The following is a 112025-nucleotide window of genomic DNA, read 5'->3' as shown; positions in this document are numbered from 1 at the left end:
TCATCACCGCGCCGGTCGGTCCGGTCGGTCTGACCGCCATCGTCATCCGCTCCGGCCCGCCCGGCGCCCCGGCATTGGGCGGCATCATCACCGCGCCGGGCCTGGACATGAGCCAACCGCTGCCCGAATCCCTGACCGGCCTCGCCTCCGGGACCCGCCTCACCGTACGCATCGCCGCCATGGCCCCGCCGGGGCAGAACGCGGTCAGCGGCGGCCAGCCCATTCCCACCGCCACCGCCCAGACCCAATCCGCCGCACCGCCGCCTCCGGCCGGACAGGCCCCCGCGCCGCAGGCGCCGGGCATGCCCCCGGCCACCACGGCGGCGCCGGGCACACCGCCCGCTCCCCAGCCGGAGGCGGCGGTGCGGCGGATTGGGTCTGGGCCGGCCGCGACGCCGGGCGGCCTCCCGGCCGCCACTCCCTCCGCCGCCCCGCCGCCACCGCAGGCCGTGACCATGCCCGGCATCGTGGTATCCCAGCCGGCCGGCGGCGCCGCCCTGGTGCAGAGCCCGGCGGGCATGCTGTCCCTGGACGTCGGCACCCCCCTGCCCATCGGCGGCACGCTGCGCCTGGAGGTGATCGGCCGCCCCCTGCCGCCGCCGCCCATGGCGCCCGCCCCCGGCCCGCCGCAGGGACTGAGCCCCGACGGCTGGCCCACCTTGGATCAGACGGTCGACACCTTGCTGCAATCGGACCGTCAGGCGGCCGAGCAGTTGATGCGGATGATCCCCCAGGCCGGTCCCCGCCTGGCCGCCGCCCTGTCCCTGTTCGCCGGGGCGGTGAGGTCGGGCGATTCCAAGGCTCTGCTCAGCGAGCCGGTGACCCGCGGGCTGGAAAAAGCCGGGCGCAAGGATCTGGCCGACCGGCTGAAAAAAGAGTTCCTCGATCTGGCAGAGGACTCCACCCGGCCCATGGGGCGCGGCGACTGGCAGGCCATCACCCTGCCCTTCGCCCACGGCGCCAACATCGACCCCATCGACCTCTACATCCACCGCCCGCCCAACGACGACGAGGGAGGCGGCAAGAAGGGGGCCGAGCAGCGCTTCATCCTCGACGTGCGCATGAGCGTCCTGGGCCGCATCCAGTTGGACGGGCTGGTGCAAAAGGACATCAAGCGCTTCGACCTGATCGTCCGCACCGCCGAACCGCTGTCCGCCGCCATGTGCCGCGACATCGCCGGCATCTTCGCCGAAGCCGGCCAACTGACCGGCATCAAGGGTCAGGTATCGTTCCAGGCGGGGCGGTCCTTCGTCGACCTGCCGCCGGCCGGAGCCCCGGCAACGCAAATCGTGGTATGATCCCTGCGGTTATTTTCAATCCCCCCGACCGATGGCATAGGCTTTGCTTGAAGAACCCGGCAAACCACAGGCCCCGCAGGCACAGGCGCAAGCATCGTCCGGCATGAATACCATCGCGCGCGATCCCAAAGGCTACTACGCGATCCTCGGTCTCGCCCCGGGGGCGGATTTGGGCGCCATCAAGAGCGCCTACCGGTCCCGCGTCAAAACCGTGCATCCCGACCGCAACGCCTCCAAGCGGGCGCGTGAGGAATTCCAACGGGTTATCGAGGCCTACGGCGTGCTGAAGGACGTGGTGCGGCGGGCCGAGTACGACACCTTCGGCCAGGAAGCCACCCACGACGATGACGACGTGGTGGCCGGCGCCCCCATCGCCTGCTGCGGCTGCGGCGCGCTGACCGCCCAGCCGCGCTATGTGGTCCATCACTGGGTCCGCTCGTATCTGGTGTGGGCAAAAACCGGCACGGTGGAGGGCATTTTTTGCCGGGCATGCGCCGACCGTGCCGCCGTGCGCGCCTCGATCATCACCTGGGCCTGGGGCTGGTGGTCCCTGCCCGGCATCCTTCTCGCCCCCCTGGCCCTGCTCCACAATCTGCTGGGCGGCTCCAAGCCGCGCCACGAGAATGCCAGGGTGCTGATCCGCCAGGGCCGCGCTTTCCTGGGGCGCGGCGATCTGGAACTCGCCCGCTCCCTGGCGCTGCAGGCCCGGCGCTTCGCCCGCCTGCCCGACGACCGCGCCCGGGTCGAGGACCTGCTGCACGCCACCCGCGACATCTCCGACAACCGCCGGCTCAAGACCCGCTGGCGCCTAGGGGGAGGCGTGTTCCTGGCCCAATCCCTGCCGCTGCTGGCCCTGCCCATCACCGTCGGCGTCTTCGCCCTGATCGCCGCCAAGCCGTGGGACATGCCGGTCTCCACCTCGGCCCCCATCGCCATGCTGCCGGCCAAGAGCGGCGAAATCCGCCACGTGGCGGTGGACAGCCTGAAGGTGCGCATGGCGCCGCTGGCCGGCGCGCCGGTGCTGACCCTGCTGGACCGCTTCGCCACCGTCGAGGTCACCGCCGACCCCGCCGATCCGGAATGGGTCAAGGTGCGCACGCCGTCGGGTATCGACGGCTACGTGGAGGCCCGTTCGCTCTATGCCGGATCGGGCGGACGCTTCAAGGAGCAGTGGTGCAGCGAGAACCGGGGGGGACAGCCCGGCGCCGGCGAGATTCTCACCCGCCGGGTCAGCGGCGACCACCGCCTGCTGGTCCACAACGAAGGCCGCCGCGATGGCGTGGTCAAGCTGAAGACCATGGCCGGCAACACGGTGACCGCCTTCTACGTGCCCGCCACCTACCATATCGGCATCGGCGGCATCCCCGAGGGCACCTACCGCATCGAATTCGCCACTGGAACCCGCTATTCGCGGGGCTGCGGCATCTTCATGGACGAGATGCAGGCCTCGGTACTGCCGGTGACGCTGACCTTCAAGTACCAGTCGGCGGGAACGCTGCGCTCGCTGACCCATATCGCCGAGATTTCATTGTCGCCCGCCTCCGACGACCCGGTGCAGCCGCAGCCGCTCTCCGCCGACCGCTTCGCGGCGGATGACTGAGGACCGGCGCCCCTACTTTCCCGCCCGCTTCTTTTCCAGGGTGGCGCGCACCTGCCCCAGTTCGCGGCCCATCTTGCGGATATCGTAAAGCAGGGTTTCCAGCACCAGGATGACCAGATCGGGCGTCTTGCCGATCTGGGATTTCAGCGCCGCCATGGGGATCACCAGGCAGGCGGTTTCCTCGGCGGCCATGGCCGAGGCCATGCGCGGCTCGTTGTCGATCAGGGCCATCTCGCCGAACACGCCGTTGGCGCCGATCTGGCCCAGGGTGACCTTCTGACCGCCCACCGTCTTGAAGATGGTGACCTTGCCGCTTTCCACCACATAGGCCATGTCGCCCGGATCGCCTTCGTTGAAGATGATCTGGCCGGCGTGGAATTTCTTGCGGCCGGTACGTTCCTGGGCGGGCTTGGGCGCCTGAACCACCGGGGCATGGGGCGCGGCGGCGGGACGGGGAGCGGCGACGGCGCCCTTGGGCATCACCAGGGGCAGCGGCTTGGGCAGCGGCGGCGCCACGCGGCGCTCGGCCACGCCGGGCGGCGGGCGCGACAGCAAGCGGCGGTCGGGTCCCTTGAAGCCGGGGGTGCGCACGAAAGCCTTGGGATTGACCAGGGCGTTACGGATACGGCGGAACAGGGAATCCGTGGACATGGGCTTGACCAGGAATTCGTTCACGCCGGCGCCCCGGGCCTGGAACACCACCTCGGTGGCGGATTCGGCGCTCATCATGATGATGGCCACGTCGTCGCAGGACACCATATCCCCGGCCCGGACGAAGCGGGTGAAGTCGATGCCGTCCATGGGAGCCATGTCGTGGTCGACGATGACCAGATGCACCGGCTGCTTGCCCAGGATCTCGATCCCGGTGGGGCCGTCTCCCGCCTCGAGGATGGTCTTGATGCCGAAGGATTGCAGCGCCGTCTTGATGAACGACCGGGCGTAGCGCGAATCGTCGATGATGAGCGCAGTGAGCGGGCTCAGATCGACATCGATGTTCATCCGGACAATCCCCCCTGACGGCTTTCAAGAGGTTAGCCAGGGCGCGGGCATCTGCCAAGCCCTACTGGAGCTTGCCCACCCTTTGAGTCGTTTGCTTGACGGCGGTCAATGAGCGGGTCTATGACCGCTCGGCAGAATGCCTGTCTTGAAAGAGGGCCGCACGTCATGACACAAGCACACGCCAGAGCCGGAACCACACCGGTAACGCCGCCGTTCTCGCCGGTGCTGCTGCTGGGCATGGCCTTGAAGCCGTTCCGCCCGGCGGCGCTGCAGCCGCTGTTCGACGCCATGCTGAAGGTGGTGCGCCGCCGCCACCCCGACATCCTGGAGCGCATGGCCGATTACGGCGACAAGGCGGTGTGCATCGATCCGGTTGACCTGCCCTTCGTCATCTTGCTGGAACCCAACCCCGAAGACCCACGCCTCACCGTCCGCCGCTCCATCGAGCCGGGCGAGGTGGCCGCCACCATCCACGGCCCGCTGGAGATGCTGATCGCGCTCGCCGAGGGCAAGGTGGACGGCGACGCCCTGTTCTTCTCGCGCCGCCTGGTCATCGAGGGCGACACGGAAGTGGTGGTGGCGCTCCGCAACGCCATCGACGGAGCCGGCATCGACCTGATCGAGGACATCAGCCTGGAATTGGGGCCGCTGGCCCGGCCGTTCCGGGGACTGGCCGGCGCGGCCATCGGCCTGATGGGGCGGCTGCGCGAGGATTTCGAGACGCTGCGCAACGCCATCATCGCCCCGGCGGTCAAGGATTCCGCCAACCAGGGGGCGCGCATCGCCCAGTTGGAGGGCGAGTTGAAGCAGTTGCGCAAGGCGGCACGGCGTGGAGGCGTGGCTTAGATGGCTTCGGTCAATTCCCTGGTGCGTCCCGAACTGGTCTGCCCGGCCGGCACCCCGGCGGCGCTGCGAAGCGCCGTGGATGCCGGCGCCGATTGCGTCTATGTGGGCTTCCGCGACGAGACCAACGCGCGCAACTTCCCCGGCCTCAACTTCAATCGCAAGGAACTGGGCGAGGGTATCGCCTACGCCCACGAGCGCGGCGCCAAGGTGCTGGTGGCCATCAACACCTTCCCGCGGGCCGGCAGCCCGGAAATCTGGCATCAGGCGGTGGCCGACGCCGCCCGCCTCGGGGCCGACGCCGCCATCCTGGCCGATATCGGCCTGATCGAGCACGCCCACCGCGCCCATCCCGAGCTGCGGCTGCACCTGTCGGTGCAGGCCGCCGCCTCCAACCCCGACGCCATCCGCTTTTATGCCGAGCGCTTCGGGGTGAGGCGGGTGGTGCTGCCCCGCGTGCTGACCGTCCAGGAGATCGCCGCCGTCAACGCCCGCATCGCGCCGGTGGAGACCGAGGTCTTCGTGTTCGGCGGCCTGTGCGTCATGGCCGAGGGGCGCTGCGCGCTGTCCTCCTACGCCACCGGTCAGTCGCCCAACATGAACGGCGTCTGCTCGCCGGCCGGCGAGGTGCGCTATACCGAGACGGCCCAGGGCATCACCTCGGAGCTGGGCGGCTTCACCATCAACAAGTTTGCCCATGACGAGCCGGCCGGCTACCCCACCTTGTGCAAGGGGCGCTTCATCGCCAAGGACAAGGCCAGCTACCTGTTCGAGGAACCCACCTCGCTCAACACGCTCACCATGCTGCCCGATCTGATCAAGGCCGGGGTGACCGCCTTCAAGATCGAGGGCCGCCAGCGCGGCCGCGCCTATGTGGCCGCCGTGGTCCAGGCCTTCCGTGCCGGCGTCGACGCGGTCATGGCCGGCAGGCCGTTGCCCGACATCGATCTCGACCGCATCACCGAAGGCGGCAAACAAACCACCGGCGCCTACGAGAAAGCCTGGCGATGATGAGCGAGGCGCAGCCGAAGCGCGGGAGCGTTGAGCGACCCGGAGCGCAGCGGAGGAGCCAAGGGCGCGGAGGCGCCCGCCCGGCGTTTGAGGGACATATGTAATGAACACTTCCAAACTCACCCTTGGTCCGGTTCTGTTCAACTGGAAGCCGGAGACGCTCCGCGACTTCTATTTCCGCATGGCCGACGAATCCTGCGTGGACGCCGTCCATGTGGGCGAGGCGGTGTGCTCCAAGCGCACGCCGTTCTTCGAACCCTTCATCCCCGAGGTGATCGAGCGCCTGACCGCCGCCGGCAAGGAAGTGGTGCTGTCGTCGCTCGCCCTGATCATGAGCGACCGCGAAATCGCCCAGGCCCGCGATCTGGCCCAGGCCGAGGGCGTCCTGGTCGAAGCCAACGATATTTCGGTGGCGGCCCTGATGAACGGGCGACCCTTCGTCGCCGGGCCGCTGCTCAACATCTATAACGAGGGCACCCTGGGCACCCTGGCCGCCATGGGCGCCGCCCGCGTCTGCCTGCCGGCCGAACTGTCCGCCGATGCGGTGGCCGCCCTGGCGGCCTCCACCCCCATGGAGGTGGAGGTCCAGGCCTTCGGCCGCCTGCCGCTGGCCATCTCGGCCCGCTGCTACGCCGCGCGGGCCCGCAACCTGTCCAAGGACGGCTGCCAGTACGTCTGCGCCGACGACCCCGACGGCATGGCGGTGGAAACCCTGGACGAGGTGCCTTTCCTGGCGGTCAATGGCACCCAGACCATGTCCTATCACACCATGGACCTGCTGGGCGACGTGGCCGGGCTGGCCGCGCGCGGTATCGGGCGCTTCCGCCTGTGGCCGCAGACCTTCGACATGGTGGCGGTCGCCGCCCTGTTCCGCGCCGTGCTGGCCGGCAAGGCCGACCTGGAAGAGGCCGAGGACCGGCTGGTCGCCCTGTGTCCGGGGGCGGAATTCGCCAACGGCTATATCCATGGCCGTCCCGGCCATCTGTTCGTCGAAGCGGAGGGTTGACCGCCTCTTGTTCACGGGCCCGTAGCCCGGCATACTGGACTCGCCGTAGTTTGGCTTTTCGGGATGGTGGCGCGGCCTTGGGGGACGCCCACCTGGGGTGAGCGACATACATGGCTGATGAAGGCAAGGGCAAGGCGTCCGCTGAGATCGAGGGAGAAATCTCCTTCGAGCACAAGTTTTTCACGTCCTTCGAGGATCTCTATTTCCGTCTGACCGATTCGGGAGAGCCCGTGGCGGTGCTGAAGCTCGCCACCAACGAGGCGGTGCTCGCCTTCGACGGGATCAAGCGTGAATTCGGAATGAAGGAAGACCAGCACGATTTCAAGATGCTGGACAAGGTGGCCGAGGGGCTGCAATTCGTGCGCGGCTTGAGGCCCGGCGACAAGCTGCCCAAGGAAGTCACCACCCGCGAGGCATCGTGGGAGCCCCAGGACCGCCACCGCCGCATCGCCTATCAGCGCCTGACCATGCAGCTGGTCACTTGGCTGACCGGCAACGAGCACGTCATCAGCAACGTGTCCGAACTGGCCCAGGTGGCCGACGACCCCCAGGTCAAGAAGAACGTCCAGCTGGCCTTTACCGAGGCGGCCGAGGAATTGGGCCTGGGCCGCGAGAACCGCGACGAGGTGGTGCGCTACATCGAGACCCTGGCCAAGGAACTGGCCTATATCGAGGCGCTGCGCGACACCTTCGGCGAGGTGCAGAAGATCGACGAGAAGCTGCAGGGCCTGCGCCGTATCTACGGCGCCGACCGCTCCATGATCGACACCACCGATCAGGTGGCGCGCCTGTCGCAGCGGGCGCTGAAGGTCTTTCAGGACTATTTCGACCAGGTGGACGCCCAGACCGGCGAAATCCTGGCCATGCTGAAGAATATCGAGAACCAGATCGGCTATATCCGCCAGGTGCGCGACGCGCTGCACTGCCGCCTGCTGCCCTGGGAGGACTTCATCCAGATCTGGAAGACGGTGTTCGTGGTCCGCTCGGACGAAAACACCAATCGGATCAGGGATATCTACCAGTTCCTGGCGCCCCGCTACATGCAGTTCAACGACTGGGTCCTGGTGACCCGGCGCGGCGCGCAGAAATCAAAACCCCTCGGCGGTCAGATGCGGTGGTAGCAGCTTGACAGGACGGGGCGGTTTGAACATTATCGCGCTTCCCTTTTCGGGGCCGTAGCTCAGTTGGGAGAGCGCCTCGTTCGCAATGAGGAGGTCAGCGGTTCGATCCCGCTCGGCTCCACCAAATCAAGCCAGCACTTTGAAAGTGCTGGCTTTTTTGATGGGAGACGGTGAGAAATCACCGGCCTTTTGCCCCGGTAAAAATGCCTTCGAAAAGCAAGCTGTCACAGCTATGTCACAGCGAGGCACCAATGGCGACCATCCGAAAACATGGGAACAAATGGCAGGTCCAGGTCCGGCGGGCCGGCTCTCCACCTGTGAGCCGTTCGTTCAACCTCAAGGCCGATGCAGATGTTTGGGCGCGGCAGATGGAGATCCAGGCCGACAAACGGGCCATACCGGCAGATGCCCGGATGCTCGACCGCACCACCGTCCTGCAACTGATGCAGCGATACCAGGAGTCGGTCATTCCACAGAAGCGATGCGCGAAGATCGAGGCCGACATGATGGCGGCTATGATGAAATGCTCATGGAGCCACCTGACCCTGTCCGCCGTGTCGGCAGCCACCTTCAACACCTATCGCGATGACCGGCTCAAGACGGTGAAGCCGAGCACGGTATGCCGGGAGTTCAGCATCCTGCAGCACATGTTCAACCTGGCCATCCGGGATTGGGGCATTCCCCTCCAATCCAATCCGTTTGCCAATGTGCGACGCCCCAGGATCACCGGCGCCAGGGAACGAAGGGTCGAGGGACAGGAGGAGATGTCGCGGCTCCTGGCGGCTGCGGAGCAGTGCAATAACCCCTATATCTACCCGATCATGCTGTTCGCCATCGAGACCGGCATGCGGCGCAGCGAGATCCTCCGGGTGCGCTGGTCCGATTTCGATGCCAAGAAGCGGCTGCTGCGCATTCCCGTGGCCAAGAACGGGCACCCGCGCACCATCCCTCTGTCGTCGCTGGCCGTCGCTGTACTGGAAGCCATGCCTCGTGAGGGAGCCCAGCCCTTCCCGGTGACCGCCAACGCTCTGCGGCTGGCCTGGGGTCGGCTGGCAGACCGGGCCGGCGTGAAGGATCTCCGCTTTCACGACCTGCGCCATGAGGCGGTGTCGCGGCTCTTTGAACGCGGACTCGCCACCCAGGAAGTAGCCCTGGTGAGTGGGCACAGGGACATGCGGATGCTCCACCGCTACACCCATCTGAGGCCGGAGACCGTCGGAGCCAAGCTCGGGTAGGGATCGACCGCCGACTCGATTTCCGGCCCGTGGAGTCCCCGAGGTGCTGGCCTGCTACGTCGGCCTAGCCTCGGGGCGTTTCGGGCCTCCCAGGCCCTTCCTGGGAGTCTGGCGGGCTATGCCTATGCCTACTCCTCGGCTCTTTACTCGACCATCGCCAGCAACCTCGCTTCGAGGGGGTCGATAGGAGGCTCCCCGATACCCCCATCCCTCGCACCCACCCGGCCATTCTCAGGGGGCAACCCGGCCAGGATTGTCGGGCCGTTCCTCTCCAGCGTCGCCCTCACCGCGTCATCGAACACGCCGTCATAGAAGGCCAGCCCCTCCCCCTTCACGGTTATCCCATGGATACCAAGAGCCCACTCTCGACGACCAGGGTCGAGGAAGTCATCCCGCAGCATGTGGAGATCCTTCGGCTTGTAGGCGTCGATCATCCAGGCGGTAATGCGTTCGGTGAGGTTATTCATGAACGCAGCCAGTAGGGGCGGCACCGGCGCGGCGGAATTTTCCCGCAGGCCGGTCGCTTCTTCTTTTCTTCCTTCTTCGCCGGTAAGTCCTTCATTTCCGACCGGCGAGGAGGAGGGCGATAGCCCTCCGAACGAGACGGTCAGGGCGGCGCAGCCGCCCACCGCACCGTCTATTGAAGTATTTTCATGTGTTCCTTCTCCGGTTCCTTCTTCCCGGTTTAGCTTCATGTGTTCCGACACCTTGGGAGGTGTCACAGCAACACCTTCGGAGGTATCACGCAGTACCTCGGGAGGTGTCGCCGTGACACCTGGGGAGGTGTCACGCTCCGGGAACTTCAGCCGGTATCTGAGAGTCGTCCGAAGGCCGGGAAGATGGCCTGTCTCTATCCATTGGCATTCCTTCAGAACCTCGACCGCTCGCCGGACCATGTTCTTGTGAATGCCGCAATCCTTACCAATTGTCTCAAATCCCGGAAAGCATCGACCGTCCTTGGTGTTATGCCGGACCAGAGCAATGACCGCTGCAACAGTCTTTACGACAGGATGAGAGACGCCATCCCCGGTTCGACGCTGGCAGGCGTCCTTAATTGCCTCGTCGGCCAGAACGCCTTTCAGCCAATCGGCTTTATCAGCGAGGGGCATGGCCTCAAAGAATGTCCCGGTCATCATGCGGCCTCCTGCTGGGAGGCGGGTTCCGCATCGAGGTGCAACCAGGCCAGCAGCCGGTCACGGTCGATGAACCAGCGCCCGGCCCGCTTGATGGCGAACTCGGGATGGTCCTCGCACCATAGGCGAATGCAGACGCTCGTCCGGCGCAGGCCGAACTGGCGAAGGAGGTCTTGGGCTTCGTTTGGGGTAAGGTCAAAAGTGTTCATGCGATGCTCCTGTTTAAGTTGGAGCAGCACTCGGTTTGCAAGGCCGGGAGCTTTGACGTATGCTCCCTAATATACAGGATAAGGACCGTGCAGCGACCCGACGCTGCGTGGAAGAGGCCAGTCGTTTCGAGCGGCTGGCCTCAACTGTTTTCAGAGTAGCAGATCGCGAAAAGAAAAGCAAAAACGGCCTGGGCTCTGGCTTTCAGCCTCCTTGCCCCCGGCTGCGCAGCCGCCCACGGCAGGGCTGGTGGCGACGAGGCGACCTTGGTCCACGCCCCAGCAGAAGGCCCTGGCCGGTGCTGGATCAGCGTAGGGCGTGAGCGTGGTGCGTAGAATTCGAGCTACATCCTTGCGTTAAGGGCAATAATCGCACCAGAACGACGAACTTTCAGGGGGACTACGCTCCCAGGTTTGGTTGCCGCGACCAGTCTTTTAACATCTTGTGGCTCTGAAATCGGCGATCCGTCAAACTCGATGAGCATATCCCCCGCCATGATCCCAGCCTTAGCCGCAGGTGTGTCGGGCTCGACAGCAATGACCGATACGCCAACCTGAGCCCCATACGCCTGCATCATGGGGGCATACTGTTTCATAGCTGCGGCCATCTGTGGCGAGAGTCCTTTGATTTTGACACCAAGTGCTGTCGCTTGGGGATTGGTCGCAGCCAAGGAGGCAGGAGTAGACTCCTGAACTGGCTGAACCTCCAGCGCCGATAGTTCTTCGGTGCTAATTCCGCACTCTGCCAATTCCTTTCCAATATCTTGCAGCTTGAACTCAATGGTTCCCTGTCCATTAACTCTGTATGTAAGTTTTGAACGTGAGTTCAGGTTTTTAATAAAGGAGCCAACTTTCTGCCCTGAAACAAATACAGTTGATGATGCCAGTCCTTGTAGTTTTTCAGCCTGATCTGCATCAAACCTATACTCTAATAGAGATATTGCCGGTATATTCATCAATCCGCCAGCAGATGATGTTGTGAACCCCGCCTTAATCGATCCTGAATTCTTCTCAATGAATATTGAGATAAAATAATGCCTATCAGTGTAGTATCGTACAGATGGCTCGCCAACAATCCTACAAATTTTATTGTCATTCATAGAGTCCTTTCCAGACTCTAAATACCATTTCTCTGTGTATAGAGGTATAAGGGGCTGCTGAAGACAGCCAGATAGAGTAAGCGCACAAACAGTCAATGAAAGTAATTTCCGCACAACAATTACCCCTCTGCGTACAACCATCTTGACGCAAACTCTACCCATAGAGGTGCTTTCGTTCAACCGCGATCAATCATGGTTGACCGTTTTTGGCGGCCCTCCGGCCAATGAGACGACCACCCTCCGCCGGGTGCCCACCACCTCTTTTTATCCACTGGCCCCTTCCTGGGCCGGGGTGTGCCCTCGACGCCACGATGCACAAATATTCGCTCAGGTGAAAATTAATAATATTGACGTTATCATCAGGTTATGCATCAGACGTCAATATCACGACACAAGTAAGTGTGCGCTTATTTGCGGCAATGCCTTTGCTCTGATAGAAGACATTGACAACAATAACGCATCTTCACTAGAGAGGTATATGCCATGAAGTTTGCTATCTTCTTCTGCGATGACCGCTTCGACGACATGAACATGACCAGTGCTGAACGTGTGGATCTTCTTCTTGAGTTGATCGAGCGCGGATCGTTCAGCTTTCAGGACAGCAGCATCAGCAGCATCACGGCGGTCGAGCTGGCCGGAGGCAGTCGCCATGTGGCGGCCATCGCAGCATGACAAGTTGACCCGAGGTTGACTCGGGGTTGACCAGCAGGCCGCCGGGGATGCTCCGGCGGCCTTTTGCTTGGCCTACGCCTGGGCGCTGCGGAGCACGACGTTGCGGACAGAGCTGGCATGCCACTGACCGCCACGGGGCGTCTGGATGCCCCTGTTGTTCAGCGCATCGGCAATGGCTGCATAGGACGTGATGCCGGACGCCTGGATGCTGGAGATAACGGGCCTCACGTTCGCGGCCAGAAGATCGGCAGAAGCGATGCGCGTTGCCGCACTGGCCTCATACTGGCCTGGAGAGCGGCGGCCACCCAGAGCCTTGCCGCGAGCTTTGGCGACTTGCAGGGCTGCTCGGGTTCGCTCTGAAATGCGCCGGGCTTCTTCCTCAGCGAACGCAGCCATTACATGCAATACCATCCGGCTGGCCGTGGGCATGTCGCAGGCCACGAAGTCCACACCGGCCTCCATCAGGTTGGCGATGAATGCGACGTTGCGGGCCAGCCTGTCGAGCTTGGCAATGATCAGAACGGCACCGACCTTCTTGGCCGCCTTGAGCGCCCTGGCGAGCTGGGGGCGGTCGTTCTTCTTGCCGCTCTCGATCTCGGTGTACTCGGCCAGCAGCTCCCATTCGCCACCGTTGAGGTAGTCCATGACGGCTTGGCGCTGCGCTTCCAGGCCCAGGCCGGATGCGCCCTGCTTGGCGGTGCTGACGCGGTAGTAAGCAATGAATTTGCCGGTCGCCATCTTGGTGTCTCCTTATGCATACAAACTATCAACGCTCGTTGACTGTTTGTATGACAGGTATTTTCCCTGCTGGGAACCCGCTATGATTGCGGTTTATTTTGTGAATACCTGCGGCCTGGAGTGATCATAGTGCGGAGCTGCTTATTGAGGTCTTGATGGATACCTTGAGGATGATCTTCGTCTCCATGCTGGTGCTGTCGGCGTCGTCCGGCGTCATGGCCGAAGACAGGCCCAAGCCGGTGGTGCCCGATCTGTTCAGGCATGAGCCACGGGCCGAGGTTCGGCCCAGCGGTCGCCAGGACGGGAGCTATGAGGTCTACAGGGGATGGGAACGCCAAGGGCGTCTGGTGCCGGACGGGACCGGCGGCTATCGGTTCTGGCCCGATCTGGGCCGTCCCACCTATGACAAGGTGCCGGGCATCACGACGATGAGGTGATGGAGGGCGGCGGCCTTATCACGCCGCCCGGCCACCTTCGCTATCTATTGTAAATGGGGATCGGCTGCCAGTTCCGTCCAATAAGGAGCCAGCTTTCGCCTGTGTCGGTATTCATCATCACCACCTCGGCTTGCGAGTTATGAGAAACCCCCGTCGAAAGCACTTGATAGTGTCCTGGTCCGGGCGCCGGACTCGTCGGCGTCCATCGGTTCCCTTCGGTCAAGTACCAACGATCTCCCGTTTTGGTGTCGATGCGGTAAAGCTCGCTGACCCCATTGTGGGTGTTGCCGGTGAACAGCACCTGATATCTCCCCATTTCTGACGAGACGGACTGTTGTGCCCAGACCGGGGTGGAAATGGCACATAGACCGGCGATTATGCAAAGCGGTAAGCGCATTGATGATCCCCCTATGCAAGTGATCGGCTATTCTATCAGACGTGTGCATATTGCGGTATCATCACCACCCTACGCTCCTCATCTCCCCGACCGGATCATCTTCCGCATCACCCCGTTGTTGCGGTAGTCCATGCTGACCGCCGTCAGGGTGGCGCCGGGGTTTCGGCTAATGTGGCGGTCCACCTCTGCCGGATCGAGAACGGCAATGACGTTGATTGCCAGCGGGCGATGGGTCACGGAGGACGACATATCCTCCGTTCCGGCAGTAGATAGGGCATCTGCCGGGGGTATGTGCCAGCTACTCTCCAGAGCCCCAAAGGGGGCCGACTGACCGAAGATGCCACCGTTGTGGTAGACCCCTTCGGGGAGGGGAATGCCGCTCATTTTCATGGCGGCAACGGTCGCCGCCACATTCTTGGTGGGAACGATCATTTCGCCATGCTGAAGAACGGCGAAGCCCTCGTCACCACGCAGCGGGCGGTCGAACTTGTACCGCTCGCGGATGGTCGCGGTGGACTCGTTGCCGAACAGGCCGCCGTCGTGGGCCAGCATCGTCCCGACACCGGCATCGCCAACGCTTCCGAAATCACCGACCGCACCACCAGCGCCTCCACCAGCACCACCCGCAGCGCCTCCCAGGAGTCCGCCAAGGCCGCCAAAGGCCGCTTCGGTGATACCCAGGCCGACGAGCATGGCAGCCGTGCCCACGAACGCCGCAGCGCCCCAGGACGCGATAGACGCAGCCAAGGCGGCCGGAACCCAGGCTTCTTCAAGCATGGCGGCTGCTTCCATACCGGCCACGGTTGAGATGGCCAGGGCCGAAAGACCCGCCGCCGTCGTCGCCGCGGTGCCGGCGATGGTGCGCTCGGTGTTCTGCTCGGTCTTCACGCCGAAGATTTCGGACATGGCCGTGACCACCAGCATACGGACCCCAAACTCGACCACCGCCTTGATCAAGCCGCCGACAATGAGCTGGGCGATGTCCTGGAAGAGGGACTTCATGTGCTTCTGGCCGGTGATGACCTGGACGATGCCATTGGACATGGTGTCAGTGAACGTGCGGACGGCGGAGGCTGCGCCGGTCTGCATGTACTGCGTGAAGCTCATGGTGTAGCTGTTGAGGAGCTGCATCATCTCGACGCGCCCCTGGAGCGCCGTGTTGGCGTTCAGCATAGAGCCATAGGCGGCATCCTGCATGCTGTAGATCTGCTGCTGGAGCTGCACCTCCTGGCGCTTCAGGTCCAGCAGGTTGGACTGGTGCTGGACGGCCTGATACTCAGGGCTCTCCATGTTCGAGTTGGCGCGGGCCTTGTCCATGTTTGAGGTTCGGGCCTTCTCGATGTCGAGCCGGTTCATCTCCGACATAACGGCGGCATCCTGGTACCGGCGCTGGTCCTGGTAGAGCTGCTCGATCTGCCGCTCCAAGTCGAGCCGGACCTTCGCCATGTCGTTCCGCTGCCACTCGCCCATCCGCATCAGGTCGATCTCGTTGCGGAGCTTCTGGGCGTCGCGGGCCAGCTCGGCATACGCCTGCCTCTGGGCGTCGTCGCGGTACTGGCCGGTGCCCATGAGTCGGGTTTCGTCCTGGGTCTTGGTCAGTTGCAGGGCGGCCTTGGCGTGGGTGGAGGCGTCGAGCTTGGCCCGGTATTCGGGGCTGGAATAGAGGGCGCGTTCCTCGGCCAGCTTCTCCATCTCCAGATCCAGCTTCGCCATCTCGTTGCGGATGATCTGCTCGCGGTGGCCGTCGTTGGCATAGACCTCCAACTGGAGGCGAAGGGTCTTCTCTTCCTGCCGAAGCTTGGTCATCTCCTGGTCGATCAGGGCGGCCCGGTAGGAGTCTCGGTCGTGCAGCTCCAACTCCAGCTTGGCCTGCTCGGTGGCGAGCTGAACTTGCCGTTCCCGGCCATCGCCCAGCAGCCCGCGATAACCGGCCTTCTGCATCAAGCCCATCTCCATGAGGGCCTGCTGGTTGGCGAACATTGCCGCGAACACGCGGTCGCCCTCGTAGGTGGTCAGGGAAAGGGCCTGTTGCTGCTGGCTGAACTGCTGGCGCATCCTGGCACCCTGCTTACGCTTGGCGTCCAGGTCGGTATCGGAAAGGGTGTTGGCGGTGGCAGCCGGATCACGGGCGCCCGTCTCGATCTCCTTCCGCTCTCGGGCGGCGCGGGCGTCCACCACCTTCTGCATGGTGCCGGTCTTGTCGAGCTTCGCCAGTTGACGCTCCACATAGGCCGTCTCGGCTTCCTGGTAGCTGCGCTCGATGGCGACGGCCCGGCCTTCGGTCTTCCTAGCCTCGAAGGTCAGCTTGCCGATCTCGGCTTCCTTGACTTGGTCGAGGGTGATGGAGAGCTGACGCCCGAACCGTTCCATCGCCTGCCCGAGGGTTTCCTGGAACTGCTGCTTGGCACTGTCGGGCACGTCCGTCGAGTTCTCGACCCAATCGGCCATCTTGGCGAAGACGCCCATCTGCTTCTCGTTGGCGGCGATGGTGTCGGAGAGCGTGTCACGCTGGGCAGGCTTGGCCGCCTCGGACATGATGCCCTGGAACACCGCCGAGACTTCGGCCATGCGAGCGCCGGTAATGCCCCGGTCCCGAAACTGCGGAAGAGCGTCCCAGCCCTCCTCCAAGGAGGTGCTGGAATTGAGCTTCAGGCCATGGTCGATCTCGCGGATATGGTTCATTCGGCGCTCAAGATCCGACAGGATCTTGGCCGAGGGATCGGACTGAGCAAGGGACTGTCCGTAGAGGGAGACGGCCTGGTTACCCAGGCGCAACTGCTCCATGGCGGTGTTGCGGAGGGCGCCCGAGGGGCGCATGTCTTCGATCAAGCCGCCGTCTTCCGACATGGCCTTGAGCGCCATGGTAGTTTCGGAGAAATCCTTGAGGAACTTGGCCTTCCAGTCAGAGTATGCATGCTGGAACTTCTGGGTCGCCCGGATGCCCTCGTCGGGCTCGAACATGCGAACGCCATCCCCCAGCAGGCCGCCCAGGCTGGTGGTCCACTCGATCCAGGAGTCCGCGATGTTGGCCGAGGCGCCGACGACCTTGCCGAATGCTTTACCGGCGTCGCCCATGTCCTCGTACCTCTTCTGGTAGAAGTTGAGGTAGTCCATGGTGTCCTGGGCCTCATTCATGGCCTTGGAGAGGTTGCCGCCCACGAACTTGATGGTGTCCTTCCGCTTCGCCTCGTCCATGGCCTTGGCTCTGGCATTCAGCGTGTCGTCATAGGACTGATCGGCACGGGCGGCGGGGGCTCCGTCGTTGGCAAGGGTGAGGGGTGACGGGATTAGGCGGTGACGACGGTCGAACAGCTTGGAGATATCGTCGGCCAGGGCCGGGCCAATCTGCGACATGCCGGTCTTGGCCCCATCGACCATTTCCGCGATCAGGTCGTACCCCCACTTGAAGGATTTCGCCATTGCCCGCTCGGGGAGGATCTCGTCCATCAGGCCGAGGCCGAACGCGGTCAGGAAGCCCGCACCGCGAACGGTCAGGCCCGCAAGAACGCCGGGGAGGCCAAGGCGGCTCTTGCCGAGGAACAGCATGCCCACCAGCCCGATCTCGCGGACCTCGGGCGGGAAGTTACGCCAGAAGGACTCCGCCCCCCTCAACGTGGTGTCGGCCATGGCGCCAATGGTGCTGCCGATCTGGGAATGGAAATCCTGGGTCTGATCAAGGTGCTTGGCGATGCCATCACCGGCATTGAGGAAACTGTTGATGAACACCTGCCCGTTGGTCTGGGCCTTGGCCACCTGCTCCTTCATCCAGGCGTCGATATTGTCGTTCGCGTGCTTCAGGGCCACGCCGAGGGCCGTGGTGATCCCGCCGTCGGACATGAACATGCCCGAGTTGGACTCGATGATGGTCTTGAAGTTGACCATCTGGCCGGAGAGGGTCTTAGAGCGGGCTTCGGCGTACTTCTGATACTCCTCGGTCCCGGCGGCCCAGGCTTCGGCAAATAGCTTGCCGTCGATCTTACCGGCGGTGACGAGGTTGTTTAGCTCGACGGTGGTGATGCGGGCCTTCCCGGCGATCTGGTCGAGGCGGCGGGCCACGTCGGGGGACTCGTTAGCGATGCGGGTAAGGCCCTTCGCAGTGATAACCATGGCGTTGGGCAGGGCCTCGCCCAACTGACGCTTCAGTTCCTCCATCTGGAGCTGGTTCTTGCCGATAACTTGGCGGATGGCGAGGAACGACCGCTCCAACTCGACGTGGGATGCCCCCATCATGGCGGCGGCGCCTACAGTGCCCTTGATGACATTGTTGACGGTATCAACGCTCACGCCCAACGCGGTGGCGACCGGGATCGTCTGGACGTAAATCTGGGACAGCGACTTGATGGAAGTGCCCGTCTCCGTCGCCATGTCGCGGAGCCCGGCGTAGACCTTGGCTCCGTCGTAGGTCGCCTCATTGGCGCGGCCCTGCGCCTTCGCCAGCTCGTTCAGACTGTTGGCGATGACCGACAGCTTCCGCTGGAGGCTCATCATCTCGTCACCGGCCATGACCGCATCGGAGGCTATGCGGGTCAGCCCAATTCCACCCAGCAGCGCAGCGAAGTCCTTGATGGTGCCCGAGCTGCTGTTGATTGACCGCTCGAATACGCGAACGGCGTCGTCCGCCGTCTTCAAGCCTGCCTGGAAGGAACTGGTGTCGAGGTCAAGAACGCTGACGAGCTTCATGGTCGTTACCCTTGTTGTTATGCGGCTATGAGCATGGGGAAGTCGGAGGCGGCGGGGCGTGTCTTCCGGGCTTTCCACCCACCGGCTGCCCGGCGAGGGACACGGGATGGCGTTGCATAGACCATTCGCCGAACCCATTCGGGATGTGTGTCCGCCCAATCGCAGGCTATTTCAAAGCCCGTGTCTTCGCCGAATATCCAGGCGATGGCCTCCGATTTGGCGTCCTTGACGGCCTGGGCGATGATCGCCGACCAGAGGAGTCTTTCTTCGGGTATCATGCTGGCACCTTCGTGAAGGGCTGGAGTTTCTGGGGGTCGCCGCCGGTGATGTGCAGCAGCTCGGCAATCAAGTCGGCTTTGGCGTGGCTGATCTTCCCGCCGAGGGCGCCCACGACCTGCTTGAGCCATTTGGTGCCCCTGAAATGGGCCTCAGTTCCAAGCCATACCTGGAAGTTCTCGGGCGTCGGCAGAGTGCCGGGGATCAGGGCGGACGGAGCCGCGACCGGCGGCGCAGGTTCGATGGGAGAGTCCGCGGCGGTGTTGTCCAGGCTCTCCCCAGCACGCTCGGCAATCTCGGCTCGGATTTTGTCCTCCTCAGCCGGACTGAGGACGGTGATAACCAGATTAGCGGGCTGGTCGTTGGCCTGGTTCCCGCCAGCGACGGCAGGGAGAAGACCGAGCCGACGAAGGCCCTCTTCGCTCTCTCGGAGCGCCCGGACCAGACCATTCATGGCGACCGGCCCGAGCTTGCCACGACCGTCAACGACACTTCTATGGGCCTCAGAGATAAGCGCGACGTAGGTGCTGGAGAGCGCCCGCCATGCCGTTCCCCCCGCAGCGGCCCACTTCTCGGCTTCGTCGTCGTTACGTAACGCCTCAGCGGTGGCCACCTGTTGCGGCTGGGACTCTGGAGCGCGATCCGCCGGGGCTGGAAGGGCCTTGGCCGGTGTGGGCGCTGGGGTAGTAGCTCCCGCCTTCTCTCGAAGCTCTTTCAGCTTCTTATTGACGGCCTGCTTCTTCACGCCCAACAGGTCGGCAGCCTCTTTCTGCGTCAACTGGCCCCGCTCGATGCGGTCAACCATGTTGGTGTCAAGGCCAGCCAGTCCGATCCGGGTGGTGGGCGAGGTCGTGGTCATCGGTGGTAAGTGCTCATGTCGGCAGATCGGTGCCGACATGCATCCAGTGCTTCGTCAATCTCGTCCTCGTCATCAATTGGCACGAGGTACGCCCCGCCAATATCGAGGCGAGGGGGCTTGACGACAGACTTCGGGATGGTGGGCTGTTTCTCGTCAGCCATGGCCCAGGCCCTTGCGGATGGCATCCAAGCCACGGCCCGGCAGAGACGACGGGCGCCGATAGGGCAAGGCGGTGGCGTTGCGGCGTTCCTGCCGTTCGGCTTCGACCTTGCGCTGTTCGACCTCCCGCCGGGCCGTGGCTCGGATTTCGGATTGCTCGGCTTCGTGCTGGCGCTCCAAGGAGACCAGTTCGGTAATCTCGGCATCGGTCAGGATTGTATCGTCGTCGGCATTCATGGCCTGCCGCTGGCGGTCGCGGAGTTGGGCGAGGCGCTGGGTGTCAACCGGCATGGTGGTTCTCCTCAAGGACGCGATGGATGCCGACACCGGCATGGGCGATGGCGGCATTCAGGAAGTTGGAGGACGATAGGCGAGGATCGCCAATGGCCAGGGCCAGGGCGTCCAACAAGGTCAGAGTCCATCCGGCCTCGGAGGACCGGCGGCTTCCATACTCGTTCTTCCAGCAGGCACGGGCGGCGGCAATTACCGCGCTCATGGAGGTGTCGCTACCGCCATAGCTGGGAATGCTCTTGACCATCCTACCGACCCGCTGGCGGCCAATGCCGTAGCGTTCTGCGACCTCGGGAAAGGAGCGTCCGAGAAGTCCCACCTCCAGGCGGATGGCGGCACGGGCGGCAGGGGTCAAGAACCGGCCCGAGCGGGTCTTGATGACGATGCCGAACCTCTCCATCACGCGCACTCCCGCAAGGTGCCAATGGCGAGGTCGAACCGGGCCAGGGCGGCGGCGACCTGTTCGCGACCGGCGGCCAGCTCGTCGAGGGCCTGGGGCAGGCGGCGCTTGAAGTCGATACTGGCTTTCAGCTTTGCGACCCGGTCGCGGTTCGCGCCATCATCCGCCAGGGCGGCCAGCTCCAGCAGCTTGGAATGGGCGGCCTTAAGCTTGGTGGTAGCCGCCTCGTGAAGGCCCAACTCCCGGTCGAAGGTCTGGGTGGCGGTGTCGATGGCCTTGCCATCCAGGCCGTGGACGAGGTGCCGGACAGATTTCAGGAAGACCAGAGGCCCGGTGGTGCCGTTGGGGATGGTGGTACCCTCCAGGGCAGCGGCGATCATCGAGGCAAAGCCCATGATGATCGCCCGCTCGTTCCCGACCAGCGGCATGTCGGCCAGCTTCTCCGCTTCGGCAACGAACCGGCCAGCTTCGGCAATCGGATGCTCGGTGCGAAGGCGGACGGCCTCGACCTCGGCGGTCAGGGCGGTGATCTCACCGACGATGGCGGCGGTGGCCTGACCGCCGGTGAGGGTATCCCGAAGGACGCCAGCGGCCTTGAAGAACTCGACGGCGGAGGGAGCCGCCTCGGACAGGGTGTAGCCCCGAAAGGTCGGAACACCAAGGCGGGGGTGCTCACGGGTGTTTCCGAGAGCGGGGATGTGCAAGTAAGGCATGCGAGCCTCCATAACAAGTGAAGTTCGCATGATAATACAGACTAAGAAACTAGCTGTCAAATTGAGGCCAGAATATGCTTTTGCGAATACTTTGTATTTTTCGTTTGTTTCTTTTGACTTGTCTACACCGTTGCCTGACAGCCATATAGGCGCGACCACTCGCGGTTTTTGTCACACCCTTGTCACAGCGAGTGTGACAAACGGTTGTCCTGAACGGCTTGCCGGGCTAAGATGGCCGCCTTCTAGTGGCTTGATTTTGATGGCTTATTGCCGGGGCGGGGCCGTAGCTCAGTTGGGAGAGCGCCTCGTTCGCAATGAGGAGGTCAGCGGTTCGATCCCGCTCGGCTCCACCAATTTTCCCCAGTGGAATCAGGTGGTTAGGTGAAAATCAGGGGTGCCGCTGGCACCCCTGGGCCTGACTCACATGCGCTCACACGCCTTCCAAATAGGGGGAATCACGAGTACAATACGTGAATACCACCCCCTGTGAGTCACATTGGACTCACAGACTCACACGTTTTGGCGAGATTGGGCGGGCAAGCGGTATGGGAAAGTTCGAGCGGGACAGCTTCACGGCAAAGGGTGGCGCGAAGCGCCCGGCAATTCATAGGGTTCCATCGAACGGCACGCTGGCGCGGGAAGAAGTAGCGTTGCGCGGCGTTCTTCAGAAGGCAATTTCTCTTGGATATTCAAATAATTATGAGTTGCTGAAATTTAAATCGGCACCCCTTGGCGACAATAGCCGAGGGGCACTGTCCGCCGAACAGTACGAGAAATTGGTCAAAACCGCCTGGGAGCGGACGCTTGCCACCCCCAACGGTCAAACTCGCTACTACCGTCAACTTCTTGCCTGTTACGTACAGTTCATGGTTCTCACCGGGTTGCGCCCAGGCGAGGCGCGGAGCCTGCGATTCAAGGATGTCAAGGATGGGGACATCGGTGCAGATGATTGAGAAACATTACGGACATCTTGAGCCGTTGCATCGTAAGGACGAACTCAAGCGTGTGCATCGGGATGCTGCCCCGGACACCAACGCAGGCCTGATGGATGGAATCCGGCAGATTGAGGATGGCCCAATTACCGTGCAAACAAGGCAGACCTTTGGAGCCGCCCATGAGGCGGATATCTGCATTGGCAATATCGTGACCATGGTGCAGCCCGATGGTGAGATGCTCCAGTTAATCCGACACGAGGCGGAGTGAGGTTTTCCGCCGCGTAAAACCTCCGTTCAATATGCCAAATGTGGCATGACCATCCGAAGTTTCGATCGAACAAAGTCGATGTCACCTTGAAGGGTAGGTCACCGGCCAGCGCCATTTCCAACTGCCGATGGGCGTTGCGCATGATCTCGTCGGGGGTCAGTGTCGCCGGGGCATCGGCAACGGACGGGGCTTCATCGTCGTTATTGCCTGCCTCGCGGAATGCCCTGACAGCGACGAAGCTGCTCAGTCCAAACCGATCATACCCTCGAAGAAGTGCCGGGTGAACAAAGGGGCAATCCGGCGAAACTGGCACAAGTTTACGGTGGGGCCGGTCGCCAAATTTTCGGTGGAACAATTATGTGAGACGTTGCCCATCAGCGGTCGCTATGTGGTCACGGTTGTGTGTGACTCTCAACATTCCACATGCATCAATATCTTCCTGAAAAAAGGTGGTGATGCCTCCTTGCTACTCCTCACAGGATTTGTTCGGGTGGGTGCCCGAAAAATCGACTGCAATTTTGTCGAGCCTCCTTGGGTCACTCAGCCTCGCAAGACAGGTATCGTTGTCCAAGAGGCTGCATATCGTGACCACAAACTCGTCGTCGTTGATAGCTCCCATGGTGGGGGCGGGTGGGCACATTGGCGCATTCTTCGTCTGGCCGAAATCACCGGCGAATGGACCTCGGCACGAGGCCGGAATGTCATCAAGATTCACCGTTCAATCATCGCTGATGGCCGTTACCAAGGAGACCGAAGCCGCTATTACAGGTCAAAGAATCGGTTGATCAGCTTGATGGAACACATGGTGGCAGAGGGGTGACGGCCATGATCACTCGCCCAATCCCCAAGCGGGTCGCCTTTCATGAGGCGGCCCACTTGGTGGAGAATGACTGATGATAACGTGGTGTCGCTGGCGGGGATGGGGCCATAAAAATATGGCTCATTTGTGAATGCGCTGCCGCCATACTGGCGGCGGCCCCCTTCAACACCCCATTCGCCGTTTAGGCGCTCACAACGGACGCCAAAAACAGCTTGTCGTCGGCCCGCTTCACCGAGCTTCCGGTAAAGCACAACCTTGTGCGTTCGCATCTACTTAGCGTTACGCTTAACCTCAAATATCCCCGCGATTTGCACCCGCCTAATTGCCTCGCGCCGGACTTCAATCGTCGCGCTATCTGCGAAAACAACTACGTTCTGACGTGATGGGGCATACAAGGCCCCATTGCAGGAAACGTCGCCGTCCTGCCGCCCTGCCGGTAGGTTAAGTACAAGCTGGTCAGCAGACGTTGTGCGTAGCTTCGTCACCGGCATGCCCTCCCTGCCAACTTGGTTGCTCCTACTCAAAGCGGAGTTTGCTCCTTGTCGGCCAAATCTGCAATGACCTTCACCTCATACTCGGTAGGCGCATCAAGGGGCACTCGGAAAATCGGAACAGCGGCCTTGGGGGATTGCTGGATCAAGCGGCCATCTTTCTTACGGTCTCCCGTAGGCCGAAAGAGTCGTAGATAGTGTCGCGGAGCAACCCCATCATATTGTCGAAATACGACCTTTGTCTTGGATTCAGGGTCTTCCGTAATCGCGTCATTGTGCAATGCAATTGCCAAACTCTTTTGATATGGCTCAATGTAAACAACCGAGGTGATTCCAGACGCCACAATATGGCGGGCACAATTATGACATGGATATGTGTTCGTATAGAGCGTTGCGCCAACCAGTGAATGGCGCCCTTCACGAGCCACTGATAATATCGCCTCCATTTCTGCATGTATTGATCTGGAAAATTCAATCAAGGCATCGATATCAGTTGCGCCGCGAAGCAATCCAGAAACGTCTGCGCCGGTCTTTCCCTTCTTAAGAAGCCCGGATGCCCCAACTTTATCGCAAATTTTATTCACAATCTGATTTCGCCTAGTCTCATTGTGGCATATATTTCCTCCCCACTTGAAGCACCTATTGTCAGCATCAGCGATGCAATTGCTTTCAGCATCCCAGGTAGATTGATGATCTTCGCCATATAATCCGCCGCCAAATCTTGGCACGTCATTCCAACCAACGGAAACCAGTTCCCCACTTTGAGAGACAATTGCGGCACCTACCTGCCGAGACATACATGCTGAATTTGCTGCCGCAGCGCCCGCCTCGTACATGGCCGACTCCGCCCTTGTTGGCGTGTGAATGGCTGTGTTGAAAACTATATTTACAAATCTAAGAACTCTCACACGAAGCTCGTCACGCTTCTTGTCATTGCATATGAAAAAATCGCTTTCAGTAAAAATCTTCCTGGTCTTCTGCCCAAATGTTGCCAACTCATTCTGATCGCGATCAATTATTTTTTTAATGGCATCATCAGGAACTCCGGCATCTTTTAATCGTTGCTTCCGAATATGATCTGGCGCGAACACACCGAATAGACAAAGAGTCTCACCGTAAATCTTGCGCAGCAACGAAAGCTCTTCAGGATTCTTGACAGAGTCAATAATGTATGCCCGCCTACCAGGAAGAGGAACTCCGCCATCGGAATAACCGCCATTATCGCGACGAAATTTATATATAAGTTCAACAATTTTCTCGGCCAGATAGTTTCCTCCGAACTTCTCACGGAGAGAGTTTCCTGCCGTCTGCATTGCAGTTATATACTGATCATGCGGAGTTTTTGGGATTTCAGTTATGCCAACCCGGTGCGCCTCACGTAAGATGATGGCGCTCGGCTTTATGATCTCGCATACCTTATAATCAAAATCATTACACAAAATAGATTTTATGAATTCAGCAGCAGTTGAAACGCCTGACCCCACCGGACCGACAAGGGCAATGACAATTTCCTGAGAAAGACGCTCGGAAATTGATGTCGCGACACTTTGCTGTGCTGGCTCAGCAAACAGGTCCGGTTTGTTCACGCCAATTCTCCCATCGCCCCGTTGATCATTCGCCCCCCCTTGCGCTGGTTTGCGGGTCGAACATCTCGGTCTAGAAATCAGCTTTCATACTACAATTAGTTAGCATCGTGCATCAAGGCAGTCAGCTTCGGTTATCCAGCCGAAACAAGCCGCGTTCAGCAATGCAACCATGATCGTGGCCTCAGTTCCCGTATATCCCTATTGGCGCACTGGCATCCGAGCTTTACCATTTGACTCACGTACAACTCACATATCTGCTTATATTGAAAATAACATAGCTATATCAATTATATACAAATAAGCCTGTTTTTTCGCAATGAGGAGGTCAGCGGTTCGATCCCGCTCGGCTCCACCATTTTCTGGTGATTTATCAGTCTGTTGCAACAGCAGCCCTTCGGGGCTGCTGTTCAACTATGCCCAAATTATGACCGGGCAGCCGCTCAACCGCACTGCGCAGGTTGTCCGGCGCAAGGTGGGCATAGCGCATGACCATCGCCAGCGTCTTATGTCCCAGGAGGTCTTTGACCTCCAAAAGCGGCACGCCGTTCTGGACAAGATGGCTGGCAAAGGTGTGGCGCATGTCATGGACGCGGAAATTCTCGATCTTCGCCCGCTCGCACGCCTTGGCGAAGGAAGTCTTGATGCACTGGATGGGGGCGCCCTGATAGGTAAACACCCAGTCACCTTGAGGAACCACCACCTTGCCCGGCTCGACCTCGGCCTTCTTCCGCGCCTCGTCCTGAGAGGTCTTGAGAGCGGACAGAACGGCAACCAGACGATTGGTCATGGGGACACTGACCGGGGTGTCGTTCTTGGTGCGCAGGAACCGGACGATACGGCGCTCCAGGTCTACTTGGGGCCAGTGCAGCCCCAGGACGTTGCCGATCCGGCCGCCCGTGTCGAATGCGGTGATGGCGATGGGGCGCAGATGATCCGGACAGCAATCGATCAGACGCTGCATTTCCTGGGCCATGCTGGTGAAGACCGTCTCGTTCAACAATTCGTCGCGCATCCGGCCGTTGAAGCTCTCGACAAAGCCGTTCTGCATGGGCCTGCCCGGCGCGATGTAGTGCCATTGCATGCAATGATCCTGCGTCCACTTCAGCATGGTATTGCCGGTCAGCTCGGTGCCGTTGTCGGAGACGATCATCTCCGGCTTGCCGCGCCGGGCCACCAGCACCGTCAATTCGCGGACCACACGCACGCCCGAGATCGAGGTGTCGGGCACTGCTGCCAAGCATTCCCGCGTCACATCGTCGACGATGTTGAGCACGCGGAAGCGCCGCCCGTTGTCCAACTGGTCATGGACGAAATCCAGCGACCAGCGGGCGTTGGGCTTGGCCTCCACCAGGATCGGCGCGCGGGTGCCGATCCTGGTGGAGGCCAAGCCCAACGCCCGCTGGTCGCTGGATTTCGTCCATGACCAGTTGGACAACGGGCGGCGCTTCCGCGTGCTCAACATCGTCGACGACGTGACGCGGGAGTGCCTGGCTTCGGTGCCCGACACCTCGATCTCGGGCGTACGGGTGGTCCGCGAGCTGACGGCGCTGGTGGCCCGGTGCGGCAAGCCGGAGATGATCGTGTCCGACAACGGCACCGAGTTGACCAGCAACGCCGTGCTGAAATGGGCGCAGGACCACTGCATGCAATGGCACTACATCGCCCCCGGCAGGCCCATGCAGAACGGATTCGTCGAGAGCTTCAACGGCCGCATGCGCGACGAACTGCTCAACGAAACGGTGTTCACCAGCATGGCCCAGGCCCGCGCCGTCATCGCCACCTGGGTCGCCGACTACAACACGACCAGGCCGCACTCGGCCCTGGGCTACCAGACACCGGCGGCCCACGCTGCCAAACTCAAAGCAATGGGGCCGGCCTCTCCGCCCCTCCGGGGCTCCGAGCCCGGCCCCATTGCTCAGACCGCGCCACACGGCGTAACTTCGCCCAAGGCTCTACTTACGGCCGGATGAAACTTCCAAGGCAGGTCACGATGAACCGCGCCTGGATCAATTCGGTCGGCGAGCCGTGTCCCAGAACGGCGGCATCGGCCAGCAGGATGGTCAGGGGCGTGATGAAGACCACCGCGAAGGCGTAATGCCGGACGATCACCGTCTCGATGATGAAGGTGAGGGCGATCATGGTGAACGAGATGCTCCACATGTTCAGCGGCAGCGACAGGATGCCCCAGGCCAAGAACAGGCCGACGCCGGTGCCCAGGATGCGGTGCAGCTGCCGGTTCCATACCGCCCGCAGCGAGGCGCCCTGGACCACCGCCAGGCAGCTGACCGGCACCCAATAGGCCTTTTCCATCTGCAGCACCTGGGCCAGGGCCAGCGATATGCCGACGCAGGCCCCGATCACCACGGAATCGAACACCACGAAGTCGAAGGTCGGCTCGGGCAGCGGCTGGATGGGCAGGGGCGGGCGCAGGCGCAGGGTGTAGACGCTGTAGAAAAAGGCGATCAGCGAGGCCAGCAGGGTTCCCATGCTCATCAGGCCGACCATCAGGGGAACCTGCAGCAGTTCCACCGGGGAATAGGCCCCGATGGAGGCCGCCATGATGAAGAACAGGCTGCCCGGCACGCCGACGCGGTAGAAGCGGCACAGCATGGTGGTCAGGATGGCGATGAAGATGAGCACCGGCATCATCAGCACCGGGACGAGGTGACTCATGACGCCCAGGGCGTAGCAGGCGGTCAGGGCGAAGGCCGACGCCATCAGCGACACCATGCGGTGGTACAGGGCCGTCGGCGGCAGGTACAGGAAGATCAGCCCGCCCAGGGACGACACCAGTCCGTAACCCAGATGGCCGAAAAAGCAGCCCACCAGGAGCGGCAGGCCCGAGGCCAGGGATGCGGCGAACGGCATCTGCCACATGCGGTCGCTGGGGTGGATGGTGGTGAGATGACGGAATTCTTCCTTGAGGAATCCCGCCAGATCGTTCCATGTGCGCATTGCCGATGCCGTCCTGTCCTGGCGCTTCCGGTCGCCAATATCGCACGCCTGTCGCGCCGAAGTCGAACGGCTCCCGTCCCGTTCGGCCGGCTTTCAATTGTTGGCTGACGGCCGAGCCGTATCTGTGCCTTAATATATACGGGATTTGATTGAGGTTATTCGGCCTCGAAAATGTTCCGGGTCCGAGGGTTCGATACGTTCCATCCGTCAGCGCGGCTGAAGAGGGGGGCAGATGTTCAGCGACCTGTTCGATCTCAACGGATTGAATCCCCATGGCTTCTGTTTGTCCTGGCGCCCTGAGCTGTTCTGGTCCCTGGCTTCCTCGGACGCCGTCATCGCCGCGTCGTATCTGTCGATCAGTGCCGCGATCATCGTTTATGTCGTCAAGCGGCGGGACCTCTATCTTCGCTGGGTGGCGGTGGCATTCGCCGTCTTCATCCTGCTGTGCGCCACCAGCCACCTGTCCGACCTTTGGACCCTATGGTTCCCGGATTACGGCCTGCAGGCGGTGGTCAAGGCGATCACCGCCGTGGCTTCGCTCCTTACCGCCATCGTTCTCTGGCCCCTGATTCCCCATGCGCTTTCCGTGCCCAGCGCCGCCCAATTGGCGGCGGCCAACACCGCGCTTGGCCGCGAAATCGACGAGCGCCGCCTGGCGGAAGAGACCCTTCATGCCGCCGAGAAGGAGTTGCGGGCCGCCAATGCCGAACTGGACAGCTTCGCCTATGCCGTCTCTCACGATCTGCGGGCGCCGCTGCGGGCCATGATCGGATTCAGCACGGCCTTGGCCGAGGATTACGGCGAGAAGCTGGACGAGGAAGCCCGGCAGTATATTTCCCAGATCGTCCGTGGCGGCAAGCATATGGGCGAGCTGATCGACGGCCTGCTTCAATTGTCCCGCGCCACACGCGGGGATTTGCAGCGGACGGATGTCGATATTTCCGCCCTGGCGGCCTCCATGCGGGAACAGATGAAGGCCGCCGGAACCGATACGGCCACGACCTGGGAAATCGAGCCGGGACTCACGGTTTGGGGCGATTGCCGACTGATCGAGGCGGTGATGCAGAACCTGTTGGACAATGCGGTGAAATACGCCGCCAAAGCCACCGAGCCGGCCGTTCGTGTCTACGGGCGGTGCGACGCGGCCACCACCACCATCTTCGTGGCCGACAATGGCGTCGGGTTCGACATGGCCCATGCGGAAAAGCTGTTCAAGCCGTTCCAGCGTCTTCATCGCCAGGACGAATTTCCCGGCATCGGCATCGGTCTGTCCACCGTCAGCCGCATCATCCAGCGCCATGGCGGCGCCATTTCAGCCGAGGCCGCCGTCGGCGGGGGAGCCACCTTCCGGTTCTCCCTTCCGCGGTCGGGCTCCCCCCGCCAGGAAGGAGAACCGTCGTGAATAAATCAACGCTGCTTCTGGTCGAGGACAATCCTCAGGATGAGTTGCTGATACTGCGGGCGCTGCACAAGGCCAACGTCGCCAACCAGATCGACGTTGTTCGCGATGGCCAGCAGGCCCTGGACTACCTGTTCGGCGTCGGCGAGTTCTCCCATCGCAGCGATGCCGCGTTGCCGGTGGTGGCCCTGCTGGATATCAATCTGCCGCGCGTGGGCGGTCTCGAAGTGCTGGCGAGGTTGCGGGACGATCCCCGCACCCGATTGCTGCCGGTCGTCATCCTGACCTCTTCCGACGAGGACCGGGATCGTCTGAGGAGCTATGAGCACGGCGCGAACAGCTTCGTGCGTAAGCCGGTGGATTTTCATGCCTTCGCGGAATGCGTTTCCAGGCTGGGCATCTATTGGGTCGCCGTCAATCAGCCGCCTCGGAATGGCGGCGCGGCATAGGCCGCGGCCATCGCTATAGCGTGCTGCCCAAAATGCGCATCACGCTATAGGCTTTATCATTGTCCCTCGCCGGGCGGGCGCATCCGCGCCCTTGGCCGCGCCCTCAACGGGCGCTGGAGCGATATTCAAGGCGCGCCGCTCCAGGCCGTCTACAGCACGGTCTTCAACTCGCCGAGGAAGTCTCCGACCACGGTGCTGAGCTGTTCCGACTGGAGGGACAACTGGTGGGCGGCGCTCAGCACGTCGCCGGCGGCCTGTCCGGTCTGGTCGGCCCCTTCCGAAAGCTTGTGAACATTGCCGCTGACCTGGGTGGCGCCGGCCGAGGCGCGTTCCACGTTGCGGGCGATCTCGCGGGTGGCGGCGCTTTGCTGGTCCACCGACGCCGCGATGGCGGTGGTATAGCGGTTGATGTCGGTGATGGTGCCGGCGATGGAACGGATCGCCTCGGCGGTTCCGGTGGCCGCCGACTGGACGGCGGCGATCTGTTCGGCGATCTCGCTGGTGGCCCTGGCGGTCTGGGTCGCCAGGGTCTTGACCTCGCTGGCGACCACGGCGAAGCCTTTTCCGGCCTCGCCGGCGCGGGCCGCCTCGATGGTGGCGTTCAAGGCCAGCAGGTTGGTCTGCGACGCGATGTCGTTGATCAGGTTCACCACCTCGCCGATCTTGTTGGAGGATTCCGCCAGGCTTTCCACCATGGCGTTGGTCCGGGCGGCCTGATCCATGGCGGCGCCGGCGATGGAGGTGGATTGCTCCACCTGCCGGCTGATCTCGTTGATGGCGGCCGACAGTTCCTCGGCGGCGGCGGCCACGGTCTCCACATTGGTCGAGGCCTCCTCGGCGGCGGCGGCGACGGTGGTGGCGGTGCCGCTGGTGTCGGCGGCGGTCTGCTCCATGCCCTGGGCGGTGGCCTGCAGTTCCGTGGCGGCGGCGGCGGTCAGACGGACCACCGAGCCCACCGTATCCTCGAAATGCCGGGTGACGGTGGCGAAATCGCCGACCTTGCGCTCGATGGCGCTGGTGGCGGCGTTGATGGCGCGGGCGCCGTGCAGGAAATGGCCCATCATGCCCCGCTCGACGATCCGGCGGTGGTACTGCCCCCGGGCCACGTGCTCCATGGAGGCCGACGCCTCGCGCACGAAACTGTCGGAGCGGTCGATCAGCTCGTTGACGGAATGCAGCAGTTCGCCGACCCGTCCTCCTTCGCGGATACCCACCAGCCGGGCTTCGAAATCACCCCGCGCCACCGCCTGAACGGTCTTGACCGCGCTGTCGAGGGCGCGCCGCAGCCGCAGGATGTACCGCATGGCGGCCAGCGAGACCGCCAGCCCGGCCAATGCGACCGCCATGGTCGCGGGCGAGGGGCTTCCGCCGGCGGCCTCCGCCACCGGGATCAGGACGAACAGGACCGCCGTGGCCGCAGCCGCCAGCCGCACTCTATAGAGAGAAGATGAACTGATCATAGCGGACGCCCTTCTCCTCGAGGTATCCCCGCAACAGGTCGCCGGAGGCCTGCAGCCCCTCCTTGGGGCCGGTGGCCTGCTGCTCGCAATCGGTCAGACGGCGATAGAGGGGGATGATGATGCCTTCCAGCGGCTCTCTGTCGGGGACCCGCCGGTTGGAGTGGTAGCCGACGATCCGGTGATCCGCGTCGAAGCTGGGCGTCACATGGGCCAGGACCCAGTAGTGATGTCCCTGCTTGGTGCGGTTGACCACGTAGGCGAAGATCTCCCGGCCGTCCTGCAGCGCTTCCCACAGCATCTTGAAGATGCATCGCGGCATCTGCGGATGGCGGATCAGGTTGTGGGGTTGGCCGATCACCTCCGCCTCGTCGAAGCCGCTCACCGTGAGGAAGGTGCGGTTGGCGTAGGTGATGATGCCCTTGAGGTTGGTCTTGCTGACAATGACATCGTTCTCGTTGAAGAACGTTTCGACGCCGGTAAGGCGCTCGCCGTGCCGCATGGGATGTTCCTCCCTTTCATAAGCACAGTTGAATTATGCCTTTTCCCTACCTGTTGTGGGCTGCGCGTTGGTATTGCTCGAAAACATCAGCCTTTCGGTTGAATTAGGGTGCGGACCCGACATCTCCGCATGTTGCGAAAGATGACGGAGCTTGTCGCAAGGTGAGCGGACATCTTGTGGGTATTGGCTCGATGGGTGCCACATATGGTGGCAGTGGATGGCAAGGCTCGGCCCAACCAAGGATTAGGTATTAATCCCATACTGAAGGTATGGCATATGGCGTGTGCCTCTACCGAAGGAGCGAAATTCGAGCCCCTCCGCCCCGTGCGGCGTGGGTCTGGCCGGGGCGGCGCCTTTCGGCGGCAAACCATCGGGGTGGTCGGCTAAAAGGAATTTTCGTTTCGCGGTTGCTGGTCTATCCTGCTTTGGTTTAGGGAGATTCCCCTGGTCCTAAGAGGTTTGGGGTAGACCGGATGGGACGCTTGGTGGCACTGCTGATCAAAAGCCCCGGTCTGGGGTGGCTGTTGGCCTTGCTCGTCGCGCTGTCGGGTGGTGGGCTGGCCGGGTGGCTGACCCTTTCCATCCGCCACGAGGAGCGCCTGGACCGGCTGCTGATCGAGGCCGAGCGGCGCGGCGTGGAAATCATGTCGCAGACCCTGAACGGCAACGTCATGGGCGCGCTGTCCCTGCTCGGCGCGGTGGCCCAGGACATCAAGTTCGACGCCCGTGGCGAGGTCCCTCCCAATCTTCCCCGCATCGCCGGCCTGCTGGAGGATGTCGCCCGGTCCCATGATGCGCAGGGCGTGTTCGTGGTGGGCGGCGACGGTGTCGTCCATTCGTCCTGGGACAGCAGCGGGCGGCCGTCCACCGGGCTTAACGTGACTTTCCGGCCATACTACCAGATGGCCATGAAGGGGCAGAGCAACGTCTATGCCGCCGTCAGTCTGGCGCGCGGCGACCGGGCGCTGTACTTCACCGCCCCGGTACGCGCCACGGCCCAGCGGAGCAGCGATCCCATCGGCGCGGTGGTGGCCCGCACCGGGCTGGAACGGGTCGACAGCCTGTTGACGGAACGCGGCGGCATCGCCCTGCTGCTGTCGCCCCAGGGCGTGGTGTTCGCCGGCAGCCGGCCGGAATGGGTCGGGCATCTGGCCGGCCGGGCCACCTTCGAGCGCCTGACCTCGATCCGTGCCCTCAAGCAGTTCGGTGCCATGTTCGAGAAGGCCGACCCGCCGGTGCTGCCGTTCTCCGTCACGCCCGGCATCGTATCCATCGGCGGGCGGCTTCATGCCCTGGCGGTTGCCCAGGTGCAGTGGAACGATCCCTACGGCGACTGGTCGGTGGTGCTGGCCGATGATCTGTCCAGCAGTTCGGCCACCCGCGACGGTGTGGCGGCGGGGCTGACCACCGGCCTCGCCCTGCTGGTGATCGTCGGGCTGCTGCTCAAGCTGGTGCGCGGCCAGCATTCCCAAAGCCTGGCCACCCGGCGCATCGAGCAATACGCCCGCGAGCAGGCGGCCAGCGCCGAGCGCAAGAACCGACGGGCCGAGGCGGCCATGAAGCTGCAGCGGGCCAGGGGCGTCGCCGATCTGGCCCGCATCTTCCTGGCCGAGGCCCACGACATCCTGGGGGCGCTGCAGGGCGCGGTCTACGTGTTCGAGGCGGACGGCGCATCCGCCATGGGGCTGGCGGCGTCCTATGCCGCGCCTCCCGGTATTGCCGGTGAATTGGCTCCGGGGGCGGGCCTGCTGGGGCAGTGCGTCCTCGACCGCCACGGCCGTGTGCTGGCCGGCGAGGAGGTGGAAACATGGTCCATCCGCTCCGGCCTCGGCAACACCGCGCCGGCCGGGGTGCTGATGGAGCCGCTGATGCTCGACGACACGCCGCTGGGCGCCGTCGAGATCGCCGTTCTCCGGCCGCCGTCGTCCGGTGATGTCGTGCAATTCCGGGAGCTGGCCTCGCTGCTGGCCCTCAACCTCGAAATCCAGCGCCGCCAGCTGAGCGCCGCGCCGGTCCCCAGTGAGGCAACGCCATGAACCGTCTGCTCAACGCCTTGGAGCGCCTGACGCTGAGGACCAAGCTGCTGACCGGATTTGCCATCCTGCTGCTGCTGACGGTCTTTCTCGGGCTGGGCGGCCTGCACAACCAGAGCGTCCTCAATACCGGCTTCCAGCGGCTGTACGAAGACGAACTGAAGGGTATTTCCGGCCTGAAGGATGCGCGGATCGAGCTGGCCAAGATGGGGCGTGCGCTGCGCCAGGCCATCCTGGCTCCCGACGCCGCCGAGCGCGAGCGGGCGATGTCCCTGCTGGCGGAGGCCGAAGCCGGCCTGCGCCGCGAGATCGAGGAGGCCCGGCCCCACGTTTTCCGCGAGGAGAACAAGCGTAACCTCACCCGCTTCGACGAGCAGTTCAGAAGCTACAAGGCCAATGTGGACCAGGGTATGGCCCTGCTCCGCAAGAACACCGCCGAGGCCGCCGCCTTCGTCTCGACCCCCGACTTCCAGCGTGCCGCCGCCGCCGCCGACCTCGCCCTGGCCGCGGTGGCCGATCACAAGGAGGAGCGGGCCCGTATCGAGGCCGCCGCCGCCGCCCAGGCGGCCGAGAGCGGGATCGTGCTCACCGTCGCCCTGCTGGCCGGTACGGTGGCCGCCAGCCTGCTGGTCGGCTTCGTGCTCAGCCTGTCCATCCGCCGCCCCATCGACCGGCTCCGCGGCGTGGTGGAGCAATTGGCCACCGGCACGCTGGATCTGGAGGTTCCTGGCACCGCCCTGCCCAACGAGGTGGGCGCCCTGGCCCGCGCCATCGACGTGCTGCGCGCCGATTCCCGCCAGATGGAGGAGCAGCGCTGGATCAAGACCCATCTGGCCGCCATTTCCGCCGAGCTGCAGAGCACCGCCAACCCCGCCGAACTGGTCCGCCAGCTATTCTCCATGCTGGCCCCGCTGCTCAAGCTGGGGCAGGCGGCCTTCTATCTGCTGGACGAGAGCGGAGCGCGGCTGATGCTGCTGGGCGGCTATGCCCACCGCGAGCGCAAGAGCCTGGAACAGGGCTTCGCCATCGGCGAGGGGCTGGTCGGCCAATGCGCCCTGGAGCGCACTCCCATCATCATCACCCAGCCGCCGCCCGACTATATCCGCATGGGCGGAGCCACAGGCGACATGGCCCCCAAATCCATCGCGGTGCTTCCGGTGCTGCGCGGCGACAGGCTGCTGGCGGTGGTGGAATTCGCCGCCATCGAGGGCTTCGGCCCCCGTGATCAGGCCCTGCTCGACGGCATCATGCCGGTCCTGGCCATGAGCCTGGAGATCATCGAGCGTACCAACAAGACCCAGCAATTGCTGGCCGAGACCCAGGTTCAGGCCGCCACCCTGGCCGCCTCGGAGCGGCAGCTCGCCGCCCGCAAGCAGGAGCTGGAGGCCATCAACGACCAGTTGGCCGAGGCCGAGGAGCGCTCGCGCCTGCTCCTGGGGTCGGTGGACGAGGGGATCTGCGGTCTCAATCCCGACGGCTCCGTCTCCTTCGTCAATCCGGCCGGAGCCCGGATGCTGGGCTTCGAGGTGGAGGATCTGGTGGGCAAGGCCATGCATGCCCTGGTCCACCACACCTATCCCGACGGCAGAGACTTCCCCCGCGAATGCTGCCCGATGTTCCTCACCAGCCGGGACGGCCGGCCGCGAAGCGTGGACGACGAGGTGCTGTGGCGCAAGGACGGGACCAGCTTTCCCGTGGAATACGGCACCACGCCGGTGGTCAAGGACGGCCGGGTGGTGGGCACCGTGGTCTCGTTCCGCGACATCACCGAGCGCAAGGCCGCCGCCGAGGCCCTGGCCGCCGAGCGGGAGCGGCTGCAGAACATCCTGGACCGCAGTCCCATCAGCATCGCCATCACCACCAACGGGACCATCCGCTTCGCCAATCCCATCGTGAACGAGAAGTTCGGCTTCCACGTGGGCGACAGGGCACCCGACGTCTACGTCCGCCAGGAGGATCGCGACGCCTTGCTCGCCACCCTGAAACGGGATGGCATCGTGACCAACCGGGAAGTCCAGATGTGGAGCATCGACAAGACGCCGCTGGACATGCTGGTCACCTACATACCGATCACCTATATGGGTGAAGCCGGCGTCCTGGCCTGGCTGCTGGACATCAGCGACCGCAAGGGGGCGGAGAACGCCATTCGCGATCAGGCCATGTTCCAGCAGGCCATGGTCGACACCATCCCCTATCCTCTGTTCTACAAGGGGCCGGATGCCCGCTTCCTGGGCGTCAACCGCGCCTACGAGCAGACTTTCGCCGTCGGCCGCGAGGTTCTGCTGGGCAAAGCGGTCCTCGACCTCGACTACCTGCCGGAAGCCGACCGCGTCGCCTATCAGGCCGAGGACGAGGCGGTCATCGCCAACGCCTCGGCGGTGCAAAAGGAGATGCCCATCCCCTTCGCCGACGGCAAGGTTCACGACACGCTCTATTACGTCTCGGGCTTTCGCAAGGCGGACGGCTCGCCCGGCGGGCTGGTGGGGACCTTCGTCGACATCACCGAGCGCAAGCAGGCCGCCGAGAACCTGAGGCACGCCAAGGATCTGGCCGAGGCGGCCTCCCAGGCCAAGGCCGATTTCCTGGCCAATATGAGCCACGAAATCCGTACTCCCATGAACGCCATCATCGGCATGAGCCATCTGGCCCTGAAGACCGAGCTCAATCCGCGCCAGAAGGATTATGTCCGCAAGATCCAGCAATCGGGCCAGCACCTGCTGGGCATCATCAACGACATCCTCGATTTTTCGAAGATCGAGGCCGGCAAGCTGGCGGTGGAGAACACCGAGGTCCATCTGGACAAGGTGCTGGACAACGTCGCCAACCTGATCACCGACAAAGCCTCGGCCAAGGGGCTGGAACTGGTGTTCGACGTGGCTCCCGACGTGCCCAACGACATGGTGGGCGACCCGTTGCGCCTGGGGCAGATCCTCATCAACTACGCCAACAACGCGGTGAAGTTCACGGAAGACGGCGAAATCACCATCCGGGTCCGTCTGGGCCAGGACTTAGGGGGAGAGGTGGTGCTGCGGTTCGAGGTCAGGGACACCGGCATCGGCCTGACCGAGGAACAGAGGGGGCGCCTGTTCCAGAGCTTCCAGCAGGCGGATTCCTCCACCACCCGCAAGTACGGCGGTACCGGCCTGGGGCTGGCCATCTCCAAGAAGCTGGCGGAGCTGATGGGGGGCGGCGTCGGCGTCGAATCCGAGCCGGGCAAGGGCTCGACCTTCTGGTTCACCGCCACGCTGGGCAAGGGCAAGCCGCGCCGCAAGCTGCTGCCCAAGCCCGATCTGCGCGGCCGGCGCATGCTGGTGGTGGACGACAACGAGAATGCCCGCGCCGTGCTGGTCGACATGCTGGTCTCCATGTCGTTCAAGGTGGACGACGTGGAATCCGGTGCGATGGCGGTGGAGGCGGTGCGCCGCAGCGTGGGCGGCGATCCCTACGAGATCGTCTTCCTCGACTGGCAGATGCCCGGCATGGACGGCATCGAGACGGCCTATGCCATCAAGGGCCTCGGCCTTGCCACGACCCCCCACATGATCATGGTGACCGCCCATGGCCGCGAGGAGGTCATGAAAGGGGCGGAGAATGCCGGTATCGAGGAGGTGTTGATCAAGCCGGTCAATCCCTCGCTGCTGTTCGATTCCGCCATGCGTTCCCTGGGGGCGGTGCAGGAGGAGGAACCCGGCGACGAGCGGGGCGCGGAGGTGTCCGATATCGATCTGTCCGGCCTCAAGGGTCTCAGGGTCCTGCTGGTCGAGGACAACGACTTCAACCAGCAGGTGGCCACCGAATTGCTGGCCGATGGCGGCGTGGTGGTGGAGATCGCCGAGAACGGCCAGATCGCCGTGGACAAGGTCAAGGTGGCCCCCTACGACATCGTGCTGATGGACATGCAGATGCCGGTGATGGACGGCGTGGCCGCGACGCGTGAAATCCGCAGGCTGGGCCTGTCCACCCTGCCCATCATAGCCATGACCGCCAACGCCATGCAGGCCGACAAGGAACGCTGCCTGGAGGCGGGCATGAACGACCACCTGGCCAAGCCCATCGATCCCGATGAGATGTTCGCCACCCTGTTGAAGTGGCATCGGGCCGCGCCGGTCCCGGCCGTCGCTTCGGCGGCTCCGGCTTCCGTCGCGGCCGTCGCGGCGGAGATTCCCACCGATATTCCCGGCCTGGATACCGCCGACGGGCTGAAGCGGGTGCGGGGCAAGCGGCCGCTTTATCTCGAGATGCTGCGCAAGTTCGCCGCCGGGCAGAAGGGGGCGGTGGACGCGATCCGCACCGCCCTGGCCGCTGGTGATGCCGCCACCGCCGAACGTCTCGCCCATACCTTGAAGAGCATCGCCGGCAATGTGGGCGCTTGCGGGCTGCAGACCCAGGCCGCAAGCGCCGAGGCCGCGATCAAGGCCGGTGGCGACGCCAAGGCCGAACTTGCGGCGCTGGAGCCGCCGCTGCTGGAGATGACCGGCCGGGTGGAGCGGGCGATGGCGCCCCGGGCCGAGGCCGCCGATCCCGTCGTGGGTGATGCCGGGGCGGTGATCGGGCAATTGCGTGCCCTGCTGGCCGACAGCGATGCCGAGGCCGAGGAACTGGTGGTCGCCAACCTCGCCCTGCTGCGCTCGGCTCTCGGCGACCGGGCCGACCGCATTGCCCGCCATGTGGGAGATTTCGACTTCGACAAGGCGCTGGCCCTGCTGGATGACAAGCCCGCCGAGGCGCCGGCCCCGGCCTTGCCGGAGATCGACCCCGACGTGTTCGACTTCCAGCGCATGGGGCCGATCTATAAGTGGGACATGGCGCGGCTTGGCCCCATCCTGGCCGCCTTCCTCGACGATGCCGGGGCCAAGGTGGCCCGTATCGAGACGGAGGCCGACCTGGCCGCCCTGCGCGAGGTCGCCCACGGCCTCAAGGGAACCGCCAACACGGCCGGCGCCATGCGGCTCGGCCGTCTGGCCGCCGATTTGGAGAATGTCGCCAAGGCCGGCAACGGCGAGGCGGTCGCCATGCTGGTGCCGCTGCTGCCCGCCACCCTGGCCGAACTGCGCGACGCCCTCGCTTCCATTCTTGCCGACAAAGGTGCCCCATGAACGAAACGGAACTGCGCCGGATCAAGGTGCTGCTGGTCGACGACGAACCCTTCATCCGGCTGACCCTTCGCCAGATCCTCATGCAGATCGGCATTCCGCCGTCCAACCTTTACGACGCGGGCGACGTCAAGGCCGCCATCTCCGAGACCCTGCGCGTCCGCCCCAGCGTGGTGCTGTGCGACATCCACATGCCGGGCGAGGATGGTTTCGCCTATGTGGCGACCCTGCAGAAGGCTCCCATTCCCGAGGTGGCCTCCACTCCGGTGGTGATGCTGACCTCGGATTCGGGGGAGGAGGCGGTGTTGACGGCCAAGGGCCTCAGGGTTTCCGGCTATTTGGTCAAGCCGGTGTCCATCGCCGCCGTCAAGAAATCCGTCGAGCGCGCCCTGAAGGTGACCCTGCCATGAGCGAGGACAGCCGCCCGACCATTCTGGTGGTCGACGACACGCCCGACAATCTGAAGCTGATGAGCGGCCTGCTCAAGGACCGCTACCGGGTCAAGATCGCCAACAACGGCGAGAAGGCCCTGTCCATCACCGGCTCGGAGGCCCCGCCCGACCTGATCCTGCTGGACATCATGATGCCCGGCATGGACGGGCACGAGGTCTGCCGCCGCCTGAAGGCCGAGCGGACCACCCGCGACATCCCGGTGATCTTCCTTACCGCCATGAGCGGCAGCGAGGACGAGGAGGCCGGGCTGAAGATGGGGGCGGTGGATTACGTCACCAAGCCCATCACCCCGGCGGTGATCCTGGCCCGGGTCGAGACCCACCTGAAGCTCAAGGCCAGTTCCGACTTCCTGCGCGACAAGGCCGATTATCTGGCGGCCGAGGTGGCGCGCCGCACCCGCGAGCTGGCCGCCATCCAGGACGTCACCATCCTCGCCATGGCTTCGCTGGCCGAGACGCGGGATTCCGATACCGGCAACCACATCCGCCGCACCCAGTTCTATGTCCGTGCCCTGGCCGAGAAGCTGAAGGACCATCCCCGCTTTTCCGCCGCCCTCGATGATGGCGTCATCGACATGCTGTTCAAGTCGGCGCCGCTGCACGATATCGGCAAGGTGGGCATTCCCGACCGTATCCTGCTCAAGCCCGGCCGCTTCGAGCCCGCCGAGTTCGAGATCATGAAGACCCACACCACGCTGGGCCGCGACGCCATCGAACATGCCGAACGGTCGCTGGGCACCCCGGTGGAGTTCCTGGCCATGGCCAAGGAGATCGCCTACGGCCACCAGGAGAAGTGGGACGGCAGCGGCTATCCCCAGGGCATCGGCGGCGACGATATTCCGGTCTCCGCCCGCCTGATGGCGGTGGCCGATGTCTACGACGCTCTGATCAGCCGCCGGGTCTACAAGGAAGGCATGCCTCACGAAAAGGCGGTGGAGATCATCCGGGAAGGGGCCGGCAGCCACTTCGATCCCGACATCGTCGACGCCTTCCTGGCGCTTCAGGACGAGTTCAGGGCCATCGCCGGCCGCTTCGCCGATTCCGACCGGGATATGGATCAGAAGAAGCAGTATCTGGACCAGGCCGGCGCCAAGGGCTGACTTCGGCGTGCGTCGCCATAAAGCTGACGCACTATAGGGCGTCTTCACAGGAGACGCGGCGTCCGGGCATCGGCTATATTTCAGGACTGGGTGGCCGAGGCATCTTGGGTCTACCCGCAAATATCAAGGTATATCTTTTATTTCAAGGAATTAACCGCCATGGGTGGCGGGCTTTCGGCGCTTGCGGTCTCTCGTTTAAGTGGAGTTGCCATAGTGAATGTCCATCGTCAGGACTCCATTTCCGATGGAATGCACATCGATCTCGGCCGCGTCGCCCATACGGTCACCAAGGCGCTCGACTACGTGGGCATCGACGACCAGAGCCATGGCCGCCGTGTCGGCCTGATGACCCACCGTGTCGCCCATGAGTTGGGATGGGATCGCGAGATGCGGCATTTCGCCCTGATCGCCGGCATGATCCATGATTGCGGGGTATCCTCGACGGCGGCCCACCAGAAGCTGGTCGACGAGATCGAGTGGAAGGGGGCGGGGGAGCACTGCCTGCGCGGCGGCGACTTCCTCGACGGCTTCCCGCCCTTTGCCCAATATGCTGGGGCGGTCCGTTTCCATCATACCAGATGGAATGAACTGCCGGACTGGCTGGACGAGAGCACCGGGCGTGTCGCTAACCTGATTTTCCTGACCGACCGCCTGGACGTGGTGCGCTCCGCCTATCTCTCCACCCACCATGCCTACGAGGTGCTGCGCCACCGCGACCAGATCGTCGCCAAGCTGGCCCCGCTGTCGGGAAGCCTGTTCGCTCCCGACCTGTTCGACGCCCTGAATCAGGCGATCCTCAGGGACAGTTTCTGGCTCGAGACCGAGGACGAATTCCTCGATTCTGCCATCTTCGAGACCCTGTCCTTCTGGGATCACTCCATGATCCTCGGATTCGACGACCTCTTGGCCCTGGGCGAGATGATTTCCCAGATCGTCGACGCCAAGAGTCCGTTCACCCATGACCACAGCCTGCGGGTCGCCGATCTGACCTATGCCGTGACCAACATGCTGGGCTTCTCGCCGCGTCGCCGGCAGATGCTGCGTCTGGCCGCCCTGCTGCACGACATCGGCAAGCTTCGCACGCCGGATGAAATCCTGGAAAAGCCGGGGGCCCTGACCGAGACCGAGCGGGACATCATGTTGCGCCATCCCATGGACAGCAAGATGGTCCTGGCGGCGCTGTTTCCCGGAACGCCCATCGGCCGCTGGGCCTCCAACCACCACGAAAAGCTCAACGGCACCGGCTATCCGTTCGGCTGGAGCGGCGATCAGATCGATGAGGAAACCCGCGTCCTCACCATCTGCGACATCTTCCAGGCTTTATGCCAGAAACGTCCCTATCGCGGGCGGCTCCGCGCCGACGAGGTGGTGGCGATCATGCGGAAAATGGTCGAGGCCGGGGAAATCGATCCCACCATCTTCCGCATCGTCGCGGCCAATCAGGACGAACTCTACAAGACGGCGACCCGCGAGGGGCGATAGCGCGACCGTGGTTCCGGCGATGGGGGAATGGCTCAGTACAGATAGTTCATCACGCTGCCGGGCTTGACCGAGCCGGGCGAGGTGATGCGGATATTCTGCTCGTAGGTGCCGACGCCGCGCAGGACGTCGTTGAGGAAAATCCGGGACGAGGTCGGGTCGCTGCCGTCCTCGGAGGTGTCGGTGCCATATTCGAATATGCGCAACGAGGTCTGCGGCGCGAAGCCGCCCCGCCCGTCGCGCTGACGGCGGCTGCCGTCGGGATTGATTCCATTTTCCTGCTGGAACCGGAGGAGGGATTCCTCGTTGAGGCCCATGTGCTGGGCGTAGTCGAGGCGCTCCACATCGGGCCGGGTCGAGGAGGCGACATTGCGCCCGCCAGTGCCGACACGGGCCGTCGCCGCCGCCACACTGGACGCCGCCGCCGCCGATCCGACCTGTTTGGTGCTCAATGCCATGATTGGGGAGCCTAGATACACAAAACCTAGATTAATCCAACGTTAAGCATACCCCCCTGGGGGTCCGAAGGGAAGCGCTAACATAACTCGGCAATGAGTCGCCGCCGGTCCTCGGGTGAATCGCCCATGGAAGAAGGAGATAGGGACGCGGCAACCTGGATTATTCCCAAAGGACAGGTTCGGATGAATAATCGGCGAATACCTTGATTGTATTTCAGAAGCCTTTGGTATCCAGCCAGGACAACGTCCGCTCCGCCGTCGGCTGCCACCAGCAATCATCGAGCATCAGCCCATGGGGCGCGCCGGCCAGCATGGACAGGTCGGCGTCGAAATAGGTGGCGGTCTCCATCAGGGCGGCGGTGGGGACCAGCACGTCGCGGTCGCCGCCCATCACCAGGATATCGGGGCGCCGCCGGCCCAAGGGCAGGCGGGGCCGCTCGGGGTTGAGCAGCTCGACGCAGATGCGGTGGGATTCCTTCTGCAGCCGGGGCAGCAGATGGGCCAGGGTGTCGGCCGGCGTGGCATCCGAGAAGAAGGCGCGACGGATGACCTCGCCCTTCACCACCGACGGCCCCAGGGCCTGCAGCAACCCGAACTGCAGGCAGACGTCGGGCGAGAACAGCGACAGATGCAGCGCCGACGACATCAGGCCCGATGGCGGCACGCTGGCCATCAGCACGGCGGCGCGGACGCGCTCGTCCCCGGCCAGGCAGTGCTGGACCAGCAGACCGCCCATGGAATGGCCGACCAGGATCACCTCGCCGCCCACATGCTCCATGGCCGAATGGATATCGGTGATGTAATCGGCCAGGGACGCATAGTTGAAGCCGCCCTCGCTCTCGCCGTGGCCGCGCAGCGATACGGCGTGGGACGACCAGCCCCGGCGGGCGAAGAACGGCATGAAGCGTTCGGCCCACACCCAGGCGCCGCAATAGGAGCCGTGGACGAACAATAGCGACGGCCGCCCGGTCGCGGGACCTTCGGGCGGATGGCAGTGCAGCAGTTCCAGTTTCACTTGAGGCCGATCGACTTTTTCAGCCGGGCGAGGAGGCCCGGCTTGGGGGTAGGCGTCTTTTTCGGGGTCGGCTTGCGGGCGACAAGGGCGCCGCCGGCCGGCTTGGCCTTGGGGGCGGGCCGGCAATGGGGATTGGTGTAGGAAAAGAACAGGCGGAACTCGCCATCGGCGGCCACCTTGTAATAAGCCACCTTCTTGATGGTGGGGTCGAGCTTGCAGCGTCGTTTGGCGTCGATCTCGGCAGTCTCGCGATCGTCGATGTCGGAATAATCCAGCTTGCCCTGCTTGAGCTCCTGGCCTTCGCGGCAGGAATAGATTTCCGTGCTCATGCGCCCTTCCTCTGCCCGGCCGGATCATAGCGAGGTGGAGGGCAAAATCGCAACCGTCTCCAATATGCAAGCGCCCTGCAAAATCCGGTTAACCGGATGTTCGGAAATGCCGGGTATGCTATATATTGTGAAGGCCCGCGTGTTCTGGGCCAAAAGGATGAAACAACATGGCCGACAGCGACGACGCGATCAACGCAGCCCTGGGTCTGGGAGAGAACCGCGAGGCGGTCTACGACGTCTCGGTGGAACTGTCGGCGGTGCTGGGGACCGCCAACCTGCCCATCGCCCAATTGCTGAAGCTGGGCCGCGGCGCCGTGGTGGAACTGGACCGCAAGGTCAACGACCCCGTCGATCTTTACGTCAACCGCAAGAAGGTCTGCCGCGCCGAAGTGGTGGTGGTCGAGGACCATCTGGCGGTGACCATCACCGAGGTGCTGAAGCGCGCCGCCGATTGACGGCACGCCCCTCCCTGGTAGTCTGGGCCCCGCAAACGCCAAGAGCAGGGGCCTTTTCATGAAGTTCTTCATCGATACCGCCGAAGTCGCCGAAATCAGCGAGCTTGCCGCCACCGGTCTGGTGGACGGCGTCACCACCAATCCGTCGCTGATCGCCAAGTCGGGGCGCAAGATTCTCGACGTGATCGCCGAGATTTGCGACATCGTGCCCGGCCCCGTCTCGGCCGAGGTGGCCGCCACCGATTTCGAGACCATGCTGGCCGAGGGCCGCAAGCTGGCGGGTCTGCGCCCCAACGTGGCGGTCAAGGTGCCGCTGACCCCGGCCGGTCTCAAGACCTGCAAGGTGCTGTCCGATGACGGCGTCAAGGTCAATGTCACCCTGTGCTTCTCGGCCAATCAGGCCATCCTGGCCGCCAAGGCCGGCGCCACCTTCATCTCGCCCTTCGTCGGGCGTCTGGACGATATCGGCCAGGACGGCATGGAGCTGATCGCCGACATCGTCGGAATCTACCGCGAGTATCCGGCCTTCCGCACCGAGGTGCTGGCCGCCTCCATCCGCCATCCCATGCATGTGACCGATGCGGCGCGGCTGGGCGCCCATGTGGTCACCATGCCGCCGTCGGTGCTGCGTCAGATGGTTCAGCATCCGCTGACCGACAAGGGGCTGGCCGCCTTCATGGCCGACTGGGCGAAGACCGGCCAGTCGATTCTCTGAGGATTTCCCTGACGGATTCGCGGTCGAGGAAAGACCCCATCCGGGTCACCTTGGCCGCGCCCCAGCGCACCGCCAGCGGCAGCGCCTGGGCCATGTCCAGCCTCAGGGCCAGGGCATGGGCCAAGCCGGCGGCGAAGGCGTCGCCGGCTCCGGTGGTGTCCACCACCTTGACATCGGGGGCGGTGGCCCGCAGCCGCTGTCCCTCGACGCCGAACGCTTCGGCCCCTTCCGCCCCATGGGTGATCACCACCCAGCGCAGGACGTCGCCGGCCAACCGGCGGCCTTCGCCCAGGGGGTCTGCCAGAATCCGGGCATCCAGGTCCCCGTGCGAGCCGACCAGCACCTGGGCGGGAAGGTGGCCCTCCGCCAGCGGGTGAAACTGGGCGACGATGGGGCACAGCGCCGCCTTGGACCGCAGCAGTTCCGCCAGATTCGGTCCGCTGGAGCGCACATAGACGCAATCGGCGTCCAGATCGAGCAGGCGACGGGGCGGGCGGCTTTCCCGTGCCCGGGTCAGGTTGATGATGGTGCGCTCGCCCTCGGGGTCCAGCAGGACCAGCGAATGGGTGCTGGGGCCGGAGATACGGGTGACCGGGCCGATATCGACGCCGTGGCGGGACAACTCGGCCAGCATTTCATCGGCCAGGGGATCGGTTCCCACCGCCGCCACCAGGGAAACCTCGTGGCCGGCGTGGGACAGGGCGATGGCCGTATTGGCACCGCCGCCGCCCAATCGGGCGACGGGAGGCGTGCCCTGCAGGTGGGCTCCCTCCCGCAGGCGGTGATCCAGGTGGATGACTTCGTCGCGGGCAACGCTGCCCAGGACCACGATTCGTGCCATCGCGGCCTCCCTATCTCTGCTCACAGGATAGCCCCAAAGGCGGGACGATGCCATGATCACCGTCATGACCGCATCCCATTCCAGCCGTGTCCCCCGTTCGTGGGGCCAGGCCCTGCGCCACCCCGGATACCGCCTGTTCTTCTGCGGCCAGGCGGTGTCGCTGATGGGATCGTGGATGCAGATGGTGGGGCAAAGCTGGCTGGTCTACCGCCTGACCGGCTCGGCCGAGATGCTGGGACTGGTGGGCTTCGCCAGCCAGATTCCGGTCTTCGTCTTCGGATTGCTGGGGGGCGCCGCGGCCGAGAGCCTGTCGCGGCGGCGGCTGATCCTGGTCACCCAGGGAGCCTTCCTGTTGCAGGCGGCGATGCTGGCGGCGCTGACCCTGGCCGGATGGGTCGAGGTCTGGCACGTCCTGGTCCTGGCGGTGCTGTTCGGCATCATCAACGCGGCCGATATTCCCGCCCGCCAGGCCTTCACCGTCGATCTGGTGGGCAAGGAGGACCTGGGCAACGCCGTGGCGCTGGATGCCTCCATCTTCAACGCGGCGCGGCTGGTGGCGCCGGCGGCGGCCGGAGCCCTGGTGGCGGCGGTGGGAGAGGGCTGGTGCTTCGCCATCAATGCCGCCAGCTTCCTGGCGGTGCTGGCTGCCCTGGCCCTGATGTCCGAACCCGAGGGCGGTCCGCCCGCGCCGACCGGCGAAAGCATGCTGTCGCGGGTGAAGGACGGCCTTGCCTTCGTGGCCGGGCACCGGCCCATCCTGGCGCTGATGGGCATGCTGGGCCTGGCCGGCATGATGGGCATGTCGTTCAGCGTGCTGATGCCGGTGTTCGCCGACCGGGTCCTGGCGGGCGGACCGGGGATGCTGGGGCTGCTGATGAGCGGGTCGGGGGCGGGTGCCCTGCTGGCCTCGCTGGCGGTGGCCGGGCCGGCGGGCGGAGCCTCGCGCGCCAGGGTGGTCTGGGGGCTGTGCTGGTTCGGCGCCGCCCTGGTGGCCTTTTCCCTGTCCTCGGTGCCGCTCCTGTCGGTGGGGCTGCTTGCCCTGGCCGGCATGGGGCTGGTGGCCCACAACACCGCGTCCCAGACCTTGGTCCAGACCCTGGTGCCCGATGCCTTCCGGGCACGGACCATGGCGCTTTACAGCATGACCTTCATGGTGGCCATGCCCCTGGGCTCGCTGCTGGCGGGACTGGCGTCCGAGCGTATCGGTCCCCAGCCCACCATGGTGCTGGGCGGCATGACCTGTATTCTCGGCGCCCTGGCCTATCGCCGCTGGGCGCCCTGATCGGCGAAGATCAGAGAGAACACCGCGCCGCCGCCGGGGCGGTCGTCCACCTCAACCCGCCCGCCATGGGCCTGCATGATTTCGCGGACGATGGCCAGTCCCAGGCCCGAGCCGCTCTTGCGCCGCTCTGCCCGCCAAAAGCGCTGGAAGATGCGCTCGCGCAGTTCGGCGGGAACGCCTGGGCCGCGATCTTCGACCCGCAGGATGGCGGGGGCCTCCACCCGGACGGTGACGGTGGTGTCGGGCGGCGTATGGGTCAGGGCGTTTTCCACCAGATTGCGCAGGGCGTTGAACACCGCCTCGGCATTGGCGGTGACCGGGCAGTCGCCCGGGGCCGCGATGACCTCGATCATGCGGCGCTGCTTCAAGGCCATGGGGGCCAGGAAGCTGCACACGTCCACGGCGACGGTGTTGAGATCGGCCTCCTCGTCCATGGCGACGGTCAGCGCCTCGGCGCGGGCCACGGCCAGCAACTGGCCGACCAGCTGGGTCATGGAATCCACGTCGCGCACCAGGGCCTCGCGGGTGGCGGGGTCGGGCAGGGTCTCGATATGGGCGCGTAGCACCGCCAGCGGCGTGCGCAATTCGTGAGCGGCGTCGGCGGTGAAGTCGCGCTGGATGCGGAACCCCGCCTCGATCCGGTCGAGAGCGCTGTTGACGGCGTGGACCAGCGGCAAGATCTCGCGCGGGACCTCTGCTTCCGGCAGGCGGATATCGGTGCTGGACGGGCCGATGGCGGCGGCCTGTTCCGACAGGCGCCGCAGCGGCAGCAGCGAGTTGCGGATGGTCACCAGGCTGACCAGCAGCATGGCGAACAGGAACGGCGCCCCCAGCCACCCGCCCTCGCGGGCGAAGCGCTCCACCAGCGAGCGGGTCATGGCGTCGAAATCGCTGCCGGTTTCCTCCACCTGGATCACCAGTTCCCCTATTTGGGTGCCCAGCAGGACGGCGGCGCCGAACATCAGGACCGGGCCGGGGCCGTCGGGGTTGTGGCGGTAAAGGCGGGGGCCGTCGCCCATCTCGGGCACCGGTCCCACCGCTTCGCCGCCCTTGACCAGGACGGCGCCGCTCGCCCGGTCACGCACCGCGAAGCGCAGGCCTCCCTCGGACTCGGCATAGGAGGCCAATTGCACCGGTGGCAGGTCGACGGCGATCTTGCCGCCGGGCAGCACGGCCACCTGATTGCGGATGGAGACCGCCTGCTCGATCAGATAGGTGTCGCGCATGATCTCGGTGACCGAGTGGTACTTCCACCACAGCCAGGAATAGGCCAGAACGATGGCGACCAGGGTCGTCAGCGACAGCCGGACGACGATGCGCCACAGGATGGCCGGCGGCTGGCGGATCAAGAAGTCCCGTCCGCCAACATGTAGCCGATGCCGCGCAGGGTGTGGACGGTGATCCGCGCCCCCGTCTGCTGCAGGCGCTTGCGCAGGCGCGATACCAGCACCTCCACCGAATTGGGGGTGACGTCGTCGTCGAAGCCGTACAGCCCCTCTTCCAGCGAGCGCTTGGACACCACCTTGCCCGAGCGGCGCAGCAGATGCTCCAGCATCTCCATCTCGCGCCGGGGCATGGGCACCAGCCTGCCGTCCACCCGCACCTCGCGCCCGGCGGTGTCGAAGGTCAGGTTGCCCAGGCTCAGCTCCACCGAAAGCGCCGCGCCGGGGCGGCGCAGGATGGCGCGCAGGCGGGCGATCAGTTCCTCCATGGCGAAGGGCTTCAGCAGATAGTCGTCGGCTCCGGCGTTCAGCCCCGATACCCGGTCGCTGACGCCGTCGCGGGCGGTCAGCACCATCATGGGGCAGGGGGCGGCCTTGGCCCGCTGGCTGCGGATGATATCGAGACCATCGCCGTCGGGCAGGCCGAGATCGAGGATCGCCGCCTGATACGCGGCGGAATCGAAGGCGGCCACCGCGTCGGCCACGGTGCCGAACACGTCGGGCACGAAACCGGCATTCTTCAACCCGGTGGAGATGAACTCGGCCAGACGGTCATTGTCTTCCACCAACAAGATACGCATGAGCCCCGCCTATTTCAGGACGTAATAGATGTCCGAGCCGTCATCACCCCTGATCCAGACCTGGACCAGGGTTTGGTCGGCATCGTACCACAATTCCCGGCGCAATCCGTCGTCCCACAGCCAGCGCGTGGCGCGGGTTGGCTTACCCCGTACCATGATGGTGTCCTCGCCCAGCACCTGGACCTTCAGCGGCGTCGGATTGCCGTCGCCGGGATCGAGCATCATGGTGAGGTGGGGCGAGGGGGGATGCCACAGGGAGCCGGGCAGCATCTCGGGGTGGCTGGTGGGCGGCTTGCCGTCCACCGATACCCGCATCTTGCCCCCGGTCACCTCGGCCTTGACCGCGTGACGCTCGCCGTCGTCGTTGGTGACGTAATCCAGCGATTTGAGCCGGCCGTTCTCCCAGATTTCGACGCCTTGCTGTTCGTAGACGAAGAAGGGGATGAGCAGGACGCTGACCCTTATGTCGGCCTCCACATGCACCTCGAAGCCGCCCTTGCGCGGCCGGAAGGCATAGGTGTGGTAGCCGATGGGGCCGCCGTTGCGGGTGACGGCGAAGGACAGGGTCTGCTCGGTCTGGGAGGCCAGGAAGGCGGGAGTGGCCGCCGCCGCCGTGGCGGAAACAAACAGGACCAGGGCGGCGATGAGCGGACGGAGGGTCCTCATGCAGGGCCGGCACCTCTGCTGCGACAGGCGGCCCCCGGAAAAACCGGGGGCCGCACACGTCGAATCAGGACATCAGGCGGTTCCACCAGCCCTTGCGCGGCGGCTTGGCCGGGGCCGGAGGCTCGGCCTCGGCCACCGGCTCGGCGGTGGGCGCCGCGACCGGCTCGGGCTCCGGCTGGGGCGCCGGGGCGGGTTCCGCGACCACGGCCACCGGTTCGGGAGCGGCGGTCTCCGCCGGTTCCTCGGTGACCACGGCTTCGGGCTGGGCTTCCACCTGGGCTTCGGCCTTCTTCTTGGCCGGGGCGCGCTTGCGCTTGGGCTTTTCCTCGGCAGCGGCCGGTTCCGCGGCGGCGGCGGCGGCCTTGGACCTGGACCTGGGCTTGGCCTTGGGTTCGGCCTTGGCCTCGGTCTCGGCTTCGGCTTCGACCTTCTTCTTGGCCGGGGCACGCTTGCGCTTGGGCTTTTCCTCGGAGACGGCTTGGGGAGCGGTCTCGTCGGCGGGCGCGGCGGCTTCCGTTTCCGGAGAGGCTTCGGCCTGGGCGGCCGTTTCCTCGGCTACGGAGTCAGCGGTCTCGGCGGCTTCGGAGCCTTCGCCGGCCTCGCCGCCTTCCCCCTCGCCCTCACCTTCGCCGTCACGGCGACGCCGGCGGCGGCCACCCCGGCGGCCACGGCGGCGCTTGCGCGGCTGATCGTCGTCGCCTCCCTCGGTCCGGGTGCCTTCACCCTCGCCCTCGGCCTCGGTCTCGGCTTCATCGTCACCGGCCTCGGATTCACCCTCGCCCTCGGCGTGGGGGTGGTCCTCGCCGGCGACAGCGGCCTCACCCTCCTGCTCGGGACGGTCATCGCCGGGCTTCCGGCGGCGACGGCGGCGGCGGCGGCGCTTGCGACCCTCGCTGTCCTCGCCCCGGTCTTCCTCGCCCCGGTCTTCCTTGGGCCGCTCCTCCCTGACCCGCTCGTCCCTGGCCCGGGCCGAGCGCTCGGGCTGAGCTTCCTCCTCCTCGTCCTCTTCTTCCTCGGCCTCTTCCGGCTCGGCCTCGACCGGCGGCCGATGGGCGGCGTCATCCATGGAGATGGCGGCGCGCGGCGGCTCGTCGGGGCGGAACTCGGCCTTGACCTTGTCCATGCGGAAAGCCGGCGGGATCAGGGTGTCATCGCCGGAAAGCAGCACGTCGAACTCGTAGCGTTCCTCGATGGCGGCGAGCGCCGAGCGCTTCTGGTTCAGGATGTACAGCGCGATGGCGGTGGGCACATAGACGGTGATCTCGGAAGAACGGCGGCGGATGCCCTCTTCCTCGATGGCGCGCAGGATGTGCACGGCGGCCGATTCCACCGAACGCACCAGACCGGTGCCGCCGCAATGGGGGCAGGGGCTGAAGGTGGTTTCCTGCAAGCTGGGGCGCAGGCGCTGGCGCGACAGTTCCAGCAGGCCGAAGGCGCTGATCTTGCCCACCTGGATGCGGGCGCGGTCGTTCTTCAGCGCTTCCTTCAGGCGGCGCTCAACCGCATGGTTGTTGCGGTTCTCCTCCATGTCGATGAAGTCGATGACGATCAGGCCGGCCAGATCGCGCAGGCGCAACTGGCGGGCCACCTCGTCGGAGGCCTCCATATTGGTCTTGAGCGCCGTCTCCTCGATGTGGCGCTCCTTGGTGGCGCGGCCCGAGTTGACGTCGATGGCGACCAGCGCCTCGGTCTGGCTGATGACGATGTAGCCGCCCGACTTCAGCTGGACCACCGGCGAATGCATGGCGTCGAGCTGGGCTTCCACCTGATAGCGGTGGAACATGGGCATCACCGGGTCCTTGTAGGGCTGGACCTTCTTGGCATGCGACGGCGTCAGCATGCGCATGTAGTCCTTGGCCAGGCGATAGCCCTCGTCGCCGTCCACCAGCACTTCGTCGATGTCGCGGGAATAAAGGTCGCGGATCGAGCGCTTGATCAGGCTGGCCTCTTCATAGACCAGGGAGGGCGCGCTGGACTTGAGAGTCAGCTCGCGCACGCTGTCCCACATGCGCAGCAGGTATTCGTAGTCGCGCTTGATCTCGGTCTTGGAGCGCTCGGAGCCGGCGGTGCGGATGATCACCGCCATGCCGTCGGGAATGTCCATCTCGTTGGCGATGGACTTGAGGCGGCGGCGATCGGTGGCGCTGACGATCTTGCGCGACACCCCGCCGCCACGGGCGGTGTTGGGCATCAGCACGCAATAGCGGCCGGCCAGGGACAGATAGGTGGTGAGAGCCGCGCCCTTGTTGCCGCGCTCCTCCTTGACCACCTGCACCAGCATGATCTGCCGGCGCTTGATCACTTCCTGAATCTTGTAGTTGCGCAGCAAACGGGCGCGGCGGCGCTCGTTCTCGGCGTCGTCGTCGCCGCCCACGGTTTCCACATGGCGCTTGCGCGGCGCCGGTTCGCCGCCCTCGCCGTTTTCACCGTTGTCGGAGGCGGGAGCGTCCTCGACGGTGGTGCCGTCGGTCTGCTCGGCGACGGCCTCGGCGGCCAGATGGCCCTCGCCGATAGGCTCGGCGTCGTCGCGGTCGTTGGTGGCCTCGCGCATCACCTCGGCGCGCTGGGCGGCCAGCAGCGCCTGACGGTCGGCCACCGGAATCTGGAAGTAGTCGGGGTGGATTTCGCTGAAGGCGAGGAAGCCGTGGCGGTTGCCCCCGTACTCGACGAAGGCAGCCTGAAGCGAGGGTTCGACCCTCACCACCTTGGCCAGATAAATGTTACCCTTCAGCTGCCGCTTGGTGGATGTCTCAACATCCAGTTCTTCCAGGCGGGTTCCATTGACCACCACGACCCGGGTCTCCTCCGGGTGGGTGGCATCGATCAACATACGCTTGACCATTAAGGCGATCTCTCCGTGGCGCCGCCCGCGACGCGCTAAGCGCATGCGAGCGGCTGTCTGATCCAGCGAAGCCGGCGCGTAGGCACGCGCGACCAATCAGTTTGCCGCTGGAACCAGCGGCGCCTCGGAAAACGACCGCGCGTCCGGCACCGGACACTGGCCTCATTCGGCGGGAACCTGATCGCGGGCGGATCCGCCCGGCTTCGAATTCTAGTCTGGCGTCGCGGTCCGAGCCATGGCGCATCCCCGGGTTCGCAGTCATTGCGAACCATCGTGACGCCATCGTCCCATAAAGGACTGTCGGATATTGCGAGCTCATGGGCAGTCAAAATAGCCTTGCTGAGTCCATTCGACAACGATCTTGTTGCAACCGGCCCACACACCGGGTCAATTCGGGGGAAGAGTCTGGTGAATCAATGCGTTTTGGGTTGAGCTTGAGTTCGCGTCTGCGCTATAGCTGTGAACGGGATTTACCAATCGGCCCGTGGCCATGAGGCAGATGAGGACCAGACCGCGTTTCCTTTCGGCATTGATGGCCCTGGCGTTGCTGTGGGGAGTGGGCGGCGTGTCCCAATCCCTGGCGGCGACGGCGTCGGGTGCGCGGCTGGGCATTCACGGCGACGGCATCACCCGCTTCGTCCTCGACCTGTCCGATCAGGTGGCGTTCAAGGTCACCCCCGTCGCCGATCCCTACCGCATCGCCATCGATCTGTCGGGAGCCGATTTCACCGGGTCGCCCAGCATTCCCAAGCCGTGGGGCATGGTCAATTCCATGCATCTGGACGGCGGCCGCATCATGCTGGACCTGCGCAAGCCCGCCCTGGTCAAGAGCGCCTTCATCATTCCGCCGCGCGACGGCATGAGCTATCGCCTGGTGGTGGATCTGGCGGAGACCACGCGGGAAGCCTTCCTGGCCGTCGCCGGTCCTGCCGCCGGTGCCGCCAGCGCCAAGGCGCCGGTCCTGAAGCCGCCGGTATCCGCCAAGCTGGCCCCGCCGCCGCCGCCCGCCGCCGCCAAGGCGGCTCCCAAGCCGGTGGAGGAGTTCCATCTGCCGGAGGCGGTCGTTACTCCGCCCGCCGTCACTCCCCCGGCCGCCGGCCGCATCGTGGTGACCAGCCCCAATGCTCCCGCCGACGCCCTGCCGCCGGAACCGGTGACCTCGGCGCCGGTGGTGGTGGCCGCGCCCGTTCCGGCCGCCCCGGTCGTTCTGGTGCCGCCGCCCATGCCGGTGGAGCGTCCGCAGACCGCCGACAAGCCGGCGCGGGGCGCCCCCGGGGCGCCCATGCTGTCGGCTCCCATGCCGCCGCCGCCCGAACGGCCCGCGCCGCCTCCGCCCGCTCCGGTCCAGTCCGTCGCGGCGCCTCAGGTGGCTCCGCCCGCTCCCCAGCCGGCCCCCCAGCAGGCGGTACAGCCGCCGTCTCCCTCCATGGAGAGCTTCGCCAAGGCCAAGGACGGCGTGCCGGTGATCGTCATCGACCCCGGCCATGGCGGCGTCGACCCCGGTGCCACCGGCGTGTCCGGCACCTATGAGAAGCACATCACCCTGGCCATGGCGCGCGAGCTGAAGGCCATGCTGGAGCGCAACGGGCGCTACCGCGTGCATCTGACCCGCGACCGCGACGTGTTCATCCGTCTGCGCGAGCGCATCGCCATCGCCCGCGCCCAAGGCGCCGACCTGTTCGTCTCGCTTCACGCCGACGCGGTGCAAAATCCGCAGATCCGCGGCCTGTCGGTCTATACCCTGTCGCGCAACGCCTCGGACGCCGAGGCGCAGGCCCTGGCGGAAAAGGAAAATAAGGCCGACCTCATCGCCGGCATCGACCTGACCCACGAATCCGCCGACGTGGCCGGCATCCTGATCGATCTGGCCCAGCGCGAGACCATGAACCGCTCGGCCGGCTTCGCCACCGAACTGGTGGATGAGGTGGGCCAGGAGATGGACCTGCTGGGCAATACCCACCGCTTCGCCGGCTTCGCCGTGCTGAAGGCTCCCGATGTGCCGGCGGTGCTGGTGGAGATGGGCTACCTCTCCAACGAGTCCGAGGAGAAGATGCTGCGCCAGCCGCAGTACCGCGCCCGTCTGGCCAAGTCCATCGCCAAGGCGGTGGAGCGCTTCTTTCCCCCCAACCTCAAGGCCAAGCGGCCGTAACCGGTGGTCAGTCGCCTCGGCCTCCTGCTGCTCTCGGCGATACTGGCGCTTCCCGCCCGGGCCGAGACCCGTCCGTCCGTGCCGTGCCTGACCTGCCCGCGCACGGTGCCCGCCTGCTGGATGGTGGTCTATCGCTGGACCGACTACAATCTGCGCTCGGGGCCGGGCAACCACATGGTGATCACCAATGGGCCGCCGCCCAGCCGGCCGGAGATGGCCCAGGCGGCCGAGGACATCATGCGCGGTATGCCCAAGGGCATGAAGGCCGCCCTGGTGGGGACCAGCCGCATCGACTGCCCCGAACCCATCAAGGCGGCGGCGCGCCAGCCTTAGGCATCGGCGGATGCCTCCCTTGCCCAGATGATGGTGGACAGCCGCTTTTATCGCCTGCATCTTCCCGACACTTGACGCCGGACGCCGCGAGGCGGTACCACCGGGCCTGTTCGCGAGGCACCGCACCCCATGTTCCGCTTCCTGCTTGGACTGTTCAGCCTGTTGATCCTGCTGGCCATCGTTGGCGCGGCCGGGACGCTGTTCGTTTTCTGGCATTACGGCCGGGGGCTGCCCGACTATCACCAACTGGCCCATTACGAGCCGCCGATCACCACCCGCGTCTATGGTGGCGACGGCCGTCTGGTGGCCGAGTATGCGGTGGAAAAGCGGGTGTTCGTGCCGCTGCCGGTCATCCCCCAACTGGTCAAGGACGCCTTCCTGTCGGCCGAGGACAAGAATTTCTACAGCCACGCAGGCATCGACCCGGTGGGCATCGCGCGCGCCATCGCCGTCAACCTGAAGAACCGGGGCAAGGGTGCCGACCGGCGGCCGGTGGGCGCCTCGACCATCACCCAGCAGGTGGCCAAGAACTTCCTGCTGACCAACGAGGTGTCCATCGAGCGCAAGGTGAAGGAGGCCATCCTGGCGCTGCGCATCGAGCGCACCTTCTCCAAGGACCATATCCTCGAGCTGTATCTCAACGAGATTTATCTGGGCAGCGGCGCCTACGGCGTGGCGGCGGCGGCGCTCAACTATTTCGACAAGGGCCTGGACGAGCTGAACGTGGCCGAGGCCGCCTATCTCGCCGCCCTGCCCAAGGCGCCCAACAACTACAACCCCCATCGCCATCCCCAGGCCGCCAAGGAGCGTCGGGACTGGGTGATCGGACGGCTGTTCGAGGACGGCAAGATCACCCAGACCGAATACCAGACCATGGTCGCCATGCCGCTGGAGGTCCGCACCCGCAAGGAGATGCAGGCCACCCAGGGCGGCGATTACTTCGCCGAGGACATCCGCCGCGAATTGCAGGCCAAGTACGGCGAATCCGCCCTGTGGAAGGGCGGACTGGTGGTGCGCGCCTCCATGGACGCCAAGCTGCAGGCCATGGGGTCCAGGGTGCTGCGCCAGGGATTGGCCAATTATGACCGCCGCCACGGCTGGCGCGGTCCCGTCACCCGTATTCCCGCCGCCGCCGGCTGGGGGCCGCTGCTGGCCGCCGTGCCGCGCCCCGGCGGCGCCGACGAGGCCTGGCAGACCGCCGTGGTGCTGGCGCTGAACGATCACGAGGCCACCCTGGGCCTGGTGGGCGGCAAGGTCGGCCACCTGCCCTTCTCCGAGATGAAGTGGGCGCGCCCCACCCTGGAGCGTTCGGCCACCGGCCCCTTCCCCCGCCGTCCCGCCGACGTTGTGGCGCTGGGCGACGTCATCCTGGTTGAACCGGCGGCCAAGGGCGACGACGGCAAGCCGTTGCCCGCCAATGCCTTCAGCCTGCGCCAAATTCCCAAGGTCGAGGGTGCCCTGGTGGCCATCGATCCCCATACCGGCCGCGTCCTGGCCATGGTGGGCGGCTGGTCCTATGGCAAGAGCCAGTTCAACCGCGCCTCCCAGGCCATGCGCCAGACCGGCTCGTCGTTCAAGCCGTTCATCTATCTGACGGCGCTGGAAAACGGCTACACGCCCTCGTCCCTGGTGCTGGACGCTCCCATCGCCTTGCCGCAGGGACCGGGTCTGCCCCTGTGGCGGCCCAAGAACTACCACGACGACTATCTCGGCCCGACCACGCTGCGCGTCGGCATCGAGAAGTCGCGCAACCTGATGACCGTGCGTCTCGCCCAGGCGCTGGGCATGGACAAGGTGGCCGATTACGCCGGCCGCTTTGGCATCTACGACAACCTGCCGCGTCAGCTGTCCATGGCGCTGGGCGCCGGCGAAACCACGCCGCTGCGCCTCACCGCCGCCTACGCCATGCTGGTCAACGGCGGGAAGAGGGTGCGGCCCACCCTGATCGACCGTATCCAGGACCGCAACGGCAAGACCATCTTCAGCCACGACCTGCGCTTCTGCGACGGCTGCTCGGCCGGTCGCTTCACCGGCCAGGACATGCCGGTGCTGCCCGATATCCGCGAGCAGATGGTCGACCCCGTCTCGGCCTATCAGATGGTCAGCATCCTGGAAGGCGTGGTGCAGCGCGGCACCGGCACCTCGGTCCGCGCGGTGGGCAAGCCGCTGGCCGGCAAGACCGGCACCTCCAACGATTCCAACGACGTGTGGTTCGTCGGCTTCTCGCCCGATCTGGCGGTGGGCGTGTTCGTCGGCTTCGACGAGCCCTCGACCCTGGGCGCCAAGGAAACCGGCGGCTCCATCGCTGCGCCCATCTTCCGCGACTTCATGATCGAAGCGCTGAAGGACAAGCCGCCGACCCCGTTCCGCGTCCCGCCCGGCGTCCGGCTGGTGCGCGTCAACGCCCATACCGGCAAGCCGGCCATGCCCGGCGACACCAAGGCCATCTACGAGGCGTTCAAGGGCAGCGACCGTATGCCCGGCGACGAGGAAGACGTGCTGGAAGGCTCGGGCGGCATCGATGCCGGCTTCAGTTTCGCTCCCTTCCTGGGAGCGGAAGAAGGCGCGTCGACCAACGTGCAGCTTACCCCGCCGCCCGGCGCGGTTCCCGGCCCCGACGGCACTATTCCCACCGTCCCGCCGGTCCAGGCACCGGCCAGCGGCCCGGCCCCCTCGGCGGGTGGGCTGTATTAGAGTTTAACCGAAGGGATTCTATCGCCTCGTCATGGCCGGGCTTGACCCGGCCATCCATGGACCCCCGGATCAAGTCCGGGGGTGACGGCGTTTCGACCTGAACCTGACAAACTCTAGGGGTGACCCAGGGGCGGCCCGAAGCCCGTTCAGCCCCGCGCGTCGCTCATCACCTTGATGATCTTTTCCTTGAGCGCCGGGGGCAGGACCGGCTTGGCCAGGAAGGCGTTGACGTTCAGTTCCTTGGCGCGGCCCACCGTGGCGGCGTCGGTGTGGGCGGTCAGCATCACTACCGGCAAATCCTTGCCGAAGGGCAGGGCGCGGAGCATCTTGACGAAACCGAAGCCATCCATGGGGCGCATCTGCACGTCGCAGATCACCACGTCGGGGCGTTCCATCTCCACCGTTTCCAGGCCGGAATTGCCGTCATGGGCCTCGACCACCGAGCCGACGCCGACCTGTTGCAGCATCTTCTTGACGATGGTCCGGACGAATTCCTGATCGTCGATGATCAGCACCTTCAGCGTGCCGAGATCCACTGCCGCCGCCATCCGAGTCTTCCCCTGGAAATAACATTCTCACCGGTTCGTTGAGGCTAACAGAACCCGGTGAGAATGCCAAAGGTGGAAGCTGCCTATATCAGGCGGCTGAGGTCTTGGTCTTGGCGCTGCCGGCGGCGTCGCGGCCGGCGGCGAAGGCCCGCTGGTTGACTTCGACCATTGCGGGCTTCCTTTCGCGGAAGCGTCCGACGATCTGCTCCTCCAGCTCGCTGGCCGGGAAGGGCAGGTAATCGGCGATGGCGCCCAGCATGATGGTGTTGACCAGACGCAGGTCGCCCAGCTCGCGGGCGATGGCGCCGGCGTCGAAGTCATAGACGGTGACGCCCGCCGCCCGCATCTGGGCCACCGGATCGTCGGGATACTTGAACAGCCCGGCCGAGACCACCGGCGGCACCAGACGGATGGTGTTGACCATGGCCACGCCGCCGGGGCGCAGCATGTCGGCCCAGCGGGAGCCCTCGGCCACCTCGAAGGCCACCAGGATGTCGGCGGTACCCGGCGTGATGACCGGCGACCAGACCCTTTTTCCGAAGCGGACGTGGCTGGTGACCACGCCGCCGCGCTGGGCCATGCCGGCCACTTCCGACTTCTTGCAGTCCAGGCCGCGCGCGATGGCCGCCTGGGACAGGATCTCGGCGGCGGTCATGACGCCCTGGCCGCCGGTGCCGCATACGAGGATATTGGTGATCACATCGTTCATGATGGTGTCCCTCACTCAGCCGCCGCGGCGGGCTTGGCCAGCACGATGGCGTTGGGGCCGCACGATTCCACGCACATATGGCAGCCGGTGCACATGGCGGTATCGATGGTGGTGAACTTCAGCTCGTTGACCTTGCCGTCGGGGCGGACCTTGGATTCCGAGCGCTTCACCGTGATGGCCGGACAGCCCACGTTGATACAGTTGCCGCAGCCGGTGCAGTCGTCGTCCACCACCTTGTAGGGTTCGATCTTGGTGTAGAACTCGGACAGCACGCAAGGACGGTCGGTGATGATCACCGAGACCTCGGGGATGGCGGTTTCCCGCTTGATGGTCTTGAACACCACCGGCAGCACGTAGGGATCGATCTTCGAGATGCGCTCGGGCTTGACGCCGAGCGCTTCCACCAGACGCACGAAATCGACGCGCGGCGTGTCGTCGCCGTTCAGGCCCTTGCCGGTACCGGCATGGTTCTGGCCGCCGGTCATGCCGGTGGTGCGGTTGTCGAGGATCAGGACGGTGACGTTGCCCCGGTTGTAGACGATGTCCAGCAGACCCTGCATGCCCATGTGCAGGAAGGTGGAATCGCCGATGACGGCGACCACGGCCTTGTCCTTGGTCTCTTCCGAGCGGGCCTTGTCCATGCCGAGCGCGATGCCCATGGAGGCACCCATGGAGATGGTGCTGTCCAGCGCGTTCCACGGATGGCCGGCACCCAGGGTGTAGCAGCCGATATCGCCCGAGATCTGGACGTTCTTGCGCATGCGGGCCAGCGAATAGTAGACGCCCATATGGGGGCAGGCGGCGCACATGGTCGGCGGGCGGGGGAAGGGATCGAACTTCGGATAGGTCGTGGTCGGCGGCAGCGGCTCGCCCAGGAAGGTCTTGATGGCCGGGATCAGCACGTTGGGGGTCAGCTCGCCCAGGCGGGGCAGCAGGTCCTTGCCGTGGATGGCCTGCAGGCCGGCGGCCTTCAGTTCGCGCTCCATCAGCGGCTCGGTCTCCTCGACCACCACCAGATGCTCGACCCCTGCTGCCAGCTTCTCCACCAGCGCCACCGGCACCGGATAGGTGAAGCCCAGCTTGAGGACGGGCGCGTCGGGGAAGCTCTCGCGCACATGCATGTAGGCGGGGCCAGAGGTAACGAAGCCGATCCGCTTGTCCGAGCCGTCGTCCAGGAAGTTCATGGGCGAGGCTTCGGCCAGGGTCTGCAGCTTGCCTTCGCGGGCGATCTGGGCCGGCAGCAGGCCCTTGGCGTTGGCCGGCGTCATCACCCAGCGTCTGGCGTCGGACTTGAAGCCGCCGATGTCGTGCTTGACCTTCTCGCCCACCTGCACCACCGCCTTGACGTGGCAGACGCGGGTGGTCAGGCGCAGGATGACGGGGGTGTTGTAGGCCTCGGAAAGCTCGAAGGCGTACTTCGCCATCTCGTAGGCTTCCTGGGAATCGGCGGGCTCGAGCACCGGGACATGGGCGAAGCGACCCCAGAAGCGCGAGTCCTGCTCGTTCTGGGAGGACGACATGCCCACGTCGTCGGCCACGGCGATCACCAGGCCGCCGATCACGCCGGCCACAGTCACCGTCATGAAAGCGTCCGAGGCGACGTTGAGGCCCACATGCTTCATGGCGCAGAACGCACGGGCACCCGACATGGAGCCGCCGATGGCCACCTCCATGGCGACCTTCTCGTTCACCGACCATTCGGCGTAGAGATCGGGATAGAGCGACAGGCTCTCCAGAATCTCGGTCGACGGGGTGCCGGGATAGGCGGCGGCCACCTTGGCGCCGGCCTCCCATACGCCCCGGGCGATGGCATCGTTACCCGACAACAAAAGCCGCGATTGCGGCTTGGCCTGAACGGCTGCGGACATGAACAAGCTCCTCACGCTCTCCGGTATCATCCGCCGGCGCGGGGGCTTCCCCTCTCTTTGCCGCGGAACGGGGCGGAGCCTAACACCGTCGGGGGCTTCACCGGAAGCAGAATGCACATTCAGCTTACGTGATTGCGTTACGATGCGATACTTATAAACAGATTGTGCGTATCACTTCCAGCGGCCGTCGGTGGTCAGCAGGTCCAGGTGCTCGACGGCGATGGCGTGCACCGCCTTGGCGGCGATGGACAGCGGCCGGTCCGAGGCGTGGGCCAGCGAGATGGTCCGCTCGATTTCCGGCGATACGATGGGCACCGCGTCCAGGTTGGCGGCCTCGGGACCGAAACGGGCGTAGCGCTCCGACAGTACGGTGTAGCCGGCCCCGGCGGCGACCAGCGACTTGATCTGGTCCAGGGCATCGATTTCGATCACCACCTGGGGCTCGGTGCCCAAGGTGCGGGCGGCGCGCTCCACCTCGGCCCGCACCCCGTGGGGGCGGCCGGGCAGGATCAGCGGCAGGGTCAGCACACGGGCCAGATCGATGTCGTGGCGGCTGTCCAGCAGCGGATCGCCCTTGGTGGAGACCAGGGCCAAACGCTCGCGGGCGATGAAGCGGGTGGCGAGGCCGGGGGGGTGTTCCGAGCCGAAGACCAGCGCCATGTCCACCGAGCCCGACAGCACCCATTCCAGCATGTGGCCGGACAGACCCTCCACCACCCTGAGATGGATGGAGGGATGGCGGCGGCGCACCGCCAGGGCCAGAGGCACGGTCAGCAGCGGCCCCAGCGAGGTGGGAATGCCGATCACCGCCGGCCCGGCGGGGGCGGCTTCCAGTCCCCGGATTTCGTCCTTGAGACTCCCCATGCGCTCGACCAGGACGCCGGCCCGCACGGCCAGACGCATGCCGCTTTCGGTGGGGACCACGCCGCGCGCCGTCCGGTGCACCAGCGGGCAGCCGAACTCTTCCTCCAGCCGCTTGAGGTGCAGGCTGAGTGCCGGCTGGGCCACGCGCAACGCCTCGGCCGCCTTGCTCAGCGAGCCGTGTTCGACGATGCCCAGGAAGTAGCGAAGCTGGCGGATATCCATGGACATATAATGAAACGTTATGGTCACCATAGAAAAGATATTTTTCTCATGATGGCTCGGATGCGCCATGGTGCCTCCAGTGCCATTCATTCACGTGGGAGACATCACCGTGCAGAATTTCAAGTGGGACGACCCCTTTCTCCTGGAAGACCAGCTCAGCGAAGACGAGAAGCTGATCCGCGACTCGGCGCATGCCTATTGCCAGGAGAAGCTCCAGCCCCGCGTGATGAAGGCGTTTCGCGACGAGACCTTCGACCGCGAGATCATGAACGAGATGGGCGAGATGGGCCTGCTTGGCCCCACCATCCCCGAGGAATACGGCGGGCCGGGCGTCAACCACGTGGCCTACGGCCTGATCTCGCGCGAGGTGGAGCGGGTCGATTCCGGCTATCGCTCGGCCATGAGCGTGCAGTCGTCGCTGGTGATGCATCCCATCTTCAGCTACGGCACCGAAGAGCAGAAGAAGAAGTACCTGCCCCGTCTGGCCACCGGCGAGATCGTCGGCTGTTTCGGCCTGACCGAGCCCGATGCCGGTTCCGATCCGGGCGGCATGCGGACCCGTGCCAAGAAGGTCGACGGCGGCTACCTGCTGACCGGCTCCAAGATGTGGATCACCAATTCCCCCATCTCGGACATCGCCATCGTCTGGGCCAAGTCCGACGCCCATGAGGGCAAGATCAAGGGCTTCATCGTCGAGAAGGGCATCAAGGGCTTCACCACTCCGAAGATCGAGGGCAAGCTCTCTCTGCGTGCCTCCATCACCGGCGAGATCGTCCTCGACGAGGCTTTCGTCCCCGACGAGGCGCTGATGCCCAACGCTTCCGGCCTGGGTGGCCCGTTCGGCTGCCTGAACAAGGCCCGCTACGGCATCGCCTGGGGCGTCATCGGCGCCGCCGAGTTCTGCTGGCATGCGGCCCGCCAGTACATGCTGGACCGCAAGCAGTTCGGCCGTCCGCTGGCCGCCAACCAGATCCCCCAGTTGAAGCTGGCCAACATGATGACCGAAATCACGCTCGGCCTGCAGGCCTGCGTGCGCGTCGGCCGCATGATGGACGAGGGCACCTGGGCTCCCGAGGCCGTGTCGCTGATCAAGCGCAACAATTGCGGCAAGTCGCTGGACATCGCCCGCATGGCGCGTGACATGCACGGCGGCAACGGCATCTCGGAAGAGTTCCACGTCATTCGCCACATGGTGAACCTGGAGACCGTGAACACCTACGAAGGTGCCCACGACGTCCATGCCCTGATCCTGGGCCGGGCCATGACCGGCATCCAGGCGTTCTCCTAAAAACCATGAACCTACCGGCCGGGCCTTCGGGCCCGGCCGACTAACGGATTGAAAGACAAATGAAAGTCCTGGTCGCGATCAAGCGGGTGATCGACTACAACGTGAAGATCCGGGTGAAGTCGGACGGTTCGGGCGTCGAGACGCAGAACGTGAAGTTCTCCATGAACCCGTTCGACGAGATCGCGGTGGAGGAGGCGGTTCGGCTCAAGGAAGCGGGCAAGGCCGCCGAGGTGGTGGTGGTGTCGGTGGGCCCGGCGGCGGCATCGGAGACGCTGCGCACCGCTCTGGCCATGGGCGCCGACCGCGGCATCCTGGTGGCGAGCGACGAGGAGGTGCAGCCGCTGGCCGTCGCCAAGGTCCTGAAGGCCCTGGTGGACAAGGAACAGCCCGGTCTGATCATCCTGGGCAAGCAGGCCATCGACGACGACAGCAACCAGACCGGCCAGATGCTGGCGGCGCTGCTGGGCCGCCCCCAGGGCACCTTCGCCTCCAAGCTGGAGATCGTCGGCGAATCCATCACGGTGACCCGTGAGGTGGACGGCGGCCTGGAGACGGTGAGCCTCAGGCTGCCGGCGGTGGTGACCACCGACCTGCGCCTCAACGAGCCGCGCTACGCGTCCTTGCCCAACATCATGAAGGCCAAGAAGAAGCCCATCGACACGGTCTCGCCGGCCGATCTGGGCGTCGACGTGGCGCCGCGCCTGGTGACGCTGAAGGTCGAGGAGCCGCCCAAGCGCAAGGCCGGCATCAAGGTGCCCGACGTGGCCGCCCTGGTCGACAAGCTGAAGAACGAAGCCAAAGTCATTTAACACTTCATCGTCATGGCCGGGCTCGACCCGGCCATCCACGACGGTGCCGCAGCACCCAGGATCGAGGCGCGGCACGGCCGTGGATACCCGGACCAAGTCCGGGCATGACGACGGGAAAGGGACGAACGAATGACCATTCTGGTTCTGGCCGAGCACGAGGGCGGCGCTCTCAAGGCCGCCACGCTGAACACCGTCACCGCCGCCGCCAGGATCGGCGGCGATGTGCACGTCCTGGTCGCCGGAAGCGGCATCGCCGCCGTGGCCGAGGCCGCCGCCAAGGTGGCGGGTGTGGCCAAGGTGCTGTCGGCCGACGCGGCCGTTTACGCCAACCATCTCGCCGAGCCGCTGGCCGCCCTGGTGGTGAGCCTGGCCGGTTCCTATTCCCACATCCTGGCGCCCGCCACCACGGGGGGCAAGAACGTGGCGCCCCGCGTCGCGGCGCTGCTCGACGTGGCCCAGGTGTCGGAGATCACCGGCGTGGTGTCCCCCGACACCTTCATCCGCCCGATCTATGCCGGCAATGCGCTCGCCACCGTGCAGTCCAAGGACGCGGTCAAGGTGATCACCGTACGCGGCACCGGCTTCGAGGCGGCCAAGGCCGAGGGTGGTTCCGCTTCGGTGGAAGCCGTCGCCGCCGCCGCCGACCCGGCCCTGTCGTCCTACGTGGGCAGCCAGCTCAGCAAGTCCGAGCGTCCCGAGCTGACCAGCGCCCGCATCATCATCTCGGGCGGGCGCGGCATGCAGTCGGGCGATAACTTCCCGCTGCTCGAAGCGGTGGCCGACAAGCTGGGCGCCGCAGTGGGGGCTTCGCGCGCCGCCGTCGACGCCGGCTTCGTGCCCAACGACTTCCAGGTGGGCCAGACCGGCAAGATCGTCGCCCCCGACCTCTACATCGCCGTCGGCATCTCGGGCGCCATCCAGCACCTGGCCGGCATGAAGGATTCCAAGGTCATCGTCGCCATCAACAAGGACGAAGAGGCCCCCATCTTCCAGGTCGCCGATTACGGCCTGGTCGCCGACCTCTTCAAGGTGTTGCCTGAATTCACCGCGGCCCTCCAGTCTCCCTGAGGCCGCAACCTGGCGGGGGCGGGCGCGGCACACGCCCGCCCCTGCATTTTATTGACATGACCGCGCCAATCCATTTCCCTTGAACTCTATGGATTGGATGTAGTGATGCTGTCGAGCAAGGCAAAGTACGGCCTGAAGGCCATGGTGTATCTGGCGCGGCACGAGGGGCTGGGACCGGTTCTGATCGCCGATATCGCCGAAGCCGAGCGTATTCCCAAGAAATTCCTCGACGCCATTCTTCTCGAGATGAAGAACGACGGCCTGCTGTCCTCCAAGAAGGGCAAGGGTGGCGGCTATACCCTGGCGAAGCCGGCGGTGCGCATCATGGTCGGCGATATCGTCCGTCTGCTGGACGGGCCGCTGGCTCCGGTGCCCTGCGTGTCCCGTACCGCCTATCGCCGCTGCGAGGATTGCGCGGACGAGACCGCCTGTGCCATCCGCGCCGTCATGCAGGACGTGCGCGACGCCATCGCCGCCATTCTCGACAACACCACCCTGTCCGACATGATCAACCGGCGCGGCCGCCCCGAAGCGGTGCTGATGTACGACATCTGACGTTCAGGCGACCAGCCGCGCGCCCATCTGCCCGGCGATATCGGCCAGCCTGTCCCGCACATTGTCGGGAAGGCCGCTCACCCGGACCACAGGGATTCCGGCCCGGAGCGCCGCCAGGGCGAGGCCGGGGGCGTCGCCGCAATCCAGCACCGCTTCGATCTTCAGATCGGGAAATTCCGCCGCCAAAGCCCGGGTCAGGGCCCGCCACCAGCCGATGCCGTGCTGTCCTGCGGCACCGGGCGGGCTTTGCAGCCTGACCGGTCGGTCGACATCGGCCGCCGCCAGCGTGGCGCGGGCCTGTTCCAGGGAATGGACGGTGAGCGGCGTCACGGATTGGGCTGGATGGGGCGGCCGGGGCTGGTGAAGGCCACCGACTGGGTACCGAAGAAATAGGCGTTGACGGTCTCGATGACCGGTATGTTGACCGCCCGGTCGGATTTCCATTCCACCACGAAATTGGCGCCACTGCCGCCGGTCTTGTCCTTGTGCTCGACGAACAGTTCGGACGAGCCCATGGGGGGGAGAACCAGCGGCTTGGGCAGATACTCGCGCAGCAGCTTGCCGTCGGTGTCGTAATAGCGCGCCGAGGTGATGGTGATGGACTGGGCGAGGTCGGTATTGCGCAGGCTGAGCATGGAGGACAGCAGCAGTTCGGACGGCTTGCCCCGCCCATCCAGATTGCCGTGCGAGATATGGGAATAGACCGGGACATAGAGGGTCTGGCCCTTGGAGAGGGGCAGGGGCTGCTCGGCCAGGGCCGCCGGGGAGGCGAGGATCGCGGCGGCGAACAGGGCGGCCTTCAGGGCGGAGCGCATGGATTTCATCCTTCGCGGAAAGCGGGGAAAGACCAAGGGTAGCCCGCCCTCCGGCGGGGATCAACCGAGCCGTTGTGGCCTTTGTTGACTCCGTTGCCCTTCGGCCATACCTTCGCTTTCGATTGCGGAACATGGGGTTGGATCGTGGAACAGCGTCAGGGGCAGAGCTTGCAACGCACCGAAGAGGCCATGCGCCGCCTGGGCGCCGCCATCGACCGTCTTGAATCCGCCTCGGCCAGGGTGGGGGCCGGCGATCTGCTGCTGGCCGGCGAGCTGCGCGGCGCCCGCGACGATTACGCCCGGCTGGAGGAAACCACCCGCGTGGTCTCGACCCGGCTCGACGGCGCCATCGACCGCCTGCGCGACCTGCTGGAGGAATAGCCCGTGGCAGTCGTCAACGTCACCATCAATGGCCGGATCTACGATATCGCCTGCGACGATTCCCAGGTGGCCCGCGTCCATGTCCTGGGCCGCGAGGTGGATGCCCGCGCCCAGCATCTGCTGTCCTCGGTGGGGTCGGTCAGCGATACCCGCCTGCTGGTCATGGTCGGCCTGCTGCTGGCCGATGAACTGGCCGAGGCGCGGGAGGAACTTTCCAAGATCGGCACCGAGGTCGGCGCCGCCGCCGAGGGCGACACCAAACTGGCCGGGCTGATCGATTCCCTGACCCGCCGCATCGAAGCCATTGCGATGCGGCTGGAAAGGGCCTAGCTTCAAGGGTGGAGCGGTCTGCTGCGCGGTGCGTCAGGCAGCCAACGTCCCTGGGGCCAATATCTTCCTCTCGGGGGCTGTCCCTGTCGGAGCCCTGGTTCCGGTATATGGCCACCCACCTGCGTAAGCAGGCCACGGAGGACTTGCAGGCCAACGGCCGAGGCGGCGCCGCTCCACTTATGCCATGACCGAGTCCATCCCTCCTCTCAGCAAGACCGAACTGCGCCGCATCGCCCGCCGGACACGGCGGGACGCCATGGCGCGCCTGGGGACCGCCGCCGGCCGGGCGCTGGCCGGGCTGGCCGCCGGGCTGGGCCTGCCCGGCGGTGCCGTACTGGCCGGCTACTGGCCGCTGGAGGGCGAGATCGACCCGGTGCCGCTGATGGAGGCCCTGGCGGCGCGGGGCCATACCCTGGCCCTGCCGGCGGTGACCGAGACGGGCGGCATCCTGGAATTCCGCCGCTGGATACCCGGCGAGTCCCTGGAGGACGGCCCCCACGGCACCCGTCATCCCGCCGACGCGCCGGCCGTTACTCCCAATGCGCTGCTGGTTCCGCTGCTGGCTTTCGACAGAAGGGGGTTCCGTCTGGGCTACGGCGGCGGATACTATGACCGGACTCTGGCGGGCCTGCGCCGGAACGGCGAGGTTGTCGCCGTCGGCCTGGCCTTCGCCGCCCAGGAGGTGGAGAGCGTTCCCACCGATCCCTGGGACATCCCATTGGACCTCATAGCCACGGAGCAGGGCGTGATCGTGACGGCGGGCAAATGAGACTTCTGTATATGGGCGACGTCATCGGGCGTTCCGGCCGCGACGTGATCACCGGCCGCATGGCCGAGATCAGGGATCGCCTTTCCCCCGATTTCATCGTCGTCAACGGCGAGAACGCCGCCCACGGCTTCGGCATCACGCCAAAGATCTGCGAGGACTTCTTCGCCGCCGGGGTGGACGTGGTGACGCTGGGCAACCACACCTGGGACCAGCGCGAGATCATGCCCTATCTGGACGGCGAGACCCGCGTGCTGCGGCCGCTCAACTATCCCGCCGGCACGCCGGGGCGCGGCATCGGCGTCTATGGCGCGCCGCGCGGCCGCAAGGTGATGGTGGTCCAGGTGATGGGGCGCCTGTTCATGGACCCGCTGGATGACCCCTTCGCCGCGCTGGAGAAGGAACTGGCGCGGGCCCGGATGGGAGCCGGCGGCGTCGACGCCATCATCGTGGACGTCCACGCCGAGGCCTCCAGCGAGAAGATGGCGCTGGGCCATCTGTCGGACGGCCGGGCCAGTCTGGTGGTGGGCAGCCATTCCCACGTGCCCACCGCCGATTGCCAGATTCTGGTCAGGGGCACCGCCTACCAGACCGATGCCGGCATGTGCGGCGATTACGATTCGGTGATCGGCATGAAGAAGGAAGCCGCCATCTTCAAGTTCGTGCGCAAGATCCCAGGCGAGCGCCTGTCGCCCGCCGAGGGGCCGGGCACGCTGTGCGCCGTGATGGTGGAAACCGACGACCGCACCGGGCTGGCGCTCCGGGCCGCGCCGTTGCGTCTTGGCGGGCGCCTGGCCGAGTGCTGGCCCGACTGGTGAAAGCTTGCCGTCAGGGGTCGTCCTCTATGGTCCGTCGCCATTTGACCGGGAATGAACGAGAGGAATGATCATGCTGCGTCTGTTGGGTCTGCTGGTCGCCGGATTGCTTTTTGTGGTCCAGCCGGCGCGGGCCGCCGACGGCCCCGAGGCCGAGGCCCTGGTCAAGCAGGCCGTCGCCGAATCGGCGGCGACCTTCGCGGGCGGCCCCTTCAGCCGCGAGCAAAGCCGCGAGAAGGTCATCGCCCTGGTCTCGAAATACGGCGACATCACCTATGAATCCGAACTGATCCTGGGGCGCTACTGGCGCAAGGCGACGCAGGAGCAGAAGGATACCTTCGCTTCGCTGCTGATTCCCTTTTTCGTTTCCACCTATGCCGACATGATCGACAACAATTCGGGCTCGACCCAGGTGGAGGTGCTGGGCAGCGAGGAACGCGCCGACGGCGTGCTGGTCAGGACCCGCATGGTGCTGTCGCCGCAGGAAAACGTGGAACTGGCCTTTGTCATCGTCCGCAATCCGGCCGGACGCCAGGTGGTTTCCGACGTCATCGCCGAGGGAGCGGGGTTGCTCACCACCATCCGCTCCGACTTCACCTCGGTGATCCGCTCGGCAGGCGGCAATATCGAGGCGCTGTTCGACGCCATGCGCAAGAAGATCGCGGCGCCCCCCAAGGCCCCGTCCTGAAGCGCTAGCTAGGCTTATGCATGCCCCTCGCCGGGCGGGCGCCTCCGCGCCCTTGGCCGCGGCCTCAATGGCCGCAGATCGCGCCGTGCGTCAGGTTTAACGCTCGACGCTCTAAATTTTCGGGCAAGGCTAACTTTTCCATGGCGGAGGGCGAATATCAGGGGGAGTTGTCTTTCCCGGAGGATTCGTCATGCCCCGCCTGCTGTCCCGTCTGATCCTGCTGTTCGCCCTGGTCCTCGCCGCACCCGCCGCTCAGTCGGCCCAGACGTGGGACAAGGCGGCGTTCGAGGCCGCCCAGGCCGCCGGATCGCCCATCCTGGTGCATGTGACGGCGCCGTGGTGCCCTACCTGCAAGGCGCAGAAGCCGACGGTGGACCGGCTGGAATCCTCCAATCCGGCGCTGAAGGTGTTCGCGGTGGATTTCGACAGCCAGAAGGATGCCCTGGCCTTCCTCGGCGTCAAGAGCCAAAGCACCCTGATCTCCTATCACGGCAAGGCGGAGATCGCCCGGTCCACCGGCGTGACCGACCCGGCCGTCATCACCGAGATGGTGGTGCGGGCCAGCCACTGACCATGGCGGCTACTGCCGGAGCGCCAGACGGACGGCGCCCCAGTGGCGCTTGCCGACCCGGATGGGGGCGTCCACTTCCTTCAGCAGCACCTTCTGGCCGCCCATGTCGCGGTTGTAGAGCTGGATGAAGTGGGCCTTGGTGTTGCGCGCCGCCAGCAGCCCGGCGGGATCGTCGAAAATGCGGCGGTTGCGGCAATGGGCGATGTTCCATTCCGGATCGTCGGGCCGCTGGGGCTGCGAGAATTCCGGATTGTGGGTCGGGGCGTAGCCGTTGCGGTCGACCGCCAGACAGAAGACGATGCGCTTGTCCACCTGCCGGGCCGGTTCCACCAGGGCCGGCACGATGCGCTCGGCGAATTCGGTGAAGCGGGTCAAGTGCTGCAGCGGGTTGCTGCCGGCGATGGGCAGGTAGTCCACGTCGAACAGGTCGGCCTCGGTCAGCACGCGGGCGGCCAGCGCGTCCTCGAAGGCCTTGGATACCAGCGCCGCCGTGTCGCGCGCCGCCCGGATGAAGATTTCGTCGCGCTGGTGCTCGGCGGCGATGGCGGCGGCGATGGCTTGCGACGCCGCCGCGTCCAGGGATTCGAACTCGGCATGGGTGCCCAGCGCGCTGCGGGTGACCACATGGGTGCGCAAGGCGCCGATCCCCTCGATACGCAGTTCGAAGGGAGAGGTGTCCTCGGGCACCGTCATGGCCAGCAGCGCCCCGGTGGGGGACAGGTCGGCGGTACGCCCGTCGATCCATTTGCCGCCGATCTGGGCCTGGAAGCCCAGTGCGCAGGGATAGCGGTCGTTGTCGCGGCGGTCGCCGACCACCGAGGAGCGCAGGATCACCGAGATGCGGCGGTGCAGGTCGCGGATATCGCGCCCCACCACCTGGGACAGGTCCTTGACCCTGGTGGCGATTTCCGTGGTGGTGCCGGCCTCGGCCAGTACCTGATTGGCGTTGCTCGCCACCTCGCGGGTGCATTCGGCGGCGCGGGCGGCGCTGCGGGTGATCTCGGCGGTGGCGGCGCGCTGCTGCTCGGTGGCGGCGGCCACATGGCCGGCGATGACGTTGATGGAGCCGATGATGGCGCCGACCGCGTCCACCATGCCGGTGACCCCCTCGGTGGCCAGGCGGATGGCCTGGGCCTGGCCGCTGATGGTGCCGGTGGCGTGCTCGGTCTGCTGGGCGAGGCCCTTGACCTCGCTGGCCACCACGGCGAAGCCCTTGCCCATGTCGCCGGCGCGGGCGGCCTCGATGGTGGCGTTCAGCGCCAGCATGCGGGTCTGGCCGGCGATACGTGAAATCAAATCCAGCGCCGAGCGGATGTCTGTGCTGATGCTCGCCAGCCCGCCCACCCGGGTCGAGGCGTCGCCGGCCTTGGTGGTGGCCTCGCCGGTCAGTTCGGTGGCTTGGACCACCTGATGGGCGATCTCGCGGGACGAGACCTCCAGCTCCTCGGTGGCGCCGGCCACCGTCTGGACGTCCTCGGCGGTGTTGATGGCCGAGCTGGAGACCGAGCCGGCCATGGAGCGCATGCGCTCGGCCACCTCGTCCAACTGTTCCGCCCCCGAGGACAGGCGCTGGGCCTGGGCGCCGATCACGTCGACGGCGCCGACGATCTCGCGCTCGAGCATGTCGGTGAGGTCCAGCAGGTCGCCCCGGTTCTGGCGGCCCAGCCCGGCTTCGGTCTGGGCTTCCAGGGTGGCGTCCAGGTGCAGCATGCCGGCGCGCAGCACCGAGCCGAGATCGTCGGCCGCCTGGGGCGCGATCCGATGGGCGGTGAGCACCGCCCGCAGGGCCGCTTCCATGGAGGCGGCCTGCTCGGCCAGCACGTCGCGGGCGCGGATGCCCTGGGCGGCCAGGGCGGCGCCGTGCTCGCGGGCCCGCAGCAGGGCCTCGGCATCCAGCCCCCCGGCCAGCAGGCGGCCCAGCCCGTGGTCGGCGGCGGGCAAGGCGGCGGCCAGCGGGGCGGCGAGGCGGCGCAGCCGGACCTCGTCGACCTCGCCCAGGCGGAACTGGCTTCGCAGCCGGTCCATCTCCGCGTCGTCGGATTGGGTCCGGTCGGAGGACGGCGAAAGGTGGCTGGCGGCGAACATGGCGGCTCCCCCTGGCGGAGTGACGGCGCGTCCCTCCCCCGAGGGCGCATATACGTAAAGACGTACCGAAATGCACTTTTATATCGCGCTGCGATATGTGTCCACGGGTGAATTGTATCTATTCCTGATGGATGGCCGGGGGCGGCGTCATCCCTGTTGCTTTGCCACAACATGTGGTATAGGCACCGGTCGATCTTCATTCTCATCGGGATTGGTGGCGGAATATGGCCGGGCATTCACAATTCAAGAACATCATGCACCGCAAGGGCGCGCAGGACGCCAAGCGGGCTAAGGTCTTCACCAAGCTGATCCGCGAATTGACCGTATCGGCGAAAACCGGCATGCCCGACCCGGCCATGAACCCGCGTCTGCGCGCCGCCATCATGGCGGCGCGGGCCGCCAACATGCCCAAGGACACCATGGAGCGCGCCATCAAGCGCGGCGCCGGTGGCGATGACGGCACCAATTACGAGGAAGTGCGTTACGAAGGCTATGGTCCCGGTTCGGTGGCCATCATCGTCGAGGGCCTGACCGACAACCGCAACCGCACCGCCACCGAGGTGCGTACCGCCTTCAACAAGAACGGCGGCGCGCTCGGCGAGACCAATTCGGTGTCGTTCATGTTCGACCGGGTCGGCGCCATCCGCTTTCCCGCCGCCGCCGGCGGGGCCGAGGCCATGTTCGAGGGTGCCCTGGACGCCGGGGCCGACAATGTGGAATCCGACGAGGAAGGCCACGAGATCACCTGCGCCCCCGACGATCTCGGCACGGTGCGCGACGCCATGGAAGCCAAGTTCGGCACGCCGGAATACGCCCGCCTGGACTGGAAGCCGCAGACCACCGTTCCGGTCAGCGACGAGGAAACCGCCCGGACCCTGCTGAAGCTGCTGGACCTCCTCGAGGACAACGACGACGTCCAGCGCGTCCAGGCCAATTTCGAGATTCCCGACGAGATCATGGAAAAGCTCGGCTGATGAGAATCCTGGGGTTGGACCCGGGGCTGCGCAATACCGGCTGGGGCATCGTCGATGCCGTGGACAACCGGTTGCGCCATGTGGCGGACGGGGTGATCCGTCCCGCCACCGACGCCCCGCTGGCCGAGCGGCTGGTCCAGCTCCATGACGCCATCGTCGCCGTGATCGCCGAATACGGCCCCGACGAGGCGGCGGTGGAGGAGACCTTCGTCAACATGAATCCCGCCAGCACCCTGAAGCTGGGCCAGGCCCGCGGCGTGGTGCTGCTGGTTCCCGCCAAGGCCGGGCTCAAGGTGGGCGAATACGCGGCCACTCTGGTCAAGCAGTCGGTGGTCGGCACCGGCCGCGCCGCCAAGGAGCAGGTGGGCATGATGATCAGGACCCTGCTGCCCGGCTGTCTGGCCGCTACTCCCGATGCCGCCGACGCCCTGGCGGTGGCCATCTGCCACGCCCATCACCGTGGGACGCAGCAGCGTCTGGCGCAGGCGGTGGCGCGATGACGCTTTCACGCCATGCCCCCACCCCGGCCCTCCCCCGGCATGGCCGGGGGAGGGGGCGCATTCTCCTCTCCCTCCCCCAACTTGTTTGGGGGAGGGCTGGGGAGGGGGCAATCGCCGGGAGGTGTGGATCATGATCGCCAAGCTGAAGGGCCTGATCGATTCCCAGGGGGACGACTGGGCGGTGGTCGACTGCAACGGCGTCGGCTATCTGGTGGCCTGCTCCACCAAGACCCTGGGGCGGCTGGAGACCGGCACCGCCGCCAGCCTGTTCGTCGAGACCCAGGTGCGCGAAGACGCCATCTCGCTGTTCGGCTTCCTGGAGGCCGGCGAGCGCGACTGGTTCCGCCTGCTGACCACCGTGCAGGGAGTGGGGGCCAAGGTGGCGCTGGCCATCCTGTCGGTGGCCGGGCCGGAGCAGTTGCTGCAGATCATCGCCGCGGGGGACAAGGCCGGACTGACGCGGGCCAATGGCGTCGGGCCTAAACTGGCGGTGCGCATCCTCACCGAGCTGAAGGACAAGGCCGGCAAGATCGCGCTGGGCGGTTTCGCCCCCGGCGGGATCAAGGACGCCCTGTCGGCGGCCGCGCCGCTGCCCGCCGGCGCGGGCCGCATGGAGGATGCCGTCTCCGCCCTGGTCAATCTGGGCTACAAGCGCCTCGAGGCCTTCCAGGCGGTGGGCGAGACCGCCCGCGAACTGGGTGACGAGGCCGATTCCTCCGCCCTGATCCGCGCCGCGCTCAAGCGTCTGGGCAAGGGGCTGCTGGCATGACTCCTCGCGTCGTCTCGCCCGAACAGAGCCCCGCCGATGCCGAGACGTCGCTGCGGCCGTTGTCGCTCGACGATTTCGTCGGGCAGCGGCAGGTGTGCGAGAACCTCAAGGTGTTCATCAGCGCGGCCAGGGCGCGGGGCGACGCGCTCGACCACGTGCTGTTCCACGGCCCGCCCGGCCTGGGCAAGACCACCCTGGCGCAGATCGTCGCCCGCGAGCTGGGCGTCGGCTTTCGCGCCACCTCGGGTCCGGTGATCCAGCGGGCCGGCGATCTGGCGGCGCTGCTGACCAATCTCGAGCCGCGCGACGTCCTGTTCATCGACGAAATCCATCGCCTTAATCCTGCCATAGAGGAGGTTCTCTATCCTGCGATGGAGGACTTTCAGTTGGATCTGATCATCGGCGAAGGGCCGGCGGCCCGCTCGGTACGCATCGATCTGCCCCACTTCACCCTGGTGGGGGCGACGACCCGCTCGGGGCTGCTGACCACGCCGCTCCGCGAGCGGTTCGGCATTCCCTGCCGCATGAATTTCTACGAGCCGGCCGAACTGGAATCCATCGTGTCGCGCGGTGCCCGCGTGCTGGGGTTCGACCTGACCGCCGACGGCGCCGCCGAGGTGGCAAGGCGGTCGCGCGGCACGCCCCGCGTCGCCGGGCGCCTGCTGCGCCGGGTGCGCGACTTCGCCACCGTGGCCGGGCGCTCGCCGGTGGATGCGGCCGTGGCCGACGCGGCGCTGAACCGCCTGGAGGTGGATCGTATCGGCCTGGACGCCATGGATCGCCGCTATCTGCGCTGCATCGCCGAGAATTATGGCGGCGGGCCGGTGGGGGTGGAAACCCTGGCCGCCGCCCTGTCGGAAAGCCGCGACACCCTGGAAGAGGTGGTCGAGCCCTATCTGCTGCAGCAGGGCATGATCCAGCGCACCCCTAGGGGCCGCATGCTGTCGGCCTCGGGCTTCAAGCATATCGGGCTCAACCCGCCCAAGGACCTGCTGGTGCAGCTGGACCTGCTGACCCGCATGGAGGGGGATGAGGAATGAGCGGGACGCATCGCTTCCCCATCCGCGTCTATTACGAGGACACCGATGCCGGCGGCATCGTGTATCACTCCAACTACCTGAATTTCGCCGAGCGGGCGCGTACCGAGATGGTGCGCGAACTGGGCATCAGTCAGCGGACCATGCTGGAGGACGGCGAGGGGACTGCCTTCGCGGTGCGCTCGGCCAACATCGACTTCCGTCGTTCGGCCAAGCTGGACGATCTTCTGTCGGTGGAAACCGAGGTGATTTCCATCGGCGGCGCGAGCATCGAGCTGGACCAGCGGATTATCCGTGCCGAGGACGGAACTGAATTGGTGCGCATCGGGGTGCGCCTGGGCTATATCACCCTGTCCGGTAAACCGGCCCGCATTCCGGCGCCGGTCAGGGAATTGTTCGCGAATCGGATCAGCGAAAGGCGGTAGGTATCATGGATCCTTCTCAGGCAGTAGGGGCGGCCGGAGCGGCGGCACAGATGGACTTGTCCATGTGGGCGCTGTTTCTGCGCGCCGACATCATCGTCAAGTTCGTCATGATCGCCCTGCTTTGCGCCTCGTTCTGGTGCTGGGCCATCATCTTCGACAAGCTCATGAAGGTCCGCCAGCTGACCACGCGTGCCGACCAGTTCGAGGAAGCCTTCTGGTCCGGCGGTTCGCTGGAGGAACTGTACGACCGCATCGGCGCCCGGCCGATCGACCCCATGTCGTCGGTCTTCGTCGCCGCCATGCGCGAATGGCGCCGCTCGGCCGCCAAGGGCTTGGCCGACCGGGATTCCACCCGCGCCAGCCTGCCCCAGCGTATCGACCGGGTGATGAGCGTCACCTCGGGCCGCGAGATGGAACTGCTGGAACGCCGGCTGGGCTTCCTGGCCTCGGTGGGCTCGACGGCGCCGTTCATCGGCCTGTTCGGCACGGTGTGGGGCATCATGAACTCGTTCCAGTCCATCGCCGCCACCAAGAACACCTCGCTGGCCGTGGTGGCGCCCGGCATCGCCGAGGCGCTGTTCGCCACCGCGCTGGGTCTGGTGGCCGCCATTCCGGCGGTGATCGCCTACAACAAGATCTCCAACGACCTGGACCGCTATTCCAAGCGGCTGGAGAACTTCGCCGGTGAGTTCGGCGCCATCCTGTCGCGCCAGCTCGAGGAGAAGGCCTGATGGGCGCCTCCATCGGCCCCCGCAAGGGCGGGCATTCCCGCCGGTTCCGGCCGGTGGCCGAAATCAACGTCACCCCCATGGTCGACGTCATGCTGGTGTTGCTGGTGATCTTCATGGTGACGGCGCCGCTGCTCACCGCCGGCGTCCAGGTGGATCTGCCCAAGACCTCGGCCGCGCCCTTGAAGGGCGACGATCAGCCGCTGTCGGTGACCATCGACGCCCACGGCAAGATCTGGATTCAGGAAACCGAGGTCCAGCTCGATGAACTGGCGCCCCGGCTCCAGGCCATCACCGCCCAGAAGCCCGAGACCCGCATCTTCGTGCGCGGCGACAAGGGCATCGATTACGGCCGCGTGATGGAGGTCATGGGCACCCTGGCCGCCGCCGGTTTCCCCAAGGTCGCCCTGGTCACCGAGGTCAAGGGCTCGTCCGAGCCGGCCAAGCCGGCCAAGAAGGGGGGGCGCTAGGCTCGGATCATGGAATTGCGGCGCGAAAGCTACGTCTTCTCCGGTCTTCTGCATCTGGCGTTGTTCCTGCTGGCGGTGTTCGGCCTGCCGCAGTTCTGGCGCGAGATTCCCATGGAAGAGGCGCCCATCGTCGTCGATATCGTTCCTATCGGGGCCAAGACCAACCCGCCGCCGCTGCAGGACAACAAGCCGCAGCCCGAGCCGCAGAAGGCCGAGCCCGAGCCGCCCAAGCCGGAACCACCGAAGCCCGAGCCGCCCAAGCCCGAGCCTCCCAAGCCTCCTCCGCCTCCGCCGCCGCCGGCTCCCAMGCCGCCCGCCCCGCCGCCTCCCAAGCCGGAGCCGGAGCCTTCGCCCATTCCCAAGCCGGAACCCAAGCCCGAGCCCCCCAAGCCGGAGCCGCCGCCGCCGCCCAAGCCCGAGCCGCGCCCGGAGCCGCCCAAGAAGCAGAAGGACGTCAAGGACGAACTGGATTCGCTCCTGAAGTCGGTGGACAAGAAGAAGCCGACGCCCAAGGACGAACTGGACAAGCTGCTCAAGTCCACCGAGAAGCTGAAGCCCTCGGTGCCGGAGAACAAGACCGCCACCCAGACCGCGCCGCAGGCGGTGCGCGGCTCGGCGTCGCACAATCCCAACGAGCCGGTCTCCATGACCGAGCGCGACCGTATCCGCGCCCATATCGAGCGGTTCTGGAACGTGCCGGCCGGGGCCAAGGACGCCGACAAGCTGGTGGTGATGATCAAGGTCTCGGTGCTGCCCGACGGCACCGTGACGGCGGCCGAGGTCGAGCTGAATCCGGCGATGATGATGAACCCCTATTACCAGGCCGCCGCCGACAGCGCCCGGCGCGCCGTGCGCGCCGCCAGTCCGCTGCCCATTCCGGCGGACAAGTACGATCAGTTCAGGGATTTCACTTTGGCCTTCAACCCCAAGTTCGCGGCAGGAAGATGATCCTCATGTCACGCATTCGCTCGCTCGCGGCCCTGGCCGCCTTCGTCGTCCTCGGGGTCGTGGCGGCTCTGCCCGCCGGCGCCGAGGTGCGCATCGATATCACCCGTGGCCAGATGAAGCCGCTGCCCATCGCCATTCCGGACTTCGCCGGCGGTTCGCCCCAGGACGGGCGCATCGGCGCCGACATCGCCCGGGTGGTGTCGGCCGACCTTGAGCGGTCGGGTCTGTTCAAGCCCATCGACCCCAAGGCGTTCATCCAGACGGTGGCCTCGCTGCAGGCCGGTCCGCGCTTTCCCGACTGGAAGGCCATCAACGCCGAGGGTCTGGTCAGCGGCAAGGTGGAAACCAGCGCCGACGGCCGTGTCCGCGTGGAGTTCCGCCTGTGGGACGTGTTCAACGAAGCCTACATGACCGGCTGGACCCTGTCGGCCTCGCCCCAGGACTGGCGCCGCCTGTCCCATAAGGTGGCTGACGCCATCTACAAGCGGGTGACCGGCGAAGATGGCTACTTCGATACCCAGATCGTCTATATCGCGGAATCCGGTCCCAAGAACGACCGCAAGAAGCGCCTGTCCATCATGGACCAGGACGGCGAGAATCACCGTTTCCTCACCGATGGTTCTGAGCTGGTGCTGACGCCGCGCTTTTCGCCCAGCGCCCGCGAGATCACCTATCTCTCGTATTTCAAGGGCGTGCCCCGGGTCTACATCTTCAACCTGGATACCGGCCGGCGGGAGTCGCTGGGCAATTTTCCCGGCATGACCTTCGCGCCGCGCTTTTCGCCCGATGGCAACAAGGTCATCTTCAGCATGGCCGAGAGCGGCAATACTGAACTTTACGAGATGAACCTGCTGACCCGGCAGAAGAGGCAACTGACCTTCAACCCGGCGATCGACACGGCACCCAGCTATTCCCCCGATGGACAGCAGATCACCTTCGAGTCTGATCGCAGCGGCGGGCAGCAGATCTACGTCATGGGGGCCGATGGCTCCAATCCGCAGCGCATCAGCTTCGGTGACGGCCGCTACGCCACTCCGGTGTGGAGCCCGCGCGGCGATCTCATCGCCTTCACCAAGCAGAAGGGCGGGCAATTCTTCATAGGTGTCATGCGTACCGATGGTTCGGGCGAGCGCCTGCTGGCCGAGGGGTTCCTGGTGGAAGGCCCCACCTGGGCTCCCAATGGCCGGGTTCTGTCCTTTTTCCGGGAGTCTCCCTCGGACGAGCGCGGGCGGGGGCAGGTGGTGCGCCTGTACACCATCGACCTGACCGGTGTTAATGAAAGAGTGCTTTTGACACCGATCGACGGCTCCGATCCTGCGTGGTCCCCCTTGATTCCCTAGAATTATGTTTGTATAGTCCGCGCCGATTAGGATTTAATCCGGTGACATCGGGTCCCATCGCTAACGGTGTCACTGGTGGGGCGTGTCGTCCTTGATTGGACGGCACGTAATCTCTAAGGTCCGATCTTAATATCCATTCCCGCGTCGCATTGAGGGGGAGTCCTCAAATATGAAACTGCGTTTCCTGACCATCGTTGCCGCCGCCGCTCTGCTGGCTGCTTGCGAATCCGCTCCGTCCGATACCGGTGCCAAGGGCGGCGCCGGCCAGACTTCGCCGGCCGTCGCCAGCTCGGGCATCGTGAAGGGTTCGAAGGAAGATTTCGTCGCCAATGTCGGTGACCGCGTCTTCTTCGACTTCGACAAGTCCAACCTGCGCGCTGATGCCAAGGCCACCCTGGACAAGCAGGCTGCTTGGCTGAAGGCCTACCCGAACTACTCGCTGACCATCGAAGGTCATGCCGACGAGCGCGGCACCCGCGAGTACAACTTGGCTCTGGGTGAGCGTCGTGCCAACTCGGTGGCCGAGTACCTGAAGGCCGCCGGCGTCGCCGCCGCTCGCGTCAAGACCGTCTCCTACGGCAAGGAGCGCCCCGTCGCTCTGGGCTCGAACGAGGCCGCTTGGTCGCAGAACCGTCGTGGCGTGACCGTCCTGAACTAATCAGGCCGTTTACGGACGAAAAGAATGGGGCGCCTGCCCCTCGCTTCGGCGAGGGCAGGCGCCTTATTCTTTTTTAGCTCCTTTCCATCGGGGTACTCCGCCGCCTTGCTCTTGCCTTGTTCGCGTTCAATAGTCATTCTTCCGCATCCGTTTCGAAGATGAGGTTGGTCGTGCGCCGTTTCCTCCTATCCACCGCCTTGTCGGCCCTGCTGGTCGGCGCAGCCCTGGTGTCTCCCGCCTCGGCGCAGAGCGACACCCGCGCGCTTTACGACCGCATCGAGCGGCTGGAGCGCGACCTGATGACCCTGCAGCAGCAATCGGCGCGGGGGGGCACCACGGTGGTGCGCTCCAACGACGGCAGCGTGGCGGGCTCCATGGCGTCGCGCCTGGAGGACCGCATCAACGAGTTGGAGGACGCCAACCGCTTCCTGACCGGCAAGATCGAGGAGGCCAATTTCAAGGCCTCGCAATTGGCCAAGCAGTTGGAGCGCATGCAGGCCGACATCGACCTGCGATTCAAGGATATCGAAGGTGGCAAGGGCGGCCAGGGCTCGTCCGCGCAGCAACAGGGCATGAGCATGCCCGCCCCCTCGGCCCCCGCCACCACGCCCAGCGGCGCACCGGTCTTGATTCCGCCCAAGGGCGTGCATGCCGGCGCCAATTCCGCCGATAACGACGGTCCGGCCCCCGGTCCCCAGAACCTGGGGTCCATGCCGGCCAAGGACCTGAAGAAAGGCGAGGCCCAGGCCCAGCAACAGGCCGCCAAGGCCGCGCCCAAGGACCCGCAGACCGCCTATGAGGAAGCCTACGCCCTGGCCCAGAAGGGTGATTACGACGGGGCGGAGCAGGGCTTCCAGGCCTTCCTCAAGGCCCATCCCAACCATCAGCTAGCCGGCAACGCCCAGTATTGGCTGGGCGATATCGCCTTCTCGCAGCGCAAGGACTTCGCCGCCTCGGCCAAGCTGTTCGGCGAGGCCTACAAGAAGTACCCGACCCATACCAAGGCCCCCGACATGCTCTACAAGCTGGGCGCTTCGTTCGGCCAGCTTCAGATGAAGGATCAGGCCTGCCGCACCTATGCCCTGCTGTTCGCCGAGCATCCCGGCATGGCCGACCGCATCAAGCGGGCCGCCACCGGCGACAAGCAGCGCCTGGGCTGCAAGTGACCGATTCATCGGAGAGCGGGCGGAGTGCCCGCGCTCCGGTGACCGGTGACGATTTTTCCCGTCTGATGGCGCCCCTGGGGCCATTCGAGGCCGCCCCCCGCCTGAGTGTGGCGGTGTCGGGCGGCGCCGATTCCCTGGCTTTGGCCCTGCTGGCCGCCCAGTGGGCGCGGGAAAGGGGCGGGGAGGTGCTGGCCCTGACCGTGGACCACCGCCTGCGTGCGGATTCCTCCGCCGAAGCCGAACGGGTGGGGGCGTGGCTGGCGGCGGCCGGTATCGCCCACCGTGTCCTGGCCTGGGAGGAGGCGAAGCCCGGCTCCGACATCCAGGCGGCGGCCCGCGCCGCCCGCTACCGCCTGCTGGGCGAGGCCTGCGCCGCCCGGGGCATCCTGCATCTGCTGCTGGCCCATCACCGGGACGATCAGGCGGAGACGCTGCTGCTGCGCCTGGGGCGCGGTTCGGGGCTCGGGGGCCTGTCGGCCATGGCGGCGGAGCGCCCGACACCCTGGGGTCGGCTGCTGCGCCCGCTGTTGCCGGTGCCCCGCGCCCGGCTGGAGACCACCTTGCGCCTGCGGGGCCAGGAGTGGATCGACGATCCCTCCAACCGCAGCGATGCTTTCGCCCGGGTGCGGCTGCGCCGGCTGGCCGGCGACCTGGCCGCCGAGGGGCTGACGGCGGAACGCCTTGCCGCCACCGCCGGGCGGCTGAGCCGTGCCCAGGCGGCCATCGATGCCATGGTGGCCGAGGCGGCGGCCAGCCATGTGGACCTGGACCCGGCCGGTTATGCCCGTCTGCGCCGCCCCGCCGCCCTGGCCGCTCTGCCCGACGAGGTGGGGTTGCGCCTGCTGGCCCGCCTGCTGCTGGCGGTGGGCGGCGAGGCCTATACGCCGCGCCTGGAGCGGCTGGAACGCCTTCATGCCTCGCTGATCGGCGGCCTGGATGCGGCGCGGACCCTGGCCGGCTGCTGGGTCGTGCCGCTGGGCGATTGGGTGGTGGTGTGTCGCGAGCCGGCCCGGATGGAACCGCCGCTGGAATTGTCGCCGGGGGCCCGTATCCGCTGGGACGGGCGCTTCGAGGCGGTGGTGGCGCCGGATGCGCCGCCGGGGCTGCGCCTGGGGGCTTTGGGGCCGGAGGGACGGCGCAAGGTGGCGGCTTCCATGGGGCGAACACGGCCCGAGCCGGTTCCCGCCTGCGTAATCCCCACTTTACCCGGCCTTTACGATGAGCGGGGTATTCTCGCGGCGCCGCACCTCGGCTATAACCGGGAAGGTGCCGCTCGGGTACTGGTCGGTTTACGCGCCGCGCCGACCCACGTTCTGACCGTTTCCGCTTGTGCCGGCGGGAATCGGCATTATCTGTAGACGACACGTACCGGCAGAGCACTAGACGGGAAGGACGCGACCTTGAATTTCAGCAAGAACCTGGCGTTGTGGGTCATCATCGCCGTGCTGCTGGTGATGCTCTTCAATCTGTTCCAGGCGTCCTCGCCGCCGCGCGGTCCGGGCCAGACTTCCTATTCCGAATTCCTGTCCGACGTGGATCGCGGCGCCATCGCCGACGTGACCATCCAGGGCAGCGTGGTCAACGGCCACTTCACCGACGGACGGCCCTTCACCACCTACATGCCGCAGGACGTCAACGTCGTCGACAAGCTGCGCAATCACAATGTGCGCATCACGGCGGTGCCGCCCTCCGACGACGCTCCCACCCTGTGGAGCGTGCTGGTGTCGTGGTTCCCCATGCTGCTGCTGATCGGCGTCTGGGTGTTCTTCATGCGCCAGATGCAGGGCGGTGGCGGCAAGGCCATGGGCTTCGGCAAGTCCCGCGCCCGCCTGCTGACCGAAAAGACCGGCCGCGTCACCTTCGAGGACGTGGCGGGCATCGACGAGGCCAAGCAGGAGCTCGAGGAAATCGTCGAGTTCCTCAAGGACCCGCAGAAGTTCCAGCGTCTGGGCGGCAAGATTCCCAAGGGCTGCCTGCTGGTCGGCCCGCCCGGTACGGGTAAGACCCTGCTGGCCCGCGCCATCGCCGGTGAGGCCAACGTGCCGTTCTTCACCATCTCGGGCTCCGACTTCGTCGAGATGTTCGTCGGCGTCGGCGCGTCGCGTGTCCGCGATATGTTCGAGCAGGGCAAGAAGAACGCTCCGTGCATTATCTTCATCGACGAGATCGACGCGGTCGGCCGCCATCGCGGTGCCGGCCTGGGCGGCGGCAACGACGAGCGCGAGCAGACGCTGAACCAGTTGCTGGTGGAGATGGACGGCTTCGAGTCCAACGAGGGCGTCATCCTGATCGCCGCCACCAACCGTCCCGACGTGCTCGACCCGGCCTTGCTGCGTCCCGGCCGCTTCGACCGCCAGGTGGTGGTGCCCAATCCCGACATCCTGGGCCGCGAGAAGATCATCAAGGTCCATATGCGCAAGGTGCCGCTGGCTCCCGACGTGGATGCCCGCATCATCGCGCGCGGCACGCCCGGTTTCTCCGGCGCCGATCTCGCCAATCTGGTCAACGAAGCGGCCTTGTTGGCGGCGCGCGCCGGCAAACGCGTGGTGACCATGTCCGACTTCGAGTCCGCCAAGGACAAGGTCATGATGGGCGCCGAGCGCCGCTCCATGGTGATGAGCGAGGACGAGAAGAAGCTCACCGCCTATCACGAGGCCGGACATGCCCTGGTGATGATGCACGTGCCGGCGCACGAGCCGTTGCACAAGGTGACCATCATTCCGCGTGGCCGTGCCCTGGGCCTGACCATGTCCCTGCCCGAGCGCGACCGCTATTCCCTGTCGCTACGCCAGATCAAGTCGATGATCGCCTCGTTCTTCGGCGGCCGCGTGGCGGAGGAGATGATCTTCGGCCTGGACGCGGTGACCACCGGCGCGTCCAACGACATCCAGCGCGCCACCGACCTGTCGCGCAAGCTGGTGACCGAGTACGGCTTCTCCGAGAAGCTGGGGCCGCTGCGCTACAACGACAATCAGGAGGAAATCTTCCTCGGCCATTCGGTGACCCAGCACAAGAACGTGTCGGAAGCCACCGCCAGCCTGATCGATTCCGAGGTGCGCCGCTTCGTCGAGGAGGGCGAGAACACCGCCCGCGACATCCTGGCCAAGTATCGCGCCGAGCTGGAGATCATCGCCAAGGGCCTGCTGGAATACGAGACCCTGTCCAAGGACGAGATCGACGCCCTGATCCGTGGCGAGGCCATCAGCCGCGGCGACAACGGCGACTACCGCCCCAAGGAGCCGCCGCGCCGCTCGTCGGTGCCCAGCTCGGGTCCCGGCAGCCGTCCCGGCTACGACCCGGAGCCCCAGCCCGGTGCCTGAGGCTTCCATCTCCTCCGCCTTTACCCGAAGCCCCGCTCTCCCGCGGGGCTTCGATGTCTCGGGGGGCGGTCTTCATCTGCTGCCCGCCGGTCTGGTGTGGGGTGAACAGGCCGCCGCCGCGGTGATCGCCGGCAATGGCTGGCCCCTGGCCGACGGCTGGGCCGCCTTCACCGCCCTGGGCGTGGTTACCCGCCGGGCGGCGGGCGGGGCCGATCTGGCCGTCGCCTCCTTCGCCGAGGTGGTGGACTGGGCCGAAGGCGAGGACCCCGCCTTGGCCCGTCTGGTGGCCGAGACCGTCCATCGCATGGGGGCGAAGCGCAAGCCGTGGGGCGGTCTGGACATGGACCGGCCGCGCATCATGGGCATCGTCAACGTGACGCCCGACAGCTTTTCCGATGGCGGCGAGGCGTTCGAGACCGAGGCCGCCGTGGCGCGCGGCCTCGCCTTGGCCGAGGCGGGAGCCGAGATCATCGACGTGGGCGGCGAATCCACCCGCCCCGGCGCCGATCCGGTCAGCCCCGAGGAAGAGACACGCCGCGTCCGTCCCGTGGTACACGCCCTGGCCGAACGGGGCCTCTGCGTTTCCATCGATACCCGCCATGCCCGCGTGATGGCGGCGGCGGTGGAGGCGGGGGCCAGGATCATCAATGACGTCACCGCCCTGCTGGGCGATCCGGATTCCCTCAAGGTGGCGGCCCGGAGCGGCGCCGATCTCTGCCTGATGCACATGCAGGGCGACGACCCCCGCACCATGCAGGCGGCGCCGGTCTACGCCTGCGCCCCGTTGGACGTCTTCGACCATCTGGCCGAACGGGTGAACGAGTGCGAGGCGGCCGGTATCGCCCGCGACAGGATCTGCCTCGACCCCGGCATCGGCTTCGGCAAGACGCCGGAGCACTGCGCCCAGGTCATGGGCTCGCTTGCCCTGCTGCACGGGCTGGGCCTGCCGCTGCTGCTGGGCGTCAGCCGCAAGAGCTTCGTCGCCCGGCTCAGCAAGGGCGAGGCGGCCCGCGACCGCCTGCCCGGCACCCTGGCGGCCAATCTGGCCGGACTGGATGCCGGATATCAGGTGCTGCGCGTCCACGACGTCGCCGAGACGGCGCAGGCTCTCGCCATCTGGCAGGCCATGCGGGTGGGAGCCTAATCCCTCGGCAATTGCGGCGGCAGAGGCGGCAGGATGGTGGAGAACAGCTCACCCGGCTGCCTGTGATGGAACGACGCCAGGACGGCGAGCGTGTCGCCGGGCTCGGCGCTGATGCCGGCCTGCCGCAGGCGGGCCAGGACGGCGTTCGTATTGCTGCCGATGGCTGGGGCCAGCTGGAAAATGGGTGCCCGCTCCATGGCCCGCGCCAGCCGGATCAGCGGATTGCCCGGCGGCCTGGGCGGGGCCAGGGCGATGAACGCCGCGACGCCCATGGCGATGGCGCCCGCCAGGATATGGAGCGAGGGCTGGCGCAGCATCTGGGCGAAAGAGCCGCGATGGCGGATCACGTGCAGGATCGCCAGGGCGGCGAAAGCCATGCCCAGCCATTCATGAATGGCTTCCACCGCCCCCTTGGTCAGGCGGAAGAACAGGATCACCCCGGTGACGCCGACCGCAACGGACAGGACGGCGGTGCCGGGGGTGGCGTAGCGGCGCAGCGCGCTGTCGAGACACTTCATCATTCCCTCTCGGTCCATAACTGACCGGCGCAGGCTAGGCCCGGGCGGTAACGCCCGTATGTCGGCTTTGTCGCGGCTGTGTATGAGAGTGTATCAATTCTCTTGATTGTTACTGTTCGTGATCAATTATGATTTTTGATAGTAGTTATAGTATTTTGCGCTTCTGATGAGAGAATAAAAACGTGGAAAATCATTCTTTGATTCGCTAGGGTGACGTGGTGCGTGATGGGCGCACATCAGCAAAAATTCGGTTTTTGATCTTGGTATCGCCCAGACCCTGAGCTGAGGAGGGAGTCATGCAACAAGATCGGAAAGTGGCGCGGCCTGCGCCTATAATTCTTGTTATGATTGTGGTGTCCTTTATGCTGTCCGCCTGCGCGGTCAGGTTGGCGCCAGACTACGACGAGGGTGTCGTCGGGAAGCTCAACGCGATCAATGAAAAGCTGTCCATATATTTTGTCTCGTTCAATGACGCGGCGACCTACGACTCGCGAAAGGGCTTCTACGACGATGGTGCCGGCCAAGTGATGGCGTTGGTCACCGGGCTGAAGGCTCGGCCGATGCCGCAGCCAATCCTTCTCGATTGGCTTGGCGGCAGTCAGGTGGACAAGAGGGTGGCGGAAATCGCAAAGAACTCCGCGGCGCCCAGCATCGGTGCGATGGAAGATACCTTGAAGCAGATCACGTATCTGAGGGACGAGGACAAAGCCGGCAAATTGACCCGCGCCAAAGTGACCCTGACCCAGGGAGTGGTGGAGGCATTCATGATCGACGCCTTGACCTATGAAATGGCGCTGAAACGGTAGGAGGCTGCGATGAGTACCATTGATCCGGGTAAGATTTTCTCCGATGTGATCGCGGCCGCCAACGCGGCGGTATCGGGCGACATCACCAAAATGGGGGGCTATGCCGAGGCCAAGTTGCGGGCCATGGCCAAGCAGGCGTCCATGATCGGCACCTACTACGCGTCGAAGCTGATCGACGATTCCGATCTGCCGCATTTCCTGGATGGGCTGGAGGATATGGCCACCAGCTTCCTGAGGACTCTTGTGGGATTGATCCGCATCCAGATCGAAAAGGCCTGGAACGCCATCGTCGGCGTCCTTTGGGGCGCCATCGAGGCCGCGACGGGCGGCGTTCTCCAACTGGCCAAGCCCGGAGCCTGACGGTCCGAACTCCTTTGACGCTTCATACAAAGGAGCATCAAGGGGAGAGGGGACCCCATCCCCCTTTCCCCTTCCCCTTCCCGCGTCGTCCTGCTATCCAATCCCTCTTTCGGGCAAAGGGATAGGCAACGGGATGACGCGCAAGCTGTTCGGCACCGACGGGATCAGGGGCACCGCCAATACCGACCCCATGACCGCCGAGACGGCCATGAAGCTGGGTATGGCGGCGGGAAAGCACTTTACCCGCGGCGACCACCGCCATGTGGTGGTGATCGGCAAGGATACCCGCCTGTCGGGCTATCTGCTGGAACCGGCGCTGACGGCGGGTTTCATTTCGGTGGGCATGGACGTGGTGCTGCTGGGGCCGCTGCCCACTCCGGCCGTGGCCATGCTGACGCGGTCCATGCGCGCCGATCTGGGGGTGATGATCTCGGCGTCGCACAATCCCTATCAGGACAACGGTATCAAGCTGTTCGGCCCCGACGGCTTCAAGCTCTCCGACGAGGACGAGCTGACCATCGAGGCCTCCATGTTCAATGGCCTGGAATCCTGTCGCGTCGGGTCCGATCATCTGGGCCGCGCCAAGCGTCTGGACGACGCGGTGGGCCGCTACATCGAATACGCCAAGTATACCTTCCCGCGCGGCCTGCGGCTGGACGGCCTGAAGATCGTGGTCGATTGCGCCAACGGCGCCGCCTACAAGGTGGCTCCCACCGTGCTGTGGGAATTGGGCGCCGAGGTGATCCCGGTGGCGGTCAATCCCGACGGCTTCAACATCAACAAGGGCTGCGGCTCGCTGCACACCGAGACCATGCGCGAGCAGGTGGTGGCCCATGGCGCCCATCTGGGCATCGCGCTGGACGGTGACGCCGACCGGGTGGTGCTGTGCGACGAGCAGGGCCATATGATCGACGGCGACCAGCTGATGGCGCTGATCGGCGATCTGTGGCACCGCTCGGGCCAACTGAGGGGCGGCGGCATCGTCGCCACGGTGATGTCCAATCTGGGGCTGGAGCGCTTCCTGAGCCAGCGGGGACTGAAGACCATCCGCACGGCGGTGGGCGATCGCTACGTGCTGGAGCACATGCGCCGCGAAGGCTTCAACGTCGGCGGCGAACAGTCGGGCCATATTATCCTGTCCGACCATTCCACCACCGGCGACGGTCTGGTGGCGGGGCTGCAGGTGCTGGCGGCGCTGGTCCAGTCGGGCAAGCCGGCCAGCGAGATGCTGCGCCTGTTCATGCCGCTGCCCCAGGTGCTGAAGAATGTGCGGGTCGCCAAGGGCTCGGTGGCCGATGTGCTGGCCGCCCCGGCGGTCGCCGCGGTCATCAGGGAGGCCGAGGCCAGATTGGACGGCAAGGGCCGTCTGCTGATCCGCAAGTCGGGGACCGAGCCGTTGATCCGGGTGATGGCCGAGGGTGAGGACGAGGCCCTGGTCGAGGCCACCGTCGACGGCATCGTGGAAACCATCCGCCAGGCGGCGGGCTGAGGATACAGAAAAGGGGGCTTCTGCCCCCTTGCCGATCCGTAGGTCCTAGGCCGCGGCCGTCGCGGCTTCGGAGCCGAAGCGTTCCACCACCCGGCTCATGGTCTTGGCGATGTCCGGGCACAGCCGGGTCAGGCGTTCGGCCAATTCACGGGCGCGGTCGGTGTCCACCGGATGGCCGGCGACTTCCGCCTCGAGAATCTCGGCAAGCTGATCGATTTCTTCCCATCTGTACTGCATGACGTGCCTCGTGGGATGTGTAACGATGCTTTCGTATAGGCGAATATACGCACCCATATTGCGCCGCACAAGAGGGTGAACACCCGATTTTGCCTGTGGCTACAAAATGTCACCCAGATGCAGTGTATGGATGCCCCCATTAAAAATGTGTCAAAAGCATTAAATCTCTCGGTTGAAATGGAGTGCCGCCATGCGAGGAAGGGTTCTGATCGTCGCCGGGTCGGATTCGGGCGGTGGCGCCGGCATCCAGGCCGACATCAAGGCTGTGACCTGCCTGGGGGGCTTCGCCGCCACGGCGGTGACGGCACTGACCGCCCAGAACACCCATGGGGTGACCGGTATCCACGAGGTGCCGCCCGATTTCGTGCGGGCACAGATGGAGGCGGTGCTAAGCGATATCGGCGCCGATTGCATCAAGACCGGCATGCTGGCCTCGGCCGCCATCGTCGGGGCGGTGGCTGATGCCCTGGCGGCGCTGGCCCCCCTTGTGCCGCTGGTGCTCGATCCGGTGATGGTCGCCAAGGGTGGTGCCGCCTTGCTGGAGGGCAGCGCCGCCGGGGCGCTGATCAAGCGGCTGGTGCCGCGTGCCCGTCTGCTGACCCCCAACATTCCCGAGGCCGAGGTTCTGCTGGGCCGTTCCATCGGAGGCGTGGCCGACATGGAGCGGGCCGCCCTCGATCTGCTGGCCCTGGGGCCCCGGGCGGTGCTGCTCAAGGGCGGGCATCTGGAGGGGGATGATCTGGTGGACGTGCTGGCCGAGGCCGGCGGTGGCCTCCGCCGTTATGTGGGGCGGCGTATCGCCACCCGCTCGACCCACGGCACCGGCTGCACCCTGGCGTCCGCCATCGCCGCCGGGCTGGCCCAGGGCATGGACTTGGGCCAGGCGGTGGAGCGGGCGAGGGCCTATCTGGTGCGCGCCATCGAGACGGCGCCCGGCTTAGGGAGCGGCCACGGTCCCCTCAACCATGGGCATCCGCTGGAGGCGCGCCCAGGGTGCGGATGATGGAGCGGGTCAGCAGCTGAAAATCCACCGGCTTGACCAGTTGGTCGTTCATGCCGGCGGCGATGCACAACTCGCGGGCCGAGGCGAAGCCGTGGGCGGTCAGGCCGATGATGGGCAACTCGTCGCGGCTCAAATGGGCGCGGATGGCCCGCGTGGCGTCCAGGCCGCTCATCTGGGGCATTTCCATGTCCATCAGGATCAGGTCGGGCCGCTGAGCCGGGTCCAGCGCCCGGGGCACCACCTGGGTGCCGTTGTCCACGCGGATGACCTCGATGCCGTTCATGCCGAGGAATTCGGAATAGATTTCGGCCAGTTGCGGATTGTCCTCGGCCAGCAGCACGCGGCGCCCGGCCAGAGCCTTGAAATCCGGGGACTGGACGGCCTCGGCGCTTTCGGTTTCCGCCAGGGCCGCCATGGCGGGGGCAAGGCCCAGCAGGGCCGAGAAGCGGAAGACGCTGCCCTGGCCCGGCCTTGATTCCACGGTGATCTCGCCGCCCATCATTTCAACCAGGGTGCGGCACACCGACAGCCCCAGCCCGGTGCCGCCGTAACGCCGCGTGGTGGAGCCGTTACCCTGGGTGAAGGGCTCGAAGATGGCTTCTAGCCGATCGGCGGGGATGCCGATCCCCGAATCCGCCACCTCGCATTCCAGCAGCAGGCTGATGTCGTCGATGGGCAGGGTGCGGATATTGACGCGGATGGTGCCCCGGTTGGTGAACTTGACGGCGTTACCCACCAGATTGATGAGAATCTGCCCCAGCCGCAGGGCGTCCCCCACCAGATGGACGGGCGAGCCCTCGGCCCGCTGGATGGACAGCGCCACTCCCTTGTCCTCGGCCAGCGGGCGGGTCAGATCCGCCACATGGCCCAGAACTTCGTCCAGGTCGAAGGGGGCGAGGTCGAGGGCGTATTTGCCCGCCTCGATGCGCGAGATGTCCAGGATGTCGTCGACGATGGCCAACAGGTGACGGGCTGCCCGCCCCACCTTGGGCAGCATCGTCCTGGCGCGGGCCAGGGTCGGGGCCATGACGGCCAACTGCACGAAGCCCAGGATGGAGGCGATGGGGGTGCGCAACTCGTGGCTCATCACCGCCAGGAAGTCCGACTTGGCGCGGTTGGCGCTTTCGGCTTCGGCGGTGGCCCGACGCAAATCCCCGATCAGCCGCTCGTTCTCGAAGCGCAGACGGATGGACTGGGCCAGCACCCGCTCGGCGGCGCGGCACGACAGGGTCACCACCACCAGGAAGACCGCCGCCATCACCGCCAGAATCTCCATCATCCGCTCGCCCGACATGGCGACGGGAATGATGAAGCCGGAAATGGTCGGCAGGGCGAAGGCCATCTGGCCGGGGAAATAGGCGGACAGACTGGCCAGCGACGCCGCCGTCAGCCCGGTCAGGATCACGGCGATGAACAGGGCGTGGGTGGAATCGTGGGCGGTAAAGGCGGCCAGTCCGAAAATCAGCCACATGCCGCCCGACAGCGCCAGGTTGAAGGCCATGTAAGGCCCCCAGAAATCCGGGCGCCTGTCACGGTCGGCGACCTTCCAGTAGAAGCGCACCATAACCAGGCGGAGCGCCGCAACCGCCACGAAGGCCCCGGCCCACCACCAGACCATCTCGCCCGCCACCGGCGCGGCGCCCAGGGCGGCCAGCAGGGCGATGGCGGTCCCGGTCAACGCGGTGAAGGGCAGGTTGCGGGCCAGCACGCGGACCTGTTCGGCCCTTACCCTGGTATCGATGGAGACGGGCTCAGCGCCCATGGCCCCTGGCCTTCTTGCCCTTGCCGCCTCCCAGCCTCTTCACCGGCGGGAACCAGTCGTGCAGGCGGACTTCGGCGGGAAAGACCGCCTCGCCCCGCCACCAGCGCTGTGCCGCGTCGGGGCGGTCGATGACGGCTTTCAGCGCCGGGACGAAATCGACGCCGGGGCAGTCGCGGCCGGCCATGTGCAGGGGATGGGCCAGACCGAATACCGCGCCGTCGAACACGTCCTTGGGCTGCTGCTGGAATTCCGGGCTGGGGGCGGGGCCGAACAGCGGCGCGTCCAGCTTGGCGAAGGTGGACATGCACCAGCGGACGTCCACCTGATAGGCGCCCCGGCACTTCATGGGCCGCAGATCGTAGATGGAGCAGGCATTGTCTTCCAGGAAGACGCAGGGCCGTCCGGAATTCCAGGCCCTCAGTCGCTCGATCAGCGGCGCCGCGCCGGGGCGGTCGCGCAGGGCTTGGGCGATGTAGAGCACCTCGGTGACCGTGGCGCCCACCCGCTGATGGCAGCACCAGCCGCAGCCCTTGGAGCAGCCGGCGGGTCTGGTGCCCAGCGCGAAGGCCGGGGTGGCGCGCACCGACGCCCACAGCCCCTCGGCATAGGCCTGGGCCTCGCCCACCGCCGCGATGACCGCTTCCGGCCCCTTGGACAAGGCGGCGCCTATCAGATGGCGCACCGCCTCGAACGAGGCGTCGCGGATGGGCGAGGTGCCGTTCCCCGACGCGGTCGAGGTCATGGCGCGGAGTGCGGCGGCGGCGTCGAAAGGAGTATTCATCACCGCCAGGATAACAAGGCGGCGGGTGGGGCGCCATCACCGGCAAGGAATATGCGCGCCGGATAAATGCTTGATTGCGAATCCCCCTTCGCCCTCATACACTCCGCCCGGGCCACGGTCCCCCAACGGGCCGCGTCCCTTCTGCGAGGGAGGGTTACATCCTATGACCGAAGTTTCGAAGCCGGCTGCCAAGCCCGCCAATCCCAATTTCTCTTCCGGCCCCTGCGCCAAGCGACCCGGTTGGACGGTCGACGCGCTCAAGGACACGCCTGTCGGCCGGTCGCACCGCGCCAAGATCGGCAAGACCAAGCTGGAAGAGCTGATCAACCGTACCCGTTCGGTGCTGGGCATTCCCGCCGATTACCGTATCGGCATCGTTCCCGCGTCCGATACCGGCGCCGTCGAGATGGCCATGTGGTCGCTGCTCGGTGCCCGGGGCATCGACGCCCTGGCCTGGGAAAGCTTCGGCGAGGGCTGGGTGACCGACATCACCAAGCAGCTCAAGATCGAAGACACCCGAGTGTTCAAGGCGCCCTACGGCACCCTGCCCAATCTGGCCGAGGTGGATTGCGACCGCGACGTGGTGTTCACCTGGAACGGCACCACCGGCGGCGTCCGCATCCCCAACGGCGACTGGATCAAGTCGGACCGCAAGGGCCTGACCATTTGCGACGCCACCAGCGCGGTGTTCGCCATGGACATGCCCTGGGACAAGCTGGACGTGGTCACCTGGTCCTGGCAGAAGGTGCTGGGCGGTGAAGGCGCGCACGGCATGCTGGTGCTCAGCCCCCGCGCCGTCGAGCGGCTGGAGACCTACAAGCCGTCCTGGCCGCTGCCCAAGATCTTCCGCATGACCAAGGGCGGCAAGCTGATCGAAGGCATCTTCAAGGGCGAGACCATCAACACGCCCTCCATGATCGCCGTGGAAGACCAGATCGACGCCCTGAAGTGGGCCGAGTCCATCGGCGGCCTCAAGGCCCTGATCGCCCGCTCGGAAGCCAACCTCAAGGCCGTGCAGTCCTGGCTGGACAAGTCCGCCTGGGCCGCCAACCTGGCCGACGATGCCAAGGTGCGCTCCTGCACCTCCATCTGCATGATCGTCAAGGCGCCGTTCTTCGCCAAGCTGTCCCCTGACGATCAGGCGGCGGCGGCCAAGAAGATCGTCACCCTGCTCGACAAGGAAGGGGTGGCCTACGACATCGGCGCCTATCGTGACGCTCCCGCCGGCCTGCGGGTCTGGGGCGGCGCCACGGTGGAAACCAGTGACGTGGAAAAGCTTCTGCCCTGGCTGGACTGGGCCTTCGCCCAGGTCAAGGCCGAGTTCGAGCCCAAGGTCTCCTAAACCAAAAACACCGTGAACCGGGCGCCGCTTTTTTAAAAAGGCGGCGCCCGAACTCCATGTGAGGAAGCCCAGATGCCCAAGGTTCTCATCAGCGACAAGTTGAGCCCCGCCGCCGTCCAGATCTTCAAGGATCGCGGCATTGAAGCCGACGTGAAGACCGGTCTCGCTCCCGACGAGCTGAAGGCCATCATCGGCCAGTACGACGGTCTGGCCATCCGCTCCAACACCAAGGTCACCACCGAGATCCTGGCCGCCGCCACCAACCTGAAGGTTGTCGGCCGCGCCGGTATCGGCGTCGACAACGTGGACGTGCCCGCCGCCACCGCGCGCGGCATCGTGGTGATGAACACCCCGTTCGGCAATTCCATCACCACCGCCGAGCACGCCATCGCCATGATGTTCGCCCTGGCCCGCGAGATTCCGCAGGCCGACGCCAGCACCCACGCCGGCAAGTGGGAGAAGAACCGCTTCATGGGCGTCGAACTGACCGGCAAGGTGCTGGGCATCGTCGGCTGCGGCAATATCGGCGCCATCGTCGCCGACCGGGCGCAGGGACTGCGCATGCGCGTCATCGCCTATGATCCCTTCCTGTCGGTGGAACGCGCCAAGGAACTGAACGTCGAGAAGGTGGAACTGGACGAGCTGTTCCCCCGCGCCGACTTCATCACGCTCCACACGCCGCTGACCGACGCCACCCGCAACATCATCGACGCCAAGGCCATGGCCAAGATGAAGAAGGGCGTGCGCATCATCAATTGCGCCCGTGGCGGTCTGGTGGTCGAGGAAGACCTGCTGGCGGCCCTGGAATCCGGTCAGGTGGCCGGTGCCGCGCTGGACGTGTTCAAGACCGAGCCCGCCAAGGAAAATGCCCTGTTCGGCAATCCGAAGGTGGTCTGCACCCCGCATCTGGGCGCCTCCACCTCGGAAGCGCAGGAGAACGTCGCCCTGCAGGTGGCCGAGCAGATGGCCGACTACCTGCTGACCGGCGCCGTCACCAACGCGCTCAACATCCCGTCGGTGTCGGCCGAGGACGCGCCCAAGCTGCGCCCCTACATGACTCTCGCCAACCAGATCGGCAGCTTCGCCGGCCAGTTGACCGAGACCGGCATCAAGGACGTCAAGATCGAGTATCTCGGCCATGTGGCGTCGCTCAACACCAAGCCGCTGACCGCCATGGTCCTCGAGGGGCTGTTGAAGCCCATGAACGAGGCGGTCAACATGGTCAACGCTCCCGTCGTGGCCAAGGAGCGCAACATCAAGGTGTCCGAGGTCAAGACCGAGAGCGAGGGTGACTACCACACCCTGATCCGCCTGACCGTCACCACCGACAAGCGCGAGCGCTCGGTGGCCGGAACCCTGTTCGGCGGCGACAAGGCCCGCGTGGTGGAGATCAAGGGCATCTCCATCGAGGCCGAGCTGGGCCAGAACATGCTCTACGTCACCAATCAGGACAAGCCGGGCTTCATCGGCGCCCTGGGCACCCTGCTGGGCGCCAACGGCGTCAATATCGCCACCTTCCATCTCGGCCGGTCCGAGGCGGGCGGCGACGCCATCCTGCTGACCCAGGTGGATCAGCCGGTCTCCAACGACCTGCTGGAGAAGGTCCGTGCTCTGCCGCAGGTGGTGCAGGCCAAGTTCCTGACCTTCGCCTGATCCTCGGGTCCGAGGCATAAGGGGGAGCGGCGGCCCTGGTGCCACCGCTCCTTTTCCTTGCCCGGCAAAGGAATCCGTCAAGGCCATCCGCAATTGTGTTTGCCCCTGGGGGCCAAACGCGATACATCGGCAGATGCCAGATAACCGGGCGGGTGTCCCTCGGACGCTCCTCCCTTGTTCCAGGTTGCGACATCACAGATGACCGAGTCCGCCAATCGGGCCCTGCTGCCCGCCGGCCTGCGCGACATGCTGCCCCCCGACGCGGAGTTCGAAGCTTCCGTCGTCCACAGCCTCATGAGTCACTTCGCCCGCCAGGGCTATGACCGGGTCAAGCCGCCGCTGATCGAATTCGAGGAAAGCCTGCTGGACGGTGCCGGCGGCGGGACCTCGTCCCAGACCTTCCGGGTCATGGACCCCATGAGCCAGAAGATGATGGGGCTGCGCGCCGACATGACGCCGCAGGTGGCCCGTATCGCCGCCACCCGCCTGGGGAGCCAGCCCCGGCCGTTGCGCCTGTCCTATGCCGGGCAGGTGCTGCGGGTAAAGGGTACCCAGCTGCGTCCCGAGCGCCAGTTCGGCCAGGCCGGCATCGAGCTGATCGGCTCGGACGCCGCCGCCGCCGACGCCGAGGTTCTGGTGATGACCGCCGAGGTCCTGGCCGAGCTGGGCGTGCCCGGCGTTTCCGCCGATCTGGCCTTGCCCACCCTGGTTCCTGCGATTTTCGCCGCCTTTGGTATCGCCGGCGAGACGGCCGAACGCCTGCGCGCCGCCCTCGACCACAAGGACAGCGCCATGGTCGCCGCCACCGGTGGACCGGCCGCACCGCTGCTGCAGGCGCTGATCGCCGCCGCCGGTCCGGCCGAACGTGCCCTGGTGCGCCTTTCCGCCATCGATCTGCCGCCCGCCGCCGCCGCCGAGCGTGAGCGTCTAACCCGGGTGGTGGAACTGGTTGCCGCCGATCTGCCGACCCTGACGCTGACCGTCGATCCGGTGGAAAATCGCGGCTTCGAGTATCATACCGGCCTCAGCTTCACCCTGTTCGCCCGCAATATCGGCGCCGAGCTGGGGCGCGGCGGGCGCTATCAGGGGGGCGGCGGCGAGCCGGCCACCGGCGCCACGCTGTTCATGGATTCGGTCCTGGCCGCCCTTCCCGGGCCGCGCCAGGCCAAGCGGCTGTTCGTGCCGGCGGGAACGCCCCGGGCCTGGGCCCAGGCGTTCCGTGCCCAGGGCTGGGTGACGGTTTCGGGGCTGGACCCCGCCGCCGATCCGCTGGTGGAAGCAAAGCGTCAGGGGTGCGGGCATCGCCTCGACTCCGACGGTATCGTTGACGTGGAATTAGGTTAGGGGACGAGTAATGGCGAACGTGGCTGTGGTCGGCGCCCAGTGGGGCGACGAGGGCAAGGGCAAGGTCGTCGATTGGCTGTCTGAGCGCGCCGACGTGGTGGTGCGCTTTCAGGGCGGTCATAACGCGGGTCATACCCTGGTCATCAACGGCGTGACCTACAAGCTGTCGCTGCTGCCCTCGGGCGTGGTGCGCGGCAAGCTCAGCATCATCGGCAACGGCGTGGTGATCGATCCCTGGGCCTTGCTGGCCGAGATCGAGCGCATCCGCGCGCAAGGAATCGACGTCACTCCCGACGTGCTGAAGATCGCCGAGAACGCCTGCCTGATCCTGCCGCTACACGCCCATCTGGATAAGGCGCGGGAAGAGGCCAGCGGCACCGCCAAGATCGGCACCACCGGCCGCGGCATCGGCCCGGCCTACGAGGACCGGGTGGGCCGTCGCGCCATCCGCGTCTGCGATCTGGCCGACAAGAAGGTGCTGGAAGCCAAGATCGAGACCCTGCTGCGCCACCACAACGCCTTGCTGCGCGGCCTGGGCGCCGCCGAGGTGGACGGCGCCGAACTGCTGGCCAAGCTGCTGGACGTGGCGCCCAAGATCCTGCCCTTCGCCGACGTGGTGTGGCAGCATCTGGACGAGGTCCGCCACACCAGGAAGCGCGTGCTGTTCGAGGGCGCCCAGGGCGCCATGCTCGACGTGGACCACGGTACCTATCCCTACGTCACCTCGTCCAATACCGTGTCGGGCAATGCCGGCACCGGCTCCGGCGTCGGTCCGGGGCAGGTGGGCTACGTCCTGGGCATCTGCAAGGCCTACACCACCCGCGTGGGCGAGGGGCCGTTCCCCACCGAGCTGTTCGACGAGATCGGCAAGAGCATCGGCGAGCGCGGCCACGAATTCGGCACCGTCACCGGCCGTCCGCGCCGCTGCGGCTGGTTCGATGCCGTCATGGTGCGCCAGGCGGTCAAGGTGGGCGGTATCACCGGCATCGCCCTGACCAAGCTCGACGTGCTGGACGGCTTCACCGAGTTGAAGATCTGCACCGGCTACAAGCTGGACGGCAAGGTGATCTCGCACTTCCCGGCCTCCATGACCGGTCAGGCCGAGGTGGAGCCCATCTACGAGGTGATCCCCGGCTGGTCGGAAAGCACCCGGGGCGTGCGCTCGTGGAAGGACCTGCCGGCCACCGCCATCAAGTATATCCGCCGCATCGAGGAACTGATCGAGGCGCCGGTGGCCTTGCTGTCCACCAGCCCCGAGCGCGAGGACAGCATTCTGGTCCACGATCCCTTCGCCACTTAATTTCGCAGGGACTTGATTGTAGGACGGCCTTTCCGCCTTTAGACTGAGAAACAGTCCGGCCCCAAACGGGGCCGGCCCATGGAAGGGGCAAATGTCGGAAATCGACGAGGCCGAGGTCGAGATCGATCCGGCCGAGGACGGTGATGGCGATGACGTCAAGGTGGAGGTGGTCAAGCAGACCGGCCCACCCGGGGTCCTGCGCGACCGCTACACTATCCGTTCCAACCAGCCTTTGCCCGAATTGTCGACGCCGTCGGCCGACGCCTTCGTCGCCGAGGACAAGCGTGATCCCAGCCGTGCCCTGTTCGGCCTGATCTGCAAGCCGGAACTGCCGCCCCGCGTCAACGCCATGCGGGCTCTGAAGGGCGTGTCGACGCCGGGCCTGATGCAACTGGTCGAGTGGGGGCCCATGAACTGGCCGCCCGCCGGCCGCCAGTGCATGACCGTTGTCTACGAGCGCCCGGCCGGCAACCGGGTGATGACCTCCGCCCGTTCCGACGTGCCGCGTATCGACGAGTACCAGATCACCAAGCGGGTGATCGAACCGTTGACCGCCGCGCTGAAGGAAATGGACTCGCGCGGCGTTCCCCACCGCTCTATCCGGCCGACCAACCTGTTTTACGCCGACAGCAACGGCGAACGCCTGGCCTTCGGCGATTGCGTCAGCGCCCCGCCGGCCTTCGATCAGCCCGTGCTGTTCGAGACCGTGGAATCGGGGATGTGCACCCCCATCGCCCGAGGAAGCGGCAATCATACCGAGGATTTCTACTCCCTGGGCGTCACCGTCGCCTTCCTGATTCTCGGCCGCAATCCGGTGGCGGGGCTTAGCGACGACGTCATCTTGGGCATGAAGATCCAGCAGGGCAGCTACAACATGCTGATCGGCGACGAGCGTCTGCCGCTGCCGATCATCGAATTGCTGCGCGGCCTGCTGTGCGACGACGGCGAGCAGCGCTGGGATGCCGAGGATCTGGACCTGTGGCTGTCGGGCCGGCGCATGTCGCCGCTGCAGCCCAGGGGCGAGAAGCGCGCGGCGCGCGGCTTCCCCTTCATGGGCAAGGAGTACTTCAACGGCCGCGAACTGTCCCAGGCCATGTCCAAGAACTGGGATCAGGCCATTCCGCCGGTGGTCGAAGGCAAGCTGGAGCTTTGGCTGCGCCGCGCCGTCGAGGACAAGGACAAGGCCAACGTGGTGGCCGAGGTGGTGCGCATGGCGCTCAACTCCACCACCGACAAGAAAAGCTCCACCGACCTGATGCTGTGCAAGGTCCTCATCTTGTTGGATCAGGCAGCCCCCATCCGCTACAAGGGCTTCAACGCCATGCCGGACGGCTTCGGCTCGGCCCTGGCGGCGGTGATGGCCAGCCGGGGCGATACCAGGCTGCTGACCGAGATCATCCTGCGCGAGGTGCCGCGCCTGTGGTTCGAGATGCGCGGTGAATACCAGCCCGACAACTCGCTGATGGAATCCAATTTCAAGGAATTGCGCTCGTATCTGTCCCAGACCGGCATGGGATACGGGTTGGAGCGCTGCCTGTACGAGTTGAACGATGCCCTGCCGTGTCAAAGCTCGCTACTGGGCGAGGAATACGTGGTCGAGGTCAAGGAATTGCTGCCGGCTCTGAACGTCGCGGCCTCCAAGCGCACCGACGGCAAGCAGATTCCCGTCGACCGTCACATCGCCGCCTTTCTCGGCGCCCGCATGCGCTCGGACATCGACCGCAACCTCACGGCGCTGAGCGACCCCAACCAGAGCGTCGCCATGATGGGGGCGCTCAACCTGTTCGCCGTGCTGCAATACCGCCTGGGGCCGGAATCCCTGCCGGGGCTGGCCGCCTGGGTCGGCGTGATGATCTCCCCCATCGTCCAGGGCTTCCATGGCCGTGAAAAGCGCCGGGAACTGGAAAAGGAAGTCCCCCGTCTGGTGCGCAAGGGCTCGGTGGTGGAAATCTACAACCTGCTGGAAAACGCCGAGGAGCGGGTGCGCGACGAGCAGGAATTCGCCTTCGCCCAGGCCCAGTACGCCGCCGCCGAGGAAGAGATCAAGCACATCATCACCGAGACCGAGGAGCGCGCCGCCGAGGCCGACAAGATCGGGCGCCAGACGGCGGCGGTCACCGGTATCATCGTCGCCATGATCACCGCCTCCATCGTGGTGATCTCGGCGGTTTTCTAAACGGATCGGCCTGACCTCGGGTGCTGCCGCATTGCCATTGGCGGTCGGTGATGCCATGCTTCGGCCCATGGCGAAGAAAATATCGGCAGTGGATCGGGCGCGGGCGACGGCGGCGGCGAAGAAAGCCGGCAGCGGCGGTGCGGTCGGCATCAACAAGGGCGTGGTCCTGATGGTTCTGGCCGCCCTGGTGCCGTTTTCGCTGCCCACCGTGGTGCTGGTGGGCTTCGGCATGCTGCCGACCCTGGCGTCGTGGGCCAGCGAGAAGGGGCCCAACAAGTATGCCTTCCTGTGTGTGGGCGGCCTCAATTTCGCCGGCGTATTTCCCTATCTGTTCAGCCTGTGGTTCGGCGTCCATACCCTGGACGAGGCCTTCCGCATGCTGACCGACCCCATCATGCTGATGACCGCCTACGGCTGCTCGGCCATCGGCTGGGGCATCTATGCCGGCATGCCGCCCATGGTGGCCAGCTATCTGGCGGCCAGCAGCCAGCGGCGGGTCAACAACCTCAAGGCGGCGCAGAAGAAGCTGATCGAGGATTGGGGCGACGAGGTCTCCAAGAAGGGCTGAGGCGGCGTTTCCGCACAGGAAAAAACCCCCGACCATCGGCCGGGGGTTTTTTTGTCGTCTCTCAATCCCTCATGCCCGGTTTTGGGCTTCCACCTGGACCGAGGCGGTCTTCACCGATTTCTGCAGCTTCTCGAAGGCCCGCACCTCGATCTGGCGCACTCTTTCCCGCGAGATGCCGTAGCGCTGCGAGAGGTCCTCCAGGGTGGCCGGGTCCTCGGTCAGGCGGCGCTGGATCAGGATGGCCCGCTCGCGGTCGTTGAGGGCGGCCAGGGCGCTGGTCAGCATCTGCCGGCGCTGGCCCAGCTCCTCGCGCTCGCCCAGTTCGGTCTCCTGGTCCTCGTGGTCGTCCACCAGCCAATCCTGCCATTCCCCCTCGCCCTCGGCGCGCACCGGCGCGTTCAGCGAGTGGTCGGGGCTGGACAGCCGCCGGTTCATGGTGATCACCTCGTCCTCGGTGACGTCCAGCTTGGTGGCGATCTTGGCCACGTTCTCGGCGGACATGTCGCCTTCCTCGATGGCCTGCATCTGGCCCTTGAGCTTGCGCAGGTTGAAGAACAACTTCTTCTGGGCAGCGGTGGTGCCCATCTTCACCAGCGACCAGGAATGCAGGATGTATTCCTGGATGGCGGCGCGGATCCACCACATGGCGTAGGTGGCCAGCCGGAAACCCCGTTCGGGGTCGAAGCGGCGCACCGCCTGCATCATGCCGACATTGCCTTCGCTGATCAGCTCGCCGAGCGGCAGGCCGTAACCGCGATAGCCCATGGCGATCTTGGCCACCAGCCGCAGATGGCTGGTCACCAGCCGGTTGGCCGAGGACAGGTCGCCGTGCTCGCGGAAGCGCTTGGCCAGGAGGTATTCCTCCTCGAGCGGCAGCATGGGGAACTTACGGATATCCTGCAGATAGCGCGTCAGATTGCCTTCGGGCGCGAGCGACAGACTGGAAGCGATTGCCGTCATGTCTCATCTCCTCTTACGGCGCGGAGGGTTTTCCCTCGTTTTCGGACCAACCCGTCAAGGGGGATCCGCCGTGCACCGGCTGATGGGATGATAATGTCATAGCTCGGAACTCAAGTATAGGAGTTTTTTATAGAACCTCTAAAATCTGGATCAATGCATTGATATCCAGCGGCATACCGCTTTCGAATCGGACGTCGTATCCTTTAGTAGGATGCGAAAAACCAAGTAGGTAGGCGTGGAGGGCCTGGCGGGGAAAGCCGCACAGGGCTTCTCGCGCCTCGGGTGGTAGGGTGGTCCGCTTGCTACTGCGAATGCGCCCATAGACGGGGTCGCCGATCAGGGGGTGACCCAGGGCGGTCATATGGACGCGGATCTGGTGGGTGCGGCCGGTGGCCAGACGGCATTCCACCAGACTGACGGCGCCGCCGGCAAAGCTCTTCAGCACCCGGTAGCGGGTCAGGGCGGGTTTGCCGCCGTTTTTGACCACCGCCATCTTCTTGCGGTCTTTGGGGTTGCGGCCGATATTGCCCTCGATCTCGCCCTGGCGGGGCGACGGCGTGCCCCAGACCAGAGCCCAGTAAGCCCGCTCCAGGGTGTGCTCGGCGAACTGGGCCGCCAGCCCCCGATGGGCGGCATCGGTCTTGGCGGCGACCAGCAGGCCGCTGGTGTCCTTGTCGATGCGATGCACGATGCCGGGGCGCCGGACGCCGCCGATGCCGGCCAGGGAATCGCCGCAATGGGCCAGCAGGGCATTGACCAGGGTCTCGTCGGGATTGCCGGGGGCGGGGTGGACCACCATGCCGGGCGGCTTGTCGATGACGATGAGGTCGTCGTCCTCGTAGACCACGGTAAGGGCGATGTCCTGGGCCTCGGGCTCGGCCGGGGCGTCGGGGGGTACCTCCACCACGAAGCTCTGGCCGGGTTTGACCCTGAGGGAGGCGTCGGATATGGTCGTGCCGTCCAGGCCGACCCGGCCGTCCTCGATCAGCCCCTTGATGCGGGTGCGCGAAAGCTCCGGCAGGCGAGTCGCCAGCCAGCGGTCCAGGCGGGTGCCGGCCTCCTCGGTCTCGACGGCGGAGGGGGTCAGGCGCAGGGACATGGGAATGTCCATCGATAAACAGGGATTGAAGCTGGGATCATGAGAGCGATCAAAGGGTTGGTGGTGTTCTTGGGGGTTCTGCTGCTGGCCGGCTTGGGCGTCCTTGGCTATGGGCTTTACAGCAAAGCGCCGGGGAAGGGAACGTCTTCGGCCATCTCGGGCCGTGCCGCCGCCGTGCCGGTCTCGGAATTCGGCCAACTGGCGGTGCCGGTTCCCGCCGGTTCGCGGATCGAACAGATGGTGGTGGCCGGCGAGCGGGTGGTGCTGCGCCTGACCGGCGGCGGGCCCGAGCGCATCCTGGTGCTCGACCCCGGCCAGGGCAAGGTGGCGGGCGGCTTCGTGCTGACCCCCGAACCGGCCGTCCGTTAGGCCCCGGCCATGCTGGTCCTCTCGGCGGAACAGATGGCCTCCATCGCCACCGCCGCCGAGGCCGCTTGGCCGGCCGAGGGCTGCGGCCTGCTGATCGGTAAGGGGCGGCGGGTCGTCACCGTTACCCGGATCATGGTCGCCGACAATCTTCTCAAGACCCAGGGCAATGATCGGTTCGAACTGGACCCGGTGGTCCGCTTCGCCGCCGAACGGTCGGTGCGCGGCACCGGCGAGCGGGTGATCGGCCACTGGCACTCCCACCCCGACGGCAGCGCCAAACCGTCGGCCACCGATCTGGCCCAGGCCTGGGAGCCGGAAATGATCTGGTTGATCGTCGGGATCGCCGCCGACGGCGACGGCCGCCCCCAGGCCATCCAGATGCAGGCCCACCGCCTGGACCGCGAGGCGGGAAAGATCTTTGCGGTCCGCATGGAAACGGCGGAAAAAAGAGCTTGCCAGGGGGCCGTCTTTCCGACATAAAGCGGGCCTCGCGCCTCGACGTCCCCATCGTCTAGAGGCCTAGGACACCGCCCTCTCACGGCGGTAACCGGGGTTCGAATCCCCGTGGGGACGCCATTCTCACCAGACAAACCTGCTCTACCGCATAGACGCCACCTTGGATATCCCAAGGTTCCGTGCGGTTTTCATCGGTATAAGCGCCGACACGGGCCTGCCGGGAATCGGCTGAATTCTCTCTCTATAGCGCCTTTCTCTCCAGACCTGTTGACTCGCTCTTTCGTATCAACAGGTCGCCAGCCTCCTGGGATTCAATGATATTCCCGGAATCGCCGCGTCGTGTGGTTTGGCGATTTTCGTGGAGGCCCGATGGAGTCCGGCGACGGAGTCTGTTCGCTGTATCAACAGCATCCTCTTTGGACCAGGAACTGAAGTTTAATCGCGTCTGGGGAAAGACCTCTGTGGGACGCACCCCCTCTTTCACGCTAAGCTGGCAATTTAGAGGTCACGCACCTTGGGAAGGTGCAAAGACACCAACGCTGAAGTAGGGGGCGGCAAAGCCAGTATCGACGATGGGAGCACCGCGGCCCGAGCAGGAAATCTTCGACGAGCTTGGCGAGCTAACGGCAACGCCGGGCTTTGCTCACGTCATCGCCTACTTCTGCGTGCGGGACAATTTTACTTGGTACCATGATGAAATATGCGCAGAGGACATGCAGCACCTCTACTCGCGCTCGCGGTTGATCCGGACAGAAATGTTCACGCTGATCGGTCTCATGGTTCGTGCAGATTCCGACTATGATGCGTCGCCACCTGAGGACGCTTCCAGGCAGGCCGAGCGCGCCGAGGCGCTGCTCGAGGAACTGCATCACAGCATGACCCGGCCGTGGCTCGAAGGCTTCCGGGAAGCGGATGCCGACGGTGCCCCGCCCAATCCGTGGAAATCGGGCGACGCGATGCGTGAGCCGATCTTCTATGGGGGCGAAGCCGCGTTCTCATTCCAGAATTGCGACTCCGCGGCGGAGAAGTACGCCACCGACGACGCGTGGCTGCTCGCCAACAAAGGGGCGTCGATCAAGGACATGATCGCCGTCGCCAAGGCGATTGGCGAACTTCAGAACGAGAAGATGACAGACGTTGTTCACGCAGGCGCCCAGGGCATAGGCGATCCGCGATTCCTGTCCGCCTTCATGTTCAGTATCGCGGAGTTGGAGCCGCGCCTAGAACTCGAACCAGAGAGAATTTTCGCGAGCGTTCTGGCTTTCACACTACCGCAAGATCACCGAAACCCCGGCTTCAAGGCGCTGCACGACTTCAACGCGGTGACAGCCACGCAAATCCTCGCCGTCGATGAAGCGCGATTCCTTCTTTTTCATTTCAATGCGCTAGCCGATGCGCTCTATGAGTCCCCTTTCTATTGGCTCGGTGCGGACAAGGATTATGCGAAGGCCGCGCTGACACACCGTGGCCAATACACCGAAGCGTTCGCGCTACAACGATTGACCGAAGTCTTCGGCGTCGGTCGGGTCTATAAAGGCGTGAACATCGACCGGAGCAAGGGCAATCGCCTCGGCGAGATCGACGTTCTGGTGCTGTTCGGCGATCGGGCAATCGTACTGCAGGCCAAGTCAAAGCGACTTACGATGGAGTCGCGGCGGGGGAACGACCTGCAACTCAAGGGCGATTTCAAGGCCGCGGTACAAGACGCCTATGATCAGGCAATGGAGTGCGCTGAGGCGCTGCTCGACCCGACGCTGCACTTCACCGCCGCTGATGGGCAAGTCGTGAAGGTGCCGAGTGAGTTGACGCAGATCTTTCCGATCTGCCTGGTCGCCGACCACTATCCGGCACTGGCGTTTCAGACCGACCAGTTCCTGGTCAGGCGCAAGGTTCAGACAGCGTTGGCGCCCCTTATCATCGACGTGTTCACGCTCGATGTGATGGCGGAGATGCTGCGGAGGCCTATGCGCTTCTTGAGCTATCTCGATCTGCGCTCGCTGTACGGCTCAAAGGTGAGGATTCACCACGAGATCACGCTGCTCTCCTACCACCTCAAGTACAATCTATGGCTCGACGACGAATATGACTTCGTTGCACTTGAGGACGATTTTGCAGCGGATATCGAGATCGCCATGGGGGCGCGACGATTCGGCCCGCCGGGAAAACCGACTCCCGAAGGTATCCTGACCGCGATCGAGGGACGACGGCTCGACGCACTCATCAAGGCGATCGAGGCCGAGCCATTCGGCCCGATGATCGATCTGGTGATGCTGCTCTACCAACTCAGCGGGAATGCGATGAAGGAACTGGCGGATGGCATCGACCGCGTCCTAGAGGCCGCGCAGACGAAGGGATCGTCGGACTTCACATTGGGGTTTGCCAACACCGGGATCACAGTCCATGCCAATTTCGCTCCCCGCCCCGAGGCGGAGCCAAGGCTGGAGGCGCATATGATGCTGCGGAAGTACAGCCAGAAGGCCAATCAATGGTTCGGGCTGTGCCTTTCGCCTGCGACGGGCGCAATCCGCTTCGGCAAGAAGGTGGCCTTTCCCTGGAAGTTCGATGGCCAATTGAAGCAATTGGCGAACCAGTTAGGAAAGCCGGCAAGGCCGGCACCGACCGTCCGCCAAGGCCTGAAGCTGGGACGCAACGCCCCGTGCCACTGCGGCAGCGGCAAGAAGTACAAGAAGTGCCATCTCGTCGCCGATGGCGGGTAGGCCCAATCTCGCCTGCTCGCGGATTTCACCCCATAGGCGCGGAACCCGGTTCAGTCCTCTCCAGCCTCGCTTTCGCGATCCTTCCGCAAGGCTTCCTGGAACAGATATTCGTTCCAATCGTCCTCGTCCATGTGGTCTTCAGATGGCTCCGGAAGATCGGGGCAAACACTCGGTTCCGGCCCGTCCTGGTAAAATCTCTCCATCATTAGGAACGCGCGCCCAAGGTCGTTTATCTCCACCTCGAACGTGTGTGTCATCACTTCCCCGCTTCCGTCTTCCTCCGGAGAGCAATGGTAGGTGTACGACAGCCAGGGAAACAGAAGATCCATGACCCCCGAAATCGAGTTGGAAGGGTAGTAAAAATCCCAAATGTAATCCGGCTTTTCCCACGGCTCGCCAAAGTGGATCGCCGCCCCACGGAAATTCAGGGACTTGTTCACCCACTCGTCGACCGTAAGGTAAGCCTCCCCTCGCTCCTCTATCTCGCTAATCATCTGCAAGGCCAGCGCCATGCGGTCCCGCCGCATGCTTTCCGGATCGCTCCGGGGAATGCTGTCGGCAATCGCTGTTGCGGAATTCGCAGAGAGGGTCCGATAGGACGGTATCTCCACCGTCCATGAGCCGCTTTCCCCTTCCGTTACGAGGTGGCGCTCGATCTTCGTCCATACCGTCAACTGCGTTTCGGGATTGTGGAGAATGAGAATCACCGGAAGGGAGTGATTGGTCCAATACGACAGGTGGCGTGCCTCGCCCCGGAAAACATAGCCGTTGCCCCGCTTCTTGAAGAACGAACTGCCGGACTTGATTTGGAGGGCGATGAGCTTGCCTGTTGGTTCCCCGTCCTCGACGATCTCCGCATGGGCATCCACGCCGTAGTCGCTGACCGGTTGATCGCGGAAGAGCCATCCCATTTCGAGGAAAGTGGCCTCGACGGCGTTCACGCCTTTCCGGGCTGTATTCTCATTGGATGCCATGCTGTAAGCTCGTTGCCGGACACGGATGGAGAACTGTCGCCACGATTATGCCGCGAAGTTGGGCCGTCCGCCATTCCACGGTTTGGACTTGCCAGGCTGGTCGATCTTTGCGATCTTCCCTTCAGGGCCGCGACGGGCCTTTGATCCCCGAGAACACGTCCGCGTGGGGGAACGAACCGCCGCAGATGCGTTCAACCTGCATCAGGGACCATTTTCTCCAGCTCCAATCTACGCAAGCGGACGTGCGTGAAGACGCCGGAGAATCTGCATGTCTAAATTCCTGACCTTCGACAACTTCCACCTCGCACCGGTCGAAGGCATCGACCCCAAGAGTCTGAAGCGGGCCGCCAAGCTCGCCCGTACCATCTACCTCGATGACGAGCGGAAGCTTCCCCACAACCTCGCCCTGAACCACATCGCCCACCGCCTTGGCTTCAAGGGCGGCTTCGGCGGATACGTTGCCGAGTGGAAGGGCAAGCTGCCAACCTTCATGCGTGGGCATGGCCTCGCCTTCCGTAAGGACGTCCTGCCGACGAATCTTCCCGACCAACGCGTTCGGCTCGGCCACCGCCAGATCGCCGACCGCCTGTTCGCCTCGGGCCTGCCCATGCCCAAGCGGATTTTCACCGGTCTCGATGTTTTCGTCCTGCTCCGGGCCGCCGCCGCCACTGACGGCCTCAAGGTCGGCTACCGCGGAATGTATGGGGCTAACCTCCGCGACATCCCTTTCGACGAGATCAAGCCCGCCGAGATCCGGGAGAACGTGCCGCCGGACAACTATTTCATCCGCAGCGAGACCGATCTGATGTGTGCGGGAGACACCCACACCCTCGACAACCTGATCGGCGACCAACTCTGCGACCTGGGCGAGGACGGCAGGATCGTCGCCCAGCTGTACAACCTCGGTGACGGCGATGCGGAGCGGATCGAATCCGCCGGGCGACTGTTCCGCCGCGTCCTCGAACTCTGCCCCCAGGGGTGGGTGGAAGTCATCCCCTACAATGACCGGCTGGCCTTCCTGAAGGGCCCCGACGGCGGCTACGACTTCGTCTTCGAGGGCGTCCGTGACGCCGAATTCAAACGCAACCCCTACGCCCCTTACCTCCGGGACAAGGACTTCTCCAAGACGGAGGAGGCTTCCGAGCTGGACGTCCGCCTCTACTTCTCGCACGACGGATGGCTGGAGGCCGATTGGCACGCCGCCGAGGAGTCCTTCTACGCCCATGGCGGAACACACCTTAACTATCCCGGCCGGGATGAAATCCTGAAGGCCCACCTGACCCGGCAGGGGCGGTATTCCCACACGCCCCGCAAGAGCCCTTTCCGTCCGGGATATACGGTGGCCACGGTACTGGGGAAAGACCTCTGCTTCTCACCCCTGGTCCCCGTCCGGCGGTTCCACCGCTTCCTGCGGGACAACCCCGACTACCTGGCCCACCGGCTCAGCCTCTCCGATCTTGAGCCGCTGGACCTCGCCGGCGATCCCGACGACCCGGCCGCCGTCACCTGGTATGACGCCAAGGCCTATGCCCGCTGGATTAAGCGGACGCAGAAGCTCCCCGTACGGCTTCCCACCGAGGATGAGTGGCTCGCCCTCGCTGGCGGGCTGGTCCCCGACAAGGTGTCCATGACCGAGCTGAAGGAGGCATTCTCCAAGCGGCTCTACGACTTCGTCGCCGCCGACGGCCACGTGTTCGACGGCCATCCCCCGCACATGGGCCGCGAAGACTTCGATTCCCTGACGCTGCGGCGGAACCCTGCAAATATGGCGATGGAACGCTCGGAGGCCGGCATGGAGGTCGTCCGCTCCGCTTGGTTCGGCGAATGGCTCCAGGCCGAGGGGGCTGCGATCAACGGGCTGTTCGGGTGCTCCCAATACGAGGTCGGCTACGTCGCCGAAGCCCGGGTGTCCGCCGAGAGGGCACGGTTCTCGCCACGCTCGGCCGGAAAGTACAAGTCGATGATGATCGGCTTCCGCCTGGTCTACGAGGCGGAGGTGCGGAAATGAGGCGCTACAGCAGGTCCGACAAGATCGACGCGGAGGTCCGCCGCCTATTGGCCCTTGGATGGACGTACCGTCGCGGCTCCAAGCACGGCAGGGTCGTGTCCCCCGACGGTAAGGCGGCCGTCACCGTCCCCGGCACCCCGAGCGATAAACGGTCCCCGCTCAATTTCGTCAGGGATCTGAAGCGGGCGGCAATTTGCATCATGCGTCCGTAATATTGGCAAAGGGGCGGTTCCGGCCGCCCCGCAGCTCAGGAAGCCACCATGTCCCCCGTATCTCGCATTAACGGCCAGCATGCTCATGGTGCATGCGCTCGTCGCCTATGAACGCCCGCCGCTGCTCGGCCCATTCCGCCGGAAACGGTTCCAGCAGCGCCCGCACGGTGAGCTTCTCGGGCTGCCGCCCGGCGAGGATGGCCTCGACGATATCGGGGGCCAGCAGGGTCAGGCGGAGGACGCGGCTGGCAAAGGCGCGATCGACCCGTTCGGCCTTGGCCAGTTCGTTGATGGAGGCGTGACGACCGGATTCCAGCAACCGCCGCCAACGGAAGGCTCGCGCCAGCGACCGGACGATGGGGCTGTCGACCGGAACCCGCGTCTCGGGATTGTACAGGCTGCCGTCGGGCAGGACGATCCGCTTGCGACCGCCGATGCGGCGGAAGGTCATCGGCACGAACACCGTGGTCATGCTGCGGTCCTCCGGCGACGGGCTGGTTTCAATTCCCCGGCCAGTTGGGCCAGTCCCTCGGTACGGAGCGCGATGCGAACGCCGTCGGTGGAGATATCGACCCGCTCGACCAGAAGCTGGACGATGCGGGTCTGCTCGGCGGGGAACAGTTCGTCCCACAGGGGATCGAGTTGCCCCAGCGCGGCCGCGACCTCCTTCTCCGTCATGGTTTCGCCCTCGGCGCGGACGCTTTTCCAGGTGCGAACCACCATCTCCGGGGTGCGCAGCAGCGAGCGCAACTGGTCGATCACCGCATTTTCGACCTGGGCAGCGGGGACGCGGCCAACCGGGCAGGCGTCGGGGCCTTCCTTGATGATGCTGGTGGTCACGTAATAACGGTACAGCCGCCCCTTCTTACGGGTGTGGGTCGGCGTCATCGCCCGACCGCCAGGGGCAAAGACGATTCCCTTCAGCAAGGCCGGAGTCTGCACCCGCGTGCGGTTGGCGCGGACACGGGGGGAGATTTCGGTGATGGAGCGGACCTTGTCCCATAGGGCCTGATCGATGATCGGCTCATGTTCGCCGTCGTAGGCCACGCCCTTGTGGACCGCCTTGCCGATATAGAGCGGATTGGCCAGCATCTTGTAGAGGCCGCCCTTGTCCAGTTTCTTGCCGCGGCGAGTGACGCCCTCGGCGGCCAGTTCCCGCACCAGCATGGTGGCGGAGCCAAGGCGGACGAAACGTTCGAAGATCATGCGGACGATGGCGGCTTCTTCCTCCACCACCAGCAGCTTGCGGTCGGCACAGCGATAGCCGAAGGGCAGCGGCCCGCCCATCCAGATTCCCTTGCGCCGCGATGCGGCCACCTTGTCGCGGACACGTTCGCCGATCACCTCGCGTTCGAATTGGGCGAAGGACAGCAGGATGTTGAGCGTCAGGCGGCCCATGCTGGTGGTGGTGTTGAACGACTGGGTGATGCTGACGAAGGTGACATCGTTGCGGTCGAACACTTCGACCAGCTTGGAGAAATCCATCAGCGAGCGCGAGAGACGGTCGATCTTGTAGACCACCACCACGTCCACCAACCCGGCCTCGATGTCGGCCCGCAGACGCCTCAGGCCGGGGCGTTCCAGGGTACCGCCGGAAAAGCCGCCATCGTCGTAATGGGTCGGCACCAGCACCCAGCCTTCCGCCTTCTGGCTGGTGACGTAGGCTTCGCAGGATTCCCGCTGGGCATCCAGCGAGTTGAACTCCATCTCGAGGCCTTCCTCGGTTGATTTGCGGGTGTAGACGGCGCAGCGCAGCTTGCGGATCGGCTTGGTTCCGGCGGGTTTCATGCCCCCTTCCTCCAGTTCTTCAGGCCAAAGAAGGCCAAGCCGTTCCAGCGGGTGCCGGTAATGGCGCGGGCCACCGCCGACAGCGACTGGTAGGGGCGGCCCTGGTATTCGAAGCCGTCCTCGCGGACGGTGACGCAATGCTCGACGCCCTTCCATTCCCTCACCAGCCTTGTGCCGGCGATGGGGCGATCCAGCTCCTTCTTGCGGCGCCCCTTGGTGGTGTCGAAATCCTCGGCCATGTTCTCCA

General features: G+C 65.4%; 103 protein-coding genes, 3 tRNA genes, 1 other RNA gene and 3 pseudogenes (1 of these 110 cut by a window edge). 68 read left to right on the top strand and 42 right to left on the bottom strand.

The genetic code is table 11. The annotated features are described in order from the left end of the window. Together CP958_RS08045 and CP958_RS08040 are read left to right on the top strand one after the other, a co-directional pair. A partial coding sequence (locus CP958_RS08045) for a DNA polymerase III (protein WP_096701446.1) occupies positions 1-1298 on the top strand: 1298 nt, incomplete at its 5' end. A 103-nt stretch (positions 1299-1401) separates the two neighbouring features. Next, positions 1402-2898, top strand: coding sequence for a DnaJ domain-containing protein (locus tag CP958_RS08040; RefSeq protein WP_096701445.1), 1497 nt, complete (start codon positions 1402-1404; stop codon positions 2896-2898). 12 nt (positions 2899-2910) lie between these two features. Here CP958_RS08040 and CP958_RS08035 read toward each other — a convergent pair whose 3' ends face one another. Further along, positions 2911-3897: a cyclic nucleotide-binding domain-containing protein gene (locus tag CP958_RS08035; protein ID WP_096701444.1), complete on the bottom strand. Its 987-nt coding sequence runs from the start codon at positions 3895-3897 to the stop codon at positions 2911-2913. Between the two features lie 165 nt (positions 3898-4062). On the opposite strand from CP958_RS08035, the gene CP958_RS08030 reads away from it, so the two are divergent. From CP958_RS08030 to CP958_RS08000, 6 genes are all read left to right on the top strand, one after another. Further along, positions 4063-4743, top strand: a complete 681-nt coding sequence (locus CP958_RS08030; RefSeq protein ID WP_096701443.1) for an SCP2 sterol-binding domain-containing protein — start codon at positions 4063-4065, stop codon at positions 4741-4743. Continuing rightward, entirely contained in the window at positions 4744-5751 is a 1008-nt protein-coding gene (locus tag CP958_RS08025) for a peptidase U32 family protein (protein WP_096701442.1), read from the top strand. It abuts the gene before it with no gap. Between the two features lie 103 nt (positions 5752-5854). Then, positions 5855-6757 carry a U32 family peptidase gene (locus tag CP958_RS08015; protein WP_096701441.1) on the top strand — a complete coding sequence of 301 codons (903 nt, stop codon included), beginning with the start codon at positions 5855-5857 and terminating at the stop codon, positions 6755-6757. A gap of 110 nt (positions 6758-6867) precedes the next feature. After that, positions 6868-7878 (top strand): hypothetical protein, encoded by a 1011-nt coding sequence (locus CP958_RS08010; RefSeq protein ID WP_096701440.1) that lies wholly within the window; start codon positions 6868-6870, stop codon positions 7876-7878. Positions 7879-7926: 48 nt separating this feature from the next. Beyond that, positions 7927-8002, top strand: a tRNA-Ala gene (locus CP958_RS08005). A 127-nt stretch (positions 8003-8129) separates the two neighbouring features. Beyond that, positions 8130-9113, top strand: a complete 984-nt coding sequence (locus CP958_RS08000; RefSeq protein ID WP_096701439.1) for a site-specific integrase — start codon at positions 8130-8132, stop codon at positions 9111-9113. Positions 9114-9256: 143 nt separating this feature from the next. Here CP958_RS08000 and CP958_RS07995 read toward each other — a convergent pair whose 3' ends face one another. From CP958_RS07995 to CP958_RS07985, 3 genes are all read right to left on the bottom strand, one after another. Next, positions 9257-10249 carry a helix-turn-helix domain-containing protein gene (locus CP958_RS07995; protein WP_096701438.1) on the bottom strand — a complete coding sequence of 331 codons (993 nt, stop codon included), beginning with the start codon at positions 10247-10249 and terminating at the stop codon, positions 9257-9259. Continuing rightward, complete coding sequence (locus CP958_RS07990; protein WP_141400467.1) at positions 10246-10455, bottom strand: hypothetical protein; 210 nt, start codon at positions 10453-10455, stop codon at positions 10246-10248. Before CP958_RS07990 ends, CP958_RS07995 begins: the two co-directional genes overlap by 4 nt. 341 nt (positions 10456-10796) lie before the next feature. Next, on the bottom strand, positions 10797-11552 hold the full coding sequence (locus tag CP958_RS07985) for a PDZ domain-containing protein (RefSeq protein WP_197706377.1): 756 nt from the start codon (positions 11550-11552) through the stop codon (positions 10797-10799). A 483-nt stretch (positions 11553-12035) separates the two neighbouring features. On the opposite strand from CP958_RS07985, the gene CP958_RS07980 reads away from it, so the two are divergent. After that, positions 12036-12224 carry a hypothetical protein gene (locus CP958_RS07980; protein ID WP_096701435.1) on the top strand — a complete coding sequence of 63 codons (189 nt, stop codon included), beginning with the start codon at positions 12036-12038 and terminating at the stop codon, positions 12222-12224. 72 nt (positions 12225-12296) lie between these two features. Here the strand turns inward: CP958_RS07980 and CP958_RS07975 are convergent, their stop codons facing one another. After that, positions 12297-12962, bottom strand: coding sequence for a recombinase family protein (locus tag CP958_RS07975; RefSeq protein ID WP_096701434.1), 666 nt, complete (start codon positions 12960-12962; stop codon positions 12297-12299). 155 nt (positions 12963-13117) lie between these two features. Here CP958_RS07975 and CP958_RS07970 point away from each other — a divergent pair, with 155 nt between their 5' ends. Continuing rightward, positions 13118-13399: a hypothetical protein gene (locus CP958_RS07970; RefSeq protein ID WP_141400466.1), complete on the top strand. Its 282-nt coding sequence runs from the start codon at positions 13118-13120 to the stop codon at positions 13397-13399. A 40-nt stretch (positions 13400-13439) separates the two neighbouring features. On the opposite strand, the gene CP958_RS25855 is transcribed toward CP958_RS07970, so the two are convergent. The 6 genes from CP958_RS25855 to CP958_RS07940 all read right to left on the bottom strand — a co-directional run bounded on the left by CP958_RS25855 (position 13440) and on the right by CP958_RS07940 (position 21174). Next, positions 13440-13700: a hypothetical protein gene (locus tag CP958_RS25855; protein ID WP_141400465.1), complete on the bottom strand. Its 261-nt coding sequence runs from the start codon at positions 13698-13700 to the stop codon at positions 13440-13442. 174 nt (positions 13701-13874) lie between these two features. Beyond that, positions 13875-18476, bottom strand: coding sequence for a tape measure protein (locus CP958_RS07965; protein ID WP_170958891.1), 4602 nt, complete (start codon positions 18474-18476; stop codon positions 13875-13877). Positions 18477-18750: 274 nt separating this feature from the next. Then, a complete protein-coding gene (locus tag CP958_RS07955) occupies positions 18751-19611 on the bottom strand; it encodes a hypothetical protein (protein ID WP_096701430.1) in 861 nt (286 codons plus the stop codon). Between the two features lie 153 nt (positions 19612-19764). Continuing rightward, complete coding sequence (locus CP958_RS07950) at positions 19765-20061, bottom strand: hypothetical protein (RefSeq protein WP_096701429.1); 297 nt, start codon at positions 20059-20061, stop codon at positions 19765-19767. Further along, positions 20051-20464, bottom strand: coding sequence for a hypothetical protein (locus tag CP958_RS07945; protein ID WP_141400464.1), 414 nt, complete (start codon positions 20462-20464; stop codon positions 20051-20053). The genes CP958_RS07950 and CP958_RS07945 overlap by 11 nt, the downstream gene beginning before the upstream one ends. Further along, positions 20461-21174: a hypothetical protein gene (locus CP958_RS07940; RefSeq protein WP_141400463.1), complete on the bottom strand. Its 714-nt coding sequence runs from the start codon at positions 21172-21174 to the stop codon at positions 20461-20463. Before CP958_RS07940 ends, CP958_RS07945 begins: the two co-directional genes overlap by 4 nt. A 277-nt stretch (positions 21175-21451) precedes the next feature. Here CP958_RS07940 and CP958_RS07935 point away from each other — a divergent pair. The 4 genes from CP958_RS07935 to CP958_RS25845 all read left to right on the top strand — a co-directional run bounded on the left by CP958_RS07935 (position 21452) and on the right by CP958_RS25845 (position 23197). Next, positions 21452-21527 (top strand) — tRNA-Ala (locus CP958_RS07935). Positions 21528-21719: 192 nt separating this feature from the next. Beyond that, complete coding sequence (locus CP958_RS25850) at positions 21720-22127, top strand: hypothetical protein (RefSeq protein ID WP_141400462.1); 408 nt, start codon at positions 21720-21722, stop codon at positions 22125-22127. Next, entirely contained in the window at positions 22120-22377 is a 258-nt protein-coding gene (locus CP958_RS07930) for a hypothetical protein (protein WP_141400461.1), read from the top strand. Before CP958_RS25850 ends, CP958_RS07930 begins: the two co-directional genes overlap by 8 nt. Positions 22378-22504: 127 nt before the next feature. Continuing rightward, positions 22505-23197: a hypothetical protein gene (locus tag CP958_RS25845; protein WP_141400460.1), complete on the top strand. Its 693-nt coding sequence runs from the start codon at positions 22505-22507 to the stop codon at positions 23195-23197. Positions 23198-23717: 520 nt separating this feature from the next. Here CP958_RS25845 and CP958_RS07925 read toward each other — a convergent pair. From CP958_RS07925 to CP958_RS26905, 3 genes and pseudogenes are all read right to left on the bottom strand, one after another. Continuing rightward, positions 23718-25274 (bottom strand): anti-phage dCTP deaminase, encoded by a 1557-nt coding sequence (locus tag CP958_RS07925; protein WP_141400459.1) that lies wholly within the window; start codon positions 25272-25274, stop codon positions 23718-23720. Between the two features lie 370 nt (positions 25275-25644). Beyond that, positions 25645-26232 (bottom strand): annotated as a pseudogene (locus CP958_RS26910) (site-specific integrase); the annotation flags it as partial. A 12-nt stretch (positions 26233-26244) separates the two neighbouring features. Then, a pseudogene (locus CP958_RS26905) lies at positions 26245-26646 on the bottom strand (DDE-type integrase/transposase/recombinase); the annotation flags it as partial. On the opposite strand from CP958_RS26905, the pseudogene CP958_RS07915 reads away from it, so the two are divergent. Continuing rightward, a pseudogene (locus CP958_RS07915) lies at positions 26630-27244 on the top strand (integrase core domain-containing protein); the annotation flags it as partial. The pseudogenes CP958_RS26905 and CP958_RS07915 overlap by 17 nt on opposite strands. On the opposite strand, the gene CP958_RS07910 reads toward CP958_RS07915, so the two are convergent. Beyond that, positions 27231-28229 carry an FUSC family protein gene (locus tag CP958_RS07910; protein ID WP_096701424.1) on the bottom strand — a complete coding sequence of 333 codons (999 nt, stop codon included), beginning with the start codon at positions 28227-28229 and terminating at the stop codon, positions 27231-27233. The pseudogene CP958_RS07915 and the gene CP958_RS07910 sit on opposite strands and share 14 nt — an antisense overlap. 232 nt (positions 28230-28461) lie before the next feature. Between CP958_RS07910 and CP958_RS07905 the strand changes: the two genes are divergently transcribed. Next, positions 28462-29631, top strand: a complete 1170-nt coding sequence (locus CP958_RS07905) for an ATP-binding protein (RefSeq protein ID WP_096701423.1) — start codon at positions 28462-28464, stop codon at positions 29629-29631. Further along, entirely contained in the window at positions 29628-30077 is a 450-nt protein-coding gene (locus tag CP958_RS07900; protein WP_096701422.1) for a response regulator, read from the top strand. Before CP958_RS07905 ends, CP958_RS07900 begins: the two co-directional genes overlap by 4 nt. A gap of 149 nt (positions 30078-30226) precedes the next feature. On the opposite strand, the gene CP958_RS07895 is transcribed toward CP958_RS07900, so the two are convergent. Both CP958_RS07895 and CP958_RS07890 read right to left on the bottom strand, forming a co-directional pair. After that, positions 30227-31537, bottom strand: a complete 1311-nt coding sequence (locus tag CP958_RS07895) for a methyl-accepting chemotaxis protein (RefSeq protein ID WP_242442799.1) — start codon at positions 31535-31537, stop codon at positions 30227-30229. Beyond that, entirely contained in the window at positions 31512-32036 is a 525-nt protein-coding gene (locus CP958_RS07890) for a PAS domain-containing protein (RefSeq protein ID WP_096701421.1), read from the bottom strand. Before CP958_RS07890 ends, CP958_RS07895 begins: the two co-directional genes overlap by 26 nt. Positions 32037-32509: 473 nt before the next feature. Between CP958_RS07890 and CP958_RS07885 the strand changes: the two genes are divergently transcribed. The 5 genes from CP958_RS07885 (at position 32510) to CP958_RS07865 (ending at position 42196) form a co-directional block, all read left to right on the top strand. Continuing rightward, a complete protein-coding gene (locus tag CP958_RS07885) occupies positions 32510-34072 on the top strand; it encodes a GAF domain-containing protein (RefSeq protein ID WP_242442798.1) in 1563 nt (520 codons plus the stop codon). Next, complete coding sequence (locus tag CP958_RS07880; RefSeq protein WP_096701420.1) at positions 34069-39165, top strand: response regulator; 5097 nt, start codon at positions 34069-34071, stop codon at positions 39163-39165. Before CP958_RS07885 ends, CP958_RS07880 begins: the two co-directional genes overlap by 4 nt. Continuing rightward, on the top strand, positions 39162-39572 hold the full coding sequence (locus CP958_RS07875; protein ID WP_096701419.1) for a response regulator: 411 nt from the start codon (positions 39162-39164) through the stop codon (positions 39570-39572). The genes CP958_RS07880 and CP958_RS07875 overlap by 4 nt, the downstream gene beginning before the upstream one ends. Then, on the top strand, positions 39569-40714 hold the full coding sequence (locus tag CP958_RS07870; protein ID WP_096701418.1) for a two-component system response regulator: 1146 nt from the start codon (positions 39569-39571) through the stop codon (positions 40712-40714). The genes CP958_RS07875 and CP958_RS07870 overlap by 4 nt, the downstream gene beginning before the upstream one ends. Positions 40715-40963: 249 nt before the next feature. Then, positions 40964-42196: an HD domain-containing phosphohydrolase gene (locus CP958_RS07865; protein ID WP_170958889.1), complete on the top strand. Its 1233-nt coding sequence runs from the start codon at positions 40964-40966 to the stop codon at positions 42194-42196. A gap of 32 nt (positions 42197-42228) precedes the next feature. Here CP958_RS07865 and CP958_RS07860 read toward each other — a convergent pair whose 3' ends face one another. The 3 genes from CP958_RS07860 to CP958_RS07850 form a co-directional block, all read right to left on the bottom strand. Then, positions 42229-42651, bottom strand: a complete 423-nt coding sequence (locus CP958_RS07860) for a hypothetical protein (RefSeq protein WP_170958888.1) — start codon at positions 42649-42651, stop codon at positions 42229-42231. Between the two features lie 214 nt (positions 42652-42865). Beyond that, positions 42866-43666 carry an alpha/beta hydrolase gene (locus CP958_RS07855; protein WP_096701415.1) on the bottom strand — a complete coding sequence of 267 codons (801 nt, stop codon included), beginning with the start codon at positions 43664-43666 and terminating at the stop codon, positions 42866-42868. Next, positions 43663-43995: a hypothetical protein gene (locus tag CP958_RS07850; RefSeq protein ID WP_096701414.1), complete on the bottom strand. Its 333-nt coding sequence runs from the start codon at positions 43993-43995 to the stop codon at positions 43663-43665. Before CP958_RS07850 ends, CP958_RS07855 begins: the two co-directional genes overlap by 4 nt. A 167-nt stretch (positions 43996-44162) precedes the next feature. Between CP958_RS07850 and fliN the strand changes: the two genes are divergently transcribed. Together fliN and fsa are read left to right on the top strand one after the other, a co-directional pair. Continuing rightward, positions 44163-44450, top strand: coding sequence for a flagellar motor switch protein FliN (fliN, locus tag CP958_RS07845; protein ID WP_008620404.1), 288 nt, complete (start codon positions 44163-44165; stop codon positions 44448-44450). A gap of 58 nt (positions 44451-44508) precedes the next feature. Further along, on the top strand, positions 44509-45165 hold the full coding sequence (gene fsa, locus CP958_RS07840) for a fructose-6-phosphate aldolase (RefSeq protein WP_096701413.1): 657 nt from the start codon (positions 44509-44511) through the stop codon (positions 45163-45165). Here the strand turns inward: fsa and CP958_RS07835 are convergent. After that, positions 45125-46006 carry a carbohydrate kinase family protein gene (locus tag CP958_RS07835; RefSeq protein WP_170958887.1) on the bottom strand — a complete coding sequence of 294 codons (882 nt, stop codon included), beginning with the start codon at positions 46004-46006 and terminating at the stop codon, positions 45125-45127. The two genes, fsa and CP958_RS07835, sit on opposite strands and share 41 nt — an antisense overlap. A gap of 52 nt (positions 46007-46058) precedes the next feature. Here CP958_RS07835 and CP958_RS07830 point away from each other — a divergent pair, with 52 nt between their 5' ends. Continuing rightward, entirely contained in the window at positions 46059-47288 is a 1230-nt protein-coding gene (locus CP958_RS07830) for an MFS transporter (protein ID WP_096701412.1), read from the top strand. Here CP958_RS07830 and CP958_RS07825 read toward each other — a convergent pair. From CP958_RS07825 to CP958_RS07810, 4 genes are all read right to left on the bottom strand, one after another. Next, entirely contained in the window at positions 47267-48637 is a 1371-nt protein-coding gene (locus CP958_RS07825) for an ATP-binding protein (RefSeq protein WP_096701411.1), read from the bottom strand. The two genes, CP958_RS07830 and CP958_RS07825, sit on opposite strands and share 22 nt — an antisense overlap. After that, positions 48634-49311 carry a response regulator transcription factor gene (locus CP958_RS07820; RefSeq protein WP_096701410.1) on the bottom strand — a complete coding sequence of 226 codons (678 nt, stop codon included), beginning with the start codon at positions 49309-49311 and terminating at the stop codon, positions 48634-48636. The genes CP958_RS07825 and CP958_RS07820 overlap by 4 nt, the downstream gene beginning before the upstream one ends. Before the next feature lie 9 nt (positions 49312-49320). After that, positions 49321-49977 (bottom strand): DUF6134 family protein, encoded by a 657-nt coding sequence (locus CP958_RS07815; protein WP_096701409.1) that lies wholly within the window; start codon positions 49975-49977, stop codon positions 49321-49323. A 64-nt stretch (positions 49978-50041) separates the two neighbouring features. Beyond that, the gene (locus tag CP958_RS07810; protein ID WP_096701408.1) at positions 50042-52819 is read right to left on the bottom strand and encodes a ribonuclease E/G; all 2778 of its coding nucleotides are present in this window, start codon (positions 52817-52819) and stop codon (positions 50042-50044) included. A gap of 499 nt (positions 52820-53318) precedes the next feature. Here CP958_RS07810 and CP958_RS07805 point away from each other — a divergent pair, with 499 nt between their 5' ends. The 3 genes from CP958_RS07805 (at position 53319) to CP958_RS07795 (ending at position 57995) form a co-directional block, all read left to right on the top strand. Then, a complete protein-coding gene (locus tag CP958_RS07805; protein ID WP_242442797.1) occupies positions 53319-54968 on the top strand; it encodes an N-acetylmuramoyl-L-alanine amidase in 1650 nt (549 codons plus the stop codon). Positions 54969-54971: 3 nt separating this feature from the next. Next, positions 54972-55301 (top strand): hypothetical protein, encoded by a 330-nt coding sequence (locus tag CP958_RS07800; RefSeq protein WP_096701406.1) that lies wholly within the window; start codon positions 54972-54974, stop codon positions 55299-55301. A gap of 129 nt (positions 55302-55430) precedes the next feature. Beyond that, positions 55431-57995 (top strand): penicillin-binding protein 1A, encoded by a 2565-nt coding sequence (locus CP958_RS07795; protein ID WP_096701405.1) that lies wholly within the window; start codon positions 55431-55433, stop codon positions 57993-57995. Between the two features lie 146 nt (positions 57996-58141). On the opposite strand, the gene CP958_RS07790 is transcribed toward CP958_RS07795, so the two are convergent. From CP958_RS07790 to CP958_RS07775, 4 genes are all read right to left on the bottom strand, one after another. Then, positions 58142-58543, bottom strand: a complete 402-nt coding sequence (locus CP958_RS07790; protein WP_096701404.1) for a response regulator — start codon at positions 58541-58543, stop codon at positions 58142-58144. Positions 58544-58631: 88 nt separating this feature from the next. Then, positions 58632-59252: an indolepyruvate oxidoreductase subunit beta gene (locus CP958_RS07785; RefSeq protein ID WP_096701462.1), complete on the bottom strand. Its 621-nt coding sequence runs from the start codon at positions 59250-59252 to the stop codon at positions 58632-58634. Positions 59253-59263: 11 nt separating this feature from the next. Further along, the gene (locus CP958_RS07780) at positions 59264-61120 is read right to left on the bottom strand and encodes a thiamine pyrophosphate-dependent enzyme (RefSeq protein WP_096701461.1); all 1857 of its coding nucleotides are present in this window, start codon (positions 61118-61120) and stop codon (positions 59264-59266) included. A 171-nt stretch (positions 61121-61291) separates the two neighbouring features. Next, the gene (locus CP958_RS07775) at positions 61292-62212 is read right to left on the bottom strand and encodes a LysR substrate-binding domain-containing protein (protein WP_242442796.1); all 921 of its coding nucleotides are present in this window, start codon (positions 62210-62212) and stop codon (positions 61292-61294) included. A gap of 103 nt (positions 62213-62315) precedes the next feature. On the opposite strand from CP958_RS07775, the gene CP958_RS07770 reads away from it, so the two are divergent. The 4 genes from CP958_RS07770 to CP958_RS07755 all read left to right on the top strand — a co-directional run bounded on the left by CP958_RS07770 (position 62316) and on the right by CP958_RS07755 (position 65926). Next, positions 62316-63494, top strand: a complete 1179-nt coding sequence (locus CP958_RS07770; protein ID WP_096701459.1) for an acyl-CoA dehydrogenase — start codon at positions 62316-62318, stop codon at positions 63492-63494. A 59-nt stretch (positions 63495-63553) separates the two neighbouring features. After that, positions 63554-64303, top strand: a complete 750-nt coding sequence (locus CP958_RS07765; RefSeq protein WP_096701403.1) for an electron transfer flavoprotein subunit beta/FixA family protein — start codon at positions 63554-63556, stop codon at positions 64301-64303. A 129-nt stretch (positions 64304-64432) separates the two neighbouring features. Continuing rightward, positions 64433-65371, top strand: coding sequence for an FAD-binding protein (locus CP958_RS07760; RefSeq protein ID WP_096701402.1), 939 nt, complete (start codon positions 64433-64435; stop codon positions 65369-65371). Between the two features lie 105 nt (positions 65372-65476). Next, positions 65477-65926: an Rrf2 family transcriptional regulator gene (locus CP958_RS07755; protein WP_096701401.1), complete on the top strand. Its 450-nt coding sequence runs from the start codon at positions 65477-65479 to the stop codon at positions 65924-65926. A 3-nt stretch (positions 65927-65929) separates the two neighbouring features. Here CP958_RS07755 and CP958_RS07750 read toward each other — a convergent pair whose 3' ends face one another. Both CP958_RS07750 and CP958_RS07745 read right to left on the bottom strand, forming a co-directional pair. Next, positions 65930-66256: a hypothetical protein gene (locus CP958_RS07750; protein ID WP_096701400.1), complete on the bottom strand. Its 327-nt coding sequence runs from the start codon at positions 66254-66256 to the stop codon at positions 65930-65932. After that, positions 66253-66741 (bottom strand): DUF3124 domain-containing protein, encoded by a 489-nt coding sequence (locus CP958_RS07745; protein ID WP_096701458.1) that lies wholly within the window; start codon positions 66739-66741, stop codon positions 66253-66255. The genes CP958_RS07750 and CP958_RS07745 overlap by 4 nt, the downstream gene beginning before the upstream one ends. 168 nt (positions 66742-66909) lie before the next feature. Between CP958_RS07745 and CP958_RS07740 the strand changes: the two genes are divergently transcribed. The 7 genes from CP958_RS07740 to CP958_RS07710 all read left to right on the top strand — a co-directional run bounded on the left by CP958_RS07740 (position 66910) and on the right by CP958_RS07710 (position 70292). After that, entirely contained in the window at positions 66910-67122 is a 213-nt protein-coding gene (locus tag CP958_RS07740; protein ID WP_096701457.1) for a hypothetical protein, read from the top strand. A gap of 3 nt (positions 67123-67125) precedes the next feature. Then, positions 67126-67452, top strand: coding sequence for a cell division protein ZapA (locus tag CP958_RS07735; RefSeq protein ID WP_096701399.1), 327 nt, complete (start codon positions 67126-67128; stop codon positions 67450-67452). 15 nt (positions 67453-67467) lie between these two features. Next, positions 67468-67624, top strand: a non-coding RNA gene (ssrS, locus tag CP958_RS07730) — 6S RNA. A 12-nt stretch (positions 67625-67636) separates the two neighbouring features. Continuing rightward, on the top strand, positions 67637-68221 hold the full coding sequence (locus CP958_RS07725) for a 5-formyltetrahydrofolate cyclo-ligase (protein WP_096701398.1): 585 nt from the start codon (positions 67637-67639) through the stop codon (positions 68219-68221). Then, positions 68218-69036, top strand: a complete 819-nt coding sequence (locus tag CP958_RS07720; protein WP_096701397.1) for a TIGR00282 family metallophosphoesterase — start codon at positions 68218-68220, stop codon at positions 69034-69036. Before CP958_RS07725 ends, CP958_RS07720 begins: the two co-directional genes overlap by 4 nt. 70 nt (positions 69037-69106) lie before the next feature. Next, positions 69107-69721 carry an ABC transporter substrate-binding protein gene (locus tag CP958_RS07715; protein WP_170958886.1) on the top strand — a complete coding sequence of 205 codons (615 nt, stop codon included), beginning with the start codon at positions 69107-69109 and terminating at the stop codon, positions 69719-69721. Positions 69722-69911: 190 nt separating this feature from the next. Next, positions 69912-70292, top strand: coding sequence for a thioredoxin family protein (locus CP958_RS07710; protein WP_096701395.1), 381 nt, complete (start codon positions 69912-69914; stop codon positions 70290-70292). Between the two features lie 9 nt (positions 70293-70301). On the opposite strand, the gene CP958_RS07705 is transcribed toward CP958_RS07710, so the two are convergent. Beyond that, on the bottom strand, positions 70302-72377 hold the full coding sequence (locus CP958_RS07705) for a methyl-accepting chemotaxis protein (RefSeq protein WP_096701394.1): 2076 nt from the start codon (positions 72375-72377) through the stop codon (positions 70302-70304). A 224-nt stretch (positions 72378-72601) separates the two neighbouring features. On the opposite strand from CP958_RS07705, the gene CP958_RS07700 reads away from it, so the two are divergent. From CP958_RS07700 to folP, 14 genes are all read left to right on the top strand, one after another. Next, positions 72602-73351, top strand: coding sequence for a YebC/PmpR family DNA-binding transcriptional regulator (locus tag CP958_RS07700; RefSeq protein WP_096701393.1), 750 nt, complete (start codon positions 72602-72604; stop codon positions 73349-73351). Next, positions 73351-73851 (top strand): crossover junction endodeoxyribonuclease RuvC, encoded by a 501-nt coding sequence (gene ruvC / locus CP958_RS07695; protein WP_096701392.1) that lies wholly within the window; start codon positions 73351-73353, stop codon positions 73849-73851. Before CP958_RS07700 ends, ruvC begins: the two co-directional genes overlap by 1 nt. 130 nt (positions 73852-73981) lie before the next feature. Beyond that, positions 73982-74620 (top strand): Holliday junction branch migration protein RuvA, encoded by a 639-nt coding sequence (ruvA, locus tag CP958_RS07690; protein WP_096701456.1) that lies wholly within the window; start codon positions 73982-73984, stop codon positions 74618-74620. Continuing rightward, on the top strand, positions 74617-75660 hold the full coding sequence (gene ruvB / locus CP958_RS07685; protein WP_096701391.1) for a Holliday junction branch migration DNA helicase RuvB: 1044 nt from the start codon (positions 74617-74619) through the stop codon (positions 75658-75660). The genes ruvA and ruvB overlap by 4 nt, the downstream gene beginning before the upstream one ends. Further along, entirely contained in the window at positions 75657-76082 is a 426-nt protein-coding gene (ybgC, locus tag CP958_RS07680; protein WP_096701390.1) for a tol-pal system-associated acyl-CoA thioesterase, read from the top strand. The genes ruvB and ybgC overlap by 4 nt, the downstream gene beginning before the upstream one ends. Before the next feature lie 5 nt (positions 76083-76087). After that, positions 76088-76813: a protein TolQ gene (gene tolQ / locus CP958_RS07675; RefSeq protein ID WP_096701389.1), complete on the top strand. Its 726-nt coding sequence runs from the start codon at positions 76088-76090 to the stop codon at positions 76811-76813. Continuing rightward, positions 76813-77280: a protein TolR gene (gene tolR, locus CP958_RS07670; protein WP_096701388.1), complete on the top strand. Its 468-nt coding sequence runs from the start codon at positions 76813-76815 to the stop codon at positions 77278-77280. Before tolQ ends, tolR begins: the two co-directional genes overlap by 1 nt. Before the next feature lie 9 nt (positions 77281-77289). Then, complete coding sequence (locus tag CP958_RS07665) at positions 77290-78228, top strand: TonB C-terminal domain-containing protein (RefSeq protein WP_096701387.1); 939 nt, start codon at positions 77290-77292, stop codon at positions 78226-78228. Beyond that, entirely contained in the window at positions 78225-79568 is a 1344-nt protein-coding gene (tolB, locus tag CP958_RS07660; protein ID WP_096701386.1) for a Tol-Pal system beta propeller repeat protein TolB, read from the top strand. The genes CP958_RS07665 and tolB overlap by 4 nt, the downstream gene beginning before the upstream one ends. A 169-nt stretch (positions 79569-79737) precedes the next feature. Further along, positions 79738-80226, top strand: coding sequence for a peptidoglycan-associated lipoprotein Pal (gene pal / locus CP958_RS07655; RefSeq protein WP_096701385.1), 489 nt, complete (start codon positions 79738-79740; stop codon positions 80224-80226). 170 nt (positions 80227-80396) lie between these two features. Next, positions 80397-81392 (top strand): tol-pal system protein YbgF, encoded by a 996-nt coding sequence (ybgF, locus tag CP958_RS07650; RefSeq protein WP_242442795.1) that lies wholly within the window; start codon positions 80397-80399, stop codon positions 81390-81392. After that, on the top strand, positions 81389-82750 hold the full coding sequence (tilS, locus tag CP958_RS07645) for a tRNA lysidine(34) synthetase TilS (protein WP_096701383.1): 1362 nt from the start codon (positions 81389-81391) through the stop codon (positions 82748-82750). Before ybgF ends, tilS begins: the two co-directional genes overlap by 4 nt. A gap of 42 nt (positions 82751-82792) precedes the next feature. Then, entirely contained in the window at positions 82793-84712 is a 1920-nt protein-coding gene (gene ftsH, locus CP958_RS07640) for an ATP-dependent zinc metalloprotease FtsH (protein ID WP_096701382.1), read from the top strand. After that, positions 84705-85856 carry a dihydropteroate synthase gene (gene folP, locus CP958_RS07635; RefSeq protein WP_242442794.1) on the top strand — a complete coding sequence of 384 codons (1152 nt, stop codon included), beginning with the start codon at positions 84705-84707 and terminating at the stop codon, positions 85854-85856. The genes ftsH and folP overlap by 8 nt, the downstream gene beginning before the upstream one ends. Here folP and CP958_RS07630 read toward each other — a convergent pair. Next, positions 85853-86377, bottom strand: a complete 525-nt coding sequence (locus tag CP958_RS07630) for a DUF4405 domain-containing protein (protein WP_242442793.1) — start codon at positions 86375-86377, stop codon at positions 85853-85855. The genes folP and CP958_RS07630 overlap by 4 nt on opposite strands. Positions 86378-86670: 293 nt before the next feature. On the opposite strand from CP958_RS07630, the gene CP958_RS07625 reads away from it, so the two are divergent. The 3 genes from CP958_RS07625 to glmM all read left to right on the top strand — a co-directional run bounded on the left by CP958_RS07625 (position 86671) and on the right by glmM (position 89029). Next, positions 86671-87180, top strand: a complete 510-nt coding sequence (locus CP958_RS07625; RefSeq protein ID WP_141400457.1) for a hypothetical protein — start codon at positions 86671-86673, stop codon at positions 87178-87180. A 9-nt stretch (positions 87181-87189) separates the two neighbouring features. Continuing rightward, positions 87190-87540, top strand: coding sequence for a hypothetical protein (locus CP958_RS07620; RefSeq protein WP_096701380.1), 351 nt, complete (start codon positions 87190-87192; stop codon positions 87538-87540). A gap of 133 nt (positions 87541-87673) precedes the next feature. After that, a complete protein-coding gene (gene glmM, locus CP958_RS07615; protein ID WP_096701379.1) occupies positions 87674-89029 on the top strand; it encodes a phosphoglucosamine mutase in 1356 nt (451 codons plus the stop codon). A gap of 45 nt (positions 89030-89074) precedes the next feature. Here the strand turns inward: glmM and CP958_RS07610 are convergent, their stop codons facing one another. Beyond that, complete coding sequence (locus CP958_RS07610) at positions 89075-89266, bottom strand: hypothetical protein (RefSeq protein WP_096701378.1); 192 nt, start codon at positions 89264-89266, stop codon at positions 89075-89077. A gap of 190 nt (positions 89267-89456) precedes the next feature. Between CP958_RS07610 and thiD the strand changes: the two genes are divergently transcribed. Then, positions 89457-90269, top strand: a complete 813-nt coding sequence (gene thiD, locus CP958_RS07605) for a bifunctional hydroxymethylpyrimidine kinase/phosphomethylpyrimidine kinase (RefSeq protein ID WP_096701377.1) — start codon at positions 89457-89459, stop codon at positions 90267-90269. Here the strand turns inward: thiD and CP958_RS07600 are convergent. Both CP958_RS07600 and CP958_RS07595 read right to left on the bottom strand, forming a co-directional pair. After that, entirely contained in the window at positions 90226-92031 is a 1806-nt protein-coding gene (locus CP958_RS07600) for an ATP-binding protein (protein ID WP_096701376.1), read from the bottom strand. The genes thiD and CP958_RS07600 overlap by 44 nt on opposite strands. Then, entirely contained in the window at positions 92021-92812 is a 792-nt protein-coding gene (locus CP958_RS07595; RefSeq protein WP_096701375.1) for a YkgJ family cysteine cluster protein, read from the bottom strand. Before CP958_RS07595 ends, CP958_RS07600 begins: the two co-directional genes overlap by 11 nt. 163 nt (positions 92813-92975) lie before the next feature. Between CP958_RS07595 and CP958_RS07590 the strand changes: the two genes are divergently transcribed. The 6 genes from CP958_RS07590 to CP958_RS07565 all read left to right on the top strand — a co-directional run bounded on the left by CP958_RS07590 (position 92976) and on the right by CP958_RS07565 (position 101195). Continuing rightward, positions 92976-94154, top strand: a complete 1179-nt coding sequence (locus tag CP958_RS07590) for a phosphoserine transaminase (RefSeq protein ID WP_096701374.1) — start codon at positions 92976-92978, stop codon at positions 94152-94154. A gap of 72 nt (positions 94155-94226) precedes the next feature. Continuing rightward, positions 94227-95807, top strand: a complete 1581-nt coding sequence (serA, locus tag CP958_RS07585; RefSeq protein ID WP_096701373.1) for a phosphoglycerate dehydrogenase — start codon at positions 94227-94229, stop codon at positions 95805-95807. 198 nt (positions 95808-96005) lie between these two features. Continuing rightward, the gene (locus tag CP958_RS07580) at positions 96006-97151 is read left to right on the top strand and encodes an ATP phosphoribosyltransferase regulatory subunit (protein WP_096701372.1); all 1146 of its coding nucleotides are present in this window, start codon (positions 96006-96008) and stop codon (positions 97149-97151) included. A gap of 10 nt (positions 97152-97161) precedes the next feature. Continuing rightward, entirely contained in the window at positions 97162-98451 is a 1290-nt protein-coding gene (locus CP958_RS07575; protein ID WP_096701371.1) for an adenylosuccinate synthase, read from the top strand. 91 nt (positions 98452-98542) lie between these two features. Beyond that, positions 98543-100627, top strand: coding sequence for a serine/threonine-protein kinase (locus CP958_RS07570; protein ID WP_096701370.1), 2085 nt, complete (start codon positions 98543-98545; stop codon positions 100625-100627). 67 nt (positions 100628-100694) lie between these two features. After that, positions 100695-101195, top strand: coding sequence for an acyl-CoA synthetase (locus CP958_RS07565; RefSeq protein WP_096701369.1), 501 nt, complete (start codon positions 100695-100697; stop codon positions 101193-101195). A gap of 69 nt (positions 101196-101264) precedes the next feature. Here CP958_RS07565 and rpoH read toward each other — a convergent pair whose 3' ends face one another. Continuing rightward, positions 101265-102155, bottom strand: a complete 891-nt coding sequence (rpoH, locus tag CP958_RS07560) for an RNA polymerase sigma factor RpoH (protein WP_096701368.1) — start codon at positions 102153-102155, stop codon at positions 101265-101267. A 127-nt stretch (positions 102156-102282) separates the two neighbouring features. Beyond that, a complete protein-coding gene (locus CP958_RS07555; protein WP_096701453.1) occupies positions 102283-103254 on the bottom strand; it encodes an RluA family pseudouridine synthase in 972 nt (323 codons plus the stop codon). Positions 103255-103293: 39 nt separating this feature from the next. Here CP958_RS07555 and CP958_RS07550 point away from each other — a divergent pair, with 39 nt between their 5' ends. The 4 genes from CP958_RS07550 (at position 103294) to CP958_RS26900 (ending at position 106796) form a co-directional block, all read left to right on the top strand. Continuing rightward, positions 103294-103623, top strand: coding sequence for a hypothetical protein (locus CP958_RS07550; RefSeq protein ID WP_141400456.1), 330 nt, complete (start codon positions 103294-103296; stop codon positions 103621-103623). Between the two features lie 9 nt (positions 103624-103632). Beyond that, entirely contained in the window at positions 103633-104103 is a 471-nt protein-coding gene (locus CP958_RS07545) for a M67 family metallopeptidase (RefSeq protein WP_096701366.1), read from the top strand. A gap of 20 nt (positions 104104-104123) precedes the next feature. Then, positions 104124-104199, top strand: a tRNA-Glu gene (locus tag CP958_RS07540). Positions 104200-104651: 452 nt separating this feature from the next. After that, positions 104652-106796, top strand: a complete 2145-nt coding sequence (locus CP958_RS26900; protein ID WP_096701365.1) for an SEC-C metal-binding domain-containing protein — start codon at positions 104652-104654, stop codon at positions 106794-106796. Positions 106797-106846: 50 nt separating this feature from the next. Here CP958_RS26900 and CP958_RS07530 read toward each other — a convergent pair whose 3' ends face one another. Beyond that, complete coding sequence (locus CP958_RS07530) at positions 106847-107770, bottom strand: DUF4365 domain-containing protein (protein WP_096701364.1); 924 nt, start codon at positions 107768-107770, stop codon at positions 106847-106849. A gap of 268 nt (positions 107771-108038) precedes the next feature. On the opposite strand from CP958_RS07530, the gene CP958_RS07525 reads away from it, so the two are divergent. Next, positions 108039-109778 (top strand): SUMF1/EgtB/PvdO family nonheme iron enzyme, encoded by a 1740-nt coding sequence (locus CP958_RS07525; RefSeq protein WP_096701363.1) that lies wholly within the window; start codon positions 108039-108041, stop codon positions 109776-109778. Between the two features lie 279 nt (positions 109779-110057). On the opposite strand, the gene CP958_RS07515 is transcribed toward CP958_RS07525, so the two are convergent. The 3 genes in view from CP958_RS07515 to CP958_RS07505 are tightly spaced (each overlapping or abutting the next) and all read right to left on the bottom strand, a layout consistent with a single transcriptional unit that may run on beyond the window. Beyond that, complete coding sequence (locus CP958_RS07515) at positions 110058-110462, bottom strand: hypothetical protein (protein ID WP_096701361.1); 405 nt, start codon at positions 110460-110462, stop codon at positions 110058-110060. Beyond that, positions 110459-111778, bottom strand: a complete 1320-nt coding sequence (locus CP958_RS07510) for a recombinase family protein (RefSeq protein ID WP_096701360.1) — start codon at positions 111776-111778, stop codon at positions 110459-110461. The genes CP958_RS07515 and CP958_RS07510 overlap by 4 nt, the downstream gene beginning before the upstream one ends. Then, on the bottom strand, positions 111775-112025 hold the 3' portion of the coding sequence (locus CP958_RS07505) for a DUF2924 domain-containing protein (RefSeq protein ID WP_096701359.1). 193 nt of this gene lie beyond the right edge of the window; 251 of the gene's 444 nt are visible here — the last part of the coding sequence; its start codon lies beyond the right edge, outside the window; its stop codon occupies positions 111775-111777. Before CP958_RS07505 ends, CP958_RS07510 begins: the two co-directional genes overlap by 4 nt.

The sequence above is a fragment of the Magnetospirillum sp. 15-1 genome, from assembly GCF_900184795.1.
Taxonomy (GTDB): Bacteria; Pseudomonadota; Alphaproteobacteria; order Rhodospirillales; family Magnetospirillaceae; genus Phaeospirillum.
Note: the sequence above shows the minus strand (reverse complement) of the source record. Positions and strands in the feature narration are given on the sequence as shown.

What these genes read in the sequence shown, in the direction of transcription:
- CP958_RS08040 (WP_096701445.1), top strand. Translation starts at nt 1,402, where the DNA reads ATGAATACCATCGCGCGCGATCCCAAAGGCTACTACGCGATCCTCGGT.
- CP958_RS08035 (WP_096701444.1), bottom strand. Translation starts at nt 3,897, where the DNA reads ATGAACATCGATGTCGATCTGAGCCCGCTCACTGCGCTCATCATCGAC.
- CP958_RS08030 (WP_096701443.1), top strand. Translation starts at nt 4,063, where the DNA reads ATGACACAAGCACACGCCAGAGCCGGAACCACACCGGTAACGCCGCCG.
- CP958_RS08025 (WP_096701442.1), top strand. Translation starts at nt 4,744, where the DNA reads ATGGCTTCGGTCAATTCCCTGGTGCGTCCCGAACTGGTCTGCCCGGCC.
- CP958_RS08015 (WP_096701441.1), top strand. Translation starts at nt 5,855, where the DNA reads ATGAACACTTCCAAACTCACCCTTGGTCCGGTTCTGTTCAACTGGAAG.
- CP958_RS08010 (WP_096701440.1), top strand. Translation starts at nt 6,868, where the DNA reads ATGGCTGATGAAGGCAAGGGCAAGGCGTCCGCTGAGATCGAGGGAGAA.
- CP958_RS08000 (WP_096701439.1), top strand. Translation starts at nt 8,130, where the DNA reads ATGGCGACCATCCGAAAACATGGGAACAAATGGCAGGTCCAGGTCCGG.
- CP958_RS07995 (WP_096701438.1), bottom strand. Translation starts at nt 10,249, where the DNA reads ATGATGACCGGGACATTCTTTGAGGCCATGCCCCTCGCTGATAAAGCC.
- CP958_RS07990 (WP_141400467.1), bottom strand. Translation starts at nt 10,455, where the DNA reads ATGAACACTTTTGACCTTACCCCAAACGAAGCCCAAGACCTCCTTCGC.
- CP958_RS07985 (WP_197706377.1), bottom strand. Translation starts at nt 11,552, where the DNA reads ATGAATGACAATAAAATTTGTAGGATTGTTGGCGAGCCATCTGTACGA.
- CP958_RS07980 (WP_096701435.1), top strand. Translation starts at nt 12,036, where the DNA reads ATGAAGTTTGCTATCTTCTTCTGCGATGACCGCTTCGACGACATGAAC.
- CP958_RS07975 (WP_096701434.1), bottom strand. Translation starts at nt 12,962, where the DNA reads ATGGCGACCGGCAAATTCATTGCTTACTACCGCGTCAGCACCGCCAAG.
- CP958_RS07970 (WP_141400466.1), top strand. Translation starts at nt 13,118, where the DNA reads ATGGATACCTTGAGGATGATCTTCGTCTCCATGCTGGTGCTGTCGGCG.
- CP958_RS07965 (WP_170958891.1), bottom strand. Translation starts at nt 18,476, where the DNA reads ATGAAGCTCGTCAGCGTTCTTGACCTCGACACCAGTTCCTTCCAGGCA.
- CP958_RS07955 (WP_096701430.1), bottom strand. Translation starts at nt 19,611, where the DNA reads ATGACCACGACCTCGCCCACCACCCGGATCGGACTGGCTGGCCTTGAC.
- CP958_RS07950 (WP_096701429.1), bottom strand. Translation starts at nt 20,061, where the DNA reads ATGCCGGTTGACACCCAGCGCCTCGCCCAACTCCGCGACCGCCAGCGG.
- CP958_RS07940 (WP_141400463.1), bottom strand. Translation starts at nt 21,174, where the DNA reads ATGCCTTACTTGCACATCCCCGCTCTCGGAAACACCCGTGAGCACCCC.
- CP958_RS25850 (WP_141400462.1), top strand. Translation starts at nt 21,720, where the DNA reads ATGGGAAAGTTCGAGCGGGACAGCTTCACGGCAAAGGGTGGCGCGAAG.
- CP958_RS07930 (WP_141400461.1), top strand. Translation starts at nt 22,120, where the DNA reads ATGATTGAGAAACATTACGGACATCTTGAGCCGTTGCATCGTAAGGAC.
- CP958_RS25845 (WP_141400460.1), top strand. Translation starts at nt 22,505, where the DNA reads ATGGGCGTTGCGCATGATCTCGTCGGGGGTCAGTGTCGCCGGGGCATC.
- CP958_RS07910 (WP_096701424.1), bottom strand. Translation starts at nt 28,229, where the DNA reads ATGCGCACATGGAACGATCTGGCGGGATTCCTCAAGGAAGAATTCCGT.
- CP958_RS07905 (WP_096701423.1), top strand. Translation starts at nt 28,462, where the DNA reads ATGTTCAGCGACCTGTTCGATCTCAACGGATTGAATCCCCATGGCTTC.
- CP958_RS07895 (WP_242442799.1), bottom strand. Translation starts at nt 31,537, where the DNA reads ATGATCAGTTCATCTTCTCTCTATAGAGTGCGGCTGGCGGCTGCGGCC.
- CP958_RS07890 (WP_096701421.1), bottom strand. Translation starts at nt 32,036, where the DNA reads ATGCGGCACGGCGAGCGCCTTACCGGCGTCGAAACGTTCTTCAACGAG.
- CP958_RS07885 (WP_242442798.1), top strand. Translation starts at nt 32,510, where the DNA reads ATGGGACGCTTGGTGGCACTGCTGATCAAAAGCCCCGGTCTGGGGTGG.
- CP958_RS07880 (WP_096701420.1), top strand. Translation starts at nt 34,069, where the DNA reads ATGAACCGTCTGCTCAACGCCTTGGAGCGCCTGACGCTGAGGACCAAG.
- CP958_RS07875 (WP_096701419.1), top strand. Translation starts at nt 39,162, where the DNA reads ATGAACGAAACGGAACTGCGCCGGATCAAGGTGCTGCTGGTCGACGAC.
- CP958_RS07870 (WP_096701418.1), top strand. Translation starts at nt 39,569, where the DNA reads ATGAGCGAGGACAGCCGCCCGACCATTCTGGTGGTCGACGACACGCCC.
- CP958_RS07865 (WP_170958889.1), top strand. Translation starts at nt 40,964, where the DNA reads ATGCACATCGATCTCGGCCGCGTCGCCCATACGGTCACCAAGGCGCTC.
- CP958_RS07860 (WP_170958888.1), bottom strand. Translation starts at nt 42,651, where the DNA reads ATGGCATTGAGCACCAAACAGGTCGGATCGGCGGCGGCGGCGTCCAGT.
- CP958_RS07850 (WP_096701414.1), bottom strand. Translation starts at nt 43,995, where the DNA reads ATGAGCACGGAAATCTATTCCTGCCGCGAAGGCCAGGAGCTCAAGCAG.
- fliN (WP_008620404.1), top strand. Translation starts at nt 44,163, where the DNA reads ATGGCCGACAGCGACGACGCGATCAACGCAGCCCTGGGTCTGGGAGAG.
- fsa (WP_096701413.1), top strand. Translation starts at nt 44,509, where the DNA reads ATGAAGTTCTTCATCGATACCGCCGAAGTCGCCGAAATCAGCGAGCTT.
- CP958_RS07835 (WP_170958887.1), bottom strand. Translation starts at nt 46,006, where the DNA reads ATGGCACGAATCGTGGTCCTGGGCAGCGTTGCCCGCGACGAAGTCATC.
- CP958_RS07830 (WP_096701412.1), top strand. Translation starts at nt 46,059, where the DNA reads ATGATCACCGTCATGACCGCATCCCATTCCAGCCGTGTCCCCCGTTCG.
- CP958_RS07820 (WP_096701410.1), bottom strand. Translation starts at nt 49,311, where the DNA reads ATGCGTATCTTGTTGGTGGAAGACAATGACCGTCTGGCCGAGTTCATC.
- CP958_RS07815 (WP_096701409.1), bottom strand. Translation starts at nt 49,977, where the DNA reads ATGAGGACCCTCCGTCCGCTCATCGCCGCCCTGGTCCTGTTTGTTTCC.
- CP958_RS07810 (WP_096701408.1), bottom strand. Translation starts at nt 52,819, where the DNA reads ATGGTCAAGCGTATGTTGATCGATGCCACCCACCCGGAGGAGACCCGG.
- CP958_RS07805 (WP_242442797.1), top strand. Translation starts at nt 53,319, where the DNA reads ATGAGGACCAGACCGCGTTTCCTTTCGGCATTGATGGCCCTGGCGTTG.
- CP958_RS07795 (WP_096701405.1), top strand. Translation starts at nt 55,431, where the DNA reads ATGTTCCGCTTCCTGCTTGGACTGTTCAGCCTGTTGATCCTGCTGGCC.
- CP958_RS07790 (WP_096701404.1), bottom strand. Translation starts at nt 58,543, where the DNA reads ATGGCGGCGGCAGTGGATCTCGGCACGCTGAAGGTGCTGATCATCGAC.
- CP958_RS07785 (WP_096701462.1), bottom strand. Translation starts at nt 59,252, where the DNA reads ATGAACGATGTGATCACCAATATCCTCGTATGCGGCACCGGCGGCCAG.
- CP958_RS07780 (WP_096701461.1), bottom strand. Translation starts at nt 61,120, where the DNA reads ATGTCCGCAGCCGTTCAGGCCAAGCCGCAATCGCGGCTTTTGTTGTCG.
- CP958_RS07775 (WP_242442796.1), bottom strand. Translation starts at nt 62,212, where the DNA reads ATGTCCATGGATATCCGCCAGCTTCGCTACTTCCTGGGCATCGTCGAA.
- CP958_RS07765 (WP_096701403.1), top strand. Translation starts at nt 63,554, where the DNA reads ATGAAAGTCCTGGTCGCGATCAAGCGGGTGATCGACTACAACGTGAAG.
- CP958_RS07760 (WP_096701402.1), top strand. Translation starts at nt 64,433, where the DNA reads ATGACCATTCTGGTTCTGGCCGAGCACGAGGGCGGCGCTCTCAAGGCC.
- CP958_RS07755 (WP_096701401.1), top strand. Translation starts at nt 65,477, where the DNA reads ATGCTGTCGAGCAAGGCAAAGTACGGCCTGAAGGCCATGGTGTATCTG.
- CP958_RS07745 (WP_096701458.1), bottom strand. Translation starts at nt 66,741, where the DNA reads ATGCGCTCCGCCCTGAAGGCCGCCCTGTTCGCCGCCGCGATCCTCGCC.
- CP958_RS07725 (WP_096701398.1), top strand. Translation starts at nt 67,637, where the DNA reads ATGACCGAGTCCATCCCTCCTCTCAGCAAGACCGAACTGCGCCGCATC.
- CP958_RS07720 (WP_096701397.1), top strand. Translation starts at nt 68,218, where the DNA reads ATGAGACTTCTGTATATGGGCGACGTCATCGGGCGTTCCGGCCGCGAC.
- CP958_RS07715 (WP_170958886.1), top strand. Translation starts at nt 69,107, where the DNA reads ATGCTGCGTCTGTTGGGTCTGCTGGTCGCCGGATTGCTTTTTGTGGTC.
- CP958_RS07710 (WP_096701395.1), top strand. Translation starts at nt 69,912, where the DNA reads ATGCCCCGCCTGCTGTCCCGTCTGATCCTGCTGTTCGCCCTGGTCCTC.
- CP958_RS07705 (WP_096701394.1), bottom strand. Translation starts at nt 72,377, where the DNA reads ATGTTCGCCGCCAGCCACCTTTCGCCGTCCTCCGACCGGACCCAATCC.
- CP958_RS07700 (WP_096701393.1), top strand. Translation starts at nt 72,602, where the DNA reads ATGGCCGGGCATTCACAATTCAAGAACATCATGCACCGCAAGGGCGCG.
- ruvC (WP_096701392.1), top strand. Translation starts at nt 73,351, where the DNA reads ATGAGAATCCTGGGGTTGGACCCGGGGCTGCGCAATACCGGCTGGGGC.
- ruvA (WP_096701456.1), top strand. Translation starts at nt 73,982, where the DNA reads ATGATCGCCAAGCTGAAGGGCCTGATCGATTCCCAGGGGGACGACTGG.
- ruvB (WP_096701391.1), top strand. Translation starts at nt 74,617, where the DNA reads ATGACTCCTCGCGTCGTCTCGCCCGAACAGAGCCCCGCCGATGCCGAG.
- ybgC (WP_096701390.1), top strand. Translation starts at nt 75,657, where the DNA reads ATGAGCGGGACGCATCGCTTCCCCATCCGCGTCTATTACGAGGACACC.
- tolQ (WP_096701389.1), top strand. Translation starts at nt 76,088, where the DNA reads ATGGATCCTTCTCAGGCAGTAGGGGCGGCCGGAGCGGCGGCACAGATG.
- tolR (WP_096701388.1), top strand. Translation starts at nt 76,813, where the DNA reads ATGGGCGCCTCCATCGGCCCCCGCAAGGGCGGGCATTCCCGCCGGTTC.
- tolB (WP_096701386.1), top strand. Translation starts at nt 78,225, where the DNA reads ATGATCCTCATGTCACGCATTCGCTCGCTCGCGGCCCTGGCCGCCTTC.
- pal (WP_096701385.1), top strand. Translation starts at nt 79,738, where the DNA reads ATGAAACTGCGTTTCCTGACCATCGTTGCCGCCGCCGCTCTGCTGGCT.
- CP958_RS07630 (WP_242442793.1), bottom strand. Translation starts at nt 86,377, where the DNA reads ATGATGAAGTGTCTCGACAGCGCGCTGCGCCGCTACGCCACCCCCGGC.
- CP958_RS07625 (WP_141400457.1), top strand. Translation starts at nt 86,671, where the DNA reads ATGCAACAAGATCGGAAAGTGGCGCGGCCTGCGCCTATAATTCTTGTT.
- CP958_RS07620 (WP_096701380.1), top strand. Translation starts at nt 87,190, where the DNA reads ATGAGTACCATTGATCCGGGTAAGATTTTCTCCGATGTGATCGCGGCC.
- glmM (WP_096701379.1), top strand. Translation starts at nt 87,674, where the DNA reads ATGACGCGCAAGCTGTTCGGCACCGACGGGATCAGGGGCACCGCCAAT.
- CP958_RS07610 (WP_096701378.1), bottom strand. Translation starts at nt 89,266, where the DNA reads ATGCAGTACAGATGGGAAGAAATCGATCAGCTTGCCGAGATTCTCGAG.
- thiD (WP_096701377.1), top strand. Translation starts at nt 89,457, where the DNA reads ATGCGAGGAAGGGTTCTGATCGTCGCCGGGTCGGATTCGGGCGGTGGC.
- CP958_RS07600 (WP_096701376.1), bottom strand. Translation starts at nt 92,031, where the DNA reads ATGGGCGCTGAGCCCGTCTCCATCGATACCAGGGTAAGGGCCGAACAG.
- CP958_RS07595 (WP_096701375.1), bottom strand. Translation starts at nt 92,812, where the DNA reads ATGAATACTCCTTTCGACGCCGCCGCCGCACTCCGCGCCATGACCTCG.
- CP958_RS07590 (WP_096701374.1), top strand. Translation starts at nt 92,976, where the DNA reads ATGACCGAAGTTTCGAAGCCGGCTGCCAAGCCCGCCAATCCCAATTTC.
- serA (WP_096701373.1), top strand. Translation starts at nt 94,227, where the DNA reads ATGCCCAAGGTTCTCATCAGCGACAAGTTGAGCCCCGCCGCCGTCCAG.
- CP958_RS07580 (WP_096701372.1), top strand. Translation starts at nt 96,006, where the DNA reads ATGACCGAGTCCGCCAATCGGGCCCTGCTGCCCGCCGGCCTGCGCGAC.
- CP958_RS07575 (WP_096701371.1), top strand. Translation starts at nt 97,162, where the DNA reads ATGGCGAACGTGGCTGTGGTCGGCGCCCAGTGGGGCGACGAGGGCAAG.
- CP958_RS07570 (WP_096701370.1), top strand. Translation starts at nt 98,543, where the DNA reads ATGTCGGAAATCGACGAGGCCGAGGTCGAGATCGATCCGGCCGAGGAC.
- CP958_RS07565 (WP_096701369.1), top strand. Translation starts at nt 100,695, where the DNA reads ATGGCGAAGAAAATATCGGCAGTGGATCGGGCGCGGGCGACGGCGGCG.
- rpoH (WP_096701368.1), bottom strand. Translation starts at nt 102,155, where the DNA reads ATGACGGCAATCGCTTCCAGTCTGTCGCTCGCGCCCGAAGGCAATCTG.
- CP958_RS07555 (WP_096701453.1), bottom strand. Translation starts at nt 103,254, where the DNA reads ATGTCCCTGCGCCTGACCCCCTCCGCCGTCGAGACCGAGGAGGCCGGC.
- CP958_RS07550 (WP_141400456.1), top strand. Translation starts at nt 103,294, where the DNA reads ATGAGAGCGATCAAAGGGTTGGTGGTGTTCTTGGGGGTTCTGCTGCTG.
- CP958_RS07545 (WP_096701366.1), top strand. Translation starts at nt 103,633, where the DNA reads ATGCTGGTCCTCTCGGCGGAACAGATGGCCTCCATCGCCACCGCCGCC.
- CP958_RS26900 (WP_096701365.1), top strand. Translation starts at nt 104,652, where the DNA reads ATGGGAGCACCGCGGCCCGAGCAGGAAATCTTCGACGAGCTTGGCGAG.
- CP958_RS07530 (WP_096701364.1), bottom strand. Translation starts at nt 107,770, where the DNA reads ATGGCATCCAATGAGAATACAGCCCGGAAAGGCGTGAACGCCGTCGAG.
- CP958_RS07525 (WP_096701363.1), top strand. Translation starts at nt 108,039, where the DNA reads ATGTCTAAATTCCTGACCTTCGACAACTTCCACCTCGCACCGGTCGAA.
- CP958_RS07515 (WP_096701361.1), bottom strand. Translation starts at nt 110,462, where the DNA reads ATGACCACGGTGTTCGTGCCGATGACCTTCCGCCGCATCGGCGGTCGC.
- CP958_RS07510 (WP_096701360.1), bottom strand. Translation starts at nt 111,778, where the DNA reads ATGAAACCCGCCGGAACCAAGCCGATCCGCAAGCTGCGCTGCGCCGTC.